Source organism: Amycolatopsis suaedae (assembly GCF_004214935.1).
Classification (GTDB): Bacteria; Actinomycetota; Actinomycetes; order Mycobacteriales; family Pseudonocardiaceae; genus Amycolatopsis; species Amycolatopsis suaedae.
The window spans coordinates 112,693-224,732 of sequence record NZ_SFCC01000016.1 but is presented as its reverse complement, the minus strand read 5'-3'; the positions used below and the strand labels follow the sequence as shown (position 1 = coordinate 224,732).

General features: G+C 71.9%; 114 protein-coding genes and 1 riboswitch (2 of these 115 only partly in view). Of the genes, 49 read left to right on the top strand and 65 right to left on the bottom strand.

The window, feature by feature from the left end; genetic code table 11:
- On the bottom strand, window positions 1-253 hold the 5' end (the start) of the coding sequence (locus EWH70_RS28890; RefSeq protein ID WP_130478713.1) for a LacI family DNA-binding transcriptional regulator. 743 nt of this gene lie to the left of the window's left edge; 253 of the gene's 996 nt are visible here — the first part of the coding sequence; the start codon lies at window positions 251-253; its stop codon lies beyond the left edge, outside the window.
- Between the two features lie 112 nt (window positions 254-365).
- Here EWH70_RS28890 and EWH70_RS28885 point away from each other — a divergent pair, with 112 nt between their 5' ends.
- From EWH70_RS28885 to iolD, 6 genes are read left to right on the top strand one after another with little or no spacing between them, the layout of a single operon-like run.
- Window positions 366-1,244: a TIM barrel protein gene (locus tag EWH70_RS28885; RefSeq protein WP_130478680.1), complete on the top strand. Its 879-nt coding sequence runs from the start codon at window positions 366-368 to the stop codon at window positions 1,242-1,244.
- Between the two features lie 27 nt (window positions 1,245-1,271).
- Window positions 1,272-2,255 (top strand): sugar ABC transporter substrate-binding protein, encoded by a 984-nt coding sequence (locus EWH70_RS28880; protein WP_130478679.1) that lies wholly within the window; start codon window positions 1,272-1,274, stop codon window positions 2,253-2,255.
- Window positions 2,252-3,286, top strand: coding sequence for an ABC transporter permease (locus EWH70_RS28875; protein WP_130478678.1), 1,035 nt, complete (start codon window positions 2,252-2,254; stop codon window positions 3,284-3,286). Before EWH70_RS28880 ends, EWH70_RS28875 begins: the two co-directional genes overlap by 4 nt.
- Complete coding sequence (locus EWH70_RS28870; RefSeq protein ID WP_130478677.1) at window positions 3,283-4,065, top strand: ATP-binding cassette domain-containing protein; 783 nt, start codon at window positions 3,283-3,285, stop codon at window positions 4,063-4,065. Before EWH70_RS28875 ends, EWH70_RS28870 begins: the two co-directional genes overlap by 4 nt.
- Complete coding sequence (gene iolC / locus EWH70_RS28865; RefSeq protein WP_130478676.1) at window positions 4,065-5,000, top strand: 5-dehydro-2-deoxygluconokinase; 936 nt, start codon at window positions 4,065-4,067, stop codon at window positions 4,998-5,000. Before EWH70_RS28870 ends, iolC begins: the two co-directional genes overlap by 1 nt.
- Entirely contained in the window at window positions 4,997-6,838 is a 1,842-nt protein-coding gene (gene iolD, locus EWH70_RS28860) for a 3D-(3,5/4)-trihydroxycyclohexane-1,2-dione acylhydrolase (decyclizing) (protein ID WP_130478675.1), read from the top strand. The genes iolC and iolD overlap by 4 nt, the downstream gene beginning before the upstream one ends.
- Here the strand turns inward: iolD and EWH70_RS28855 are convergent.
- From EWH70_RS28855 to EWH70_RS28815, 9 genes are all read right to left on the bottom strand, one after another.
- Window positions 6,803-7,879: an NAD(P)-binding domain-containing protein gene (locus EWH70_RS28855; RefSeq protein ID WP_130478674.1), complete on the bottom strand. Its 1,077-nt coding sequence runs from the start codon at window positions 7,877-7,879 to the stop codon at window positions 6,803-6,805. The genes iolD and EWH70_RS28855 overlap by 36 nt on opposite strands.
- Window positions 7,880-7,917: 38 nt before the next feature.
- Window positions 7,918-8,763, bottom strand: coding sequence for an alpha/beta hydrolase family protein (locus EWH70_RS28850; protein ID WP_130478673.1), 846 nt, complete (start codon window positions 8,761-8,763; stop codon window positions 7,918-7,920).
- Window positions 8,764-8,814: 51 nt separating this feature from the next.
- The gene (locus EWH70_RS28845) at window positions 8,815-9,438 is read right to left on the bottom strand and encodes an SRPBCC family protein (RefSeq protein WP_130478672.1); all 624 of its coding nucleotides are present in this window, start codon (window positions 9,436-9,438) and stop codon (window positions 8,815-8,817) included.
- Window positions 9,439-9,573: 135 nt separating this feature from the next.
- On the bottom strand, window positions 9,574-10,428 hold the full coding sequence (locus EWH70_RS28840) for an FAD binding domain-containing protein (protein ID WP_130478671.1): 855 nt from the start codon (window positions 10,426-10,428) through the stop codon (window positions 9,574-9,576).
- Window positions 10,425-12,875: a xanthine dehydrogenase family protein molybdopterin-binding subunit gene (locus EWH70_RS28835; protein ID WP_130478670.1), complete on the bottom strand. Its 2,451-nt coding sequence runs from the start codon at window positions 12,873-12,875 to the stop codon at window positions 10,425-10,427. The genes EWH70_RS28840 and EWH70_RS28835 overlap by 4 nt, the downstream gene beginning before the upstream one ends.
- Entirely contained in the window at window positions 12,876-13,430 is a 555-nt protein-coding gene (locus EWH70_RS28830) for a (2Fe-2S)-binding protein (RefSeq protein ID WP_130478669.1), read from the bottom strand. It lies immediately after the preceding gene.
- 128 nt (window positions 13,431-13,558) lie between these two features.
- Window positions 13,559-14,671 (bottom strand): XdhC family protein, encoded by a 1,113-nt coding sequence (locus EWH70_RS28825; protein WP_130478668.1) that lies wholly within the window; start codon window positions 14,669-14,671, stop codon window positions 13,559-13,561.
- A complete protein-coding gene (locus EWH70_RS28820; protein WP_420809104.1) occupies window positions 14,664-15,767 on the bottom strand; it encodes a vWA domain-containing protein in 1,104 nt (367 codons plus the stop codon). The genes EWH70_RS28825 and EWH70_RS28820 overlap by 8 nt, the downstream gene beginning before the upstream one ends.
- On the bottom strand, window positions 15,764-16,654 hold the full coding sequence (locus tag EWH70_RS28815) for an EamA family transporter (RefSeq protein WP_240687288.1): 891 nt from the start codon (window positions 16,652-16,654) through the stop codon (window positions 15,764-15,766). Before EWH70_RS28815 ends, EWH70_RS28820 begins: the two co-directional genes overlap by 4 nt.
- A 197-nt stretch (window positions 16,655-16,851) precedes the next feature.
- Here EWH70_RS28815 and EWH70_RS28805 point away from each other — a divergent pair, with 197 nt between their 5' ends.
- From EWH70_RS28805 to EWH70_RS28790, 4 genes are read left to right on the top strand one after another with little or no spacing between them, the layout of a single operon-like run.
- Window positions 16,852-17,055, top strand: a complete 204-nt coding sequence (locus tag EWH70_RS28805; RefSeq protein WP_130478667.1) for a ribbon-helix-helix protein, CopG family — start codon at window positions 16,852-16,854, stop codon at window positions 17,053-17,055.
- Window positions 17,036-17,398 carry a VOC family protein gene (locus EWH70_RS28800; protein ID WP_130478666.1) on the top strand — a complete coding sequence of 121 codons (363 nt, stop codon included), beginning with the start codon at window positions 17,036-17,038 and terminating at the stop codon, window positions 17,396-17,398. The genes EWH70_RS28805 and EWH70_RS28800 overlap by 20 nt, the downstream gene beginning before the upstream one ends.
- Before the next feature lie 4 nt (window positions 17,399-17,402).
- The gene (locus EWH70_RS28795; protein ID WP_130478665.1) at window positions 17,403-18,254 is read left to right on the top strand and encodes a class I SAM-dependent methyltransferase; all 852 of its coding nucleotides are present in this window, start codon (window positions 17,403-17,405) and stop codon (window positions 18,252-18,254) included.
- 48 nt (window positions 18,255-18,302) lie between these two features.
- Window positions 18,303-19,610 carry an ISL3 family transposase gene (locus tag EWH70_RS28790; protein ID WP_130478664.1) on the top strand — a complete coding sequence of 436 codons (1,308 nt, stop codon included), beginning with the start codon at window positions 18,303-18,305 and terminating at the stop codon, window positions 19,608-19,610.
- On the opposite strand, the gene EWH70_RS35980 is transcribed toward EWH70_RS28790, so the two are convergent.
- Complete coding sequence (locus EWH70_RS35980; protein ID WP_205669296.1) at window positions 19,547-20,149, bottom strand: hypothetical protein; 603 nt, start codon at window positions 20,147-20,149, stop codon at window positions 19,547-19,549. The genes EWH70_RS28790 and EWH70_RS35980 overlap by 64 nt on opposite strands.
- A 17-nt stretch (window positions 20,150-20,166) precedes the next feature.
- Between EWH70_RS35980 and EWH70_RS35635 the strand changes: the two genes are divergently transcribed.
- Window positions 20,167-20,307, top strand: a complete 141-nt coding sequence (locus EWH70_RS35635) for a type 2 periplasmic-binding domain-containing protein (protein WP_165436457.1) — start codon at window positions 20,167-20,169, stop codon at window positions 20,305-20,307.
- Window positions 20,308-20,381: 74 nt separating this feature from the next.
- Here EWH70_RS35635 and EWH70_RS28785 read toward each other — a convergent pair whose 3' ends face one another.
- Entirely contained in the window at window positions 20,382-21,248 is an 867-nt protein-coding gene (locus EWH70_RS28785) for an AAA family ATPase (RefSeq protein ID WP_130478663.1), read from the bottom strand.
- A gap of 75 nt (window positions 21,249-21,323) precedes the next feature.
- On the opposite strand from EWH70_RS28785, the gene EWH70_RS28780 reads away from it, so the two are divergent.
- Both EWH70_RS28780 and EWH70_RS28775 read left to right on the top strand, forming a co-directional pair.
- Window positions 21,324-22,103: an AfsR/SARP family transcriptional regulator gene (locus EWH70_RS28780; protein WP_130478662.1), complete on the top strand. Its 780-nt coding sequence runs from the start codon at window positions 21,324-21,326 to the stop codon at window positions 22,101-22,103.
- A complete protein-coding gene (locus EWH70_RS28775) occupies window positions 22,100-23,797 on the top strand; it encodes a hypothetical protein (protein WP_130478661.1) in 1,698 nt (565 codons plus the stop codon). The genes EWH70_RS28780 and EWH70_RS28775 overlap by 4 nt, the downstream gene beginning before the upstream one ends.
- A gap of 56 nt (window positions 23,798-23,853) precedes the next feature.
- Here the strand turns inward: EWH70_RS28775 and EWH70_RS28770 are convergent, their stop codons facing one another.
- The 7 genes from EWH70_RS28770 to EWH70_RS28740 are packed head-to-tail and all read right to left on the bottom strand — an operon-like array spanning window position 23,854 to window position 29,524.
- Window positions 23,854-25,044, bottom strand: coding sequence for an HNH endonuclease signature motif containing protein (locus EWH70_RS28770; protein ID WP_130478660.1), 1,191 nt, complete (start codon window positions 25,042-25,044; stop codon window positions 23,854-23,856).
- Between the two features lie 53 nt (window positions 25,045-25,097).
- Complete coding sequence (locus EWH70_RS28765; protein ID WP_130478659.1) at window positions 25,098-25,667, bottom strand: nucleotidyltransferase family protein; 570 nt, start codon at window positions 25,665-25,667, stop codon at window positions 25,098-25,100.
- The gene (locus EWH70_RS28760; protein WP_205669295.1) at window positions 25,660-26,454 is read right to left on the bottom strand and encodes an IclR family transcriptional regulator domain-containing protein; all 795 of its coding nucleotides are present in this window, start codon (window positions 26,452-26,454) and stop codon (window positions 25,660-25,662) included. Before EWH70_RS28760 ends, EWH70_RS28765 begins: the two co-directional genes overlap by 8 nt.
- Window positions 26,447-26,812, bottom strand: a complete 366-nt coding sequence (gene pcaC / locus EWH70_RS28755) for a 4-carboxymuconolactone decarboxylase (RefSeq protein ID WP_420809103.1) — start codon at window positions 26,810-26,812, stop codon at window positions 26,447-26,449. The genes EWH70_RS28760 and pcaC overlap by 8 nt, the downstream gene beginning before the upstream one ends.
- The gene (locus EWH70_RS28750) at window positions 26,812-27,984 is read right to left on the bottom strand and encodes a thiolase family protein (protein WP_130478657.1); all 1,173 of its coding nucleotides are present in this window, start codon (window positions 27,982-27,984) and stop codon (window positions 26,812-26,814) included. The genes pcaC and EWH70_RS28750 overlap by 1 nt, the downstream gene beginning before the upstream one ends.
- Complete coding sequence (locus tag EWH70_RS28745; RefSeq protein WP_130478656.1) at window positions 27,981-28,730, bottom strand: CoA-transferase subunit beta; 750 nt, start codon at window positions 28,728-28,730, stop codon at window positions 27,981-27,983. The genes EWH70_RS28750 and EWH70_RS28745 overlap by 4 nt, the downstream gene beginning before the upstream one ends.
- Entirely contained in the window at window positions 28,727-29,524 is a 798-nt protein-coding gene (locus EWH70_RS28740; protein ID WP_130478655.1) for a CoA transferase subunit A, read from the bottom strand. Before EWH70_RS28740 ends, EWH70_RS28745 begins: the two co-directional genes overlap by 4 nt.
- 82 nt (window positions 29,525-29,606) lie before the next feature.
- Here EWH70_RS28740 and EWH70_RS28735 point away from each other — a divergent pair, with 82 nt between their 5' ends.
- From EWH70_RS28735 to EWH70_RS28725, 3 genes are read left to right on the top strand one after another with little or no spacing between them, the layout of a single operon-like run.
- Window positions 29,607-30,569, top strand: a complete 963-nt coding sequence (locus tag EWH70_RS28735) for a 2-hydroxyacid dehydrogenase (RefSeq protein WP_130478654.1) — start codon at window positions 29,607-29,609, stop codon at window positions 30,567-30,569.
- Window positions 30,570-30,571: 2 nt separating this feature from the next.
- On the top strand, window positions 30,572-31,696 hold the full coding sequence (locus EWH70_RS28730; RefSeq protein ID WP_165436459.1) for a glycerate kinase: 1,125 nt from the start codon (window positions 30,572-30,574) through the stop codon (window positions 31,694-31,696).
- A 52-nt stretch (window positions 31,697-31,748) separates the two neighbouring features.
- Window positions 31,749-32,219, top strand: coding sequence for a hypothetical protein (locus tag EWH70_RS28725; RefSeq protein WP_130478653.1), 471 nt, complete (start codon window positions 31,749-31,751; stop codon window positions 32,217-32,219).
- Between the two features lie 60 nt (window positions 32,220-32,279).
- Here EWH70_RS28725 and EWH70_RS28720 read toward each other — a convergent pair whose 3' ends face one another.
- Window positions 32,280-32,600 carry a HesB/IscA family protein gene (locus EWH70_RS28720; RefSeq protein ID WP_130478652.1) on the bottom strand — a complete coding sequence of 107 codons (321 nt, stop codon included), beginning with the start codon at window positions 32,598-32,600 and terminating at the stop codon, window positions 32,280-32,282.
- A 75-nt stretch (window positions 32,601-32,675) separates the two neighbouring features.
- Window positions 32,676-33,038: a hypothetical protein gene (locus EWH70_RS28715; RefSeq protein ID WP_130478651.1), complete on the bottom strand. Its 363-nt coding sequence runs from the start codon at window positions 33,036-33,038 to the stop codon at window positions 32,676-32,678.
- Between the two features lie 88 nt (window positions 33,039-33,126).
- On the opposite strand from EWH70_RS28715, the gene EWH70_RS28710 reads away from it, so the two are divergent.
- The 4 genes from EWH70_RS28710 (at window position 33,127) to shbA (ending at window position 35,094) form a co-directional block, all read left to right on the top strand.
- On the top strand, window positions 33,127-33,531 hold the full coding sequence (locus tag EWH70_RS28710) for a GtrA family protein (RefSeq protein ID WP_130478650.1): 405 nt from the start codon (window positions 33,127-33,129) through the stop codon (window positions 33,529-33,531).
- Window positions 33,532-33,535: 4 nt separating this feature from the next.
- The gene (locus EWH70_RS28705; RefSeq protein ID WP_130478649.1) at window positions 33,536-33,874 is read left to right on the top strand and encodes a YidH family protein; all 339 of its coding nucleotides are present in this window, start codon (window positions 33,536-33,538) and stop codon (window positions 33,872-33,874) included.
- Window positions 33,871-34,167: a DUF202 domain-containing protein gene (locus EWH70_RS28700; protein WP_240687287.1), complete on the top strand. Its 297-nt coding sequence runs from the start codon at window positions 33,871-33,873 to the stop codon at window positions 34,165-34,167. Before EWH70_RS28705 ends, EWH70_RS28700 begins: the two co-directional genes overlap by 4 nt.
- Before the next feature lie 315 nt (window positions 34,168-34,482).
- Window positions 34,483-35,094, top strand: a complete 612-nt coding sequence (shbA, locus tag EWH70_RS28695) for an RNA polymerase sigma factor ShbA (protein WP_240687286.1) — start codon at window positions 34,483-34,485, stop codon at window positions 35,092-35,094.
- Between the two features lie 34 nt (window positions 35,095-35,128).
- Here the strand turns inward: shbA and EWH70_RS28690 are convergent, their stop codons facing one another.
- From EWH70_RS28690 to EWH70_RS28665, 6 genes are all read right to left on the bottom strand, one after another.
- Window positions 35,129-35,794: a response regulator transcription factor gene (locus EWH70_RS28690; RefSeq protein WP_130478647.1), complete on the bottom strand. Its 666-nt coding sequence runs from the start codon at window positions 35,792-35,794 to the stop codon at window positions 35,129-35,131.
- A gap of 40 nt (window positions 35,795-35,834) precedes the next feature.
- Window positions 35,835-36,446 carry a sensor histidine kinase gene (locus EWH70_RS28685; protein WP_130478646.1) on the bottom strand — a complete coding sequence of 204 codons (612 nt, stop codon included), beginning with the start codon at window positions 36,444-36,446 and terminating at the stop codon, window positions 35,835-35,837.
- Between the two features lie 163 nt (window positions 36,447-36,609).
- A complete protein-coding gene (locus tag EWH70_RS28680; RefSeq protein WP_130478645.1) occupies window positions 36,610-37,299 on the bottom strand; it encodes a LuxR C-terminal-related transcriptional regulator in 690 nt (229 codons plus the stop codon).
- A gap of 71 nt (window positions 37,300-37,370) precedes the next feature.
- Entirely contained in the window at window positions 37,371-37,664 is a 294-nt protein-coding gene (locus EWH70_RS28675) for a WhiB family transcriptional regulator (protein WP_130478644.1), read from the bottom strand.
- Between the two features lie 61 nt (window positions 37,665-37,725).
- Window positions 37,726-38,700, bottom strand: a complete 975-nt coding sequence (locus tag EWH70_RS28670) for an aldo/keto reductase (RefSeq protein ID WP_420809102.1) — start codon at window positions 38,698-38,700, stop codon at window positions 37,726-37,728.
- On the bottom strand, window positions 38,697-39,029 hold the full coding sequence (locus tag EWH70_RS28665) for an L-rhamnose mutarotase (RefSeq protein WP_130478643.1): 333 nt from the start codon (window positions 39,027-39,029) through the stop codon (window positions 38,697-38,699). Before EWH70_RS28665 ends, EWH70_RS28670 begins: the two co-directional genes overlap by 4 nt.
- A gap of 63 nt (window positions 39,030-39,092) precedes the next feature.
- On the opposite strand from EWH70_RS28665, the gene EWH70_RS28660 reads away from it, so the two are divergent.
- Window positions 39,093-39,779, top strand: a complete 687-nt coding sequence (locus tag EWH70_RS28660) for a FadR/GntR family transcriptional regulator (RefSeq protein ID WP_130478642.1) — start codon at window positions 39,093-39,095, stop codon at window positions 39,777-39,779.
- A 2-nt stretch (window positions 39,780-39,781) separates the two neighbouring features.
- Here the strand turns inward: EWH70_RS28660 and EWH70_RS28655 are convergent, their stop codons facing one another.
- The 9 genes from EWH70_RS28655 to EWH70_RS28615 all read right to left on the bottom strand — a co-directional run bounded on the left by EWH70_RS28655 (window position 39,782) and on the right by EWH70_RS28615 (window position 48,534).
- Window positions 39,782-40,792, bottom strand: a complete 1,011-nt coding sequence (locus EWH70_RS28655; protein WP_130478641.1) for an ABC transporter permease — start codon at window positions 40,790-40,792, stop codon at window positions 39,782-39,784.
- Window positions 40,785-42,290 carry a sugar ABC transporter ATP-binding protein gene (locus EWH70_RS28650; RefSeq protein WP_130478640.1) on the bottom strand — a complete coding sequence of 502 codons (1,506 nt, stop codon included), beginning with the start codon at window positions 42,288-42,290 and terminating at the stop codon, window positions 40,785-40,787. Before EWH70_RS28650 ends, EWH70_RS28655 begins: the two co-directional genes overlap by 8 nt.
- A complete protein-coding gene (locus tag EWH70_RS28645; protein WP_420809101.1) occupies window positions 42,287-43,324 on the bottom strand; it encodes a sugar ABC transporter substrate-binding protein in 1,038 nt (345 codons plus the stop codon). The genes EWH70_RS28650 and EWH70_RS28645 overlap by 4 nt, the downstream gene beginning before the upstream one ends.
- A gap of 26 nt (window positions 43,325-43,350) precedes the next feature.
- Complete coding sequence (locus EWH70_RS28640) at window positions 43,351-44,091, bottom strand: SDR family NAD(P)-dependent oxidoreductase (protein ID WP_130478639.1); 741 nt, start codon at window positions 44,089-44,091, stop codon at window positions 43,351-43,353.
- Window positions 44,088-45,389: an enolase C-terminal domain-like protein gene (locus EWH70_RS28635; protein WP_130478638.1), complete on the bottom strand. Its 1,302-nt coding sequence runs from the start codon at window positions 45,387-45,389 to the stop codon at window positions 44,088-44,090. The genes EWH70_RS28640 and EWH70_RS28635 overlap by 4 nt, the downstream gene beginning before the upstream one ends.
- Window positions 45,390-45,394: 5 nt before the next feature.
- Window positions 45,395-46,249 carry a fumarylacetoacetate hydrolase family protein gene (locus tag EWH70_RS28630; protein ID WP_130478637.1) on the bottom strand — a complete coding sequence of 285 codons (855 nt, stop codon included), beginning with the start codon at window positions 46,247-46,249 and terminating at the stop codon, window positions 45,395-45,397.
- Between the two features lie 121 nt (window positions 46,250-46,370).
- Window positions 46,371-47,186 (bottom strand): SDR family NAD(P)-dependent oxidoreductase, encoded by an 816-nt coding sequence (locus EWH70_RS28625; protein WP_130478636.1) that lies wholly within the window; start codon window positions 47,184-47,186, stop codon window positions 46,371-46,373.
- A 22-nt stretch (window positions 47,187-47,208) separates the two neighbouring features.
- Window positions 47,209-47,652 (bottom strand): ester cyclase, encoded by a 444-nt coding sequence (locus EWH70_RS28620; RefSeq protein WP_130478635.1) that lies wholly within the window; start codon window positions 47,650-47,652, stop codon window positions 47,209-47,211.
- Between the two features lie 63 nt (window positions 47,653-47,715).
- Window positions 47,716-48,534 (bottom strand): SDR family NAD(P)-dependent oxidoreductase, encoded by an 819-nt coding sequence (locus EWH70_RS28615; protein ID WP_130478634.1) that lies wholly within the window; start codon window positions 48,532-48,534, stop codon window positions 47,716-47,718.
- A 54-nt stretch (window positions 48,535-48,588) separates the two neighbouring features.
- On the opposite strand from EWH70_RS28615, the gene EWH70_RS28610 reads away from it, so the two are divergent.
- Window positions 48,589-49,734, top strand: a complete 1,146-nt coding sequence (locus tag EWH70_RS28610; RefSeq protein ID WP_130478633.1) for a saccharopine dehydrogenase family protein — start codon at window positions 48,589-48,591, stop codon at window positions 49,732-49,734.
- A gap of 42 nt (window positions 49,735-49,776) precedes the next feature.
- Entirely contained in the window at window positions 49,777-51,009 is a 1,233-nt protein-coding gene (locus EWH70_RS28605; protein ID WP_130478632.1) for an MFS transporter, read from the top strand.
- An 829-nt stretch (window positions 51,010-51,838) separates the two neighbouring features.
- Here the strand turns inward: EWH70_RS28605 and EWH70_RS28600 are convergent.
- Entirely contained in the window at window positions 51,839-52,489 is a 651-nt protein-coding gene (locus EWH70_RS28600) for a GntR family transcriptional regulator (protein ID WP_130478631.1), read from the bottom strand.
- A 75-nt stretch (window positions 52,490-52,564) separates the two neighbouring features.
- On the opposite strand from EWH70_RS28600, the gene EWH70_RS28595 reads away from it, so the two are divergent.
- The 3 genes from EWH70_RS28595 (at window position 52,565) to EWH70_RS28585 (ending at window position 57,311) form a co-directional block, all read left to right on the top strand.
- Entirely contained in the window at window positions 52,565-53,485 is a 921-nt protein-coding gene (locus EWH70_RS28595) for a dihydrodipicolinate synthase family protein (protein ID WP_130478630.1), read from the top strand.
- Between the two features lie 5 nt (window positions 53,486-53,490).
- Window positions 53,491-55,206, top strand: coding sequence for an L-arabinonate dehydratase (gene araD / locus EWH70_RS28590; protein WP_130478629.1), 1,716 nt, complete (start codon window positions 53,491-53,493; stop codon window positions 55,204-55,206).
- A gap of 134 nt (window positions 55,207-55,340) precedes the next feature.
- Window positions 55,341-57,311 carry a VanW family protein gene (locus EWH70_RS28585; RefSeq protein WP_240687285.1) on the top strand — a complete coding sequence of 657 codons (1,971 nt, stop codon included), beginning with the start codon at window positions 55,341-55,343 and terminating at the stop codon, window positions 57,309-57,311.
- A 30-nt stretch (window positions 57,312-57,341) separates the two neighbouring features.
- Here EWH70_RS28585 and EWH70_RS28580 read toward each other — a convergent pair whose 3' ends face one another.
- The 6 genes from EWH70_RS28580 to EWH70_RS28555 all read right to left on the bottom strand — a co-directional run bounded on the left by EWH70_RS28580 (window position 57,342) and on the right by EWH70_RS28555 (window position 64,202).
- Entirely contained in the window at window positions 57,342-58,364 is a 1,023-nt protein-coding gene (locus EWH70_RS28580; protein WP_130478627.1) for a glycoside hydrolase family 99 protein, read from the bottom strand.
- Window positions 58,365-58,373: 9 nt separating this feature from the next.
- Entirely contained in the window at window positions 58,374-59,966 is a 1,593-nt protein-coding gene (locus EWH70_RS28575) for a glycoside hydrolase family 13 protein (protein ID WP_130478626.1), read from the bottom strand.
- Between the two features lie 29 nt (window positions 59,967-59,995).
- Window positions 59,996-60,871 carry a carbohydrate ABC transporter permease gene (locus tag EWH70_RS28570; protein WP_130478625.1) on the bottom strand — a complete coding sequence of 292 codons (876 nt, stop codon included), beginning with the start codon at window positions 60,869-60,871 and terminating at the stop codon, window positions 59,996-59,998.
- Window positions 60,868-61,737 (bottom strand): carbohydrate ABC transporter permease, encoded by an 870-nt coding sequence (locus EWH70_RS28565; protein WP_130478624.1) that lies wholly within the window; start codon window positions 61,735-61,737, stop codon window positions 60,868-60,870. Before EWH70_RS28565 ends, EWH70_RS28570 begins: the two co-directional genes overlap by 4 nt.
- Window positions 61,734-63,095, bottom strand: coding sequence for an ABC transporter substrate-binding protein (locus tag EWH70_RS28560; protein ID WP_130478623.1), 1,362 nt, complete (start codon window positions 63,093-63,095; stop codon window positions 61,734-61,736). The genes EWH70_RS28565 and EWH70_RS28560 overlap by 4 nt, the downstream gene beginning before the upstream one ends.
- An 87-nt stretch (window positions 63,096-63,182) precedes the next feature.
- Entirely contained in the window at window positions 63,183-64,202 is a 1,020-nt protein-coding gene (locus EWH70_RS28555) for a LacI family DNA-binding transcriptional regulator (protein ID WP_240687284.1), read from the bottom strand.
- 527 nt (window positions 64,203-64,729) lie between these two features.
- On the opposite strand from EWH70_RS28555, the gene EWH70_RS28550 reads away from it, so the two are divergent.
- Window positions 64,730-65,110, top strand: coding sequence for a hypothetical protein (locus EWH70_RS28550; protein ID WP_130478622.1), 381 nt, complete (start codon window positions 64,730-64,732; stop codon window positions 65,108-65,110).
- A gap of 130 nt (window positions 65,111-65,240) precedes the next feature.
- On the opposite strand, the gene EWH70_RS28545 is transcribed toward EWH70_RS28550, so the two are convergent.
- Window positions 65,241-66,284 carry an AraC family transcriptional regulator gene (locus EWH70_RS28545; RefSeq protein ID WP_130478621.1) on the bottom strand — a complete coding sequence of 348 codons (1,044 nt, stop codon included), beginning with the start codon at window positions 66,282-66,284 and terminating at the stop codon, window positions 65,241-65,243.
- Window positions 66,285-66,378: 94 nt separating this feature from the next.
- Here EWH70_RS28545 and EWH70_RS28540 point away from each other — a divergent pair, with 94 nt between their 5' ends.
- Window positions 66,379-67,833, top strand: coding sequence for a flavin-containing monooxygenase (locus EWH70_RS28540; RefSeq protein ID WP_130478620.1), 1,455 nt, complete (start codon window positions 66,379-66,381; stop codon window positions 67,831-67,833).
- Window positions 67,830-69,509 carry a GMC oxidoreductase gene (locus EWH70_RS28535; protein WP_130478619.1) on the top strand — a complete coding sequence of 560 codons (1,680 nt, stop codon included), beginning with the start codon at window positions 67,830-67,832 and terminating at the stop codon, window positions 69,507-69,509. The genes EWH70_RS28540 and EWH70_RS28535 overlap by 4 nt, the downstream gene beginning before the upstream one ends.
- On the opposite strand, the gene EWH70_RS28530 is transcribed toward EWH70_RS28535, so the two are convergent.
- A complete protein-coding gene (locus EWH70_RS28530; RefSeq protein WP_130478618.1) occupies window positions 69,442-70,083 on the bottom strand; it encodes a TetR/AcrR family transcriptional regulator in 642 nt (213 codons plus the stop codon). The genes EWH70_RS28535 and EWH70_RS28530 overlap by 68 nt on opposite strands.
- An 87-nt stretch (window positions 70,084-70,170) precedes the next feature.
- On the opposite strand from EWH70_RS28530, the gene EWH70_RS28525 reads away from it, so the two are divergent.
- Together EWH70_RS28525 and EWH70_RS28520 are read left to right on the top strand one after the other, a co-directional pair.
- Window positions 70,171-71,004: an SGNH/GDSL hydrolase family protein gene (locus EWH70_RS28525; protein WP_130478617.1), complete on the top strand. Its 834-nt coding sequence runs from the start codon at window positions 70,171-70,173 to the stop codon at window positions 71,002-71,004.
- A gap of 117 nt (window positions 71,005-71,121) precedes the next feature.
- Window positions 71,122-72,507: a glycoside hydrolase family 28 protein gene (locus tag EWH70_RS28520; RefSeq protein ID WP_130478616.1), complete on the top strand. Its 1,386-nt coding sequence runs from the start codon at window positions 71,122-71,124 to the stop codon at window positions 72,505-72,507.
- A gap of 2 nt (window positions 72,508-72,509) precedes the next feature.
- Here EWH70_RS28520 and EWH70_RS28515 read toward each other — a convergent pair whose 3' ends face one another.
- Both EWH70_RS28515 and EWH70_RS28510 read right to left on the bottom strand, forming a co-directional pair.
- Window positions 72,510-73,328: a hypothetical protein gene (locus tag EWH70_RS28515; protein ID WP_205669294.1), complete on the bottom strand. Its 819-nt coding sequence runs from the start codon at window positions 73,326-73,328 to the stop codon at window positions 72,510-72,512.
- 88 nt (window positions 73,329-73,416) lie between these two features.
- Entirely contained in the window at window positions 73,417-73,896 is a 480-nt protein-coding gene (locus EWH70_RS28510) for an SgcJ/EcaC family oxidoreductase (protein ID WP_130478615.1), read from the bottom strand.
- A 151-nt stretch (window positions 73,897-74,047) separates the two neighbouring features.
- Here EWH70_RS28510 and EWH70_RS28505 point away from each other — a divergent pair, with 151 nt between their 5' ends.
- Window positions 74,048-74,236 carry a DUF5302 domain-containing protein gene (locus EWH70_RS28505; protein ID WP_130478614.1) on the top strand — a complete coding sequence of 63 codons (189 nt, stop codon included), beginning with the start codon at window positions 74,048-74,050 and terminating at the stop codon, window positions 74,234-74,236.
- A gap of 69 nt (window positions 74,237-74,305) precedes the next feature.
- Here the strand turns inward: EWH70_RS28505 and EWH70_RS28500 are convergent, their stop codons facing one another.
- From EWH70_RS28500 to EWH70_RS28485, 4 genes are all read right to left on the bottom strand, one after another.
- Window positions 74,306-75,382 carry a Glu/Leu/Phe/Val dehydrogenase dimerization domain-containing protein gene (locus tag EWH70_RS28500; protein WP_240687283.1) on the bottom strand — a complete coding sequence of 359 codons (1,077 nt, stop codon included), beginning with the start codon at window positions 75,380-75,382 and terminating at the stop codon, window positions 74,306-74,308.
- Window positions 75,383-75,515: 133 nt separating this feature from the next.
- The gene (locus EWH70_RS28495) at window positions 75,516-76,652 is read right to left on the bottom strand and encodes an MAB_1171c family putative transporter (protein ID WP_130478613.1); all 1,137 of its coding nucleotides are present in this window, start codon (window positions 76,650-76,652) and stop codon (window positions 75,516-75,518) included.
- A 4-nt stretch (window positions 76,653-76,656) separates the two neighbouring features.
- On the bottom strand, window positions 76,657-77,202 hold the full coding sequence (locus tag EWH70_RS28490) for a UBA domain-containing protein (protein ID WP_130478612.1): 546 nt from the start codon (window positions 77,200-77,202) through the stop codon (window positions 76,657-76,659).
- 86 nt (window positions 77,203-77,288) lie between these two features.
- Complete coding sequence (locus tag EWH70_RS28485; RefSeq protein WP_130478611.1) at window positions 77,289-77,750, bottom strand: helix-turn-helix domain-containing protein; 462 nt, start codon at window positions 77,748-77,750, stop codon at window positions 77,289-77,291.
- Between the two features lie 137 nt (window positions 77,751-77,887).
- On the opposite strand from EWH70_RS28485, the gene EWH70_RS28480 reads away from it, so the two are divergent.
- A complete protein-coding gene (locus EWH70_RS28480) occupies window positions 77,888-78,496 on the top strand; it encodes a GGDEF domain-containing protein (protein WP_165436455.1) in 609 nt (202 codons plus the stop codon).
- Here the strand turns inward: EWH70_RS28480 and EWH70_RS28475 are convergent.
- The 4 genes from EWH70_RS28475 to EWH70_RS28460 all read right to left on the bottom strand — a co-directional run bounded on the left by EWH70_RS28475 (window position 78,493) and on the right by EWH70_RS28460 (window position 81,733).
- The gene (locus tag EWH70_RS28475) at window positions 78,493-78,789 is read right to left on the bottom strand and encodes a hypothetical protein (RefSeq protein ID WP_130478609.1); all 297 of its coding nucleotides are present in this window, start codon (window positions 78,787-78,789) and stop codon (window positions 78,493-78,495) included. The two genes, EWH70_RS28480 and EWH70_RS28475, sit on opposite strands and share 4 nt — an antisense overlap.
- Window positions 78,790-79,009: 220 nt before the next feature.
- A complete protein-coding gene (locus tag EWH70_RS28470; RefSeq protein ID WP_130478608.1) occupies window positions 79,010-80,164 on the bottom strand; it encodes an aminotransferase class V-fold PLP-dependent enzyme in 1,155 nt (384 codons plus the stop codon).
- On the bottom strand, window positions 80,161-80,940 hold the full coding sequence (locus tag EWH70_RS28465; protein ID WP_130478607.1) for a tryptophan 2,3-dioxygenase: 780 nt from the start codon (window positions 80,938-80,940) through the stop codon (window positions 80,161-80,163). The genes EWH70_RS28470 and EWH70_RS28465 overlap by 4 nt, the downstream gene beginning before the upstream one ends.
- A complete protein-coding gene (locus tag EWH70_RS28460; protein ID WP_240687282.1) occupies window positions 80,933-81,733 on the bottom strand; it encodes a PaaX family transcriptional regulator in 801 nt (266 codons plus the stop codon). Before EWH70_RS28460 ends, EWH70_RS28465 begins: the two co-directional genes overlap by 8 nt.
- Window positions 81,734-81,781: 48 nt before the next feature.
- On the opposite strand from EWH70_RS28460, the gene EWH70_RS28455 reads away from it, so the two are divergent.
- Genes EWH70_RS28455 through EWH70_RS28420 form a run of 8 tightly spaced genes read left to right on the top strand, consistent with a single transcriptional unit; the run spans window position 81,782 to window position 89,874 of the window.
- Window positions 81,782-82,582: an LLM class flavin-dependent oxidoreductase gene (locus EWH70_RS28455; RefSeq protein ID WP_130478606.1), complete on the top strand. Its 801-nt coding sequence runs from the start codon at window positions 81,782-81,784 to the stop codon at window positions 82,580-82,582.
- On the top strand, window positions 82,579-84,642 hold the full coding sequence (locus EWH70_RS28450) for an oxidoreductase (RefSeq protein ID WP_130478605.1): 2,064 nt from the start codon (window positions 82,579-82,581) through the stop codon (window positions 84,640-84,642). Before EWH70_RS28455 ends, EWH70_RS28450 begins: the two co-directional genes overlap by 4 nt.
- Window positions 84,642-85,394, top strand: coding sequence for a creatininase family protein (locus EWH70_RS28445; protein WP_130478604.1), 753 nt, complete (start codon window positions 84,642-84,644; stop codon window positions 85,392-85,394). Before EWH70_RS28450 ends, EWH70_RS28445 begins: the two co-directional genes overlap by 1 nt.
- Window positions 85,391-86,893 (top strand): benzoate-CoA ligase family protein, encoded by a 1,503-nt coding sequence (locus tag EWH70_RS28440; protein WP_130478603.1) that lies wholly within the window; start codon window positions 85,391-85,393, stop codon window positions 86,891-86,893. Before EWH70_RS28445 ends, EWH70_RS28440 begins: the two co-directional genes overlap by 4 nt.
- Window positions 86,890-87,582, top strand: coding sequence for an SDR family NAD(P)-dependent oxidoreductase (locus EWH70_RS28435; RefSeq protein ID WP_130478602.1), 693 nt, complete (start codon window positions 86,890-86,892; stop codon window positions 87,580-87,582). The genes EWH70_RS28440 and EWH70_RS28435 overlap by 4 nt, the downstream gene beginning before the upstream one ends.
- On the top strand, window positions 87,579-88,406 hold the full coding sequence (locus EWH70_RS28430; protein ID WP_130478601.1) for an enoyl-CoA hydratase family protein: 828 nt from the start codon (window positions 87,579-87,581) through the stop codon (window positions 88,404-88,406). The genes EWH70_RS28435 and EWH70_RS28430 overlap by 4 nt, the downstream gene beginning before the upstream one ends.
- Complete coding sequence (locus EWH70_RS28425) at window positions 88,391-88,804, top strand: RidA family protein (RefSeq protein WP_130478600.1); 414 nt, start codon at window positions 88,391-88,393, stop codon at window positions 88,802-88,804. The genes EWH70_RS28430 and EWH70_RS28425 overlap by 16 nt, the downstream gene beginning before the upstream one ends.
- Window positions 88,804-89,874 carry an acyl-CoA dehydrogenase family protein gene (locus tag EWH70_RS28420; RefSeq protein WP_130478599.1) on the top strand — a complete coding sequence of 357 codons (1,071 nt, stop codon included), beginning with the start codon at window positions 88,804-88,806 and terminating at the stop codon, window positions 89,872-89,874. Before EWH70_RS28425 ends, EWH70_RS28420 begins: the two co-directional genes overlap by 1 nt.
- 797 nt (window positions 89,875-90,671) lie before the next feature.
- Here the strand turns inward: EWH70_RS28420 and EWH70_RS28415 are convergent.
- Both EWH70_RS28415 and EWH70_RS28410 read right to left on the bottom strand, forming a co-directional pair.
- Window positions 90,672-91,721 carry an LLM class flavin-dependent oxidoreductase gene (locus EWH70_RS28415; RefSeq protein ID WP_130478598.1) on the bottom strand — a complete coding sequence of 350 codons (1,050 nt, stop codon included), beginning with the start codon at window positions 91,719-91,721 and terminating at the stop codon, window positions 90,672-90,674.
- Between the two features lie 145 nt (window positions 91,722-91,866).
- On the bottom strand, window positions 91,867-93,351 hold the full coding sequence (locus EWH70_RS28410) for an APC family permease (RefSeq protein ID WP_165436454.1): 1,485 nt from the start codon (window positions 93,349-93,351) through the stop codon (window positions 91,867-91,869).
- Window positions 93,352-93,480: 129 nt separating this feature from the next.
- Here EWH70_RS28410 and EWH70_RS28405 point away from each other — a divergent pair, with 129 nt between their 5' ends.
- The 6 genes from EWH70_RS28405 to EWH70_RS28380 all read left to right on the top strand — a co-directional run bounded on the left by EWH70_RS28405 (window position 93,481) and on the right by EWH70_RS28380 (window position 99,600).
- A complete protein-coding gene (locus tag EWH70_RS28405; protein ID WP_240687281.1) occupies window positions 93,481-94,230 on the top strand; it encodes a FadR/GntR family transcriptional regulator in 750 nt (249 codons plus the stop codon).
- A 210-nt stretch (window positions 94,231-94,440) separates the two neighbouring features.
- Window positions 94,441-95,160: a cache domain-containing protein gene (locus EWH70_RS28400; RefSeq protein WP_130478596.1), complete on the top strand. Its 720-nt coding sequence runs from the start codon at window positions 94,441-94,443 to the stop codon at window positions 95,158-95,160.
- Between the two features lie 22 nt (window positions 95,161-95,182).
- Complete coding sequence (locus EWH70_RS28395) at window positions 95,183-95,917, top strand: decaprenylphospho-beta-D-erythro-pentofuranosid-2-ulose 2-reductase (RefSeq protein ID WP_130478699.1); 735 nt, start codon at window positions 95,183-95,185, stop codon at window positions 95,915-95,917.
- 32 nt (window positions 95,918-95,949) lie between these two features.
- Window positions 95,950-96,432 carry a SixA phosphatase family protein gene (locus EWH70_RS28390; protein ID WP_240687280.1) on the top strand — a complete coding sequence of 161 codons (483 nt, stop codon included), beginning with the start codon at window positions 95,950-95,952 and terminating at the stop codon, window positions 96,430-96,432.
- Between the two features lie 29 nt (window positions 96,433-96,461).
- A riboswitch (cobalamin riboswitch) is annotated at window positions 96,462-96,587 on the top strand.
- A gap of 89 nt (window positions 96,588-96,676) precedes the next feature.
- Complete coding sequence (locus EWH70_RS35975; RefSeq protein ID WP_205669293.1) at window positions 96,677-98,143, top strand: prenyltransferase/squalene oxidase repeat-containing protein; 1,467 nt, start codon at window positions 96,677-96,679, stop codon at window positions 98,141-98,143.
- A 293-nt stretch (window positions 98,144-98,436) separates the two neighbouring features.
- Window positions 98,437-99,600 carry a thioester domain-containing protein gene (locus tag EWH70_RS28380; protein WP_165436453.1) on the top strand — a complete coding sequence of 388 codons (1,164 nt, stop codon included), beginning with the start codon at window positions 98,437-98,439 and terminating at the stop codon, window positions 99,598-99,600.
- Between the two features lie 64 nt (window positions 99,601-99,664).
- Here EWH70_RS28380 and EWH70_RS28375 read toward each other — a convergent pair whose 3' ends face one another.
- Entirely contained in the window at window positions 99,665-101,854 is a 2,190-nt protein-coding gene (locus tag EWH70_RS28375; RefSeq protein WP_130478594.1) for a family 43 glycosylhydrolase, read from the bottom strand.
- A gap of 101 nt (window positions 101,855-101,955) precedes the next feature.
- On the opposite strand from EWH70_RS28375, the gene EWH70_RS28370 reads away from it, so the two are divergent.
- Window positions 101,956-102,885, top strand: coding sequence for a pseudouridine synthase (locus EWH70_RS28370; RefSeq protein ID WP_130478593.1), 930 nt, complete (start codon window positions 101,956-101,958; stop codon window positions 102,883-102,885).
- Here the strand turns inward: EWH70_RS28370 and EWH70_RS28365 are convergent.
- On the bottom strand, window positions 102,882-104,234 hold the full coding sequence (locus tag EWH70_RS28365) for a polysaccharide lyase 6 family protein (protein ID WP_240687279.1): 1,353 nt from the start codon (window positions 104,232-104,234) through the stop codon (window positions 102,882-102,884). The two genes, EWH70_RS28370 and EWH70_RS28365, sit on opposite strands and share 4 nt — an antisense overlap.
- Window positions 104,235-104,309: 75 nt before the next feature.
- Window positions 104,310-105,305 carry a sigma-70 family RNA polymerase sigma factor gene (locus EWH70_RS28360; protein ID WP_130478592.1) on the bottom strand — a complete coding sequence of 332 codons (996 nt, stop codon included), beginning with the start codon at window positions 105,303-105,305 and terminating at the stop codon, window positions 104,310-104,312.
- A gap of 178 nt (window positions 105,306-105,483) precedes the next feature.
- On the opposite strand from EWH70_RS28360, the gene EWH70_RS28355 reads away from it, so the two are divergent.
- Window positions 105,484-106,278, top strand: a complete 795-nt coding sequence (locus EWH70_RS28355; protein WP_130478591.1) for a S1 family peptidase — start codon at window positions 105,484-105,486, stop codon at window positions 106,276-106,278.
- A gap of 50 nt (window positions 106,279-106,328) precedes the next feature.
- Here the strand turns inward: EWH70_RS28355 and EWH70_RS28350 are convergent, their stop codons facing one another.
- From EWH70_RS28350 to EWH70_RS28330, 5 genes are all read right to left on the bottom strand, one after another.
- On the bottom strand, window positions 106,329-106,760 hold the full coding sequence (locus EWH70_RS28350) for a type II toxin-antitoxin system VapC family toxin (RefSeq protein WP_130478590.1): 432 nt from the start codon (window positions 106,758-106,760) through the stop codon (window positions 106,329-106,331).
- Entirely contained in the window at window positions 106,757-107,011 is a 255-nt protein-coding gene (locus tag EWH70_RS28345; RefSeq protein ID WP_130478589.1) for a type II toxin-antitoxin system Phd/YefM family antitoxin, read from the bottom strand. Before EWH70_RS28345 ends, EWH70_RS28350 begins: the two co-directional genes overlap by 4 nt.
- A gap of 181 nt (window positions 107,012-107,192) precedes the next feature.
- Window positions 107,193-109,679 carry a DNA gyrase/topoisomerase IV subunit A gene (locus EWH70_RS28340; RefSeq protein WP_130478588.1) on the bottom strand — a complete coding sequence of 829 codons (2,487 nt, stop codon included), beginning with the start codon at window positions 109,677-109,679 and terminating at the stop codon, window positions 107,193-107,195.
- Window positions 109,680-109,692: 13 nt separating this feature from the next.
- Window positions 109,693-111,783: a DNA gyrase/topoisomerase IV subunit B gene (locus tag EWH70_RS28335; protein ID WP_130478587.1), complete on the bottom strand. Its 2,091-nt coding sequence runs from the start codon at window positions 111,781-111,783 to the stop codon at window positions 109,693-109,695.
- 114 nt (window positions 111,784-111,897) lie between these two features.
- A protein-coding gene (locus EWH70_RS28330) for an alpha/beta hydrolase (protein WP_130478586.1) crosses the window boundary here: on the bottom strand, window positions 111,898-112,040 show its end. 1,246 nt of this gene lie beyond the right edge of the window; 143 of the gene's 1,389 nt are visible here — the last part of the coding sequence; its start codon lies beyond the right edge, outside the window; its stop codon occupies window positions 111,898-111,900.

Sequence of the window (112,040 nt, the reverse complement as noted above, 5' to 3'; positions counted from 1 at the left end):
CCGCGCGGGCCGCCGCGTCCAGCCCTTCGACGACCTCGGCGAAGAACGCGTTGCGCAGGTCGGACACCATCACGCCGAGCACCGTCGAGGTCCGGCTGGCCAGCGAGCGCGCCATCACGTGTGGCGAGTAACCCAGCTCGGCCGCCGCGGCGAGCACCGCCTGCCTGCGGTGCTCGCTGACCTTCGGCGAGTTGCGCATGACCAGCGACACCAGCGCGCGGGACACCCCGGCCCTGGCCGCCACGTCCTCCATGGTCGGTCGCACGAGCTGTTGCCTTTCCACCCCTTGACACCCTCGTGACGGACGTTACAAGATTAGAGCGCTCTAATCAATAGAGCGCTCCAACGACCCACAGGGAGAGCCGATGACCGACATCCGCGTCGCCGCAGCCCCGATCTCCTGGGGGGTGTGCGAGGTTCCCGGCTGGGGCCGCGTGCTGGACGCGGACACCGTGCTCACCGAGATGGCCGACCTCGGCGTCCGGGCCACCGAACTGGGCCCGCCCGGTTACCTCCCGCGCGACCCCGGCGAACTGCGCGCCCTGCTGGACTCGCGCGGGCTGCGCCTGGTCGGCGGGTTCCTCGCCGTCGCGCTGCACACCGATCCCGCGGCCGCCGTCGCCGCCGCCGAGGACTCCGCCGCGTTGTTCGCCGCGTGCGGGGCCGACGTGCTGGTGCTGGCCGCCGCGACCGGGCTGGACGGCTACGACGAACGCCCCGCGTTGTCCGCCGAGCAGTGGCAGACCCTGGTCGCCACCGCCGGGCGGATCCGCGACGTCGCCGCCGCACACGGGTTGCGGACCGTGCTGCACCCGCACGTGGGCACGCACGTGGAGACCGAGGCGGAAGTGGAACGGTTCCTCGCCGACTCGGACCTGCCGCTGTGCCTGGACACCGGGCACCTGCTGATCGGCGGCACCGACCCGGTCGCGCTGGCCAGGCGCTACCCGGACCGGATCGGCCACGTGCACCTCAAGGACGTCCGCGCGGCGCTGGCGCAGCGGGTGCGGGCGGGCGAGATCGCGTACACCAAAGCCGTCGGCGAGGGGATCTACCCGCCACTCGGGGACGGCGACATCGACATCGAGGCCATGATCAGGTTCGTCCACGAGGCGGGCTACGACGGCTGGTACGTCCTGGAACAGGACACGGCACTGAGCGAGGACAGCTCCACCGACCTGCCGCGGAAGGACACCGCGCGTAGCCTCGCCCACCTCGATCGGATCGTCGGCCGGCTCGGCTGACGGCGAGAACCCCAGCGAGGAGAGACGATGAGGTCCTATCGCTCGAGACTGGCGGCGTGTGCCGCGGTGAGCGCGCTGGCGCTGGCCGCGTGCACCGGCCCCGCCGCGCAGGAAGGCCCGGCGGCAGGCCAGTCGGGCATCCCGGAGGACACCGGCCCGCTGCGGATCGCGGTGATCTCGCACGGCACGGCGGGCGACGCGTTCTGGAACGTGGTGAAGAACGGCGCCGAGGACGCCGGCCGCGACCTCGGCATCGAGGTCGAGTACAACGCCGACGGCGACCCGGGCAACCAGGCACGGCTGATCGACAACGCGGTCGCGCAGCGAGCGGGTGGCCTGGTCGTGTCGATGGCCAACCCGGAGGCGCTCAAGCCGTCGATCGAGAACGCGGTGCGGGCCGGGATCCCGGTCATCACCATCAACTCCGGCGAGGAGAACAGCGCGGCGTTCGGCGCCATCACCCACGTCGGGCAGAACGAGGGCATCGCCGGCGAGAACGCCGGGCGGCGTTTCAAGGAGTCCGGCAAGACCAAGCTGCTGTGCGTCATCCACGAGGCGGGCAACGTCGGGCAGAACCAGCGCTGCGAGGGCGCCAAGCGTGGCTTCGGGCAGACCCAGAACCTGCAGGTCGACATCAGCAACCCGACCGACGTGCAGGCCCGCATCCGCGGCGCGGTGCAGACCGACCCGTCGATCGACGCCGTGCTCACCCTGAACTCGCAGGTCGCCGCGAACGCGGTGGGCGCGATCGAGCAGGCCGGATCGACGGCGCAGGTGGCCACGTTCGACCTCAACACCGACGTGGTGAACGCGATCAAGGCGGGCGACGTGCTGTTCGCCGTCGACCAGCAGCAGTACGAGCAGGGTTACCTGCCGGTGCTGTTCCTCAAGCTGTACCGGGACAACGCCAACGTCGTCGGCGGCGGCAGGCCGGTGCTCACCGGTCCGGACTTCGTCGACAAATCCACTGTGGACAAGATCGGCCAGTACGTGGAGCGAGGTACGCGATGACAACGACCACCCTGGACGAACGGCTGTCCTCCCGCGGACTGCTCGACCGGCTGGTCGTGCGCCCCGAGGTCGGTGCCGCGCTCGGCGCGATCGTGGTGTTCGTCTTCTTCAGTATCGTCGCCGACCAGTTCCTGACCCCGGACGGTGTGGCGACCTGGCTGGACGACGCGTCCACGCTGGGCATCATGGCGGTCGCGGTGGCGCTGCTGATGATCGGCGGCGAGTTCGATCTGTCGGCCGGCGTGATGACGGCGTCGACGGCACTGGTCACCGCCATGCTGGCCACCCAGGCCGGGTGGAACGTCTGGCTGGCGCTCGCGGCATCGCTGGTGTTCGCGCTGGGTGTCGGCGCGTTCAACGGCTGGCTGGTCATGCGCACCGGCCTGCCCAGCTTCATCATCACGCTGGGCACGTTCCTCGCGTTGCAGGGTCTGAACCTGGGCATCACCCGGCTGGTCACCGACACCGTGCAGGTGTCGGGCATGCGGGCGGCCGACGGCTACGCCTCGGCCGGGTTCGTGTTCGCCTCCACCGTCGACATCGGCGGCACCCAGTTCCGGATCTCCATCGTGTGGTGGCTGGGCGCGGCGGCGCTGGCGGCGTGGCTGCTGGTGCGTACCCGGTTCGGCAACTGGATCTTCGCCGTCGGCGGCAACGCGCAGAGTTCCCGGGCGGTCGGCGTTCCACTGGTACGCACGAAGATCCTGCTGTTCATGACCACAGCGCTGGCGGGCTGGCTGGTCGGGTCGATCAACATCCTGCGGTTCGCCACCGTGCAGGCCAACCAGGGCGTCGGGCTGGAGCTGCAGTTCATCATCGCCGCGGTGGTGGGCGGCTGCCTGCTCACCGGCGGTTTCGGGTCGGCGATCGGCGCCGCGATCGGCGCGCTGATCTTCGGCATGGCCCGGCAGGGCATCGTGTTCGCCCGGTGGGACAACGACTGGTTCATGGCGTTCCTCGGCGTGATGCTGCTGGCCGCGGTCCTGGTGAACAACACGTTCCGGCGGCGCGCGGAAAGGGTCCGGCGATGAGCTCACTGATCGAGGTCGACGGCATCGGCAAGACCTACGGCAGCGTGATCGCGCTGCGCGATGTGTCCACAGTGGTCAACGCAGGCGAGGTCACCTGCGTGCTGGGTGACAACGGCGCGGGCAAGTCCACGCTGATCAAGATCCTGGCCGGGGTGCACCAGCACGACCGGGGCGAATTCCGGGTCGAGGGCGAGCCGGTGCGGTTCACCTCGCCGCGCGAGGCACTGGACCGCGGCATCGCCACGGTGTACCAGGACCTGGCGGTGGTGCCGCTGATGAGCGTGTGGCGCAACTTCTTCCTCGGCTCCGAGCCGACCGTCGGGTTCGGCCCGTTCCGGATGCTCGACCGCCGCAAGGGCAAGGAGACGACGAAGAAGGCCCTGGCGGACATGGGAATCGACCTGCGCGACGTCGAGCAGCCGGTGGGCACGCTGTCCGGCGGTGAGCGGCAGTGCGTCGCCATCGCCCGCGCGGTGCACTTCGGCGCGAAGGTGCTGATCCTGGACGAGCCGACGGCGGCGCTGGGCGTCAAGCAGGCCGGGGTGGTGCTGCGGTACGTGGCGCAGGCCCGCGACCGCGGTCTGGGCGTCGTGCTGATCACCCACAACCCGCATCATGCCTACCCGGTGGCCGACCGGTTCCTGCTGCTCAAGCGGGGCGCGCCGCTGGGCCACTACGAGAAGCCGGAGATCGACCTGCCGGAGCTGACCAGGCAGATGGCGGGCGGCGCCGAGCTGGAGGCGCTGGAACACGAGCTGCGATCCGTGGAGAACGGTTGATGGAACGGTTGCAAGTACTCACCGTCGGCCGGGTCGGGGTGGATCTCTACCCCGAGCAGAGCGGTGTGCCGCTGGCCGAGGTGTCGACGTTCGCCAAGTCGCTCGGCGGCACCGCGACCAACGTCGCGGTCGCCGCCGCGCGGCTCGGGCGGAGCACCGCGGTGCTGACGAAGGTGGGCCCGGACGGGTTCGGCGACTACGTGCGCTCGGCGCTGGCCGGGTTCGGCGTGTCGCCCGCCCACGTCGGCACGGCGGCCGGCCTGCAGACGCCGGTGGTGTTCTGCGCGCTGGACCCGCCGGCCGACCCGCCGCTGCTGTTCTACCGCTCCCCCATCGCGCCGGACCTGACGCTCACGCCGGACGACGTGCCGTGGGACGTGGTGGACAGCGTGCCGCTGCTGTGGGTCACCGGCACCGGGGTGTGCCGCGAACCCGCGCGGGCGACGCAGCGGGAGATCCTGCGCCGCCGGGGCCGGCGCGAGCACACCGTGCTGGACCTGGACTACCGGCCGATGTTCTGGCCGGACGTCGAGACCGCGCGGGCGGAGATCGGCTGGATGCTCGACCACGTGACGGTCGCCGTCGGCAACCGCGCCGAGGCGGAGGTGGCGGTCGGGACGTCCGATCCGGACGAGGCCGCCAAGCGGATGCTGGCCCGCGGCGTCCGGCTGGCCGTCATCAAGAAGGGCGCCGACGGCGTGCTGGTCGCCACCGCGGACGGCTCGTGGACGGTGCCGCCGCAACGGGTCGAGGTGGTGTGCGGGCTGGGCGCGGGCGACGGTTTCGGCGGCGCACTGGTGCACGGGCTGCTGTCCGGGTGGGACCCGGTGCGCACGGCCACCTACGCCAACGCGGCGGGCGCGCTGGTCGCGTCCCGGCTGGCCTGTGCCGACGCGATGCCCACGTCATCCGAGATCGAGGAGCTGCTGCCATGAGGCTCACCACCGCGCAGGCGCTGGTCCGCTGGCTGACCGTGCAACGTTCGTCCACTCTGGACGGACGCGAGGTGCCGCTGTTCCCGGCGGTGTGGGGGATCTTCGGCCACGGCAACGTTCTCGGGCTGGGCACGGCGCTGGCGGAGGTCCGCGAGGAACTGCCGGTGTGGCGCGGGCACACCGAGCAGGGCATGGCGCTGGCCGCGGCCGGTTACGCCAAGGCCACCCACCGGCGGCAGGTCGGTGTGGTGACCTCGTCGATCGGGCCGGGTGCGCTGAACATGGTCACCGGCGCCGGGGTGGCGCACGCCAACCGGCTGCCGGTGCTGCTGCTGCCCGGCGACACGTTCACCAGCCGCGCGCCGGATCCGGTGCTGCAGCAGGTGGAGCACTTCGGTGACCCGACCGCCACGGTCAACGACGCGTTCCGCGCGGTCAGCCGTTACTTCGACCGCGTCACCCGGCCCGAGCAGCTGGTGGCGACGCTGCCGCAGGTGGCCAGGGTGCTCACCGACCCGGCCGACTGCGGCCCGGTGACGCTGGCGCTGCCGCAGGACGTGCAGGCCGAGGTGTTCGACTTCCCGGATTCCCTGTTCGCGCCGGTCACCCACCACGTGCCCCGGCCACGGCCGGACACGCGCGAGCTGGACGCCGCGGCGGCGGCGCTGCGTTCGGCGCGGCGGCCGCTGCTGGTGCTCGGCGGCGGGGTGCGGTACTCCGGCGCGGGCGAGCGGGCGCTGGAGTTCGCCCGGCGGCACGGTATCCCGGTCACCGAGACCACTGCCGGGCGCACGCTGGTCCCGCACGACGACCCGCTGCACGCCGGGCCGCTGGGCGTGACCGGATCGTCGTCGGCCAACGTGCTGGCCGGTGCGGCCGACGTGGTACTCGCCGTCGGGACCCGGTTGCAGGACTTCACCACCGCGTCGTGGACGGTGTTCGGCGCGGACGTCCGGCTGGTGACGCTGAACGCGGCCCGGTTCGACGCGGTCAAGCACGGCGCGCTGGCCGTGACCGGTGACGCCCTGGAAGGCCTCGCCGAACTGGATCAGAGGCTGAGTGGCTGGACCACTGATCCAGTCTGGACGTCGAGGGCGGCCGCCGAGCGGGCCCGGTGGGACGCCCACGTGGACACCCTGCGGGCGCCGAGCGAGGTGGCGACGTACGCGCAGGTGGTCGGCGTGGTCAACGACGCGTCGGAGCCCGGCGACTACGTGATGACCGCGTCCGGCGGGCTGCCCGGCGAGCTGATCGGTGGCTGGCGCGGGACCGGGCAGGCGAGCATGGACGTCGAGTACGGCTTCTCCTGCATGGGGTACGAGGTCGCCGGGGCGTGGGGTGCGGCGATGGCGCACACCGGCGGGCTGGTCACCACGCTGCTCGGCGACGGGTCGTACCTGATGCTGAACTCCGAGCTGTACTCGGCGGCGTTCGCCGGGCACCCGTTCGTCGCCGTGGTGTGCGACAACGACGGCTACGCGGTGATTGCCCGGTTGCAGGAGGGGCAGGGCGGCGAGGCGTTCAACAACCTGTACCCGGACTGCCGCACGGTCCACGACAGCCCGCCGCGGGTGGACTTCGCCCGGCACGCCGAGTCGCTGGGCTGTGTGGTGTTCACCGCCGATGACGTCGACGGGCTGCGGGACGCCTACGCGAAGGCACGCGAGGCCGCGGTCGAGCGGCGGCGGCCGGCGGTCGTGGTGATCCGCACACATCCGGCGTCGTGGACCGAGGCCGGGGCGTGGTGGGAGGTCGGTGTGCCGGAGTACCTGTCCGGGCGCGCGGAGTACGACGAGGCCAAGTCAGGCCAGCTGCGGCACACGGCGTCCGTCGAGTAGCCGGACGACCTCGCGGACGGCGCTGCGGCCGGCGCGGTTGGCACCGACCGTGCTGGCCGACGGCCCGTAGCCGACCAGGTGCAGCCGCGGGTCGGCGACCACGCGGGTGCCGTCCATCCGGATGCCGCCGCCCGGCTCGCGCACGTGCAGTGGCGTCAGGTGGTCCAGCGAGGCGCGGAAGCCGGTGGCCCACAGGATGACGTCGGCGGGCTCGCGGGTGCCGTCGGCCCACACCACCGCGTCCGGTTCGATGTGGTCGAACATCGGCCTCCGGTCGAGGATCCCGGCGTCCATCCCGGCGCGGACCTCGGGGGTGAGTGCCAGGTCGGTGACGCTGACCACGCTGGCCGGTGGCCGTCCCGCGCGTACCGCCTCCTCCACCTTGGCCACGGCGGCGCGGCCCCATTCGTGGGTGAACGGCTCCTCGCGCCAGACCGGCGGGCGGCGGGTGACCCAGGTGGTCGCGGCGGCGACCGGCGCGATCTCCAGCAGCAGCTGGACCGCGGAGGTGCCGCCGCCGACCACCACGACCCGCCTGCCGCGGAACGGGCCGGTCCCGGTGTAGTCGGCGGTGTGCAGTTGCCGGCCGGCGAACGTCTCCTGGCCCGGGTAGTACGGCCAGAACGGTTTGTCCCAGGTGCCGGTGGCGTTGATCACGGCGGCGGCCGACCAGGATTCGGCGGCGCTGTCGACCAGCAGCCTGCCGTCGTCGTCGCTCACCGACAGGACGTCGACCGGGCGGTGCAGCGGCAGGTCGTAGGTCCGCTCGAAGCGGCCGAAGTACTCGGCGACCACCTCGGACGCCGGCTGCTCCGGATCGGCGCCCTCGAACGCCATTCCCGGCAGGTCGTAGAGGCCGTGGACCTTGCCCATGCGCAGTGACGGCCAGCGGTACTGCCACGCGCCGCCCGGTCCCTTGGCGTGGTCGAGCACCACGAAGCCGGTCTCGTTGGCGAAACCCGCACGCCGCAGGTGGTAGGCCGCCGACAGGCCCGCCTGCCCGGCCCCGATCACCACCACGTCAGTCCTGTGATCCGCCATGCCTGTGGCAACCGCCTACCGGGCGGGGGTATTCCCGGTCAGGCGGCCAGCCGGGCGGTGATCCAGTCGCGGGCGATCGCCCAGCCCGGGTGGTCCGGGTCGAGCAGGTCGAAGTGCCCGGCGCCCGGCACGATCTCCACCTCGGCGCCGGCGTAGGCGCGGCTGTAGGAGACGTCGAGCAGCACGTCGCTGTCGCCGTGCACGGCCAGCGCCGGCACGCCGGAGGCGGCCAGGTGCGCGGGGGACGTCCAGCCGTAGCGCTCGGGAACGTCGGCGTAGCGGCCGCCCAGCAGCAGGCTGACCATCCCGTCCTCGGCGGGCAGCCCGGCCAGCGTCTCGGGGCGGGCGGGCGCGGGCGCACCGGCGGGCAGCGTCGCGGTGGGGTCGGCCAGCTCGGCACCGAGCCGTGCCGCGTCCGCCGCGACGAGGTCGAGCGTCCCGGCGAGCGAGACCACGCCGACGGGCCGCACCCGAGGGCCAGAGCCCGGTGCCTCGGGCGGCAGGGTGGCGCGGTGGGCGGCCCAGACGGCCAGCTGCCCGCCCGAGGAGTGCCCGGCGAGCACGACGCGGCGCGGATCGAGGGCGGCGTCCATGCCGTCGACCGCGTCCACGGCCGCGGCCACGTCCTCGAACGTGCCCGGCCAGCCGCCGCCCGGCTCGCCGACGCGCCGGTACTCGGCGTTCCACACGGCCACACCGTGGGAGACCAGGTCGCCGGCCAGCTCGGTCAGCTGCCCGCGGTCGAACGCGGCGGCCCAGTGCCCGCCGTGCAGCAGCACGACAACCGGGAACGGCCCGGTGCCCGGCGGCAGGTACAGCTCGCCGGTCTGGGAGGGCGGCTGGCCGTAGTGAACGGTGCGGACAGTCGGCTCGACGATGGACACGAGCCGGACAGTACCGGCGGACGACCGCGCCGGGAAGCCGTTCCTCGACGCTCAGCGGCGCAGGGCGCGCACCACCGCCACGACGGCGAGCACGGCGGCGACCGCCACCAGGACCGGGCCGATCCGCCGGGCCACCGAGCCGCCCGCGACCTCCATCAGGTCGATCGCCGTGTCGGGCTCCGCGTCGCCGCGCTCCGGCGGAGCGGTAACCTCCGGGGCCGGCTCATCCGGCTCGGGGGCGAGCTTGCCGGCCAGGCACTCGGCGAAGCTGTCCAGGATCTTGCCGCCCACCTCCCCGATCAGCCCGCGGCCGAACTGCGCCGGTTTGCCGGTGACGTTGAGATCGGTCGCCACCGACGCGGTGGTGCCCTCGCCGGTGCCGGTCAGCGTGACCGTGACCGTGGCCGCCGCGGTACCCGCTCCCCTCGCGTCCTTGCCGGACGCCTTGATCACCACCTTCCTGGCCTGCTCGTCGGTCTCGACGAACTCACCGGAACCCTTGTACAGCAACGAGACAGGCCCGAGCTTGACCTTCACCGTGCCGCGGAAGGACTGTCCGTCGACCTCGGTCAGGGTGGCCCCTGGCATGCACGGGGCCACCCGTTCCGGGTCGAGCAGCGCCTGCCACACCCGCTCCGGCGGGGCGGGAACGCTGAACTCGTGTTCGAGCCGCATTGTCTTCTGCCCTCTCTTCGTTCGGGCGGGTCGGGCCCTTTCAGCCGGCGTCTTCCCTCCTCGCCGTCGGCCGCGGAGCGGCCTTTGGGCTCGTCAGTCCAGACGCCGGCGGGCCCGACCGGTACGTGGTTCGGGTCACCCCGCCATCGCGGCGAGCACGGCACGGCCGGTCAGCACCTTCGCCAGGTGCCTGCGGTAGTCGGCGTCGGCGTTGCCGTCGGTCGGCGGGCTGGTGCCCTCGGCGGCGTGCTCGGCCGCGGCCCGCACCGCCTCGGCGGTGGCCGGCCGCCCGACCAGCGCCTCCTCCACGGCCCGTGCCCGCACCGGGACCGACGCCATGTTGGTCAGCCCGACCCTGGCCTCGGCGATGTTGCCGCCGTCGGCACGCACCGCCGCCGCCACGGCCACCATCGACCAGGCCTGCGCGACCCGGTTGAACTTCTCGTAGTGCGCCCGCCAGCCGGTGTGCTTGGGCACCCGGACGGCGACCAGGATCTCGCCGGCGTCCATGGCCGTGGTGAACAGGTCGGTGAAGAACTCCGACGCCGGCACCGTGCGCCGCCCGTCCGGGCCGGCGACGACCATCTCCGCGTCCAGCGCCAGTGCCGGGGCGAGCAGGTCGCCCGCCGGGTCGGCGTGGGCCAGCGAACCGCCGAACGTGCCGCGGTGGCGGACCTGCGGGTCGGCCACCGTGTCGGTCGCCCTGGCCAGCAGTGCCGCGTGCTCGGCGACCAGCGGGTCGCGCTGCACCTCGTAGTGCGTGGTCATCGCGCCGATGACCAGCGCGTCGCCGTCCTCGCTCACGCCGCGCAGTTCGGAGATCCTGCCCAGGTCGACCACCGTGGACGGGGCGGCCAGCCGCATCCGCAGCACCGGCAGCAGGCTCTGGCCGCCTGCCAGGAGCTTGGCGTCCTCACCGGCCTCGGCGAGCGCGCGGACCGCTTCGTCCACTGTGGAGGGAGCTACGTAGTCGAACGCCGCGGGGATCACCGGGCACCTCCAGAAGCGTCGATCGAGCCCAGCCCGCCGCCGGGCTCGCCGCCGAGCCCGCCCGCGGCGGACTCACCGGTGTGGATGGCCCGCCACACCCGCATCGGGGTGCACGGCATCTCGATGTCGGACACACCGAGGTGCCGCACGGCGTCGATGATCGCGTTCACCACGGCCGGGGTGGACGCGATGGTGCCCGCCTCGCCGACGCCCTTGGCGCCCAGCGGGTTGGTCGTCGACGGCGTCTCGGTGCGGTCGGTGGTGAACTCGGGCAGGTCGGCCGCCGACGGCACCAGGTAGTCGGCGAGCGTGCCGGTGGTCAGGGTGCCGTACTCGTCGTGCACGGCCTCCTCGAACAGCGCCTGCGCGATGCCCTGCGCCAGCCCGCCGTGTACCTGGCCCTCGACGATCAGCGGGTTGATCACCGTGCCGATGTCGTCGACGCACACGTAGGACCGCAGCCGCACCCGGCCGGTCTCGGTGTCGACCTCGGCCGCGCACAGGTGGGTGCCGTGCGGGAAGGAGAAGTTCTCCGGGTCGAAGGTGGCCTCCGAGTCCAGCGACGGTTCCACCCCGTCGGGCAGGTCGTGTGCGGCGAACACCGCCAGCGCGATGTCCTGGATGGTCGGCGCCGACTCGCTCGGTGCCACCCCGCGTACGCCGAACCGGCCCGCCGTGAACTCCACGTCGGACTCCGCGCACTCCAGCATGTGCGCGGCGATCGGCTTGGCCTTGGCGATCACCTTCTCCGCGGCCTTGACCGCGGCGATCGCGCCGACGGTCAGCGACCGCGACCCGTAGGTGTCCATGCCCTTCGGCGAGGACTGGGTGTCGCCGTGGATGACCTCGACGTCCTCGAACGGCACGCCGAGCTGGTCGGCGATGATCTGGCTCCAGGCCGTCTCGTGTCCCTGGCCGTGTGGCGAGGAACCGGTGACCAGCTCGACCTTGCCCGTGGGCAGCATGCGGATGGCCGCGTGCTCCCATCCGCCCGCGCCGTAGGACAGCGAGCCGAGCACCCGTGACGGCGCCAGGCCGCACATCTCGGTGAACGTCGAGATGCCGATGCCCAGCTGCACCGGGTCGTTGTTCTCCCGCCGCTGCCGCTGTTCCCGGCGCAGGTCGTCGTAGCCGAAGAGGTTCTTGGCCTTCTCGGTCGCCGCCTCGTAGTTGCCGGTGTCGTAGGTCAGGCCCGCGACCGTGGTGTAGGGGAACTCGTCGTGCCTGATCCAGTTCCGCTGGCGTACCTCCATCGGCTCAACGCCGACCTCGGCGGCCAGCTCGTCCATCATCCGCTCGATGGCGAAGGTGGCCTCCGGACGGCCCGCGCCGCGGTAGGCGTCGGTGGGCACCTTGTTGGTGAACACGTTCGTGCACGCGAAGTGGTAGGCCGGGATCTTGTAGATGGCGTTGAACATGAACGCGCCGAGGATCGGCACGCCGGGGCTGACCAGCCGCAGGTAGGCGCCCATGTCGGCGAGCAGCTCGACCTTCAGCGCGGTGATCGTGCCGTCCCGCCGGGCACCCATCGTCAGCCGCTGCACCTGGTCGCGGCCGTGGTGGGCGGACTGCAGCGACTCCGAGCGCGACTCGGTGTACTTCACCGGCCTGCCCAGCCTGCGGGCCACCAGGAAGGTGAACACCTCCTCGGGGGTGACCTGCAGCTTGCCGCCGAAGCCGCCGCCGACGTCGGGTGCGATGACCCGCACCTTGTGCTCCGGCACGCCCAGCGTCATCGCCAGCATGAGCCGCAGGATGTGCGGCACCTGCGTGGCCGACCACATGGTGACCTGCTCCCCGGTCGGGTCGACCATGACCGAGCGGGGTTCCATGAACGCCGGGATCAGCCGCTGCTGGCGGAACGTGCGGCGCACGACCACCTCGGCGTCGGCGAGGGCCTGCTCGACGTCACCGCCGGTGCCCGCCTCGGCGGAGTCGAAGATCCAGATGGCGCTGCGGTTGGTGCCCAGGCCGGGGTGGACGAGGTCGCCGCCGTCCTCGGCGGCGCGCTCCAGGTCGAGCACCACCGGCAGGTCCTCGTAGTCCACGTCGATGAACTCGAGCGCGTCGTGTGCCTCGTAGCTGCTGCGGGCGACCACGACGGCGACGGCCTCACCGGCGAAGTTGACCTGGTCGACGGCCAGCGCCGGCGCGTCGGGGGCCTTCTGGTCCTCGGTGATCGGCCAGGCACACGGCAGGCTGCCCTGTTCCTCGGCGAAGTCCGCTCCGGTGTAGACGGCCACGACGCCCGGCTGCCGCCTGGCCTCGCCGACGTCGATGCGGGTGATCTTCGCGTGGGCCACCGGGCTGCGCAGGACGGCCAGGTACTGCAGGCCGGGCAGGGTGAGGTTGTCGGTCCACCGGGTGCGGCCGGTGATCAGCCTGGCGTCCTCCTTGCGCAGACGGGCCTTGCCGATCTCCGGTGTGGGTTCGGCGGTGGCGGTCATCTATTCGCCACCTCCCCCGACCTGACTGGCGGCGCGGGCGCGAGCGGTTTCGGCGACCTCGTCGTCGACACGCTCGGCCTCCGGCCCCTCACCGGGGCGCATGTGGTGCGCGGCGTCGCGGACCGCGCGGACGATGTTCTGGTAGCCGGTGCAGCGGCAGAGGTTGCCCTCCAGGCCCTCGCGGACGGCCTTCTCGTCCGGGTCGGGGTTGTCGGCCAGCAGGTCGAGCGCCTGCATGATCATCCCGGGCGTGCAGAAGCCGCACTGCAGGGCGTGGTTGTCGTGGAAGGCTCGCTGCACGGGGTGCAGTTCGCCGTCGCGGGCCAGGCCCTCGACCGTGGTGATCTCGCAGCCGTCGGCCTGGACCGCCAGCACCGAGCAGGACTTCACGCTGTGCCCGTCCAGGTGAACGGTGCAGGCACCGCAGTTGCTGGTGTCGCAGCCGACGACCGTGCCCACCTTGCCAAGGCGTTCACGGAGGTGGTGCACCAGCAGCGTGCGCGGTTCGACCTCGTCGGTGTAGCTGGTTCCGTCGACGGTGACAGTGATGCGCATCGAGCCTCCAGTGGTGGGCGGCAGTGATCGGGCTCACAGGCGAGCGTCTCTCTTCCCACCGACAGCTGCAACCCCCAGTCAGGCGACTGGGCCACCGGGCCCGCAGATGCGTGCGAACGGGCAGGTCGTCAACCGTGGATGCGGCCGTCCAGGTCCGCGAGACGACGTCCTTTGCCGCCCCAGCGCAGGGCGATGATCTCCGCGGCGATCGACACCGCGGTCTCCTCCGGGGTGCGCGCGCCGAGGTCCAGCCCGATCGGCGAGGACAGCCGGGACAGCTCGGCCTCGCCGAGTCCGGCCTCGCGCAGCCTGGCCATGCGGTCCAGGTGGGTCCGCCGCGAACCCATGGCGCCGACGTAGCCCACGTCCAGCCGCAGCGCCACCTCGAGCACGGGCACGTCGAACTTCGGGTCGTGGGTGAGCACCGCGACGACGGTGCGCTGGTCGACGCGGCCGGCCTCGGCCTCGGCCGTCAGGTAGCGGTGCGGCCAGTCGACCACGACCTCGTCGGCCTGCGGGAACCGGCTCGCGGTGGCGAACACCGGCCGGGCGTCGCAGACGGTGACCCGGTAGCCGAGGTAGGCGCCCAGCTCGGCCATCGCGGCGGCGAAGTCGATGGCGCCGAACACCAGCATCCGCGGCGGCGGTTCGAAGGAGTTGACGAACACCGCCATGCCCTCGCCGCGCCGCTGGCCGTCCGGGCCGTAGTGCAGGGTGCCGGTGCGCCCGCTGGCCAGCAGCCCGCGTGCGTCGTCGGCGACCGCGTCGTCGGCCCTCGCCGACCCGAGCGTGCCGGCGGTGCGCTCCGGCCAGACCACCAGCCTGCGGCCCAGCCGGTCCGCGTCGGGGTGCTCGACCACGGTCGCCACCGCGACCGGCTGTCCGTTGTGGACGGAGTCGGTGATCTCGCCCAGTTGCGGCAGGCTCTCCCGGTCGACGCGCTCGACGTAGACGTCGATGATGCCGCCGCAGGTGAGCCCGACGGCGAAGGCGTCGTCGTCGCTGACCCCGTAGCGCTGCAGGACCGGCACACCGTCGGCGCGGACCTGCTGGGCCAGTTCGTACACCGCGCCCTCGACGCAGCCGCCGGAGACACTGCCGGTCACCGTGCCGTCGGCGCCGACCAGCATGGCCGCGCCCGGCGCGCGGGGCGCGGAGGAGAACGTGGCCACCACGGTGCCCAGGCCCACGGTCTCGCCGCCGGCCCAGCGGCGGTGCAGCTCGTCGAGTACGTCACGCATCGGCCATCTCCAGCAGGAATCGTCGCAGGGTGGCCAGGCTGTGCCCGGCCAGCATCCGGTCGACGTGCGGCAGGGCCGCCACGATGCCGGACTGCACGGGAGCGTAACCCTCGCGGCCCGCGTGCGGATTGACCCAGAACACGCGGTGCGCGAGCCGGCGGGCTCTGGCGACCTGCTCGCCGAGCAGCGCGGCGTCGCCGCGTTCCCAGCCGTCGGAGAAGATCGCGAGGACGGCCCGCCGTGCCGTACCGCGTTGTCCCCAGCGGTCGAGGAACGCCTTGAGGGTCTCGCCGAGCCGGGTGCCGCCCGCGTAGTCGGGGACGGCGCGGCCCGCGGCGAGCACGGCCAGTTCGGGGTCGCGCTGCCGCAGTTGCCGGGTGACGCGGGTCAGCCGGGTGCCCAGGGTGAAGACCTCGACCGTGCGCGGCGCGGCGCGGGTGACGACGTGGGCGAACCGCAGCAGCGCGTCGGCGTAGGGATTCATCGAGCCGGAGACGTCGATCAGCAGCACCACCCGGCGTGGCCGTCGCGCTCGGGCGCGGTGGGCGGGCGGGGCCGGTTCGCCGCCGGTCGCGAGCAGCGCGCGCAGGGTGCGGGCCGGGTCCAGCGGGCCGCGGCGGGCCGGCCGGTGCCGGGTGGAGCGGCGCAGCGGCGGCGCGGGGCGCAGGGTGGCGAGCAGTTCGCGGAGGTGGTCGCGTTCGGCGGCGGTCAGGGCCGCCAGGTCGCGGTGCCGCAGGACCTCGGCGTCGGAGGCGGCGACGGTGACCGGCTCCGCCTCCCGGGTGGCCGTGCCGCCGCCGTCGGCCAGCGGCGCGATGCGGGTACGCCGCGGCGTTGCCCGGCGCCGCGGCGCCACCGGCGGCGGGGTGTCGCCGAACCAGGCGGCGAACGCCCGGTCGTAGCGGGGCAGGTCGTCCGGGTCGGCGCAGAGGGTGAGCCTGCCCGCCCAGTACAGCCTGCCGCGGTCGCCGGCGCCGAGCTGCTCGCACGCGGCGAGGTAGGCCTGGACGCGACGCTGGTCGCAGGGCAGGCCGGCCTCTCGCAGGGCGGTGGTGAAGCCGAGCAGCCCGGGCAGCGGGTCCATGCCTTCCATCATGCCCGGACCTCGGCGGCGACACCGGCCACGACGACCGCCGCACCGGCGAGGACGAGCGGGTGGAACGGCTCGCCGAGCACGAGAACCCCGATCAGGTAGGCCACGACCGGGACGGCGTAGGCGTAGGTGCTGACCAGCGACACCGGCTGCGTCGCCAGCAACCGGTTGTACAGCAGGAATCCGGCCAGCGAGTCGACGAGTACCAGGTGGGCGGCGGCCAGCCAGGACGCCGTGCTGACCGACGCCGGGTCGACCCGCTCCCCCACCAGCAGGCCGAGGGCGAGCAGCAGCGCGCCGCCGGTGGCCAGCTGCAGGGCGGTGGCCGGCCGGGTGCGGGCCGCCTGGACGGTCCCGGCGGCCCACAGCACCGACGCGGCGATCACCAGCAGTGCCCAGGGTGTCCAGCCACCGCCGCTGTGCGACCCCACCAGCACCACGACGACGCCGGCGAACCCGGTGAGTGTCCGCAGGATCGCCGCGCGGGTGGGCCGGTCGCCGGTGACCGCGCGCAGCAGCGTGATCCACAGCGGCACGGCGGCGACGAGGATCGCCGCCGTGCTGGCGGGAACGTTCCGCTGGGCCACGGCGACCGCGCCCTGCGCGCCGAGAAGGCAGCACCCGGTGCGCGCCGAGGCGAGGACCGTGCGCCGGTCCAGCGCGGGCCTGCGCACCGCGGCCAGCGTCAGCCCGGCGGCCAGCAGCGGGGGCAGGGTCTCGACCATGACCCGCATCGCCGGGAACGACGATCCCCAGCACAACCACAATCCGGCCAGTGCGAACGGGACGTCACGCTGGCCCAGGTACGGGCGTTGCTCGCGGTGGGCGAGCACGGCGGGTTCACCCGGGCCGCCGGCGCGCTCGGCCTGACCCAGTCCGGTTCTTCGCAATCGAAGGTGTAGGTAGCAGCGCTGGTGCGCGTGCCTGGTTGTCAGGAAGGGGCGAGCGCTGAAGGTGTCCTGGAGGCCGTTGAACCGGACGTGGCCGGGGCCGTGTCACCTGAAGCCGCCGGGTGCGCGTGGTAGCGCGCTCGCACGTCGTCGGGTCGCAACTCCTAGCTAGTGATCTAGCGTGCTAGCATCCTTGGGTGAGCGCGGAGCAGGTCAAGCAGTTCAACGTGTACCTGCCGGTGGAGCTGATCAAGCGCGTCAAGCATCACGCGGTTGAGTCGGAGCGGTCGCTGAGTTCGATTGTGGCCGAGTCGCTGGCGGCCTATCTGGACGAAGCAGACGCGTCACGACCGCGATCCAGTGAGAGGAAGAGGAACTGGCATGGTGAGCGAGGGCATTGAGGCTCTGTTCCTGGAGACGCACAACTGGGGCAAGGCAGCCCGGTTCTTCCAGGCGTTGGGGTACGAACTCGAGTTCGAGACGGATCATCAGTCCGGCCAGTTGCGCAGCAAGATCGGGCCGCCGGTGTTCATCGCCGAGATCCCCGAAGATCGTGCTCCGGGTCTGCAGCCGGTGTTGAAGATCCCCGATGCCGCGGCTGCCGAGCAGAAACTGAAGGCCCTCGGCGTCGATGGGCCGTTCGAGCCCACGCACTTCGGAACCGCGATGACCACGCTCCGAGATCCCGACGGCCGGGTCTGGGGCCTCCAGGCGCCACTGAACGACCCCACCTCGGGGGCCTAGGGTCGTGTCCGGGGAACCTGATTCCACCGCAGTTCGCACGGCACTGTGGCGGGCGCTGCACACGCTGGTGGACGACGCGCCGCACGTTCTCGAGGATCGCATCGGGCTGGAGATCGCGGGCGTCGACCAGGGCTGGCAGACACGTCCGGACATGGACCCAATGCGGACGCGGCCCAATCGCGCCTCGATCGTGGCACGCGCCCGCGCTGTCGAGGACACCCTCATTGCCTCTGGTGCGTGTCAGTACGTCGTCCTGGGCGCCGGCCTCGACACCTTCCCTCAGCGACACAAGGGGCCCGTGCGCGTCTTCGAGGTCGACGAGCCCGCCACCCAAGCTTGGAAGCGGGACCGGCTTGTCCAGCTCGGGCTCCTCGACCCAGAGCGCCTGCACTTGGTGCCGGTCGACTTCGAGGCCGGTGAATCGTGGCTTGCCAAAGCTGTAGAGGCCGGGCTCGATACCGCGGAACCAGCTGTCGTCTCGATGCTCGGCGTGACCATGTATCTCACGCAGGAGGCGATCTCGACGAGCCTACGTCAAGCCGCATCACTCGCAGCGGGCTCCATCATGGTGTTCAGCTACTCGCGGCCCATCGAGATGGCTCCGCCCGAGGTCCGCCCCATCCTTGAAGGCGCCGCAAAGGGCGCCGCTGCCTCCGGACACCCCTGGTTGAGTCTGTTGACACCTGACCAGGCCACCAACATGGCCCGTGACACAGGGTTCACGGGCGTCGACGTCATCACCTCGACCGACTTGCACGAACGCTACTTCGCCGAACGCCACGATGGGCTCAGTCCTGTCGGAGGAGAAGATCTCGTGATCGCCACGGTCGGAAGGCATCGAGTCGGCTCCGGGTAGGAGTCGCGGTCTCAGCGGATCTCACGCAGCCACCCAGACGGTCTTCACGTGCGCGAATGCAGCTTCTCTTGCGCTGACCTAACCACGTTCTGCGGACTTGACGAGCTCGGCCTGGAGGCCATCGGGCAGCAGATCGACCCCGATCGCGCCGTGCTCGCCTGTCGGGTCGTGGAGCCGGACCAGTGGTGTCACCACTGCGGAGCCGAGGGAAGACCCCGTGACACCGTGGCGCGCCGATTAGCGCATGAGCCACTTGGCTGGCGGCCGACAACACTGGAGGTCATCGTGCGCCGCTACCGCTGCACTGGCTGTGGACATGTGTGGCGTCAGGACACCAGGCTGGCGGCCGAGCCGCGGGCAAAGTTGTCGCGCCGCGGGCTGCAGTGGGCACTAGAGGGCATCGTGATTCAGGATCTGACCGTGGCCCGGATCGCCGAGGGTCTCGGAGTGGCGTGGAACACCGCCAACGACGCCGTGCTGGCCGCGGGCAAGCGCATGCTCATCGACGACGAGCACCGGTTCGACGGGGTGGCGGTTATCGGCGTAGACGAACATGTGTGGCGACACACCAGGCGTGGTGACAAGTACGTCACCGTGATCATCGACCTCACCCCCGTCCGCGACGGCACCGGACCGGCCCGGCTGCTCGACATGGTCGAAGGCCGCTCCAAACAGGCGTTCAAGACCTGGCTCAACGAGCGTCCGCAGGCGTGGCGCGACGGCATCGAAGTCGTCGCGATGGACGGGTTCACCGGATTCAAGACCGCTGCTGCAGAGGAGGTCCCCGACGCGGTCGCGGTGATGGATCCTTTCCACGTCGTCCGCCTGGCCGGCGATGCACTGGACAAGTGCCGTCGCCGCGTGCAGCTCGCGATCCACGGCCACCGCGGCTTCAAGGACGACCCGCTCTACAAGTGTCGTCGCACGCTGCACACCGGTGCCGGGTTGCTCACCGACCGACAGGCCGACCGGCTCCGCCGCCTGTTCGCTGAAGAACGCCACGTCGAGGTCGAAGCGACCTGGGGCATCTACCAGAGGATGATCACCGCGTACCGGCACGAGGATCGCCGCCGTGGACGCGACCTGATGGTCAAGCTCATTGCCGACCTCAGCAGCGGGGTGCCGAAGGCACTGACCGAGCTGATCACCCTGGGGCGGACCCTGAAGCAGCGTGCGGCCGACGTTCTAGCGTACTTCGACCGGCCCGGCACCTCCAACGGACCGACCGAGGCGCTCAACGGCCGGCTCGAACATCTCCGAGGCAGCGCCCTCGGCTTCCGCAACCTGACCAACTACATCGCCAGATCCCTACTGGAGACTGGCGGCTTCAGACCGCTGTTACACCTTCGTTTGTGAAGAGCCCCCAGTCCGCGGTCAGCCGGGCGGTCGCCACCCTGGAGCGGCGGCTGGGCGGGCGGCCGCTCCAGCGTGGCCAGGACGGTGCCGTGCCGACCGCGCTCGGCCGCGAGGTCGCCGAGCACGCCAGGACCGTGCTGGCCGGGCTGGCCGCGATCGAGGACCTGGCTGGGCCCCGCGAGGCCGCCCGGGTGCGGGTCGGTGCCGTCCCCAGCGCCCTGGGTGTCCTGGTGCCCGCCGCGGTCGAGCGGTTGCGTGCCGACTGGCCCCGACCTGCGGGTGCTGACCGTGCGCGGCGACGACGACGAGCTGGCGGAGTGGTTCGGCGAGGCCACGGTCGACGTCGCGGTGACCACGGTGCCGCTCGCCGAGCGGGCCGCCACGATCACCGACGAGTTCCTCGCCGTGCTGCCCCGGTGGCATCCGCTCGGCCGGGCCGAGCGCGTCGCACTGGCCGACCTGGTCTCCGCCGGGGTCGCCGACCCGGGCGGCACCTGCGGTCCCCTGCTGGCGGCCGCGTTCGCGCGGCACGGCGTCACCTGGCGGCCCGACCACGGTGCGCGACACGGCGACGGTGCTCGCCATGGTGTCGGCAGGGATCACCGCCGGTGTGGTCCCGGCGCTGGCGGTACCGCGGCCGGCGCCGCCCGACGTGGCGCTGCTGCCGCTGGATCCGCCCGTGCACCGGACCGTGTAAGTGCAGCACGACCCCGGCGACCGGTACGCGGCGGCGCTGGCGGAGGCGCTGCTCGGCCGCTGACCGGCGCCGGATCAGGCCAGCAGGGCGTCCAGCTGGGTGCGCACGCGATCGGTGTCCTCGCTGTACTTCAGCACGGCCCCCAGGGTGCGCCCGGCGGTCTCCGCGTCCAGTTCGTCGCGGCCCAGCGCCATCAGCGCCCGCGCCCAGTCCAGCGACTCGGCCACGCCCGGCGGCTTGAGCAGGTCCTGCTGCCGCAGCCGCTGGACGGCCGTGGCCACCTGGCCGGCCAGCCGCTCCCCGACGCCCGGCAGGCGGCGCCGCAGGATCGCCACCTCGCGGGCCAGGCCGGGGTGTTCGAGCCAGTGGTAGAGGCAGCGCCGTTTCAGCGCGTCGTGGACCTCGCGGGTGCGGTTGGAGGTCAGCACCACCAGCGGCGGGTCGGCCGCCCGCACCTCGCCCAGCTCGGGAATGGTCACCGCGTTCTCGTCCAGCACCTGCAGCAGGAACGCCTCGAACTCGTCGTCGGCCCGGTCGACCTCGTCCACCAGCAGCACGCACCGCTCGCGCAGTGCCCGCAGCAGTGGCCGGGCCAGCAGGAACCGTTCGGTGTAGAGCGAACGCTCGGCCTCGGCCGGGTCCAGGCCGCCGTTGGCACCGGCTTCCAGCGCGCGCAGGTGCAGTAGCTGCCGGGGGAAGTCCCACTCGTAGAGCGCCTGCGCGGCGTCGATGCCCTCGTGACACTGCAGGCGTACCAGCGGCAGGTCCAGTGCCCGCGCCAGCGCGGTGGCCAGCGAGGTCTTCCCGGTGCCGGGCTCGCCCTCGCAGAACAGCGGTCTGCCCAGCCGCAACGCGAGGAAGGCCGCTGTGGCCACCCCGTCGTCGGGCAGGTAGCCCGTGCCGTCGAGCAGGGCGGCCAGTTCGTCCGGTGAGCCTGTCACGGGTCGAGCGTAGATCGTGTGTCATCGAATCCTCATGCTCGGCCGCCCACCCTGGGGCCGGACGGAGGTGGGGGAATGCTGTACCGCGTGCTCGGCCCGCTGGAGGTGCGGCCGCCAGGCCGCGAGCAGGTCACCAGGCTCGCCGGCAAGCCCGCCGTACTGCTGACGACCCTGCTCTACCACGAGGGCGAGTGGGTGGACCGCGACCAGCTGGCCGGCACGATCTGGTGGCAGGCCACACCGCCCACGTCCGCGCGATCCAACATCAACAGCTACGTCTGGCGGCTCCGGAGGACGCTGGGCAGCCGGATCGAGGCAGGGCCCGGCGGGTACCGGCTGCGAACGCGGCCCGGCGAGGTCGACGTGGACCGCTTCCGTGGCGCCGCCCACCAGGTGCCCGCCGTCGACAGGCTGCGAGCGGCACTGGAGCTGTGGCGCGGCACGCCCTACGCCGAGTTGCCCCCGTCGGTGACCGCTCCGGTCGTGGCAGGGCTCGATGAGTTACGCCGGCAGGTCCGGGAGTCCCTGGCCGCGGCACTGACGGCAGCGGGGCGGGCGTCCGAGGCTATCCCCCTGCTGCGCGAACTCACGCTCGCCGAGCCGCTACGGGAGAGCACGTGGGCGCGGCTCGTCGACGCCCTTCGCCACGCCGGCCGCCGTGGCGAAGCACTGCTGGCCTATGACGAGGCCCGGAGGTTGCTCCGCAGCGAACTGGGCGTCGACCCGGGCACCGACCTCACCGGCGCCTATCAGCAGACCCTGCGGGCGCCGGCCCCGCGGTGTATCGCGGCTGCATCGGCGGTGCATCCGCCTGGTCCAGGCTTCTCAGCACGCGCGGAAGGAAGGACACCATGAAACCATCGATAGTCCGGCCGATCCTGTTCACCTTGTCCGGCGGTGCGCTGTCGGCGCTGTTCATCCTGGGCGCGGCGCAGCAGGCGCAGGCCGCTCCGATCCCGGTCAACCACGGGCCCGGCGCCGGGAGCGGGCAGTCCAAGGCTCCCTTCCGGCCCCCGGCAACGGTGGCGAAGAAGATCACCTCGACGATGCAGAAGGCCGGCAGCGCCACGGCCAGCAAGCCCAAGCCGTCCGCGCTGGGACGTAGCGGCCTCACGACCACCGGCAGCACCCTCGGCGCGCGGCCGGCGTCGCTGGGCAGGACGGCCGCCAGCCCCTTCACCGCTACCGGTCTGGCCACCGGCATCAAGCGGAGCCTCGGCACCCCCAACCGCAGCACCGCCGCCCGGCCGAACCGGAACGACCAAGCCAAGAGACCCCCGGCGACCAGTCCGGCGCGCCGGTCCACGACCCCGCTCACGACGCCGTCGTCCGGCGTCAAGCGGACAATCAAACCTCCTACGAGCAGCCAGAATCGGTACCGCGCGAGCGCCGGCGAGGCCAAGCGCCCGGGATCGGTCATGTCGGGGCGGGCCGCCTCCGGCCGCGACGACGCACTGCGCGCCACGGCCGGCAAAACCGACTCCCGCCGCACCACCGAACTGCCCAAACCCACCCCACACAGCAGAACAAACAACCCCTCCCACACCATCCCCGGCCTCGCCGCCGCCGGACGCAACGACACACCACGCACCACGGCCGGCAAAACCAACCGCAACACCACCGACACCCCGAAGAGCAAACCCGGCCGCAACACCGCCAGCACCCCGAAGAGCAAACCCAGCCGCGCCACCGCGGGCGTGATCCCGGGCGTCGGCGAGGCGCTGCGGCAGCCGGGCAAGCGGCCTGCGGTCGAGCCCCGCCGTGGTCACACGGCGAAGCCCCCTGCAGCGCCGACGCGGCAGCGGGCCGCCACGACCTCGCGGGTGCGGTCGACGTCGGGCACCGGGCAGTCGAACCGGCGGATCGGCTACGGCCGCTGGTGCAACACCGGCTGCGAGTACGCCCTGGACTACTTGCGGCCGCGTGTCCCCGGCATGCGATCCAAGGGCCCCAACGCGGGCATCGAGGCGACCGGCCCGGACGGCAAGGGCAGCCTCGGAAGCGTCAAGGCGCACGCCTACCTGTGGGACGTCGAGTTCCTCGAACCGAAGATCAACGCGCAGGGTCGTCCCCCGAAGGTGATCGGCAGCAGCACGTTCGGTGCGAACGCCGAGGCCGACGCGTCGGTCAGCCTGCAGAACGGCCTTCAGGTCAGCGGGAACGGCTTCGCCGGGCTGCGTGCGGGCACCCCCGTCGAGTACGCCAACGGCCCGTTCAAGGTCTCGGGCGACGTCGAGACGACCGTCGGCGTCAACGCCGAGGGCGGCATCACGCTCAACCCTTTGAAGGGTGAGTACGGTGCGGAAGCCGAGCTGCGTGCCGGGGCCGCGGTCTCGCTCCCGAAGGGCACCGCGGAGGACGGGCCGATGTCGGCCGGCATCCAGCCCGAGGTGTGGATCGGTCCGGGCGTGTCCTGGAGCGCGGGCGTCGAGAGGGGCGAGGACGGGAAGCGGCGCGTCACGACCAAGAGCGGCTTCTCCGGCCCGGCCGGAGGCTCGCTGAACGTCGAGAAGTCCTTCGAACCGCTGAAGGACATACTCTGGCGCTAGTGTCCTGAGTGCCCGGCTCGCGCGGGCCCGCGTTCGGGCGGGCCCGCGCCTCCGGGTCAGGCGGGGATTCGGTGGTAGGGGTTGGTACTGGGTCTTCGGCGCCTGGTAAGCCAGGCCGGGGGATGGAACTGTGGTTTGCCGTGGACCATGGTGACGGTCCAGTCGGTGTGGTGGATGACCCGGTGATGCCTGCCGCACAGGAGGATCATCTCGTCCACTGTGGTCTGTCCGCCGTGTTGCCACTCGCGGACGTGATGTGCCACGCACCAGCGGGGTTTCCGTGTGCAGCCAAGGAAGGCGCAGCCGCCGTCGCGCAGGGCGAGGGCACGGCGCTGGGCTTTGGTGGCCAGCCGGACATCGCGGCCCAGGTGCAGCACCTCACCCTCGGAACCGAACACGGCCGGGACGAGTTTGGCTTCGCAGCACAATCGGGACAGTGCGGAGGCGCTGAGGTATCCGGCGCCGTCGAGGATCGCGGGTCCGGCGCGACGTTGCAGGTCGTCGAGCGTCGTGGTCACCGTGACCACGGCCCGTTCCCCGCCTTGGGTACTCAAGTCCTCGGTGCGGGCGACCAGTTCGATCATCTCGGCCAGTGCGTCACCCTTCCGCTCGGCCTGATCGCGTAGATCCGGCAGACCTTCCTCGGCCGCGCAGGGTTTGGCCAGCACATCGAACAACCCGTCCAGGGTGGCCCCGGTTTCCGGGTCGAGGGTTCCGGCGAACCGGTACCGGCCATGCCGGTCGGTCTTCGAGCGGAACTCACGCACCGGGTGCGCCAGCGCGTCCTCGTCCGGCGGCGCACTGTCCTGATCGACCCTGGCCCGGATGTTGTCCCCGGCCTTGCGCACCGCCGTCGGTGGGGCCGTGCGAGCCAGGGTCAGCAGAATGTCCTCGAAACCCTCCCGCGCCTCGACCGGCAACGCCGTAATAGCACGGTGGATTTCCACCGCGTGCTCCAACGACACCTCACCCGCCGCCAGCGCCGCACCGGTCGCGGCCAGCGAGCTGAACAGTTCCTGAGCCAGCTGCACCCGTGTCTTGGCCAGCGACCGGGAGACGTTCAGGTTGTCCACCTGAAACGCCACCAGATCCCGGAACCCGAAATCGGCCCCGCGGGCGCTCAGCTCCGCCAGGCCTTCCAGTACCTCGGCAGCGGCCGCGGCCATCTTTTCCTGGCCACGCTGAATGATGGCGGCTACCTCCTCGTCGGAGTGCCGCCACAGGCGGGTGCCAGGTTTCTCGAACACATCACCATCGTATTACGAACATGTGTTCGAAACCATCACACGATCGAGCGATCCTAGGGGTGCAGGTCCCGCGGGCGGTCCACGTCCGTGCCGCTGCCCAGGTCGCCGCACTCGACCAGGCGCAGGTCCGGCCGTCCAGCCAGCCAGTCGCGGGCGCCGCGATCGCCGGACACCGCCTCGGCGATCTCCCCCCACCAGCGCCGCCCGAGCAGCACCGGGTGTCCGGGCACCCCGTCGTAGGCCGCCCGTGCCACGATTTCCGGGCCCGCGAACGCGCCCAGCCGCGCCACCACCCCGGCCGGTACACCGGGCAGGTCCACCAGGTGCACCAGTACGGCCCCAGTGTCCACTTCGGACAGAGCGGTGAGTCCGGCGCGCAGCGACGCCCCCATTCCCCGCGCCCAGTCCGGAGCCGGGACGACCTGCGCGGGGTCCAGCAGGGCCGTCACGTCCGCCGCGGCGGCGCCGACCACGACGCGGACCGGATCGCAACCGCCGTCCCGCAGCACGCGGACTGCCCGGCGCACCAGCGGTTCACCGTGCCATTCGACCAGCGCCTTCGGCTTGCCGAAGCGCCGGCCGGCACCGGCGGCCAGCAGCAGGCCCGCGACGCGCTCAGCCATGCTCGCGTGCCGCCGGTGTCATCGACAGGTCCGCCTCGATCCGGGCGGCGGCCGCCAGCAGCGGGGGCACCAGGTCCCGGCGCGCGGCCTCCAGGGTGGTCCGGCTGGCGTGGCTGGAGACGTTGACCGCCGCCACCACCCTGCCGCGGCGGTCCCGGATCGGTGCGGCCACCGACCGCAGTCCCTCCTCCAGTTCCTGGTCCACCAGCGCCCAGCCCTGTACCCGCACCCTGGCCAGCGCCGCCCGCAGGTCGGTGCCGGTGGTGATGGTGCGCGAGGTCAGCCGGTCCAGGGTGGCCGCGGCGAGGTAGGCGTCCAGCTCCGCCTCGTCCAGACCGGCCAGCAGCACGTGGCCCATCGACGTGGCGTGCGCGGGGAACCTCGTGCCGACGGTGATCGACACGGTCATGATCCGCGACACCGCGACCCGGCTGACGTAGACGACGTCGGTACCGTCCAGAACGGACACCGAACTGGACTCCCCCACCTGCTCGGACAACCGTTCCAGATGCGGCAGCGCCAGCTCGGGCAGTGCCTGCCCGGACAGGTAGGCGTACCCCAGTTCCAGCACCCGCGCGGTCAGCGCGAAGTACTTGCCGTCGGTGCGCACGTAGCCGAGGTCCACCAGGGTGAGCAGGAACCGCCGCGCCGCCGCGCGGGTGAGCCCGGTCGCGCGGGCCACGTCGCTCAGCGTCAGCTCGGGAGTGTCGGCGCCGAACGCGCGGATGACCGCCAGCCCGCGCTCCAGCGACTGCACGTGGTGGGCACCGCGCCCGTCCTCAGTCACCACTCAGCTCCCGCTGCGCGACGGCGAACGCCGCGTTGGCCGCGGGCATCCCGGCGTAGACGGCGGTGTGCAGCAGCACCTCCGAGATCTCCGCCTCGGACAGCCCGTTGCGGACGGCCGCGCGGACGTGCATGGCCAGCTCGTCGCGCGCGCCCAGCGCCGTCAGCACCGCCAGGGTCAGCGCGCTGCGCGTGCGGCGGTCCAGACCCGGCCTGCTCCACACCGAGCCCCACGCCGCCTCGGTCAGGTACTCCTGGAACGGCCGGGTGAACTCGGTGGCCGCCGCCATCGCCCGGTCGACGTGCTCGTCACCGAGCACCTCGCGGCGGACCCGCTCACCCTCGGACATCCCGGACATCACGCCTCCAGCACCACGGCCAGCCCCTGGCCGACGCCGATGCAGATGGCCGCGAGACCCCAGCCGCCACCGCGGCGCCGCAACTCGTGCGCCAGCGTGCCGAGGATCCGCCCGCCGGACGCGCCCAGCGGGTGCCCGATGGCGATCGCGCCACCTCGGATGTTGACAACATCCGGATCCAGTTCCGGCCAGTCGGCCAGGCACGCAAGCGATTGCGCGGCAAACGCCTCGTTCAGCTCGACGGCCGCCAGGTCCTGCCAGCCGATGCCGGCGCGGCGCAACGCGATCTCGGCCGCCCGCACCGGGCCGACGCCGAACACGTCGGGGTCGACGCCCGCCGCACCCCGCCCGGCGATGCGGGCCAGCGGGGTGACACCCAGCCTGCCCGCCGCCGCCTCGCTGCCCAGCAACACCGCGGACGCGCCGTCGGACAGCGGCGAGGAGTTGCCGGCGGTCACCGTGCCGCCCGCGCGGAACGCCGGCTTGAGACCGGCCAGCTTCTCCAGCGTGGAGTCCGGGCGGATGCCCTCGTCGGAGGCCAGCCCGGTGCCGGGCACCTCGACGACGTGGTCGTCGTAGAACCCGTCGGTCCACGCCTTGGCGGCCCGTTCGTGGCTGCGCAGCGCGAACGCGTCCTGCTCCGGCCTGCCGATGCCGTAGGACTCCGCCAGCCCCTCGGTCGACTCCCCCAGCGACACGGTCCACTTCTCCGGCATGGCCGGGTTCACCATCCGCCAGCCCAGCGCCGTCGAGTGCAGCGTCTGCGACGCGCTCGGGAACGCCTTGTCCGGCTTCTGCAGCACGAACGGCGCGCGGCTCATCGACTCGACCCCGCCCGCGACGACGAGGTCGGCGTCGCCGGTCTCGATGGTGCGGCTGGCCTGGCCGATGGCGTCCAGCCCGGACCCGCACAGCCGGTTGACCGTGGCTCCGGGAACCGACGTCGGCCAGCCGGCGAGCAGCGCCGCCATGCGGGCGACGTTGCGGTTGTCCTCACCGGCGCCGTTGGCGTCGCCGAGCACGACCTCGTCGATCTCGCCGGGGTCGAACGCGGTGCGCCCGGCCAGCGTGCGCAGGACGTGCGCGGCCAGGTCGTCGGGCCGCACCTTCGACAACGCACCGCCGTAGCGGCCGAACGGGGTACGGACGGCGTCGAGCACGTAGGCGGTCACGACTTCTCCTTCAACGCGCGCAGCACGGACAGTTCCTCCTCGGTGGGAGCGGGCGTGGTGCCGAGCGTAGGCGCCACCTTCAGGTCCCAGCCGGTGGCCGCCCGCACCTGGTCGGCCGACACACCGGGGTGCAGGTCGGTCAGCGTCAGCTCCCGGGTCTCCGGATCCGGCCGCAGCAGGCCGAGGTCGGTGACCACCAGCGTGGGACCGGCACCACGCAGGCCGAGCCGTTCCCGGTCGCCCGGCCCGGCCCCGTGACCGACCGAGGTGACGAAGTCGACCTTCTCCACGAACGCACGGGTGCTCTGCCGCAGCACGACGAACACCTCGCGGCAGGACGCGGCGATCTCCGGCGCACCGCCCGCGCCGGGCAGCCGGACGACCGGGTCGTGGTAGTCCGGCCCGATCACGGTGGTGTTGATGTTGCCGAAGCGGTCGAGCTGCGCCGCGCCGAGGAAGCCGACGTCGATCCGGCCGGGCTGCAGCCAGTAGTTGAAGATCTCCGCGACGCCGACGACGGCGTCCGCGGTCTCGGCCAGCTCACCGTCCCCGATGGACAGTGGCAGCCGCTCGGGTTTCGCGCCCAGGCAACCGGATTCGTACACCAGCGTCAGGCCGGGCGCGTGCGTGCGGCGGGCGACGTTGGCGGCCGTGCTGGGCAGGCCGATCCCCACGAAGCAGGACGTGCCGTCACGCAGCGCACGGGCGGCGGCGACGGTCATCATCTCGTCGGTCGTGTAGTTCATGCCAGCTCCTCCAGCCAGGCGGTGAACGCCGCACGGTCCCTGCTGACCGCGTCCCATGCCTGGTAGGCGTCGTTGTCCCGGTCGTAGTAGCCGGCCGCGTAGGACGGGGCGGCACCCCGGGGTGCCTCGGCGACGGCCGTCACCGCCCAGGACGGCAGCACCATCGCTCCCGGCCGCGGCTCCAGCTCGTCGACGATCTCCTCCACGGTCACCAGTGACCGTTTCGCGGCGAGCACCGCCTCCTTCTGCATGCCGGTGATGCCCCACAGCTGGACGTTGCCCCTGCGGTCGGCACGCTGGGCGTGGACGACGGTCACGTCGGGGTTGAGCGCGGGCACCGCGGCCAGCCGCTCGCCGGTGAACGGGCACTCGATCGTGCGCACGGTGGCGGTCTGGCCGGGCAAGTCGGTGCCGGCGTAACCGCGCAGCACCGCGAACGGCAGCCCGGACGCACCGGCGACGTAGCGGTTGGCCATCCCGGCGTGACTGTGTTCCTCGACCTCCAGCGGCACCGGCCAGCCGTGCTGTACCGCATCGCGGAACCGGTGCAGGGAACCGACTCCTGGGTTGCCGCCCCAGGAGAAGATCAGCTTGCGTGCGCAGCCCGCGCCGATCAGCTGGTCGTAGATCAGGTCCGGCGTCATCCGCACCAGCGTCAGATCCCGCTTGCGCTGCCGGACGACCTCCTGGCCGGCGGCGAACGGGATGAGGTGGGTGAAGCCCTCCAGCGCGACCGTGTCGCCGTCGCGCACCAGTTCGGCGATCCCCTCGCTCAGCGGGACCAGCTCGGCCATATCGCCTCCTGTTCGCATTGCGAACATTAGTTCTCTATATGAACACTATCAGGAGCCCGTGCCGTTGGCTATGTTTGGCGGCATGCCGAGGATCGTGGTCACCAGACGGATACCCGAGGCCGCACTGGAGGTCCTGCGTGGCGCGGGTGAGGTGTGGGTGTCCGAACAGGACCGTCCGCTGGAACCCGCCGAGCTGCACGACGCGGTACGCGGTGCCACGGCGGTGGTGAGCATGCTGCACGACCGGGTCGACGGCACGCTGGCCGACGCCGCCGGGCCCGGCCTGCGGATCGTGGCCACCGTGGCCGTCGGCTACGACAACGTCGATGTGCCCGCGTTGCGCGAGCGCGGGATCACGGTCACCAACACCCCCGGCGTGCTCACCGACGCCACCGCGGACCTGACCCTCGGCCTGCTGCTGATGCTGACCCGCAGGCTCGGCGAGGGCGAGCGGCTGCTGCGCGCGCGGCGGCCCTGGTCGTTCCACCTCGGGTTCATGCTCGGCAGCGGACTGCGGGACAAGACGCTGGGCATCGTCGGCCTCGGCCAGATCGGCAGGGCGGTCGCCAGGCGGGCCAGGGCCTTCGGCATGGAGATCGTCTACTCCGGACGCCGCAGGGCCGATCCCGCCGTGGAGACCGAACTGGCCGCCCGGCACGTGTCACTGGACGAACTGCTGGCCACCGCCGACGTGGTGTCGCTGCACTGCCCGCTGACGCCGCGGACCCGGCACCTGATCGACGCGGCCACGCTGCGGGCGATGAAGCCGTCCGCGTACCTGGTCAACACCACCCGCGGCCCGGTCGTCGACGAGGCCGCGCTCGCGCGGGCACTGGCCGACGGTGTCATCGCCGGTGCCGCCCTGGACGTGTTCGAACACGAGCCGGACGTGCATCCGGGCCTGCTGGAGCTGGACAACGTCGTGCTCGCGCCGCACCTGGGGTCGGCGACCGTCGAGACCCGGACCGAGATGGCCCTGCTCGCCGCGCGCAACGTCGCCGCGGTGCTCGCCGGGAAGGACCCGCTGACGGAGGTGACCTCGTGACGTTGCGCGTGGTGGTGGCGCCGGACAAGTTCAAGGGCAGCGTGACGGCCGTGCAGGCCGCGCGGGCCATCGGCGAGGGCGTCCGGGACGCCCTGCCCGGCGCCGAGGTGACGCTCTGCCCGGTCGCCGACGGTGGCGAGGGCACGCTCGACGTGCTGTACGCCGCCGGTGCGACCCGGGTGGACCTGCGGGTACGCGGCCCGCTCGACGACGAGGTCGACGCCCACTACGCCGTGCTCGACGGCACCGCCTACGTGGAGTCGGCCAGGGCCTGCGGCATCGAGTACGTGCGGCCGAGCACGGAAACGGCGCTGGCCGCGCACACGTTCGGGGTCGGCACGCTGATCGGGCACGCCGTCGACGGCGGCGCGGACCACGTCGTGCTGACCGTGGGCGGCACCGCGAGCACCGACGGCGGCGCGGGCATGATCGCCGCGCTGGGCGGGCGGATCCGCACCGGGACGGGCGCGCAGGCCGGACTCGGCGGCGGTGCGCTGGGCGCGGTGACCGAGGTGGACCTCGCCGCGGTGCGGGAGCGGTTCGCCCGCGTGCGGGTCAGCGTGGCCACCGACGTCACCAACCCGCTGCTCGGCGAGCGCGGCGCCGCGGCGGTGTTCGGCCCGCAGAAGGGCGCGGGCGAGCACGAGGTGGCGGTGCTCGACAAGGCGCTGTCGGCGTGGGCGGACGCGCTGGTCCGCGCCGGGTGCCCGGACGTCCGGGACGTCCCGGGTGCCGGTGCGGGCGGCGGGGTCGCCGCCGGTGCGCTGGCGTGCCTGGGCGGGCGGGTGGCCTCCGGATTCGACCTGGTGGGCAAGCTCACCGGCGTCCCGGACGCCATCGCCGGGGCGGACCTGGTGATCACCGGCGAGGGGTCGCTGGACAGCCAGAGCCTGGACGGGAAGGCACCGGCGGGCATCGCCGCGCTGGCCCGCGAGCACGGACTGCCGGTGCTGGCCGTAGCCGGCCGGGTGAAACTCACCCCTGACGAGGTGAACCGGCTGGGCCTGGCCGGTCACCGCGCGCTGATCGAGCACGCGCCCTCGCTGGAGCACGCCCGCCGCCACGCGGCGGCCCTGCTGCGGGAGCAGACGGCCGCGCTGGTGCGGGAGTGGCGCGGTTTCTCCTGAGCGACGCGGGGTACCCATCGGGTGGCAGCGTGTCATCGAAGGGAGCCCGGCAGTGGACACCAACGCCTACGTGGTCTTTCTGGTCCTCGGCGTGCTACTGGTCGTCGCCGACGGCCAGATTATCTACCGCAGCGGCCGCCGCTACCTCGAGCACTCCTACGGCGACGCGACCGCGAGCGCGTCGATGACGCGGCTGATCACCGTGTTGTTCCACCTGGCGGTACTCGGCCTGCTGGCGCTGTTGTCGACCGTCGACTTCGGCAACGACAGCCTGATGGAGGCCGTGGTCGCCAAGCTCGGCGTGTTGCTGCTGGTCCTCGCGGCGGCGCACGGCGTGACGTTGCTGGTGCTGTCGCGGATCAGGGACAACCGCATCGCCGAATCCGGGCTGCCGCCCGCCCAGGCCGACCGGCAGCGTGGTTCCGGCGCCGTGGTGACCCCCGCGCCGGGACAGCCCGGCGCCGACCCGCGCGTCAGCCCGTCGCTGGACCGCGGTGGCCCGTACTCGACGCCGGAGACCTGACGAACGCGTGACGGCCACCTTCGGCACGTGCCGAAGGTGGCCGTCACGGTGTCCGCGTCGCTAACTCTCCGGCTGCCCGGGCGAGAAGCCCTCCGGCTGCTGCGAGAGTGCGAAGTTCAGCTGGCCCTGCTCGTCCTGCTGGACGTCGAGGACCTTGTCGTCGAGGAACTCGGCCGCCTGCGGGGCGAGGAACACCGTCGCCCCGTTGTCGGTTCCGAGCACCTGGTCGCCTTCCTCGGGCGCGGGGGCGACAGCCAGCGCCAGCTGGGCCTGCTCCCCCTCGTCCTGCTGCACGGCGAACCGCAGGCCAGCGGCTGACTGGCCGTCCTGCGAGGTCAGCGCGCTGATGGCCTGGGCCGCGGCGTCTGTCATGGCGAGCATGTCAGGCTCCTTGTCGTTGGCGTGCGCTCTGTCCCCACCCACCGTAGGGGCAGGGACAGCCGTTCGCAGAAGCACCTACTCGTCGGCGCTCTGCCCGCGCTCGGCGGCGTCCGACCGCGGCCCGTCGACCCGGTCGGGTGGCACGATCGGCTCGACGTCGCCGGTCACGTCGTCGATGCTCTGGTCCAGCGCCTCGGCGGGGGCCGCGGCGACCGGGGTCTCGGGCACCTCGTCGGGCTCGGTGTCCGGCCGCTCCTCGGCGAGTTTCTGCTCGATGCTCTCGCCCTCCCGCTGCTCGTTCGCGGTCGTGCCGAACCGGTCGGCGGCGCTCCAGTGCTCAGGCGGCTCGACGCCGCCCTCCAGCGGATCGACCCGCAGCCGGTCCTCGTCGAGGTCCTCGGCGGTGGTCGTGTCGGGGTCCGGTGTGGGGTTCGTCATGCACGCTCCTCAGCACGACTTCAGCTTCGACGTGGTCCAATACCGCCAGCGGTACCCGGCCGCAGGCTCGACGAAACGGAAGAGGCCCATGATCGCCGCCGGTTGGTACGTGGTGGCGGGTGTCGCCGCGACCCTGGCCCAGCTGCTGCTGTTCCTGCTGCTGCGCACGCCGCTGGGCTCGCACGGGGCGAACATCGTGGCGATCGTGCTGACCACGCTGGCCAACACCGAGTTCCACCGCAGGGTCACCTTCGCCGGACTGCCCGACCATCCGGTCCGCCGGGCCACCCAGACCGTGCTCACGATCGCGTTCTACGCCGGTTACGGCTCGGTCGTGCTGCTGCTCCTGGACTGGCTGACCGTGCCGACGCCCGAGCTGGAGACGCTCGCGCTGGCGGCGGCCAGCCTGCTCGGCGGCACCATCCGTTTCGTGGCCCTGCGCTGGTGGGTGTTCGCCCGTCCCCGCAGGCAGCCGGCGGACGTGTCACGCTGATCCCATGACGCAGCGCGAGTCCGAACCGGACTACCGGTTCAGCCTGGCCAATGAGCGGACGTTCCTGGCCTGGATCCGCACGGCGCTGGGCCTGCTCGCCGGGGCGGTGGCCGTGCGCCAGCTCCTGCCCGAGTTCACCGTGCCGCACGCGCGGACCGTGCTGGCCGCGTTGTGCGCCTGCCTCGCCGCCGCGCTGGCGGCGTCGGCCTACCCGCGGTGGCGGCGGGTACAGCAGGCGATGCGCCGGGGTGACCCGCTGCCGCACAACCGCGTGCTGCTCGTCCTGTCCGCGGGCACGCTGGTGATCACCGCGTTCGCGCTCGTGCTCGTGGTCGTGTGGTGAGCCGCGACGCCGGGCTGCAGCCCGAGCGCACCCGGCTGGCCTGGCGCCGTACGCAGCTGGCCGGGCTGATCTGCGCGCTGCTGCTGACTCACCTGGCCGTGCGGCGACCCGGCTGGGCGATCCTGCCCGCCGCGTTCGCGGTGGCCGCGACCGCGGTGCTGGTGGTGGCCGGCCTGCGCCGCGACCGGGCGCTGCGCGGGTCCGCACCGGCGGCCGCCCGGCCCGGTCTGCTGGCCGCGGTGTCGGCGGCGGTGGCGGTGGCCGCTCTCGCGACGGTGCCGTTCCTGCTCTGAACGGCCCAGCCGACGGGGCCGCGCGCACGGCGACCGAATCGCCCGCCCTGTACACCCTTTCGCCCTAACCGCAACACGATTGAGAGCCACATTCGTACTAATGGGGAATCTCTGCGTGATGCCTGGAGTGCGGGCCCGTGCCGGTCTAGGATTACGCACGGTGGTGACGGCTCGCTCCGAGGCGGCACCGAGCAGGGAATATGGGGTAACGAACCAAGGTGGCACTTACTTGGCGTACCGACAACGAGGACCGTCCGCCAGCTCAGGAGGGGTCATGATTAATCGAGTTTGTCCGGTCGACAGACTCGGCGCCCCGTGACCGCCGTGCAGGAGCCGGTCAGTACGCACCCCCGGCTCACCAAGGAGGAGCTGGCGCCGATCGTGCGTGCGGCCGCCACCGGCGAGGCGAAGGCCGTCAACGCGCTGGTGACCCTGCTCACCCCGAGCGTCACCAGGTACTGCCGCGCGCGGCTGGGCGGCAGGGACCTCGGCTACGTCAACGCCGACGACGTCGCGCAGGAGGTCTGCCTGGCGGTGCTCAAGGCGCTGCCGCAGTACCACGACCGCGGCGGCTCGTTCCTGTACCTGGTGCACGCTATCGCGTCGAACAAGGTGGCCGACGCGTTCCGGATGGTCTCCCGTGACCGCTCCGACCCGGTGCCCGAGCTCCCGGAGATGTCCGGGCTCTCCGGCGACAACGAGCCGGAACGGCACGCGCTCGGCGCCGACCTCGGCGAGCGGCTCGCCGAGAAGCTGCGGCTGCTCACGCCGGTGCAGCAGGAGATCGTCACGCTGCGGCTGATCATCGGCCTGTCCGCGACGGAGACCGCGGAGGCCATCGGCATCTCGCCGGGCAACGTGCGCACGACGCAGCACCGCGCCCTGGCCAAGCTCCGCCAGCTGATCGAGCAGGAGAAGGAGTTCTAGCTGCCCCGGCGACAGCACAGCGCGGCCAGCGGACTCAGCCGACCAGGGCGCGGGTCTCCAGCTCGTCCAGCAGGGAGTGCCGCACGGCCAGCGACACCGCCTCCAGCCGGGAGTGCACCCCGAGCTTGCTGATCAGCGCCTGGACGTGGGTGCGCACCGTCGTGGTGGCCACGCCCAGCCGGTCGACCATCTCGCTCGTGCTCAGCCCCTCGACCAGCAGCGCGAGACATTCGCGCTCCCGCGCCGTCAGGTGCCCGGCCAGGCGGCGGGCCGCCGCGGCGTCACCGCGCCGGCCCGGTTCGCGCCGCGCCTGCACCGGCACCGCGCTCACCGCGGTCTGCCCGGACGCGACGGTGCGGATCGCGGCCGTCAGCTCCGCCACCCCGCACGTCTTCTGGACGAACCCGGCCGCCCCCGCCCGCAGCGCCTCCTGCTGACCGGCGGCGTCACGGTCGGCCGTCAGCACCAGCACCCGGGTCCCCGGCGACGCCACCCGGATCAGGTCGATCAGGTGCAGGGCGTCGCCCTCGGCGAACCTGCGGTCCAGCAGGCACACCTCCGGCTGCCGCGAGCGCACCAGCGACACCACCCCGTCGAGCCGGGTGGTGCTGCCGCGCACCGTGAAGCCGTGCCGCGCCAGCACGGCCGCCAGCGCGTCGGAGAACAACGTGTGGTCATCGCACAGCACCACACTGATCATCGGTGTTCCACCCCTCGTAGAAACCCATTCGAACACGGACCTATCCCTGGAACGTCAGCCGCGCCGTGGTGCCACGGGCGCCCTCCCGGGCCCGCACCACGAACTCGCACCCGCATTCCTGCGCCAGCCGGCGCACGATCCCGAGTCCCAGCGAACCCCACCCACCGGTGACCGCGCCGAACCCGGGGCCGTCGTCACACACCTCGATCACGGTGCCGCCGGACGCGGGCCGGACGCTGACCTCGACCCGGCCGTTCACCCCCGCGGCCCGGACGGCGTTGTCCACCAGGTTGGTCACCATCCGCCACAGCAGCGGCTCCTCGACCGCCAGGTACGCCGGCGGGCCCGGCGCCAGCACCACGCCGGTGGGGCCGGCCAGCGACGCGAGCGACACGATCTGCCCGAGCAGGTCTCGCACGTCCACCGGCGGCGCGGGCTCGCCGGTGCGCGGCACGACCGCGCCGCGGACCGTGGCCAGCAGGCGCTTGGTCTCGCGGTCGACGGCCCAGACCCGCTCGCGGGTGTCCTCGCTCAGGCTGTCGTCGGCGCGGACGGTTTCGGTCAGCAGCGACAGTGTCGCCAGACCGTGGCCGAGGTCATGGAGCAACCCCCGCAGTTCGACCAGATCCACCTCGTCCACGGCACCAGCCATCGTCGCTCCCCACTCGTCCCAACGACCTCACCTCACTCAGTCGGGTTAACCGTCTTTAATGTTGCATGAAGACAGCACGAGTGCGTACAAAGACCGAATGTTCACCTACGCTGCGTAACTCGTTGTCGCGGCCAGTCATGATACGGCCACTCTGGGCGCTCGTTCAGGTGGCCATGCTTCCGTCGCCGACGCTGTCCCTGGGCCGCATGCCCGCCGACCGGGCCAGGCTGGCGGCCTCCAGCCGGGAGTGAACCTTCAGCTTGCTGAAGATGTTGTGCGTGTGCGTGCGCACGGTGTTGACCGACAGGAACAGGTCGGCCGCGATCTGGCTGCCGCGCTTGCCCTCCACGATCCCGAGCAGCACGTCGCGTTCGCGGGCGGACAGGATCTCCAGCGGACCGCCCGAGTCGCGTCCCCTGGTCAGGTCGTTGCGCAGCTCGCCGAGGACGAATCCGAGCAGGTCCGGCGCGAAGAACGCCTTGCCGGCGACCACCCCGCGCAGCACGCCGACCAGGTGCTCGGCGGAACTGTCCTTGCCGACCCACGCCATCGCGCCCGCCCTGGCCGCGGTCGCGGCGAGCACCGGGTCGCTGCTGCCGGTCAGGACGACCAGGCGGCAGCCGGGCATCGCGGCGGTCACGGTCTCCAGCAGGTCGGCGGCCCCGGGACCGAGCGGGCTGGGATCGACGGCCACGACGTGCGGACGGGTGCGGCTCACGGCGTCGCCGAGCCCGGGATCGGTGGTGGGCGCCCTGCCGACGACCAGCACACCACCGGCCGCGGATAGGCGCACGGCGAGCGCCTCGGCCAGCAGTTCCTGATCGTCGACGAAGAAGACACGCACCGGATTCACTTGAACACGGTGCGACGTCAGCGTCGAAATGTCCTCATGCAGTTGTACGAGAAAGGTGTACTAGTCCATGCTCACGCGACCGACGCCTGGCGCCGCCGCGCGATGGCCTCCTTGCGCTCGCCCTCGTCGAGCCCGCCCCAGACCCCGAACGGCTCCTCGACGCTGAGCGCGTGCCTGCGGCACTCGACGATCACCGGGCAGGTCCGGCACACCTGCTTGGCCCGCGCGATCCGGTCCGCCCTGGCGAACCCCCGCTCGCCGTCGGGGTGGAAGAACATCGCGCTGTCCAGATTGCGGCAGTTGCCGTGGCGTTGCCACTCCCAGGTCTCGGCGACCGGGACGGGAAGCCGCGACGTGTCAGCCATGGAGATCACCTCTCGTACTCGGCCCGCTGGCTGACGACGGCATACCCAGATCGCGCCGAAGCTACACCTCGACCGGAACCGGAGCGTCGGAACGTAACAGACCGGTGGTCTTCAACTCCGTCCACAGCGCGGCCGGCACGACGGCGGCCGCCCTGGCGAGATTGCCCGCGACCTGGGCGGGTGATGCGGAGCCCACCACGACCGACCGGACCGCCGGGTGCGCGGCCGGCAGCGCGATCGCCGCCTCCGGCAGCCGGACGCCGTGCCGCCCGCACGCCCGCGCGATGCGCCGGGCGGTGTCCACCAGCTCGGCGGGCGCCTCGGTGTAGTCGTAGACGGTCCCCGGCGTGTCGGTGGCGAGGATGCCGCCGTTGAACACCCCGGCCGCCACCACCGCGACACCGCGCTCGGCACACAGCGGCAGCAGCTCGTCCAGTGCCGGCTGGTTCAGCAGCGTGTACCGGCCGGCCATCATCAGCACGTCGACGTCGGCGTGGCGGACGAAGTCGGCCAGCATGGCCGTCTGGTTCATGCCGACGCCGACGGCACCGACCACGCCCTGCTCACGCAGTTCGACCAGGGTGGGCAGGGCCTCGCGCAGCGCCGGTTCCCAGTGGTCGTCCGGGTCGTGGACGTAGACGACGTCCACCCGGTCCAGGCCCAGCCGCTCCAGGCTCGACTCCAGCGACCGCAGCACCCCGTCCCGGCTGAAGTCCCAGCGCCTGCGCAGCGTCGCGGGCACGTCGAACCCGGCGTCGTCGCGCCTGCCCGCGCCGTCCGGGTCGGGTTCGAGCAGCCTGCCCACCTTGGTGGACAGCACGAACTCCTCGCGCGGATAGCGGGCCAGCGCCGCGCCCAGCCTGCGTTCGGACAGGCCGAGGCCGTAGTGCGGGGCGGTGTCGAAGTAGCGGATGCCGCCCCGCCAGGCCGTCTCGACGGTGGCGGCGGCGTTCTCGTCGGACATCGCCCGGTACAGGTTGCCCAGCTGGGCACAGCCCAGCCCGAGCCGGCCGAGCCGGGCCACGGTCGCGTTCACGGCAGCTCCCACACCTGACGCAGGCCGGGCTTGCCGGAGTAGTCGTCGGCCACGTCGAGCAGCACGGCCATCCGCTCCTGCCAGGCGACGTTGGCCGGATCGTCGCGCAGGCGTGCCCGCATGGCGGCGTAGTCGTCCACCTCGACGACGTGGAACAGGTCGAGCCCGTCGCGCCAGATCCGCCACGAGTGCACGCCCGCCGCCCGCAGCGCGGTGTCCAGCTCCGGCGGGATAACGGCGTGCACGCGGTCGTACTCGGCCTCGCGGCCCGGTTTCAGCCGGGTGTGCAGTGCCACGGTCTGGGGACGTTCGGGGCGGGTCGTGGACATCACTGCCTCCTGACGTGGCAATCTGAACCGAGCACAGACATCCGAGGTCTAAGGAACGCGCGCATGCCGGTCACCGACGAAGCGATCGACAAGATCAAGGGGATGATCATCTCCGGTGAACTGGCGCCGGGCGACCGGCTGCCGAAGGAGGCCGAGCTGGCCCAGCGGCTCGGGCTGTCCCGCAGCTCGCTGCGCGAGGCGGTCAAGGCGCTGTGCCTGATCCGGGTGCTGGACGTGCGGCAGGGCGACGGCACCTACGTCACCAGCCTCGAACCCAACCTGCTGCTCGACGCGATGACCTTCGTCGTCGACTTCCACCGCGACGACACCGTGCTCGACTTCCTGGCGGTGCGGCAGATCCTGGAACCGGCGGCGACCGCGCAGGCCGCGATCCACATGACCGACGCCGACCTGGCCGAGCTGCGGGCGCTGCTGGACGAGGTGGACGACGCCCCGACGGTGGAAGCGCTGGTGGCCAACGACCTGGCCTTCCACCGCCGCATCGCCGAGGGGTCGGGCAACCCGGTGCTGTGCTCGCTGCTGGACAGCCTGTCCGGCCCGACGACGCGGGCGCGGATCTGGCGCGGCCTGACCCAGGAGGGGGCGGTCGAGCGGACCCGCGAGCAGCACATGGCCATCTACGAGGCCATCGCTGCCCGCCAGCCGGAGCTGGCCCGCTCCTGGGCGACCGTGCACGTGGCAGGCGTCGAACAGTGGCTGCGCAACGCCCTGGGCACAGCCGAGAAGTAGCGTCACGTCTGCGATTTGCCGGTGGTGAACCGGGCGATCATCAGCGCGATCAGGATGATGCCGCCGTAGAGCGCCTGGATCCAGAAGCTCGGGACCTGCGCCAGCGTCAGCATGTTCTCCACCACCGCCAGCAGCAGCACACCGGTCAGGGCGCCGAACATCGTGCCCCGCCCGCCGTCCAGGGAGATTCCGCCGATGACGGCCGCCGCGAACACGGTGAAGATCATCCCGTCGCCCTGGTTGGCGTTGATGGCGCCGACGTAGCCGGTCATCACCAGACCGCCGAGCGAGGCGAGCACCCCGGCGACGACGAACACCAGCCAGGAGATCCGGTCCACCCGGATACCCGCCGCCCTGGCCGCGTCCCGGTTGCCGCCGATGGCGTACAACGCGCGGCCGACCCGGTGATACCGCAGCACGAACCCGGTGATCGCGTAGGCCGCCGCGGCCAGCCACACCGAGGCGGGCAGCCCGAGGAACGTCTCGGTGGCCAGCGCGAAGAAGGCGTCCGGCATGGCGAACAGCGTCTTGCCCTCGGTCAGCCCGACCAGCACGCCGCGCAGCACGATCAGCATCGCCAGCGTCACGATGAACGCGTTGAGCTGCAGCTTGATGATCAGGAACCCGTTGAACGTCCCGATCAGCGCGCCGACGGCCACGATCACCAGCAGGCCGACCACCGTGGGCACCTCGACGCCGAACCCGGCCGACACGGCGGGCAGCACCAGCATGGCCCCCAGCACCGGCGCGATGCCGACGGTGGACTCCAGCGACAGGTCGAACTTGCCGGAGATCAGCACCAGCGACTCGCCCAGCACCACCAGCGCCAGCGCCGCCGACGCGCCGAGGATGGAGACCAGGTTGTCGGTGGTGAGAAACCGGTCGTTGACCAGGCCGCCGACCACCAGCAGCACGATCAGCGCGGGCACCAGCGCCAGCTCCCGCAGCCGCGGCAGCCTGCGCCGGGCCGCCGGGCGCGCGGGCGCGCCGGTCCGCGACAGGGTGTCAGTCATCGAGTTCGACTCCTTCGATGTCGGCCACCAGGTCCCCGTCGGACCAGCCGGCCTGGTGTTCGGCGACCAGCCGCCCCGACCGCAGCACCAGCACCCGGTCGGCGGGCCGCAGGTCGTCCAGCTCGTCGCTGACGATCAGCACCGCCTTGCCCTCGGCACGCACTCGGTCGACGACCGCGAGCAGCGCCTCCTTGGACTTCACGTCCACCCCGGCGGTGGGGTTGATGAGCACCAGCACCCTCGGGTCGCCGGCCAGTGCCCTGGCCAGCACCACCTTCTGCTGGTTGCCGCCGGACAGCGCCGACACCTCCTGCTCCGGCCCGGCCGCGACCACGCCGTAGTCGGCGATGGCCGTGGCCGCCCTGGCCTCGCGGGCCTTCGGCGGGGCCAGCCCGGCCGGGCCGAGCCGGTCCAGCACGGTCATCGTGGCGTTGTCGGCGATCGACAGGCCCAGCACCAGTCCCTGGTGGTGGCGGTCGCGGGGAACGCAGCCGATCCCGGCCCGCAGCGCGGCTCCGACGTCCCCGGCGGGCAGCGCAGCGCCGTCGAGCAGTACGCGACCGCCCGACGGCGCCCGCAGGCCGTAGACGGTCTCGGCCACCTGGTGCTTGCCGCTGGCGTTGCTGCCGGCCAACCCGAGCACCTCGCCGCGGCGCAGGGTGAACGACACCCCGGCGAAGTCGTCACCGGACAGGTCCTCGACGGTCAGCGCCGCATCGGCGCCGGCGGGCAGCGGTGCGCGGTCGGCGGCGTCGGCGACCGCCAGCCCGCCCTCCTCGCCGGTCATCGCGTCGATCAGCTGCGCGCGGGACAGCTCGTCGACCCCGGCGGTGACCACGTGCCGCGCGTCGCGCAGCACCGTGACCGCCTGGCAGACCTCGTGCACCTCCTGCAGGTGGTGCGAGATGAACAGAAACGTCACCCCGCTCGCCTGCAGTTCACGCATGCGGACGAACAGCCGCTCGATGGCCTGGCTGTCCAGCTGTGCGGTCGGCTCGTCGAGCACGATGAACCGCGCGCCGTAGGACAGCGCCCTGGCGATCTCCACCAGCTGCCGGTCCTCCACCGACAGCTCACCGGCTGGCACGTCCGGGTCGACGGCGACCCGCCAGGACTCCAGCAGCTCGGCGGCCTGCCGGCGCAGCCGGGACCAGGAAATGCCGAACCGGCCGGTCGGCTGGCGGTTGAGGAACAGGTTCTCGGCGACGGTCAGGTGCGGGATCACCGTGGAGTGCTGGTAGACGCAGGCCACCCGGCTGCGCCAGCCCTCCCGGTCGCCCAGCGCGGGCGCGGGCCGCCCGCCGAACTCCACCGCACCGGTGTCCGGTTTGGACAGTCCGGTGAGGATGGAGACCAGCGTGGACTTGCCCGCGCCGTTGCGGCCGACGAGCGCGTGCGACTCGCCGGGCCGCACGGTCAGGCTGACGTCGTGCAGCGCGACCGTGGGGCCGTACCGCTTGCCGACGCCGTGTGCCCGCACAACTGGCTCAGCGGTCATAGCTGGTTGCCCCACAGCGCCTTGTCGTCGACGTTGTCCCTGGTCACCAGCGGCGCGGCCAGCTGGTCCTCCAGGATGCCCGGCCGCGTCTCCACGATCGTGCTGCCGTGGTCGGTCGGGCCCGGCTTGAACGTCTCACCGGCCATGGCGCGCTTGATGTAGTGCATGCCGTAGCGGGCGTAGTCGTCGGCGGGCTGGGACACGGTGGCGTCCAGCTCGCCCTTGCGGATGGCCTCCAGTTCCTGCGGGATGCCGTCGTTGCTGACCAGCACCACGTGCTTGGGGTCGCCCACCGGGAAGAACATGTTCTTGCGCTGCAACGCCTGCATGGTCGGGGCCAGGTAGACGCCGCCGGCCTGCATGTAGATGGCCTTCACGTCCGGGTTGGACGTGAGCAGGCCCTCCAGCCCGGCGGCGGCCTTGTCGGCCTTCCACTCCGCGGGCACCTCCAGCACCTGCACCTTCGGGTACTTCTTCATGCACTCGCGGAACGCCTCGGAACGCTCCCGGCCGTTGACCGAGGCCAGATCGCCCATGATCTGCACGACCTTGCCCTCGGGCACCTTGCTCGCGATGTGCTCGCACGCCTTGACGCCGTAGGCCTTGTTGTCCGCGCGCACGACGATGGCGACCTTGCCGCCCTCCGGGGCGACGTCGACCGCCACCACCGGAACCCCCTTACGCTGCGCCTGCTCCAGCCCGGCGACCACGGCCGCCGAGTCCAGCGGGGTCACCACCAGGCCTTTGACCCCCTGGTTGAGCAGGTTGTTCATGTCGGTGATGAGCTTGGTCGGGTCGCTGTTGGCGTTGACCGTCGGCAGCACCTGCACGCCCTCGGCCGACGCCTTCTGCGGCACGTAGTTGTTGTACGCCTGCCAGAACGGTGAGGTCAGCAGCGGAACGGTGGCTCCGACGGTGCCGCCCTGCCCGCCGCCGGGCTGGGGTGCGGCGTTGTCGCGGGTCGAGCCGCAGGCAGTCAGTGCGAGCACGGCTACCGAGGCGGCGGCAGCTGCCTTGACGAACGTCTTCACCACGAATGTCCTCCTTGACAACTTCGGGTTCAGTTCCTGCGCGGGCGCAGGCCGTACATACCCCCGTCGACGGCCAGCGCCGTCCCCGTGGTCGAGCCGGACAGCGGGCTCGCCAGGTAGGCCACAGCGTGCGCGACCTCGTCGGCCGACACCAGCCTGCCGATCGGCTGACGTGCCCGCAGCGCGGCGCGCTCGGCGTCGGGGTCGGCCGCCGAGTCCAGCAGCCTGCCCACCCACGGCGTGTCGACCGTGCCCGGGCAGACGCAGTTGACGCGGATGGCGTCGGCCAGGTGGTCGGTCGCCATGGCCAGCGTCAGGCCCAGCACCGCGCCCTTGCTGGCCGAGTACAGCGCGCGGCCGGGCAGCCCGGCCCAGGCGGCGATCGAGCAGGTGTTGACGATGGCCGCCGCGTCGGACTCGCGCAGGTGCGGCAGCGCGGCCCGGCTGACCCTGGCCATGCCGACCACGTTGACGTCGAGCACCCGGTGCCATTCCTCGTCGGAGTTGGCGGCGACGTCGCCCTGCGCGCCGATCCCGGCGTTGTTGACCAGCACGTCGAGGCGGCCGAACCGCTCGACCACCCCGGCGACGGCGGCGGTGACCTCGGCGTCGTCGCCGACGTCGCAACGGAAACCGCCGTCGGGCGGGTTCAGGTCGAGGACCGCGACCCGTGCGCCGCGGGCGGCCAGCGTGGCCGCGACCGCCGCGCCGATACCCGACGCGCCGCCGGTGACGATCGCGACGCGGCCGTCGAACTCTGCCGTGGTCATCGTGCGTTCTCCGTCCATTCGGGACCGTCGGGGAAGCGGAACCGCCGCAGGGTGGCGTCGTGCATCCGGGCGGAGAAGCCCGGCTCGGCCGGTGCGAGGTAGTGACCGTCGCGGACCACCGCGGGGTCGGTGAAGTGCTCGTGCAGGTGATCAACCCACTCGATCACGCGATTCTCCGTGCTGCCCGACACCGCGACGTAGTCGAAGAACGACAGGTGCCGCACCAGCTCGCACAGGCCCACGCCACCGGCGTGCGGGCAGACCGGGACGCCGAACTTGGCCGCCAGCAACAGGATGGCGATGTTCTCGTTGACGCCGCCGACCCGGCAGGCGTCCAGTTGCAGCACCGAGATCGCGCCCGCCTGCAACAGTTGCTTGAACATCACCCGGTTGGCGACGTGCTCACCGGTGGCCACCAGGATCGGCGCGACACCGTCGGCGATCGCCTTGTGCCCCAGCACGTCGTCGGGCGAGGTGGGCTCCTCGATCCAGTACGGCCGGTACGGCGCGAGTGCCTCCATCCAGCTCACCGCGGCGCCGACGTCCCAGCGCTGGTTGGCGTCGACGGCGATGCGCACGTCCGGCCCGACGGCCTCGCGGGCCAGCTTCATCCGGCGGATGTCGTCGGTGAGGTCACCGCCGACCTTCAGTTTGATCATGTCGAAGCCGTCGGCGACGGCCTGCTCGGCCAGCCGGGTCAGCTTCGCGTCGCCGTAGCCCAGCCAGCCGGGCGAGGTGGTGTAGGCGGGGTAGCCGCGTTCGGCGATGTCCGCGGCACGCCGTGCCCGGCCCGGCTCGGCCGCCCGCAGGATCTCCAGCGCCTCGTCCTCGGTGAGCGCGTCGGTGAGGTAGCGGAAGTCGACCTGCCCGGCGATCTCCTCCGGGGTCATCTCGGCCAGGAACCTCCACAGTGGACGCCCGGCCCGCCGGGCCGCCAGATCCCAGCCCGCGTTGACCACGGCGCCGACCGCCATGTGCGCAACGCCCTTCTCCGGGCCGAGCCAGCGCAGCTGCGAGTCGCCGACCAGGTCGGCGGACAGCGCGGCCAGCTGCGCCGCGGTCTCCGGCACCTCGCGGCCGACGACGTGGTCGGCCAGCGCGGCGATGGCCGCGGCCTGCACGTCGTTGCCGCGGCCGATGGTGAAGGTCAGCCCGTAGCCGTCCGGGCCGCCGTCGGTGTGCAGCACGACGTAGGCGGCCGAGTAGTCGGGATCGGGGTTCATCGCGTCCGAGCCGTCCAGTTCCCGCGAGGTGGGGAACCGGACGTCGAGGACCTCCATGCCGGTGATACGCGCCATCGCCGTCAGCCCTGCTCGACGCGCTGTCGCTGGGTGCCGAGCCGGTCGATCTCCAGCTCCACCACGTCGCCCTCGCGCAGGTAGGGCCGCGGCCGCGGCTGGCCGAGCGCGACGCCCTCCGGGGTGCCGGTGTTGATCAGGTCGCCGGGGCGCAGCACCATGAACTGGCTCAGGTAGTACACGCAGTAGGCGACCGTGAAGATCATGTCCGCGGTGCTCGAATCCTGCTTGCGGGCGCCGTTGACCGACAGCCGCAGGCCGAGTACCTGCGGGTCGCCGACCTCGTCGGCCGGGACCAGCCACGGCCCGAGCGGGTTGAAGTTCTCGCAGGACTTGCCCTTGTCCCACTGGCCGCCGCGGTGCAGCTGGTACTCGCGCTCGGACACGTCGTTGGATACCGCGTATCCGGCGACGTGGTCCAACGCGGCCTCGGGACCGTCCAGGTAGCGGGCGGTGCGGCCGATGACGACGCCCAGCTCGACCTCCCAGTCCGTGTGGGTGGACCCGCGCGGCAGCAGGATCGGGTCGTTCGGGCCGACCACAACGTCGGGCGCCTTCATGAACACCACCGGCTCCTCGGGGATGGCCCCGCCGGTCTCCTCGGCGTGGCGGCGGTAGTTCAGGCCGATGCAGACGACCTTGCCCGGCTGCGCGATCGGCGGTCCGGTGCGCAGGCCGGTGCCGTCCGCGGCCGGCAGCTCGCCCGCCGCGAGCGCGGCGCGCGTCCTGGCGATACCGTCGTCGGCGAGGAAGGTGCCATCGATGTCGGTGGTCAGCGGGCTCAGGTCGTGCAGGCCGCCTCCGTCGGCACGGACGTAGGGACGTTCCGCTCCTGGCTCACCGAGGCGCAACAGCTGCACGGGCCCATCCTCCCAGCGATCCTCTTCTGTAGACATCCGATGTATACAGCAATTGGAACGCTGGATCTAGAGCCCGACCGGGCAATGTTCTCGAATTGATCCGATGAGTGCCGACGGGCGCTTACGGCAGGCGCTTCGTCAGGCCGGCCGTCAGGCGCTGGTAGCCGGCGCCGAAGAGCCTGGGCAGCAGGTCCACCACGCGGGCGTCGCCGCCGACGAGGATCTTCGGCTTGCGCCGCTGGACGCCCCGCAGGATGGTGCTCGCCGCGCGCTCGGCCGTGGTCCCGGCGATCCGGTCGAACGCCCGCGCCGACTCGGCCCGCTCGGCATCCGGGATGCCGCGGGCGTCCCGGACGATGTTGGTCCGCACGCAGCCGGGGTGCACACTGCTCACGCCCACCCGGTGCCCGCCGGCCAGCATCTCCTGCCGCAACGCCTCGGTGAAGCCGCGCACGCCGAACTTGGTGGCGCTGTAGGCCGCCTGGCCCGGAACGCCGATCAGGCCGAACATGCTGGAGACGTTGACCAGGTACGCCTCGTCCGCGGCGATCAGGTGCGGCAGGAACGCCTTGCTGCCGTGCACGACGCCCCAGAAGTTGATGCCGACGATCCAGTCCAGGTCGGCCCACTCCGCCTCGGTGATCTTGCCGCTCAGCGTGACCCCGGCGTTGTTGACCACCAGCTCGACGCGGCCGAAGTCGCCCGCGACCTGATCGGCGTGGGCCAGCACGGCGGCCCGGTCGCTGACGTCGAGTACGTACCCGCGGGCCGTGGCGCCCAGCCCGGCGCACTCGTCGACGACGGTGCCCAGCCGGTCGCCGTCGACGTCGGACAACGCCAGCTCGGCCCCGCGCGCGGCGAGGTCGCGGGCCAGTGCCCTGCCGATGCCGGACCCCGCGCCGGTCACCACCGCGACCCTGCCGGTGAACTCCCTCATCGCCGCTCCCGTCCGGTGAGGCTCACGAATCTAGTGTCAGCTCGGGGGCGAGGCCGATCTGGGTGAGGATGCCGAGCATGTCGTTGTAGACCCGCTCGCACACCAGCGTCGGGCCCTCGAACAGGAACAGCGCGGCCGCGCGGATGCGGAACTCCTTGCCGGTCGGCGGCTCCCCCGCGATGCTGCCCCGGTGCGTGCCGAGCAGCCAGAACTCGGCGATCACCGCGTCGTCGGCGTGGTGCAGCGCGATCAGCTCGTTGCGCTGGTCGGGGAAGATCTCCCGGGTCCTGGCGTAGTAGGCCGACACCTGCTCGGCACCGTCGTAGACCTGGCCGGTGGCCACGATCTCGTAACGCGGGTGGTCGAAGGTGGCCAGCGTGGTGTCGAACTCGTGGGTGTTCTCGGACTCCATGTGCTCGCGCACGAGAGCCTCGCGGGCGGCACGCAGGTCGGCGGTGATCGTCATGGCGGCCACTCCAGCACGCACGGCCCGCCCGCGCCAGCGAATGCCAGTGAATTACCAGGACTGCTACAGCGGCAGCCGCTTCGCCACCCCGGCGACCAGCCGCTGGTACCCGGCGCTGAGCACCCGGGGCAGCGCGTCGATCAGGTACGCGTCCGGGCCGACGAGGATCCTCGCCCGGTCCCGCTGCACGCCGCGCAGGATGGTGCGGGCGGCCCGTTCCGGGCTGGTGCGGGCGACCCGGTCGAACAGCTTCGCGGCGCTGGCCCGCTCGTCGCCGGGCAGCCCACGGGCGTCACGGGCGATGTTCGTGCGCACGCCGCCGGGGTGCACGCAGCTCACGCCGACCCGGTGCCCGGCCACCACCATCTCCTGCCGCAGCGCCTCGGTGAAGCCGCGCACGGCGAACTTGGTGGCGTTGTACGCCGACTGCGTCGGCACGCCGATCAGGCCGAACACGCTGGAGATGTTGACCAGATGGCCCTCCCCCGCCGCGATCAGGTGCGGCAGGAACGCCTTGCTGCCGTGCACCACGCCCCAGAAGTTGACGCCGACGATCCAGTCCAGGTCGGCCCAGTCCATCTCGGCGACCGTGCCCTTGAGCGCGACACCTGCGTTGTTCACCACGAGTTCCACCCGGCCGAACTCCTCGGCGACCCGGTCCGCGTAGGCCAGGACGGCGGCGCGGTCACCGACGTCCAGTGCCTGCCCGCTGACCTTCGCGCCCAGCGATTCGCACTCGGCGACGACGGCGGACAGCCGCTCGCCGTCGACGTCGGACAACGCCAGCTGCGCGCCACGGACGGCCAGGTCACGTGCCAGTGCCCGGCCGATGCCGGACCCCGCGCCGGTGACGACCGCGACCCGGTCGGTGAACTGCCTCATCGCCGCTCCCCTGGGGATACCGTCGGTATGTGTTACTTCGAGTAATATACACACATGTCTGACCACGATCTGGTGTTGTTCGGGGCGACCGGGTTCACCGGCACGCTCGTCGCCGAGTACCTCGCCCGCGCCGCCCCCGCCGGCCTGCGCTGGGCACTGGCCGGCCGCAACACCGCCAAGCTCGCCGCCGTACGCGACCGGCTCGGCCCTGCCCACGCGGACGTCCCGCTGCTGCGGGCCGACGTCGCCGACCCGGACTCGCTGCGGGCGGTCGCCCGGTCCACGCGTGTGGTGGCCACGACCGTCGGCCCCTACCTGCGCCACGGCGAGCCGCTGGTCGCCGCGTGCGCCGACACCGGGACCGACTACCTGGACCTGACCGGCGAGCCGGAGTTCGCCGACCGCGTCTACCTGCGCCACCACGAACGGGCCGTCGGCACCGGGGCCCGGCTGGTACATGCCTGCGGGTTCGACTCCATCCCCTACGACCTGGGCGCGCTGTACACGGTGGACCGCCTGCCCGCCGGGGTGCCCATCCGGCTGGACGCCTACCTGCGGGTGGGCGCGGCGTTCTCCGGCGGCACCTACGCCTCGGCGCTGACGGCGGCCTCCCGCCTGCTGCCGATGCTGCGGACGGCACGGGAACGGGCCCGCGTCGAGGGCCTGCCGATGCGGCCGCTGTCCGGTGTGCCGCACCGCGAACGCGGTACCGGCAACTGGGCGGTGCCGATGCCGACGATCGACCCGCAGATCGTGGCCCGCTCGGCTGCCGCCCGCGGGTACGGCGGCGGCAGCTTCCGGTACCGGCAGTACGCCACGGTGCGGCGGCTGCCCGCGCTGGTGGCCGGTGTCGCCGGGCTGACCGCCGTCGCGGCACTGGCGCAGGTTCCGCCCGCCCGCCGGGCACTGGAGCGCCTGCAGCCGTCCGGGAACGGGCCCAGCGCCGAGCGCAGGGCGAAGTCGTGGTTCGCCGTCCGGTTCACCGGCGAGGGCGGCGGGCGCCGGGTGGTCACCGAGGTGTCCGGCCGCGACCCCGGCTACGACGAGACGGCCGTGATGTTCGGGGAGTCGGCCCTGTGCCTGGCCACCGACGACCTGCCGGAGACCGCGGGCCAGGTGACCACGGCGACCGCCATGGGCCAGGCCCTGATCGACCGCCTGGTCGCGGCAGGCCTCACCTTCCGCACCCTGGACGAGTGAGCATTACCGTCCCGATGTGAACATTGATGTACACTCACTCTCGTGACGGATCACGAGAGCGGCTGGCGCCGTCAGCTGCCGGTCATCGGACTGCTCGGCGCGACCGGGCTGTCCGTCACCGGCAACGGCATCGTCAACCTGGCCATCCCGTGGCTGGTGCTGGAGCGCACCGGCAGCGCCGCGCTGGCCGGGCTGATCGCCGCGGCCACGCTGGGGCCCATGGCGCTGTCCTCGCTGCTCGGCGGTGCGCTGATCGACCGCTGGGGCAGGCGCAGGCTGAGCATCGGCGCCGACATCCTCAGCGGCCTCGCCGTGGCTGCGCTGCCGCTGCTGGACCGCACGCTGGGACTGACCGGCGTGACGATCGCGGTCCTGGTCGCGCTGGGCGCGGTGTTCGACGGGCCGGGCATGGCCGCGCGCGAATCGCTGCGCCCCGACGTCGCCAGGACGTCCCGCACGCCGCTGGAGCGGATCAACGCCTGGGGTGAGGCACTCGACGGCATCGGCAACATCGCCGCGCCCGGCATCGGCGGCGTGCTGATCGCGCTGGTCGGCGCGTCCAACACGCTGTGGGTCACGGTCGCCATGTTCGCCGGCGCGGTGCTGCTGACCACGTTCACCATCCCCGCCGACGTGCGTGGCACCGAGCCGCCGCAGCGTTACGTCCACGCCGTACTGGAAGGCCTGCGGTTCGTCTGGCGCACGCCGGTGCTGCGCGGTACCGGGCTGACGGCCATGGTGCTGGTGATGTTCCTGGCGCCGATCCCGATCGTGCTGACCGTGGTGCTGCAGCGGGCCGGGCAGCCCGAGCAGCTGGGCCTGGTGACGGCGATGTTCGCCGTCGGCGGGGTCGCCGGTGCGGTGGTCTACGGCATCGTGGCGCACCGCCTGCCGCGCCGGCCGGTGCTGTTGTGGGGCCTGACGTTCTGCTCGCTGGGCATCGCGGCGTTCGGCCTGTTCGACTCGGTGCTCGGGATGACCGTGCTGGCCACCCTCGTCGGCGTCGCCGCCGCCCCGGTCAACCCGATCACGGCCGTGGTCATGCAGGAGCAGACCCCGGAACGGCTGCGTGGCCGCGTGATCGGCAGCGTCGGCTCGATGGCGTTGCTGGCCGGCCCGCTCGGCACCACCGCGGCCGGACTGCTCGTGGAGAACCTCGGCGTGGCACAGACCTGGCTCGTGGTCGGTGCCGGCTGCCTGCTCTCGGCAGGCTACGCCGCCCTGGCCCCCGGCATGCGCGACCTGTCCGCGCCCCTGGCTCGCCAGATGCCGTGAAGGCACAGTCGGGTGCCGGGCAGGGCGAGGTGGGTGGGCTCGAGTGCAGAACTCGTGTGCCGGAACGCAGAACTCGCGTGCGTGCGCGCAGAACTCACGATGTGGACCGGGTTCCCGCCTCGTGCCGGTCGGCTGTGTGAGCGGTCCGTTCGCGCGAGTTGTCCGTTCCGGACCCGCGAGTTGCGCATTCCCGCCCGTCTGGTCCCACTGTCCGGCATGCCGGTTCCAGACTGCGAGACCGGCACGGTTTCGCGGGGCCGAACGGGCCGGTCGCGCGCCCTGCTGGTCCGGAGCGCGAGTGTCGCATTCCCGACCAGTCACTGTGCCGTGAAGGCTCCCTTCACTACGTCAGACGTCGAGGTCCCGGCAATGTCGTGGGCAGCGACGGTCTGGGTCCGTGGGCAGGGGCGCTGTGGTTGCGTCTCGCGCAAGTATGGTGCCGTTGCTGGCGGCGGGGTGCGGGGGTGTTGTCTCGTTCGTGGTGGCTGGTGGGGTGGGTGTGCTGGCTGGTGCCGGTGTGGCAGGTGTGCCCGCGTGGCGGGTTCGCGTCAGGTAGGTGAAGGCCACCTTCATCACGTCTGGCGACAGGAGCTCGGCCTTCACGCGATCCCAGGTGTCCCGCTGGCATCACAGGCCACGGCAGCCCCACCAGCCACACCCGTAAAGCAGCGAGGGAGCTTTACTACCCTTCTTCGCCAGTAAAGCTCCCTTGCTCACGCCCGGCGCCCGACTTCGCCGGGACCCTGACATCAGACGCAGTGAGGGCCCCCTTCACGGCACCAGCACCACCCGCAGGACAGCGAGGGAGCTGGGCGGCGGACGGGCACGGCTAGGTCACGGCGAGGATGCGCTCCAGGAAGTCCGCGATGTGGCGGCGCAGCAGCTCCGCGGCGCCGTCCGCGTCGCCCTTGCGGGCCGCCGCCAGTACCGCCTTGTGCTCGTTCCATTCCTTGCGCCAGCTGGGATTGGCGTCCCAGCCGACGATGCTGATCAGCGCGGAGCGGTCACGCAGCTGGTCCAGGATGTCGATCAGCAGCGGGTTGCCGCAGCCGGCGTAGAGGGCGCGGTGGAACGTGCGGTTGAGCAGGCTCAGCTCGGCGTGATCCCGGTCGGGCAGCGCGGCCTGCGCTGCCTTGAGCGCCTCGGCCGCCTCGTCGACGACGGCCGGATCGCCGCGCTGCACGGACCGCCGCACCGCCTCGGGTTCGAGCATCAGCCGCAGGTCGAACACGTCCCTGGCCATGGCGGCGTCGACGACGCACACCGACGCGCCCTTGTATGGGCTGAACGTCACCAGCCCGGAGTTCGACAGCACCTTGAGCGCCTCGCGCACCGGCGTCTTCGACACGCCGAGCCGCTGCGCCAGCTCGGCCTCGACCAGCGGCTGGCCCGGCCGCAGTTCCCGGGTGAGGATGCCCCGGCGGATCTCCTCGAGCACGACCTCGGTCCGCGAGGCTGGCAGGCTGAACGTCCCTGACATCGGTTCTCACTCCGGTTCGGCGGGCGGTGGTGGAATCAAATCTACGCGGTGGTCACGTCATATATCATATGGCACATGCAGGAGCTTCCCACGAGTTTCACCGCATTGCGGGACAGGCTGGCCGGCGTGGTCGCGATTCCGGTCACGCCGTTCGACGCCGGCGGCGGGATCGACGAACCGGCACACCGCAAGATCGTCACCCGGATCGTCGACGGCGGGGTCGGCGTGGTCACCCCGAACGGCAACACCGGCGAGTTCTACGCGCTCAGCGCGCCGGAGGCCCGCACGGCGCTGGAACTGACCGCGGACGCGGTGGGCGGCAGGGCGACGATCGTCGCGGGGGTCGGTCATGCCGTGCCCGACGCCGTCGCCGCCGCGCGGCACGCCCGCGACCACGGCGCGGAGGCGATCATGGTCCACCAGCCGGTGCACCCGTACGTCTCGCTGGACGGCTGGGTCGACTACCACCACCGCATCGCCGAGGCGGTGCCCGAACTCGGCGTGGTGCTGTACGTGCGCAGCACCCGCGTCGACGGCGCCGCACTGGCCCGGCTGGGCGCGCTGGCGCCCAACGTGATCGCGGTGAAGTACGCCGTCCCCGACCCGGTGCGGTTCGCCACGGTCGCCGGCGACGCCGGACGGGACCGGTTCGTCTGGATCGCCGGGCTCGCCGAGCTGTCCGCGCCGGGTTACTTCGCCGTCGGCGCGACCGGCTTCACCTCCGGGCTGGTCAACGTCGCCCCGGCGCTGCCTGCCGAGCTGCTGGCCGCGTTGCGGGCAGGCGACACCGCGGCAGCCACCCGGGTCTGGGACCTGATCCGGCCGTTCGAACAGCTGCGTGCGGACGGCGATTCGGAGAACAATGTGAGCGTGGTCAAGGAAGCCCTCGCCCAGCTGGGCATCTGCCGCCGGGACGTCCGCCCGCCCAGCCGCGTGCTCGGCGAGTCCGGCCGCGCCGGGGTCGGCGCACTGCTGGCCACGTGGGGCCTGCTGTGAGGGCTGTGCGACCCGGGGACCTGCGCAGTCACCGCTGGTACGGCGGCGACGAGCTGCGGGACTTCAGCCACCGCACCCGGACCCGCCAGCTCGGCATCAATCCGGAGGAGCACCTGGGCAAGCCGGTCATCGGGATCCTCAACACGTGGAGCGACATCAACCCCTGCCACATGCACCTGCGGGAGCGGGCCGAGCAGGTCAAGCGCGGCGTGTGGCAGGCGGGTGGGTTCCCGCTGGAGTTCCCGGTCGCCACGCTGTCGGAGACGTTCCAGAAGCCGACGCCCATGCTGTACCGCAACCTGCTGGCGATGGAGACCGAGGAGATCCTGCGCTCCTACCCGATCGACGGCGCGGTGCTCATGGGCGGCTGCGACAAGACGACACCGGCGCTGCTGATGGGCGCGATCAGCGCCGGGCTGCCCGCGATCTTCGTACCGGCCGGGCCGATGCTGCGCGGGCACTGGCGTGACGAGGTGCTGGGCAGCGGCACCGACATGTGGAAGTACTGGGACGACAAACGGGCAGGCCTGATCGGTCAGCGTGAACTGGACGAGCTGGAACGCGGCCTGGCCCGCTCCCCCGGCACCTGCATGACGATGGGCACCGCGTCGACCATGACGGCGGCCGCCGAGGTGCTCGGGCTCACCCTGCCCGGGGCGTCGTCCATCCCGGCCGTCGACTCCGCCCACCACCGGATGGCCGCGGCCAGCGGGGCGCGGATCGTCGGCATGGTGTGGGAGGACCTGCGCATCGGCACCGTGCTCGACGAGCGTGCCTACGCCGACGCGGTCACCGCGGTGCTGGCGCTGGGCGGGTCGACCAACGCGCTGATCCACCTCGTCGCCATGGCCGGGCGCGGGCAGGTCCCGCTGTCGCTGGACGACTTCGACGCCACCGCACGGCGGGTGCCGGTGCTGGCGAACCTGCGCCCGTTCGGCGAGTTCCTGATGGAGGACTTCTACTACGCGGGCGGACTGCGCGGGCTGCTGTCGCGGCTGACCGACCTGCTGCACACCGATCGCACGACCGTCACCGGCAAGACGCTGGCCGACGATCTCGCCGGCGCCGGGGTGTACCGCGACGACGTCATCCGGCGCCGCGACGACCCGGTCGCCGCCGAGGGCGGAGTGGCCGTGCTGCGCGGGAACCTGGCGCCCGGCGGCGCGGTGATCAAGCACATCGCCGCACAGCAGGACCTGTTGCGGCACACCGGTCCCGCCGTGGTGTTCGACGACTACGCCGACCTCAAGCGGCGGATCGACGACCCGGCACTGGAGATCACCGAGGACTCCGTGCTGGTGCTGCGCGGCAGTGGCCCGCAGGGCGGACCGGGAATGCCCGAATACGGCATGCTGCCGATCCCGGAGCGCTTGCTGGCCAAGGGAGTCCGCGACATGGTCCGCATCTCCGACGCCCGCATGAGCGGCACCAGCTACGGCGCGTGTGTCCTGCACGTGGCGCCGGAGTCACACGTCGGCGGGCCGCTGGCACTGGTACGGGACGGCGATCCGGTCATTCTGGACGTACCCGGCCGCAGGCTCGAACTGGATGTTCCGGATGCGGAACTGGCGGCGCGGCGGGCCGCGTGGACGCCGCCGCCACCGAAGTTCGAGCGTGGTTACGGAGCGCTGTACTCCAGTCACATCACTCAGGCCGATGTGGGCTGTGACTTCGACTTTCTCGCTCGTGCGGGCCACAATCCCGAGCCCGATCCACGCTGAGAACCGTTCGTTCGGCTCACCCTTTCGGCCGCTTGCCGCATCCCGCACCAGGGTGAGCTGAAGTCGTGATAATGGCGCCCCGTATCTTGGGGACCGACGCCGACGATCCGCACGGCGACGTGGAGGGTGGACAGTTGCCGCAAGACCGCCAGTGGCCCGAGTCCGACGCCGAGAGAACCGACGTGTTCCCTCCGGCGCGGGGGGAACTTCTCGACTCGTCCGGGCCCCAGTTCGACGCCGGTGCGACCCAGCACATGCCCGCGGTCGGCCAGCGGTTCGACGCCGGTGCCACGCAGCAGTTCGACGCGGCGGCGACCCAGCGGTTCGCGCCGCAGCGTCCCGACGCCGATGCGCCGACCGAGCAGGTCGAGGGCGTCGTCCCGGTGCCCGCGCCGCGAGCCGAGGACGACGACCCGGGCGCCGCCCGGCGCCGCTCGCTGCGCAAGGCCGCGATCATCGGCGGCGCCGCGCTGGGCGTGCTCGTCGTGGTCTACGGCGCCGACCTGCTCATCAGCAGCGGTGACGTGCCGCGCGGCGTGACCGTGGCCGGAGTCGACGTCGGCGGGATGTCGCGCTCCGATGCCGAGGCCGAGCTGCGGCAGAAGCTGGAGCCGCGGCTGACCCAGCCGGTCAAGTACCAGGCGGGCGACGTCGCCGAGAGCTTCAACCCCGCCGAGGCCGGGCTGAAGCTGGACTGGCCGACCACCCTGGACAACGCCGGCGACCAGCCGCTGAACCCGTTCACCCGGCTCGCGTCCTTCTTCACCACCCGCGAGGTCGGCGTCGCCACCCACGCCGAACCGCAGAAGCTGGCCGGTGCCATGGAGGACGTGCGGCAGGCCGTCGACCGGGACCCGATGGAGGGCACGATCCGGTTCGAGGAGGGTCAGCCGATCCCGGTCGACCCCAAGCAGGGCCAGAAGCTCGACGTCGACGGCGCGATGCAGGCGATCCTCACCCAGTGGGCAGGCGAGCAGGCCGTCCAGCTGCCGGTGGCGGTGACCCCGGTGCGGTCCACGCCGGAGGCCGTGCGGGCGGCGCTGGAGCAGTTCGCCAAGCCCGCCGTGTCCGGCCTGGTGCTGGTGCGTGGCGAGGGCAAGGACGCGGTGCTGCAGCCGCCGCAGATCGGCGCGGCGCTGACGTTCGAGGTCGACGAGGCGGGACAGCTGAAGCCGAAGATCGACAACGCGAAGATCGTCGAGGCGGCCGGGCCGCAGCTGGCGTCCACCGAGAAGGAGGGCAAGGACGCCCAGATCGTGTTCGAGGGCGGCAGGCCGACCGTGCAGCCGTCCGAGGACGGCAAGAAGATCAACTGGGACCCCAGCCTCGCACCGCTGCCCGAGGTGCTGCTGCGCACGGAGAACCGTGAGGTCAAGGCGCTCTACGAGAACAAGCCGGCGAAGGTGACCACCGAGGACGCGAACAAGTACGGCGTCAAGGAGGTCATCGGCGAGTTCACCACGAAGGGCTTCGCTTCCGACTCCGGCGTCAACATCCGGGTGGTGGCGCAGAAGGTGAACGGCGCCTTCGTCAAGCCGGGCGAGACGTTCAGCCTCAACGGTTTCACCGGGCCGCGGACCAAGGCGCAGGGCTACGTCGAGGCGGGCGTCATCTCCGACGGCGCGCCCGGCCGCGAGGTCGGTGGCGGCATCTCGCAGTTCGCCACCACGCTGTACAACGCGTACTACTTCGCCGGCATGAAGGACGCCGGGCACAAGGAGCACAGTTACTACATCAGCCGCTACCCGGTGGCGCGTGAGGCGACGGTGTTCCAGAACCACGCCGGTGCCAGCGTGATCGACCTGAAGTTCACCAACGACAGCGACACCGGGGTGGCCATCCAGACCATCTGGTCGCCGTCGTCGATCACGGTGAAGCTGTGGGGCACCAAGCGGTACAACGTGGAGTCGGTGACCGGCGAGCGGCACAACTTCACCGAGCCGCAGGAGAAGGCCGGCCCGACGGAGAACTGCCAGCCGTCCAACGGCGCGCAGGGCTTCACCGCCAGCGACACCCGCATCCTGCGCGACCTCAGCGGCCGCGAGGTGCGCCGCGAGCCGCGCAACGTCCGCTACAACCCCCAGCCCAAGATCACCTGCCCCTGACGGGCCCGGCCCGGAACGTACGACTCGCGGCTAGAACCGCGTGACCCAGTGGGCCGTTCGGTCCAGGTAGGCCGTCTCGGCGGCGGGGCCGGTACGGCCGTAGGCGCCCTCGTAGGTGCGGTAGCCGTGCCCGGCGGGCGGGCTGGAACTGGCCGGCTCCAGGGACGAGCCCTCGTGCCACTCGTTGAACGAGGTGATCGACACCCAGTCCGGCTTGCCGCCGTTGGCCGGGTCCAGCGCGGTGGCCCACTGCCGGTCGTAGGTCGCGCCGCCTGCCCGCTCCAGCGTGGGCGTGGTGTTGCCGGGAACGGCCCGGTCGTCGATGTAGCCGGGGCCGATCGACGGTGCCCACACCAGGCCGTTGGCTCGGCAGAAGTCGGCGATCCCCTTCCAGCCCACCGGGTTCTGTGAGGCGAGCACGTCGTAGGTGTAGATCCCGCCGAAGTGCGTGACCTTGGACAGGTCGGTGGTCTGCGCCAGCACGATGGCCTCCGGGCGCACCGCCGCCAGCGGCGCCCAGTCCGCCACCCGCAGGCTCTCGAACACGTAGAACGCCGGCCGGTTGCCGTGCGCGGCGTCGCGGTAGAACGCCGGGCTGGAACCGTAGCGTCCCACGATGTATCGCACGTCGTCCACAGTGGACTGGGCGGTGCGGCCGGCGTAGGGTTCCAAGTGCCAGGCGACCTTCAGCCCGTACCGCGCCGCCGCGGCCAGGACACCGGCCGCCAGGCCGTCCTCGTAGGAGCCCCGGCCCCACCAGCTGTACACCAGCGTTCCCACCCCGGCCTCGCGGATCCACCGCATGTGCCGGTCGACCGCACCGGCGAAGTCACCGGAGTCGTAGGGGCCCAGCGCCGGGTAGAAGTCCGCGCCGATGGCCGAGGGCGGCTGGTGCCCGCCCTGCTGCCAGTGCCGGTACTGGCCGTAGGTCGCCGGATTGCCGTACCACGGGTAGTAGAACACGTGCGTCTTACCGGACAACGGCGGCTGGGCGGCCGCCGGCGGCACGCACAGTGCCGCCAGCAGAGCCACCGCCAGTACCAGCACCCGCATCACAACCTCCTACAGATTCAGCCAGGCCGCGGTGTCGGCCGGCAGCAGGTCACCGTCCAGCGGGCCGCTGGACAACAGCAGGGAGCGGTGCCGCGGCAGCGGAACCGCCTCCGCGCCGAGGTTGAGCACACAGGCGAAGTCCTCACCGCGGCGGAACGCGAGCACGTCGCCGCCGACGCCGACCAGCCAGCTCAGCTCACCGGAACACTCCCGGCGCAGCCGCAGCCCCTCCCGGTACAGCCGCAGCATCGAGCCGGGGTCGGATTCCTGCCGGGACGCGGTGTACTCCGACCAGACGGCGGGTTGCGGCAGCCACGGCTCCTTCTCCGCGTCGTCCGGGCCGAACCCGAACGGCGGCACGGAACCCGACCACGGCAACGGCACGCGGCAGCCGTCCCGGCCGGGGTCGGCGTGGTCGCTGCGTTCCCACACCGGGTCCTGCCGCAGCTCGCCGGGGATGTCCTCGATCTCCCACAGCCCCAGCTCCTCGCCCTGGTAGACGTACACCACGCCGGGCAGCGCCATGGCCAGCAACGCGGCCGCGCGGGCCCGCCGGGTGCCCAGCTCGCGGTCGACCGGCGTGCCGTGCAGCCGGTCGGCGAACGAGAACCCGGTGTCGCCCGCGCGGCCGTAGCGGGTGACCGGCCGGGTGACGTCGTGGTTGGACAGCACCCACGACGCCGTCGCACCCACCTCCGCGTGCGAGGACAGGGTCCGGTCGATCACCCCGCGGAAGCGCTCGGCGTCCCACGGGCAGACCAGGAAGTCGAAGTTGAACGCCCCGTGCAGCTCGTCGGAGCGCAGGTAGCGGGCCGACCGGCGCAGGTCGGACAGCCACATCTCGCCGACCAGCATGCGCTGCCCCGGGTAGCCGTCGGCGATGCGCCGCCAGTCCCGGTAGATCTCGTGCAGGTCCTCCTGGTCGGAGAACGGCGTCTCGTCACCGGGCTCGACGTCGGGCAGGGCCGGGTCCTTGACCAGCCCGTCGGCGACGTCGATGCGCACCCCGTCCACCCCGCGATCGAACCAGAACCGCAGGATGTCGCGGAACTCCTCGCGCACCTCCGGGTTCTCCCAGTTCAGGTCGGGCTGGCGCGAGCTGTACAGGTGCAGATACCACTGGCCGTCCGGCACGCGGGTCCACGCCGAGCCGCCGAAGCGCGAACGCCAGTTGTTCGGCGGCTGCGAGCCGTCCGGACCGCGGCCGTCGCGGAACCAGAACCGTTCGCGTTCCGGCGATCCCGGGCCCGCGGCCACCGCGGCGGTGAACCACCGGTGGGCGTCCGAACAGTGGTTGGGCACCACGTCGATGATGACCCGGATGCCGCGCTCGTGTGCCTCGGCGATGAGCTGCTCGGCCTCGCCGAGCGTGCCGAACGTCGGCTCGATGTCGCGGAAGTCGGCGACGTCGTAGCCGCCGTCGTCCATCGGCGACGGGTACCACGGCGTGAACCACAGCGCGTCCACACCCAGATCCGACAGATAGCCCAGCCGCGACCGGACACCGGCGAGGTCACCGATGCCGTCGCCGTTGCCGTCGGCGAAGCTACGCAGGTAGACCTGGTAGATCGCGGCGTGCCGCCACCAAGCGGACTGGCTCATGTCGTCATTCCACCTTTCCCCCGGGCGGTTCAGCCCTTGATGCTGCCGGCGGTCAGCCCGGCGAGGACCTGTTTCTGGAACACGAGGAACAGCGCGATCATCGGGACGCTGGCCAGCACCATCCCGGCGATCAGCAGGTTGAGCGGCATGAACTCGGCTACCCGCTGCAGCAGCACGCTCAACGTCTGCGTGCTCGGGTCCTGCAGCACCAGCAGCGGCCAGATGAAGTCCTTCCAGGCGGCCACGACCACCAGGATCGACACCACCGCCAGGATCGGCCGGGAGATCGGCAGCACGATCCGCAGCAGGGTCCGCACGGGCCCCGCACCGTCCATTGTGGCCGCTTCGAGCAGCTCGTCGGGTATCTGGTCGAAGAACCGTTTGAGCAGGTAGACGTTGAACGCGTTGGCCGCGGCCGGCAGCCAGATCGCCGCCGGGTTGTTGAGCAGGTTCACCCCGATCAGCGGCACGTCGGTGATCGTCAGGTAGGTCGGCACCAGCAACGCCGCCGACGGCAGCATCAACGTCACCAGCATCATGCCCAGCACGGCGTTGCCGAACCGGGGCCGCAGCTTGGACAACGCGTACGCGGCGGGCACGTCGACCGCCAGCGACACCGCCCACGCCCCGGCCGCCACGACGACGGTGTTGAGGAAGAACCTGCCGAGATCCATCTGGTCCCACGCCTGCGCGAACGACTGCGGTTCCCACGTCTGCGGGACCAGCGTCGGCGGGATGCGGGCCAGTTCCTCGGCCGGTTTCATCGCGCCGGTGACCGCCCAGTACAGCGGGAACAGGAACGCCAGCGCGAACCCGGCGAACACCAGGGCGAACACCGTCCAGTAGACGATCTTGCCGCGCCGCGTGCGCAGCGACGACGGCGACACCAGCGTGCGGGTGCTCATGCGTTCGCCTTCCTGGTCATTCGCGCGTAGGCGACGGAGAACACCCCGAGCGCCACGAACAGCAGCAGGCTGAGCGCGCTGGCCGTGCCGAAGTCGTTGTAGACGAAGGCGTAGCGGTAGAGCAGCAGCAGCACGGTGACCGTCGAGTCGTCCGGCCCGCCGCCGGTCATCACGAACGGCTCAGTGAACACCTGCATGGTCGCCACCACCTGCAGCAGCAACAGCACCAGCAGCACGAACCGGGTCTGCGGGATGGTGACGTTCCACAGCCGCCGCCACAGCCCGGCACCGTCCAGCTCGGCCGCCTCGTACAGCTCACCCGGGATGGTCTGCAGCGCGGCCAGGTAGATCAGCGTGGTGGTGCCCATGTTCGCCCAGGTGGACACGATCACCAGCGACACCATCGCCGTGCTGCTGGAGTCCAGCCACGCCGAGTCCGGCAGCCCTACCGTGCGCAGTGCCTCGTTGAACAGCCCGGGGCCCGGGTCGTAGAACCACTTCCACAGCAGCGCGGTGACCACCGGCGGCAGCATCACCGGCAGGTACACCAGCAGCCGGAAGTACGCCCTGGCGTGCCGCAGTTCGTTGAGCAGCACGGCCGCGGCGAACGGGACCGCGAAGCCGAGCACCAGCGCGAGCCCGGTGAACAGCAGGGTGTTGCGCCAGGCGATGCCGAACAGCGGATCGTCGAACAGCCGCTGGAAGTTCTCCAGGCCCACCCACGCCGGGTCGTCGACGAAGTTGACCTGCTGGAACCCCAGCAGCACGCCGCGGACGATCGGGTACCAGGAGAACAGCGCGAACACGACCAGCGCGGCGGACAGCAGACCGTACGCGGTCAGCTGCCCGGTCCAGCGCCGCCTCACTTGACCTGGGCGAGGATGCCGTTGACCCGCGTCTCGGCCGCGGACAGCAGCTCGTCGACGTTGGCGTCCGCCTTGGTCAGGACCGCCTGCATGACGGTGTCCAGCGCGGCGTAGACCTGCTGCGCGTTCGGCGGTTCCAGCGAGCCCTTGATGGTGGACGCGGCGTCGAGGTAGGGCTTGTAGTGCTGCGCGGGGATGTTGGCGTACTTGGTCTTCGCCGCTTCCTGCTGCGCGCGGGCCTCGCCCTGCCAGATGTCCTGGTTGGGCACCGCGGGCAGGCCGACCGGCTGCTTGGCGTCGGCGTAGCGCTTGGTGAACGAGTCGAAGCGGGCGGGGTTGAGGTAGCGCCAGCGGATCCACTCCAGGCCCGCCTTGACCTTCTCCGGCGACGCCTTCGGGTTGACCATGTAGCCCTCGCCGCCGATGAGCGTGCCCTTCGCCTCGGGGATCGGGGCCAGGCCGTAGTCCTCGTACTTGCCGTTGAACTGCTTGACCACGGTCGGCACGTTGTCCGGAGCGGCCAGGTACATGCCCAGCTGGCCGGCGCCCATCATGCGCTGCGCGTCGGCGGCTTCCAGCAGCTGCTTGGTGCCCATGGAGTCGTCGGTCCAGCGCATCCGCTTGAGGTGGTTCAGCGCGGTGCGGGTGATCTCGTTGTTGAAGTCGGCCTTCCAGGCGTCGCCGTCCTTGCGGGCGACCTGGCCGCCGAGCGAGTTGATCCACGCGGTGAGGTGCCAGCCGCCCTGGTTGTTGCGGCTGAAGTCGGCGTAGCCGACGGTTCCGCCGCCCAGCGCGGAGATCTTCTTCGCCGCGTCGGCGACCTCGGCCCAGGTGCGCGGCGGCTTGTTCGGGTCGAGCCCGGCGCGGGTGAACAGCGTGCGGTTGTAGAGCAGGCCCATCGAGTAGTTCGCCGTGGGCAGGCCGAACAGCTTGCCCTCGGCGTTGCGGAAGACGTCCAGCAGCTGCGGCTGCAGCTGGGCGACCTCGGGGATGGCGGCGGCCGCCTCGGTGATGTCGGCGGCCTGGCGGCGGGCGATGATCTGCGCCGGGTCGGTGAAGTAGACGTAGAAGACGTCCTCCAGCTGGCCGCCGGCGAGCTTCGCGGAGAACTGCTCGACCTCCATGAAGCCCTCGTGCGGCACCAGGTCGATGTCCGGGTGCGTGGCCTCGAACTCGGCGACGTCCTGGTCGAAGATCATCCGCTCGAAGGCCTGGGTCTGCGGGGGCTGGCCGTTGATCGACACCGCGATCCTGCCGTCTGCCGACCGTTCCCCGCTGCCGCCGTCGGAGCACGCCACCAGCGTGACCGCCAGCCCGGCGGCGACCGCCGCCGCGACGATCCGTTTGCGAATGTTCATGGACGCCTTCTTCCCGGAGCCTCGTGTGACGGCAGCCACTCTAAAGTGTGAGGCTCGTTTATGGAAGAACCCGACAGAAGATTGTAATTACTCGACTGCCGCTCGTCCGGTGGAGGCGCGCACGACCAGCTCGGGAGCGAAGAGCAGTTCCTCCGCGGGCACGTGACCACCGTTGATGCGCTTCACCAGCAGCTCGACCACGGCCCGGCCCATGGCCTCGATGGGCTGCCGGATGGTGGTCAGCGGCGGGTCGACGCACTGCATCATGGCCGAGTCGTCGTACCCGACCACCGAGACGTCACCGGGCACCGACAGCCCCGCGCGCCGGGCCGCGCGGATGGCACCCAGTGCCAGCGGGTCGCTCGCGCACAGGATCGCGGTGACGCCGTGCTTGAGCAGGCGGGCGGCACCGGCGTGGCCGCCCTCCAGGGAGAACATGCCGTGCGCGACGTCGTCCGGGCGCACCGGCAGCCCGGCGGCGACCAGGCACTTCTCGAACGCCTCCTGCTTGCGCCGGGACGGCACGTGGTCGGCGGGCCCCAGCAGCAGCCCGATCCGCTCGTGGCCCAGCGAGCGCACGTGCCCCATGGCCTGCTCGACGGCCATCGCGTCGTCACAGGACACCTGCGGCATCCCCAGTTCGCCGACCGCCGCGTTGAGCAGCACGGTCGGCAGGCCACGCTCGACGAGCCGGTGGTAGTGCTCGTGGGTGGCCTCGGCCTGCGCGTAGTGGCCGCCGGCGAACGCGACGCCGGACACCTGCTGGCTGAGCAGCAGGTCGACGTAGTCGGCCTCGGACACCCCGCCCGCGGTGCGGGTGCACAGCACCGGGGTGAAGCCCTGCTGCGCCAGCGCGTTGCCCATGACCTCGGCCAGCGCGGGGAAGATCGGGTTCTGCAGCTCGGGCAGGACCAGCCCGACCAGCCTGGCGCGCTCGCCGCGCAGCTGCGTCGGCCGCTCGTAGCCGAGGACGTCCAGCGCGGTGAGCACCGCGGTTCTGGTGGCCTCGGCCACGCCGGGCCTGCCGTTGAGCACCCTGCTGACGGTGGCCTCGCTGACGCCCACCTGCTTGGCGACCTCGGCGATCCGACGTGTCTGTTGCTTCATGCCCGCAATTATGGAACAGCGGCTTGCAAAACCATGCATCAGCCGCCGCCGCGTCCGTCGAGCCGCAGAGCACGTGAAGGCCACCTTCACCACGTGAGACGTAATGAAGGTGGCCTTCACGAGCTTGTGCCCAGGCCCGGTGTTCGCGATCTGGACCCGGTGTGCCGGACAGTGGACCAGGTGGCCGGGAACGGACAACTCGCGGGTCCGGAACGGACGACTCGCGCGTGAGAACGTACAACTCGCGCGAACGGGCCGTTGGCGCGAGTGACCGGCGCTACGTGAGAACCGGCGTCCACATCGTGAGTTCTACGCTCACGCACGCGAGTTCTGCGTTCCGGTACGCGAGTTCCACGCTCGGGACCACCCACCGCCCTGCCGCACCCCGGACTCTGCCGGGACCCTGACGGCGCAGTGCACGTGCCAGGGCACCGGGGCGGCCGTCCTCATCGAATCGACAGGTTGGCATCAGCGCACACACAGGAACCGCCGCGACCCTGGACGCAGGCACAACCCAGGAGTGCGAGATGAGCGACGAGAAGACACCCGAGCAGGAACCCGAGAAGCAACAGGAGACCACGACCGAGACCCCGCAGGCCGCGCCGCCGATCCCACCGCCGCCACCGCCACCGCCCGCGCCGAAGCCGCCGGGCCGGTTCCGCAGGATGCTGGCCCACCGGGCGACGGCCCTGGTCGGCGTCGGGCTGGCTGGCATGCTCGTCGGCGGCGGTGTCGTCGGGGCGATCGTCGCGGCATCCGACGGTCCCGGCAGGCCGGGGCACGTGCGGGAGTACGGCCAGCCACGCCCGCACTGGCAGGGCGGACCGGACTGGCGGGACAGCGGAGACTGGCCGGGCCAACGTGGTGGCCCCTGGCAGGGCGAGCGCTACGAGGACTACCCGCGCTGACCCCAGAAGCGGGGCCCTCACGGAACGTGCCTACCCCGAGGAAACACGTTCCGGCCGGCTGAGGGCCTCGCTGATCACCGAACACCTCACACTAAGAGCAGGCCACTCGGGCGTCAACCTGGAAGACCACTCAGCGTCGCAGGCCACGGACGAACGCCGCGGGCGTCATGCCCTTCCATCGCTTGAACGCGTAGATGAAGCTGGACGCCTCGGCGTAACCGAGGCGCACGGCCACGTCCTGCACGGTCAGCGCGCCGGTGGCCAGCAGTTCCTCGGCGACGGCCTGCCGCACCTCGTCGGCCAGCTGCCGGAAGCTGGTGCCCGCCTCGGCCAGGCGCCGCCGCAGCGTGCGCTCGCTCAGGTTGAGCGCGGCCGCGACCTCGGCCATCCCCAGTGACAGCCCGTCGACGCGCACCAGCCGCTCGCGCACTTCGTGCGTGATACCGGTACGCGCCCGCCGCCGCGCCAGCAGTTCCCGGCAGTGCGCCTCGCAGATGGCGACCGTGTGCTCGTTGGCCTGCGGCAGCGGGCGGTCCAGGTAGGCGGCGTCGACCGCGCCGACATGTGCGGGCGCGCCGAAGACCGGGTCGGTGCCGAACACCTCGCGGTACTGCCCCGTCGCCTCGCCCTCGAAGGCGAACTCCAGGCGGGTCAGCCGGATGTCGGGCAGCAGGTCCCGCAGGACGGTGACGATGGCCGCGAGATCACGCAGCACCAGCGGCCTGCGGACGTCGGCTGGCACCAGCTCGTCGTGCATCCGCATCCGCAGCTCGCCACCAGCCACCTCGACGCGCGGGATGGCGAACGTGAAGCTCAGATCCAGGTACCGCAGGGCGAACGCGATGGTGTCACGCAGGGTCGGGCTGCTGACGCAGGCGAACCCGAAGATCCCGAACGTCGACACCCGGTAGCGGCTGCCCAGCTCCAGCGCGACGGCGTCACCGCCGCCGAGCGCGCCGGTCAGCGCCCGCACGACCCGGAGTTCCTGGCCCGCGTCGATCTGGGTGTCCGGATCGCGGACCCGCTCGGCGGTCAGGCCGCTGCCACGCAGCAGCTCGCGGGCGTCCACCCCGCGTTCGGCGGCGAACCGGGTCATCAGCAGCACGCTGGCCGCGCTGCGCGGGAAGTCCCAGTCGCGCACGGCCGGTGTGGGCAGACGGACGCCGGTGTCCATGACGGGTCATTGTCACCGGGCTGGCCGGAATTCTCAATTCGCTGGCCGCCTTCACCCTTCCCAACCCGGCGCGGCCGTCCTAGCGTCGGTGGTCATGGGTACACCGTCCGTTCTCATCGTCGGCTCCGGTTTCGGCGGCCTGGCCATGGCCATCGAGCTGCGCCGGGCCGGGTTCACCGACGTGACGGTCCTGGAGAAGGCCGACACCCTGGGCGGCGTGTGGCGCGACAACACCTACCCCGGCTCGGGCTGCGACATCCCGTCGCCGCTGTACTCGTTCTCCTTCGCGCCCAATCCGGACTGGCCCCGCCGCTACTCCCGCCAGCCCGACATCCTCGCCTACCTGCGGGCGGTGGCCGACCGCTACGGAGTCACCGGCCTGGTCCGGTTCGGCACCGAGGTGACCAGCGCGTCGTTCGACGCCGACCGCGGCCGCTGGGTGGTGGACACCAGCAGCGGCGAGACCTTCGAGGCCACCGTGCTGGTTCCCGCCGTCGGCCAGCTGTCCCGGCCGGCGCTGCCCGCCATTCCCGGCAGGGACACCTTCGCCGGGCGCGGCTTCCACTCCGCCGAGTGGGACCACGACTGCGAGCTGACCGGTAAGCGGGTCGGGGTGATCGGCACCGGGGCCAGCGCCATCCAGTTCGTGCCGGAAGTCCAGCGGCAGGCCGGCACGCTGACGGTGTTCCAGCGCTCGGCGCCCTACATCATGGCCAAGCGGGACAACCCGTACCGGCCATGGCAACGATGGCTCTTCCGGCACCTGCCGCTCACCCGGCTGATCGGCAGGCTGCGGATCTGGCTGCTCGCCGAGTACGCCACCTACGCGATGACCCGCCACCGGTGGCTGGCGACGCCGTTCGAATGGCGGACCCGCCAGCTGCGCCGAAGGCACATCGCCGACGCCGGGCTGCGGCGCAAGCTGGTGCCGGACTACCCGATGGGCTGCAAGCGGATCCTGTTCACCAACGACTACCTACCCGCGCTGGCTCAGCCGAACGTGCACGTCGAGACCGCGCCGATCACCGAGATCACGCCGGGCGGCGTCCGCACCGCCGACGGCACCGAGCACGAGCTGGACGTCCTGATCTACGGCACCGGGTTCGCCACCCACGACTTCCTCGGCCCGCTCAAGATCCGCGGCCTGGGCGGCAGGGAACTGTCCGAGGCATGGGCCGGCGGCGCGCGGGCCTACCTGGGCATGACGATTCCCGGCTTTCCCAACCTGTTCTGCATGTACGGCCCGAACACCAACCTCGGCGCCGGGTCCATCGTGTACATGCTGGAACGGCAGGCCCGCTACATCCGGCGGATGGCCGAGCATCTCGGCCGCCCCGGCGTGTCCTATGTGGACGTCCGGCCGGAGGTGGAGCGACGCTACGACAGCGAGGTGCAGCGCAGGCTGGCCGCCAGCGTGTGGGCGAGCTGCGCGAGCTGGTACCGCGAGGAGAGCGGCCGGGTGTCGGCCAACTGGCCGGGGCTGGTCAGCGAGTACCACCGGCGTACCAGGGAACCGGACCTGGCCGACTACCGGACGGTGAGCGCATGAGGACCGACTACGACGTGCTGGTGATCGGCTCCGGCTTCGGCGGCAGCGTCACGGCGCTGCGGCTGACCGAGAAGGGCTACCGCGTCGGTGTGCTGGAGGCGGGCAGGCGGTTCGCCGACGACGAGTTCGCGAAGACCTCGTGGCGGCTGCGCCGTTACCTGTGGGCACCGCGGCTGGGCTGCTTCGGGATCCAGCGGCTGACGTTGCTGCGCAACACGTTCGTCATGAGCGGCACCGGCGTCGGCGGCGGTTCGCTGGTCTACGCCAACACGCTGTACGAGCCGCCGGAGAAGTTCTACCGCGACCCGCAGTGGGCCTCGATCACCGACTGGCGTGCCGAGCTGGCACCGCACTACGACCAGGCCAAGCGGATGCTCGGCGTGGTGGAGAACCCGCTGACCACGCGGTCGGACCGGGTGCTCAAGCAGGTCGGCGACGAGATGGGCATCGGGCACACCTACCGGCGCACCCAGGTCGGGGTCTACTTCGGCAGCGGCCCGGGGCGGGAGGATCCCGACCCGTTCTTCGGCGGCGCCGGCCCCGCGCGGCGGGGCTGCCGGCACTGCGGCGAGTGCATGACCGGCTGCCGGCACGGCGCGAAGAACACGCTGGTGAAGAACTACCTGTACCTCGCCGAGCAGGCGGGGGCCACCGTGCACCCGCTAACCACGGTCGTCGACGTGTGCCCGGACGGTGACGGCTACCGGGTGCGGACCGTCCACACCGGACGGTGGGTGCGCCGGGCGGGGCCGGAGTTCACCGCGCGCCAGGTGGTGTTCGCCGCGGCGTCGCTGGGCACGCAGCGGCTGCTGCACCGGCTGCGTGACGGCGGCTCGCTGCCCGGGATCTCACCGCGGCTGGGGTACCTGGCCAGGACCAACTCCGAGGCGGTGCTGGGCGCGCGGTCGCTGCGCAGGGGCACCGACCTCACCCGCGGCCTGGCGATCACCTCCTCGATTCATCCCGACGAGGACACGCATGTCGAGACGGTGCGCTACGGCAAGGGCAGCAACGTGTTGTCGATGCTGGCCACGGTCCTGGTCGACGCCGAGCCGGGCCGCAGGCGGTGGGTGCTCGGCCTGCGGGAGCTGTGGCGGCAGCGCCGGAACCTGGTACGCATGCACAATCCGCGGCGCTGGTCGGAGGGCCTGATCGGCCTGCTGGTGATGCAGACGCTGGACAACTCGGTGACCACCTACACGCGGCGTGGCCTGTTCGGGCGGCGGATGACGACCCGGCAGGGCGAGGGGGCGCCGAACCCGGAGTGGATCCCGGCTGGTCACGAGGTGGCGCGGCGGGTGGCCGGCAAGATCGACGGCGTGCCGCTGGGGTCGTGGACGGAGATGGCGAACATCCCGATCACCGGGCACTTCATCGGCGGCTGCGTCATCGGCGACTCGCCGGAGACCGGTGTGGTCGACCCGTACCAGCGGCTCTACGGACACCCTGGCCTGCACGTGGCGGACGGGTCGGCGATCTCGGCGAACCTGGGCGTCAACCCGTCGCTGACCATCACCGCGCAGGCGGAGCGGGCGATGTCGCTGTGGCCCAACAAGGGTGAACCGGACCCGCGCCCGCCGCTGGGCTCGCCGTACGTGCGGCTGTCCCCTATCGCTCCGGCGAATCCCGCCGTGCCCGAGGGCGCGCCGGGCGCTCTGCGCGCCGGGCGGCGGTGAGCAGGCCGCCCGCGGCGTGCAGGAACAACTCCCGTAGCTCGGATTCGGACAGGTCGCGCTCGTCGAGCCACTGGGTGAGCACGCCTTCGATGAACGCGATCCAGCCGCGCACGGCGTACCGCAGTGCCGGTGTCTCCCCGGCAGGCGGCAGGCCCAGTTCCGCGCCGGTGCGGCGCATGCCGGCCAGCATCATGTCGACCTGCCGGGTCCGGGCGGCCTGCAGGATCGCCTGCAGCTCGGGGTCGGGGCCGGCGTGCTGGGACAGCAGCAGCCTGCTGTTCTCGCCGTACTCCTTGGCCCATTCGATCACCGCGTCCAGCACGGCGGCGGTGCGCCGCGCAGCGGGCAGCGCCGGGTCGGGAACGGTGCGCTCGGCCAGCGCGTCGGCCGCGGCCCGGACGACGGCGAGGTACAGGGCGCGCTTGCCGGCGAAGTAGTAGTACAGCAGGCCCTTGGCCAGTCCGGCCTCGGCGGCGATGTCGTCGATGGACACCGCGTCGTAGCCGTGCCGGGAGAACAGCCTGGTGCCGGCTGCCACCAAAGCGGCCTCGGGATCCCTGTGCCGCCTGGTCATCCGCTGAGCCTAATGGGGAACGACCGTTGACCCAGATTCAAACTCGCGAGTAACTTCCGTGTGGCCCATCTCACCACTGGAGTTGACATGGTCTCTTTCCGGCGCCGTCTCGCCCTCTGTCTCGCCACGGCCGCCGCGGCCGCCGTGGTGGCCGCTCCGGCCGCGGCCGCGGATTCCATCGACCGCTACGTGGCGCTCGGCGACTCGTTCACCTCGGGTTCGCTCATCCCCAACCAGATCGACCTGCCCTGCACCCGGTCCGACCGCAACTACCCCTCGCTGGTGGCCGCCGAGCTGAAGCCGGCGAAGTTCGTCGACGTCAGCTGCGGCGGTGCGACGACCCGCGACCTCACCGGCCGCCAGTTCGGCTTCGTGCCACCGCAGTACGACGCGCTCACCGCAGGCACCGACCTGGTGACGATGGGCATGGGCGGCAACGACGTCGGCTTCGCCGAGATCGTGGTGACCTGCGGCCTGCTGGCGGTGACCAACCCGGGCGGCTCGCCGTGTGCCGATCACTACGGCGACACACTCGAGCAGCGGCTCACCGCGTTCGCGCCGAAGCTGGGCGAGGCCGTCGACGGCATCCGCACCAGGGCGCCGCGGGCCCGGATCGTCCTGGTCGGCTACCCGGCCATCCTGCCCGAGCGCACCGGCTGCTTCCCGATCGTGCCGATCGCGCGGGGCGACGTGCCGTTCCTGGACGGCGTCGAGCGCAGGCTGAACGAGATCGTCGCCGAGCAGGCCTCGCGCAACGGTGCCGAGTACGTCGACACGTTCACCCGCGGCCACGACGTCTGCACCCCGCCGGGCACGAAGTGGGTGGAGGGCATCTTCCCGACCGCCCCCGCGGCCCCGGTGCACCCCAACGCCCTCGGCATGCGTGCCAGCGCCCAGAAGGTGCTCGCACACCTCCGATGACACCCGCCTCTCCGTAGTACCCCAATGCCACATTGGGGGAGTTGATGTCCCCCAATGTGGCATTGGGGGACATCAACTGAGGCTGGACGTCTGATGTATCTGATATATGATGGGGCGATGACGCATTCGCGGCGCACGTTCCTCGCCGGGGCCGGCGCGCTGGCGTCGGCCGCGGTACTCACCCCCGCGACAGCCACGGCGGCGGGCGAAGCCGATCCGTGGCGGCAGGTCCCGCGGATCATGGCCCGCGTCCGGCCGCCGCGGATTCCCCGGCGCGACTTCGTCGTCACCGGCTTCGGCGCGGACCCGGCAGCCGGCGCCGCGAGCAACACCGCGGCGTTCGCCCGCGCCGTCGCCGCCTGCTCGGCGGCGGGCGGCGGCCGGGTGGTCGTGCCGCCCGGCACGTTCCGCACCGGGCCGATCCACCTGCGCAGCAACGTCGAACTGCACGTCGGCGCCGGTGCCACGGTCAAGTTCAGCACCGACCCGGCCGACTACCTCCCGCTCGTGCTGACCCGCTGGGAAGGCACCCTCTGCTACAACTACTCCCCCTTCATCTACGCCTTCGAGCAACGCAACCTGGCCATCACCGGCAGCGGCACGCTCGACGGCGACGCCGTCAACGGGGAATGGCGTGGCTGGGGCGCGGGCGCGACGCAGGAGCTGCGGCGCATGGGCGAGGAGGGCGTCCCCGTCGAACGGCGGATCTTCGGCCCGGGCAAACGCCTGCGGCCCAACATGATCCAGTTCTTCCGCTGCCGGAACATCGCGGTCAGCGACGTGTTCATCACCAACCCCGCGATGTGGTCGCTGCACTTCGTGTTCAGCCGGAACATCACCGTGCGCGACATCCACATCCTCACCACCAACTCGCAGGGTGACGGCGTCGACCTGGACTCGTCCAGCTTCGCCTACGTGGCGGACTCCCGCTTCAACACCAACGACGACTGTGTGGTACTCAAGTCCGGTCGGGATGCCGATGGCCGCCAGGTCGGCATCCCGACCTCCCACGTCGTGGTGGAACGGTGCAAGTTCTCCGGCCGCTGGGGCGGGATCACCGTCGGCAGCGAGATGTCCGGCGGCGTGCACACGGCGTTCGCCCGCGACTGCGAGATCAACGCACCGGACTTCCCCGGCCGCTACCCGGTCAAGCACGCGCTCTACATCAAGACCAACTCCGACCGGGGCGGCTACGTCGACGGCATCCACCTGCGTGACTTCACCGGCCGCGACGTCGAACGGGAGATCCTCGACGTCAGCATGTTCTACAACGGCGGCGGCACGAAGGGGCACTACCCGCGCATCCGGAACATCACCGTGGACCGCATGCGCATCGACGGCGGCCGCGTCGCGGCCAACTTCGAGGGCCTGCCGCAGAGCCACATCCGCGACGTGCTGATCAGCGACAGCACGTTCACCCGCATCGCCCAGCCGAATCACCTGATCGACACCGACAACCTGCGCTTTCGTAACACGACGATCAACGGCAGGCCGGCAGGCTGAACTCAGCCACGCGGCCCGAACAACGCACCGAGGGTGAGTAGCGACGCCGTCACGACGATCCAGCCGATCGCCTTGCGGGTCGGGCCGGGCCCGGCGCGCAGCAGATACACCCCGACGGGAACCAACGCCACGGTCAGGCCCCCGGTGGCGAGAATCGACACCGGAACCTGCGTGCCCTTCAGCGTGCCGAAGGCATGGACGGACATCAGCGCCAGGGACACCGCACCCAGCGGGCGGAGCACGCCCGAACGCCAAGCCCCCACGGCGAGGACGATCCAGCCGGCGAGAGTCGCCCCGCCGAGGATGCGGAAGGGGTGCCAGGTCATCGCACCCCAGGCCCCGTAGTAGTCGGCCACCAGCTGCCCGGCGGACTCGACGCCCCGCGTGCCGGACAGGACGAACACGATCTGGTCGGTCCCCGCGTGGTAGGCGCGCGTGAACAGGCCCAGGACGACGAGCGTGCCACCCCAGTACGCCCAGACCGGCCGGGTTCTGACGATCCCCCGGCACAGGGTGACGACCGCGGGGAACAGCAGCACGTTTCCCAGCGCGAAGCAGGCGTACGCCGCTGCCATCACCGCCGGGTGCTGCTGTTGTGCCGCCAGTTGCTGCGGGAAGAAGAAGTGGAACGGCGACCGCAGGGGGGTGCCGACCAGCATGAGAACCGGCGCCACGATCAGGCAGGCGCCGCCGATCCACCTGCCGGGAAACCAGGGCAGGCCCGGGGTGTGCAGGTCACGAGCGACCGGCCCGGTCACCGCCAGCCACGCCGGGAATTCCCGCTTCTTTTCGTCCGAAGTGGACGAGTGATGAGCACGCATGTGCGGATTGTCGGCTCCGGCGGGACGTCGCGCGTCGGACTCCGGTCGCACAGCTGGGGTCAGACCACGGTCTGACCCCGGGGTCGTGTCAGGGCAGCGGCACCTTGCGGGTGTTCTGGAAGATCGCCTGCCGCCAGCCGCCCCGTTCCTTGGTCAGCAGGTTGGTGTTGACCGACAGCGACCCGTCGCGGCAGCCCGTGGCCGGAGCGGTGACCAGACAGGTCGTGCGGGTGATGGTGACCAGATCCGGCCGCAGGTACTGGACGTGCTCGCCGAGCACCTGGAACGTGGTGTCCTCGATGTAGTGGTCGAAGTACCGCTGCATCTCAGCCGCGATCACCGGCCGGGTCACGAGATGGTCGCCGTTGAACGTGACCACGCTGCCGTCCCGGGTGAACGTCGAGGCGAACAAGGCGCCCGACTCGATCTCCCAGGCCCGCTGCTGGGTCCGCACCAGCTCGGCGAACGCCTCGCGGTCCCCTCCACCGCCCGCCGACGCCACGCCGGTCAGCGTGACGGCCGCCACCCCGGCGGCCGCGACGGCCGCGGCCAGAAGCCTTCTGCCCATGGTTCCTCCCAGATCCGAATACGTAGCTTATCTACATGTAACGAGCCTACGCATCGGTCGAATGAACGGCAACCGGTGAAATCCACTCGCCATCGCGGGGCACGCCTGGAAGGCTGGACCGGAAAGCACACGACCTTGGCCGGAGGTTTCCATGTCCGACTCCACACCGTCCGCAGAAGCTGGTGCGGAAGACGAGGTCAAGCGCAAGTTCCGGGAGGCGCTGGAGCGCAAGCAGGCCAAGGCGAAGTCCGGCACGTCCCACGAGGACCGCGGCTCCAAGGTCAACTACGCGCACGGCCCCGCCGCGCACAAGCGCGAGTTCCGCCGCAAGAGCGGCTGACCCACAGCACGGGAAGGCCACCTTCACTACGTCTCACGTAATGAAGGTGGCCTTCACGTGCCCGGATACTCAGCCGACCATGATCGAGCGCAGGCCGGAGATCTCCGACATGCGCCGCTCGGCGAGCCGGTCCGCGGCCGTCGCCGGCGGTACGCCCTCGGCGTCGGCCAGCGCGAACACCGCCTTGGTGGTGTCGAAGATGCCCGCGGCCTTGCGCTGAGCCCTGGCGAAGTCGAAACCGTGCAGCTCGTCGCTGACCTGGATCACGCCACCGGCGTTGACCAGGTAGTCCGGCGCGAACAACACGCCGCGGTCGGCCAGCTGCTTGTCGATGCCGGGGTGCGCGAGCTGGTTGTTGGCCGCGCCGCAGACCACCTTGGCCCGCAGCACCGGCACCGTGTCGTCGTTCAGCGCGCCACCCAGCGCGCACGGGGCGAACACGTCCAGCTCGGAGCGCAGCAGCTCGTCGGCGTCGGCGGCCACGCCGACGGCCGGGTACTGGGCCCGGGTGCGCTCGACGGCCGCCGCCGAGACGTCGGTGATCACCACCTGCGCACCCGCCTCGATCAGGTGCCCGACCAGGATGTGGCCCACCTTGCCGACACCGGCGACGCCGACCCGCCTGCCACGCAGCTCGGGCGTGCCCCACAGGTGGTCGGCACTGGCGCGCATGCCCTGGAACACGCCGAACGCGGTGAGCACCGACGAGTCGCCCGCGCCGCCGTCCTCCGGCGAGCGGCCGGTGACGAAGCGGCTCTCCCTGGCCACGACGTCCATGTCGGCCACGAACGTGCCCACGTCGCAGGCGGTGATGTAGCGGCCGCCGAGTGAGGCGACGAACCGGCCGTAGGCCCGCAGCAGCGCCTCGGACTTGTCGGTGGCCGGGTCACCGATGATGACGGCCTTGCCGCCGCCGAGGTCCAGGCCGGCGAGCGCGTTCTTGTAGGCCATGCCCTTGGACAGGGCCAGCACGTCGTCGAGCGCGTCCTGTTCGGAGGCGTAGGGGTAGAACCGGGTTCCGCCGAGCGCGGGGCCCAGCGCGGTGGAGTAGATGCCGATGATGGCCTTGAGGCCGCTGGCCTTGTCGTGGCAGTACACGACCTGTTCGTGGCCGGTGTCGCGATCGAACACACCCTGGGAGGACACGGTGGTGACTCCTTTGTCTGCACCGGCGTGCTTGTGACACGCCCTGGGGATCGGTGCCCGCGCGGCGAGATCGTCACCGCGGAGGTACCTCGGGCACGAACCTAGAGCCCCGGGCGTGATCCGCCAAGCGTTCTCACGCGGTGCGCAACGCGGCCGACAGCGCGGCCAGCTCGCGGACGTCCTCGTCCAGCGTGTCGCCGGTGGCCGGCACCGCCACCGGGACCGCCTGCGCGGGCACCGGCGCGTCGTCGGCGTGTGCCTTCAGCGCGGCACGCAGCCGCTGGGCCAGCACGGCGGGGTCGGTCGTCGAGTCCGGGCCGCCGACCGTGGCCAGGTACGGGCTGAGCCGGACCAGGCCGTCCCGGCACTCGATCACCCTGCGGTAGTAGCGGCGGTGCACACCACGCACGGTGAGCAGGTCCCGCCACCGGCTGGTGGGCACCCGGCCCAGCTGGCCCTCGGGGAAGTGCCGGTGCAGCTCCTGCCACAGCGGGCCGAGCCGGTGGTACATCCTGCGGTGGTAGGCCCACACCCGCAGCGCCGCCCAGCGCCGGGCGGCGGCCGGGTAACTCACGCCGACGACGAACAGCACCGTGCCCGGCAGCATGAAGAACACCGCGCCGAACCAGCCGATGGTCGTCTGGGCGTTGCCGTCGGCGCTGGCCGAGGCCGCCGCGCCGGTCCAGCGCATGATGACCGACGGGATGAACAGGCTGTGTGCCAGTACCACGCCCGCCATGCCGAGCGCGGCGATCCGCAGGCCGCGCGCCAGCCTGCGTTCGGCGCCCCTGGCGTAGCGCCAGGCCAGCACGAACGCGACGGCGAAGCCGAAGCCGAGGTACAGGTCGGCGGTCACGAAGAACACCGCGACGCTGGTGACCCGGTGGTCGTTGGTGCCGGTGCCCGGCGGGGTGCGCACCGCGGCGACGGTGAGGACCACCAGCGTGACCAGCAGCGGCACGGCGTAGGCCAGCGTCTGCCGCAGCGCGCGGCGGAACTCCAGCGCGGAGAACAGGAAGAACGCGATCAGGCAGTTGGCCGCCACCAGCAGGGCGCCGTGCTGCACCAGCCTGCACAGCATCGGGGACAGCCCGAGCAGCGACACCTGGTCGCCCGCGGCCTCGCCGAACGGGAACGCGACGGCGAACCCGGCGACGACACCGGTGACCGCCCACAGCGGGGCGCTGCGCGGGGTCCGGACGAGCCTGGTCAGCATCCAGACCAGCGCGATGATGGAGACGATGCCGTAGGCGAGGATCCCGGAGTTCATGGAGTCACAACCATCCCAGCCGGTCGGCGAGAGCGGTCTCCATGGGGTCGCCCGAAGTCCTCGGGGCCACCCGGTCCAGTACCGAGGCCCACTCCAGGATGATCGTCGCCACGGTCTCGGCCTCCCGTTCCTGGTCGTTGTCGTAGGAGCTGCGGCGCAGGGCACGCCGGACGGCCTCGGGGTCCAGATCGGGGAAGCGCTCGCTCAGCTCCGCCGGCTCCGGCTCGGCCGGCGCGAGCAGCTCGGCCATCAGCAGCTCGTCGTCGGCACCGGGCCGGTGCCCGGCGATCATGTGCCCCAGCTCGTGCAGGATGATGTGGCCCTGGTGGGACTTGGTCGTCTTCTCCTGGTAGATGACGTAGTCGGCGTCCTCGTCGGCGATCCACACGCCGAACGGCCCCGGCACCGGGATGGGGTGCGCGATCAGCCGGATGGGCCTGCCCCGCTGCTCGCCGACCTTGCGGCACAACTCGGTGACGTCGAGCGGGGGCCGGATGTCGAGGTCGGTCAACAACTGCCGGCACCGGCGGCGTAGGGCACGCTCGCGCACAGGTCACCTTCCGTCCCGCGACTGGTCGTCCGCTTGGACGACCGTAACGGTTCAGCCGCAGTTCAGAGACCCGTGCCCGGTTTGTCTCACTCTTCCGGCCTATCGCCGCGTTCGGCCCGCTGCTCGCGGTACACGACGTTGAGCAGTTCCATCACCAGCCGCCGCCGCTGCGGGGACAGTTCACCGGCCCGCATCGCCATCAGCTGGGCGTCGCTGGAGCTGGCGATCTCGTTGAGCCTGCGCTGCTCGGACTTCAGCTCGGCCAGCTGCGCGTCGACCCGGTCGGTGACCTCGTCGTCGAAGAAGTAGCTGGCCGGGACGCCGAAGAAGGCAGCGAGTGCCTGCAGGTGCTTGAAGGTCGGGTTGTCCTTCTTGCCCTTGCGCAGCTGCCAGATGTAGCTCTGCGAGATGGTGACCTCGCCCTTGCCCGAGATGGCCGCGGCCACGTGCTCGTTGCTGTACTCCTGGCCGCTGCGCGGGGTCTGGGTGGCGAAGAGGTGGTTCAGCTTCGCCGCCAGACTGCGGTCGCGGTCCGCTCGCTGGGACATCCGACCTCCCACGGCTTACACCCACGACGAACCTTCGTCGAGGGTACATCTTCTCGCAAGTTGAAACGCCGGAGGCGCGGGTCTAGGCTGCCTCCATGACTGGTTCCACTGACGCGAAACAGTCTACCGGTCGAGGTGTGTACACAGGTACAAACCGCCCCCCGGCCTGGGGGTCCGGGGGACACTCGACCGGCACAACGGATTGTGCCTGGTGCCCGATCACCTTCCACGCGAGGGCGGTCGACGGCGTCACCGGCCTGCCCGAACGGTCGAGCTGGGAGCGGCGGGCGGGGCACGCGCTGACGCACACCGGGACCGAGCCGAGCGTCCTGCTGCTGCTCGACCTCGACCGGTTCCGGGCGGTGAACGACGCACACGGGCGCGCCGCGGGCGACGTCGTGCTCGCGGCACTGGCCGGGCGGCTGCGCGAGGCGGTCGGCGCGACCGGGATCGTCGGGCGCTGCACCGCCGGTACGTGTGACGAGTTCCTGGTGCTGCTGCCGGCCACGTCGCTGGAGGCGGGCCTGGCGACGGCACGCACGATCCGGGCCCGGCTGGGCACCACCGAGGTGACCGTCCGCTCGGCGAGCGGTCACCCGGTGGTGGTGGAGGGCGTCACGGCGTCGATCGGCGTGGGCGTCTGCCTCGACGGCGACCTGCACGAGCCGTTGCGGCAGGCCGACGTGGCGCTGCTGCGCGCCAAACACGCCGGGCGGGACCGCATCGCGCTCCCGTCCTGGGTCTAGCGCGCGATGAGCCGGGCCAGCAGGCCGGTGACGACCAGCCAGAACACGGCCGCCAGGCCGTAGTTGATCAGCACGCCGATCTCGTGGCTGTCCAGCGTGAACAAGCCGGGGAAGAACAGCGCCAGCGGTTCGGCGACCGACTTCACCAGCTGGAAGAAGCCGTTGGCGGCGTTGGCCCCGAGCAGGATCATCAGGATGTAGAGCGCCTCGATCACGGCGAACACCGCTCCGACGCCGGTGATCACCCTGGCTGCCGCGACTCGGTTTCCGGTGGAGGTACGCAGTCTGGACATGTCCACCCGGGTTCCCCCGCCCGGGTGACCGGAAACGCGCGCCGCCCAGGTTGGGCCGCTCACCCGCCCAGGTTGCGCCATCCGCGCGAGTCCACCACTCCGGCGCCGCGAGTCCACCACTCGGCACCCCCGAGTTGACCATTCCCGCCGGGCGCGAATGTGTAACTCGCGGGGCGGGAACGGTGGACTCGCGGGGTGCGAGAGGTGGACTCGCGCCGGGTCAGACGACCGAGGCCAGCGCGGCCATGGCGTCGGCGAGCTGGGTGTCGGACAGGTACGGGGCCGGGCCGAAGCGGAGGTAGCGGCCCCGGCTGTCGGTCCGCACGCCGCGCCCGGCCAGCGCCGCGCACAGGCCTGCCGCGTCGGCGCACTCCAGCGCCAGGAACCCGCCGAACGCCTCCCTCGGCGCCGACCGGTCCCTGGTGACCACCTCCGGCGGCAGGTCCAGCTCGTCGAAGTGCCGCGCCAGCAACGTCGTCTGCCGCAACGAGATCTCCCGCAGCCGCGACGCCGTCAGGCCCTGCTCGGCGAAGAACCGGGCCACCCGGGCGGCCCGGTAGTGACTGGTCGGGTCGTAGGTCGCCCCGGCGAACCGGTCGCCGCCACGGGCGTAGCCGACCCGGCCGGACGCCTCCCCGTCCAGCGAACCGAACTCGGCGAACCACCCGGTGATCACCGGCCGCAGCGCCTGCGCGTGCGCGGGCAGCCGCAGGAAGCAGTTGCCCTCCCCGTACTGCAGGTACTTGTACCCGCCGCCGAGCACCCACGCCTGCCCCAGCCCCTCGCCGGGAACGGAGAACGGCGCCACGCCGAGCGCGTGATAGGCGTCGACGACCAGCTCCGCACCGTGCCGCGTGCAGGCCGCGGCCAGCTCGGCCAGCCCGCCGACGATCCGCGACGTCGCGAACAGCACCTTCGACACCAGCACCGCGCAGGTCCGGTCGTCGGTCTGCTCGGCGAGCCGGGCAGCGAGCGTGTCCGCGGGCGCCGAGGGCACCCAGACCACCTCGACGCCCTCCTCGGCGAGCCTGGTCAGCTGCCTGCGCAGGGTGTGGAACTCCCCGTCGGTGGTGACCAGCCGCGGCCGGTGCCGCAGGTCCAGTGCGGACAGCAGCCGCAGCACCAGGTCGTGGGTGCTGCCGCCCAGCGCGATGTCGGCGTCCGGGTCGTCGAGCCAGCCCCGTACGGCGGCCCGCACCTCGTCGGCCTTCGCCGCGGCTCGTGCCCACTTTCCGTCCACATCGGACGCCGCGTCGTCGAACGCCGCCAGCTGGCCCTCGACGGCGACGTCCGGCCACGCCTGGTGCGAGTGCCCGGTCAGCAGCAGCCGCTCGGCGACCCGGAACCGGGTGTAGTGCGCGGCGAGCGGGTTCACAGCTTACTCCTCACGGCCCACAGGTCCGGGAACATCGGCGTGAACAACGTCCCGCGCAGGTAGTGCGCGCCCGACGACCCGCCGGTGCCGGTCTTGTCGCCGATGGTCCGCTCGACCATCTTCACGTGCCGGTAGCGCCATTCCTGCAGCCCCTCGTCCAGATCCACCAGCAGTTCGGCCACCGACGCCGCGCCGCCGTCGTCGGCGTACACCCGCAGCAGCACCTCCTGCCTGCTCGCCGACGGCTCCAGCGGGGCACTCACGTCCGCCCGCGCCAGATCGCCGTAGCCGAGCTTGCCCAGGAATGCCAGGAACGAGTCGAAGATCGACGGCCGGGCCAGCGCCGCGGCGATCCGGTCCCGGTCGCCGCCTTCCGGGTAGTGGTCCAGCACCCGGGTATCCCGCCTGCCCAGCGCCGCCTCCAGCTCGCGGAACTGCGCGGACTGGAAGCCGCTGGACGCGTCCAGCCGCGACCGGAACCCGGTGAACTGGCTGGGCGTCATGGTCTCCAGGACGTCGATCTGCGCCACCACAACCTTCAGCACGGTCAGGATGCGGCGCAACGTGCGGATGGCGTGCGGGATCTCGCCCGCCTCCAGCCGCCGCTGCAGCTCGACGACCTCGTGCAGGATCTGCTTGAACCACAGCTCGTAGACCTGGTGGATGACGATGAACAGCAGCTCGTCGTGCTCGTCGGAACGGGGCCGTTGCGCGCCGAGGACCTCGTCCAGCGCCAGATACGAGCTGTAGGTCAGTGCGGCGGAATGGTCAGGCATGGGTCACCTCGTCGAAGTGGCGTTGCGCGGCCGGGGCCAGCGCGGGGTACAGGTCGTGGAACAGCCGCACCGCCTCGGCCCGCCGCGGCGGTGCGGGTACCAGCTCCTCGGGCAGTTCCGGGTCCTGGGTGAGGAACTGCCGGTAGCCGTGCACCAGCCGGGTCCGCAGCGCGAACGCCGCTGCCGGATTCTCCGGCACGGGCCGGGTGAACGTGTCGGCGAACGCGGCGTACCGCTCGGCCAGCCGGTCCAGGTCCCAGGCGCGGGCGGCGAACGCCCGCACGTCCAGTGACGCCGCCGGCCTGCCCAGCAGCACGCCGGCGTGGTCGGTGACGTCGAGTTCCCGCAGCAGTTCGGCGACCTGGGCTTCCCGGTCGTGCGCGGCCAGCCAGGTGGCGTCCTGCACCGAGCCGAAGCCCAGGAACCGCAGCCTGCGCACCAGCCGTTCCCGCTCCAGCCTGCGGTCGTGCGGGATGGCGTGCCACAGCACCGTCCACTCCCCCGCCGTCCGGCCGCGGCCGAGGCCGGCCAGCCGCTCGTCGCCCTCGGCGAGCACGTCCACCGTGCGCTTGGTGAGCGCGTAGTGCACCTGCCGCCCGCGGCGGACCCGCTCCAGCAGGCCGCGCCGGGCCAGCCGGGCCAGCGCGATGCGGGCGGCGCCCTCGGAGAAACCCAGCTCGGCGAGCAGCGCGACCAGCCCGCCCGACCACACCATCTGACCGCGACGGTCATGCAGGTAGCTGCCGAGCAGGGTCAGCACCAGCTCCTGCGGCGCTGCCTCGAACGGTTCCACACCCTCGACTCTATACACCTCACCCCGCTCGGGTGTAGCTTCAGTTTCATGCGGGTAGGCATCGGACTGCCGAACACCATCCCGGGCACCCCGGGAACGCTTCTGACGACGTGGGCACGGCGGGCCGACGCGGGCCCGTTCTCCACCGCGGCCGTACTGGACCGATTGGTCTACGACAGCGTCGACCCGTTCGCCACGCTGTCCGCCGCCGCTGCCGTCACCGGGCGGATCGGCCTGGCGACGATGATCGCCATCGGGCCGCTGCGCCCGGCGGGCGTGCTGGCCAAGCAGGCCGACGCCGTGCACCGGCTGTCCGGCGGCCGGTTCACCCTGGGGCTCGGCATCGGTGCCCGCGGCGACGACTACACCGCGGCCGGGGCCGACCGCCGCACCCGCGGCGCGACGCTGTCCGACCAGCTCGCCCTGCTGCGCACCGAGGACACCCCGTACCCGGTGCTGTGCGGCGGAAGCAGCGGTGCCGCCTTCGCCAGGACGGCCCGCTACGCCGACGGCTACGCCCACGGCGGCGGCCCGCCCCGCGCGTTCGCCTCGGCGGTGACGCGGGTACGCGCGGCGTTCGCCGACCACGGCAGGCGCACCGCGCCACTGCTGTGGGGTCAGGGTTACTTCGCACTGTCCGAACCGGACTCCGGCAGCGACTACCTGCGCGACTACTACTCGTTCACCGGCCCGTTCGCGGACACCGTCGCGGCGGCCAACCTGACCAGCGCACGCGCGATCAAGGACTTCGTGCGCGGCTACGAGGACGAGGGCTGCGACGAGCTGATCCTGTTCCCCACCGTCGCCGACCCCGACGAGGTGGACCGCCTGGCCGAGGTGCTGGCGTGAAGGTCACCGTCCTCGGCGCCGGACCGGCCGGCCTGTACCTGGGAATCCTGCTGAAGAAGGCGGACCCGGCACACGAGGTGACCATCGTCGAGCGCAACGCGCCGGGCGCGACGTTCGGCTGGGGCGTGGTGTTCTCCGAGGAGACGCTCGGCTCGCTGCGCGACGCCGACAATCCGACCTACCTGGAGATCACCGACACCTTCGCCCGCTGGGATGCCGTCGACATCCGGTTTCGCGGGATCCTGCAACGCTGCCGTGGCCACGGGTTCTCCGCCATCGCCCGCCGCGAGCTGCTGGCCGTCCTGCAGCGCCGTTGCGGGCAGCTGGGCGTCACGCTCCGCTTCGAGACCGAAGTCGCCGACCCCGCCGAGCTGGCCGCCGACTGCGACCTGCTGGTCGGCGCCGACGGGGTGAACAGCGTGCTGCGGTCCGCCGCGGCGGAGGAGTTCGGCACCAGCGTGGAAACGGTGGGCTGCAAGTACATCTGGTACGGCACCGACCTGGTGCTGGACGCGTTCCGGTTCATCTTCACCGGCACCGAGCACGGCCTGGTGCAGGTGCACAGCTACCCGTTCGACGAGAACACCAGCACGTTCATCGTCGAATGTCCCGAACCGACCTGGCGTGCGCTGGGCCTGGACACCATGTCGGATGATGAGAGCATCTCGTTCTGCGAGGAGCTGTTCGCCGAGGACCTGGCCGGGCACCGGCTGATGTCGAACCGCTCGGCCTGGCTGGACTTCCCGCACATCCGCAACCGCAACTGGCACAGCGGGAACCGGGTCCTGCTCGGCGACGCCGCGCACACCGCGCACTTCTCCATCGGCTCGGGCACCAAGCTCGCCATGGAGGACGCCATCGCGCTGGCCGGTGCGCTGTCGCGGGGCGACGACCTCACCGCCGCACTGGTGCGCTACCAGGCCGAGCGGGCACCGGTCGTGGAACGCTTCCAGCAGGCCGCCGCCGACAGCGCCGCCTACTTCGCCCGCGTCCGGCACCACACCCACCTCGACCCCAGCGTGTTCGCCGTCAACCTGCTCACCCGCAGCGGGCGGATCAGCCACGGCAACCTGACCCTGCGCGACCCGCACTTCATGTCCGCCAGCGACGGCTCCTTCTCCGGCACCGGTCACCGGGTCCCCCCACCGCCCGCACTGGTGCCACTGAAGCTGGGACGGCTCACGGTGCCCAACCGGATCGCCGAATACGCCGAACCCGGCGTCCCCCTGTGGGTGCCCGCGAAATTCGGCGGCGGCCTGGTGTTCACCTCCCCGGTCGCCGTGACCGACCGGGGCCGGATCAACCCGGACACGCCGATGCTCGACCACCCGTGGAAGGCGGAGGTCGAGGCGGCACACAAGGCCGGCGCCGTGACCGGCATCCTGCTGACCCACGCCGGTGCCCGCGGCGCCACCAGGACACCCGAGCGCGGCATCGACATCCCGCTGCCCGCCGGGCAGAGCTGGCCGCTGGTGGCGGCCTCGGCCGTGCGCTACGCCCCGCGCGGGCAGGTGCCCGCCGAGCTGGACGCCGACGGGCTGGCCGAGATCCGCACGGCGTTCGCCACGGCCGCCGCGAAGGCCGCCAAGGCCGGATTCGACGTGCTGCAGCTGGACTGCGCGCAGGGCAGGCTGCTGGCCGGGTTCCTGTCCCCGCTGACCAACCGGCGCACCGACCGCTACGGCGGCAGCCCGGACAACCGGCTGCGGTTCCCGCTGGAGGTACTGGCCGCCTGCCGCGAGGCGTGGCCGAAGGACCGGCCGATCTCGGTGCGCCTCACCGTCGACGACTGGGCACCCGGCGGGATGACCGTCGACGACGGGGTCACGATCGCCAGGGCACTGTCGTTCGGCGGAGTGTCGCTGATCACCGTCACGGCGGGGCAGACGATCGCCGAGAGCAGGCCGGTCTACCGGCGCGGCTTCCTCACCGTGCTGTCCGACCGGATCCGCAGTGAGGCCAGGGTACCCACGATGGTCGGCGGGCACCTGACGACGGCGGACGACGTCAACACGGTCCTGGCCGCCGGGCGGGCCGACCTCTGCCAGCTGGATCCCTGATGACCGCCTTCGCCGAGCTGACCTCCCCGCAGGTCGCCGCCCTGCGCGACGGGCCGAGGACACCCGTGCTGCTGCTGCCGGTCGGCGCCGTCGAACCACACGGGCCGCACGCCCCGCTGGGCACCGATCCGCTGATCTCCGCGGGCATGTGCGAGCGCGCCGCCGCCCGGCTGGCCGACGACCCGGACGTTCACGTACTCGTGCTCCCGGCGGTGCCCTACGGCGTGACCCGCTGCGCGGCAGGCTTCCCCGGCGGGATCTCGGTCTCCGAGGACACCCTGCACGCGCTGCTCACCGACATCTGCCTGGCACTGACCGACCAGGGGCTGGAACGGATCGTGCTGGTGAACAACCACTTCGAGCCCGAACACGTCGCCACGCTGCGCCGGGTGGTGGGCACCGTCGCCGACGCGCGTGGTGTCACGCTGGGGCACCTGGACCTGGTCCGGCGCCGCAACGCCCAGCGGCTCACCGACGAGTTCCGCTCCGGCGCCTGCCACGCCGGCCGTTACGAGACGTCGCTGGTGCTGGCCGACCGGCCGGACCTGGTCGACACCGCGCTGCTGCCCACGTTGCCGCCGGTCCCGGTGAGCCTGCCCGCCGCGATGGCGGGCGGCGCCAGGGACTTCCGCGATCTGGGCATGCCCGACGCCTACTGCGGCGCGCCCGCCGAGGCGAGCGCCGCCGAGGGGGCGGCCACGTTCGACACGCTGACCACGATGCTCGTCGAGACGATCCGGGAGATGCGGTGAACCTGACGTCGTTCTTTCTCGACCGCAACCTCGAACTGGGCCGGGGCGAGCGGACCGCGCTGATCACCGGCGGGCGCGAGTGGACCTACCGCGAGCTGTCCGTGCTCGCCGACCGCATCGGCGCGGTGCTGCTCGAGCACGGCGTGCGGCGTGGTGACCGGGTGCTGCTGGCGCTGTCCGACGGCGTCGAGTTCGTCGCCTCCTGGTACGCCGCGCAGAAGATCGGCGCGGTCACCGCCGAGGTGTACACGTTTCTGACACCGAAGGACTACCGCTACTTCCTCGACTACACGCGGGCCCGGGCGGTCCTGGTGGACGCGACGACGCTCGGGCCGTTCCGCGAGGCGGGCGCGACCGGTCTGCTGGTCACCGGAACCGGCGACCTGCGGCCCGGCGAGCATCCACTGTGGACGCTGATCGAGCGTGCGCCGGACGGGCTGGCCGCGGCCGACGTCGCCGACGACGACGTGGCCGTCTGGAAGTTCACCACCGGCAGCACCGGAGCTCCCAAGGCGTGTGTGCACCCGGCCCGCAGCCCGCTGCGCAGCTTCGAGGCCTACGCCCGCGGTGTGCTGGACCTGCGGGCCGACGACGTCGTGCTGGGCGTGCCGAAGCTGTTCTTCGGCTACGCCCGTGACCTGGTGGCGATGTTCCCGTACGGCGTCGGCGCGGCCGGGATCGCGTTCGCCGAACGCACCACGCCCGAGTTGCTGTTCGAGCTGATCGCCGAGCACCGGCCGACGATCCTGGTCAACGTGCCGACGATGATGAGCGCCATGCTGGCCCACCCGTCGGCACGCGAGCAGGACCTGAGCTGCCTGCGGCTGTGCACGTCGGCCGGTGAGGCGCTGCCCGCGGAGCTGCACCGCAAGTGGGACGAGACGTTCGGCGTCGAGGTGGTCGACGGCATCGGCTCGTCGGAGGCCTACCACATCTACCTGTCCAACCGGCCCGGCGACGTGCGCCGCGGCAGCCTGGGCACGCCGGTGCCGGGCTACACCGCGCGGGTCGTCGACGAGTCCGGCGCCGAACTGCCCGCCGGTGGGATCGGCACGCTGGAGGTCAGCGGCCCGACGATCGCGCGGGAGTACCACGGCGACCCGGAGAAGTCGGCGGCCACGTTCGCCGGGAACACGCTGCGCTCGGCCGACCTGTTCAGCCGCGACGCCGACGGCCGGTTCTCCCACCGTGGCCGCGCCGACGACCTGCTGAAGGTGGGCGGGATCTGGGTCGCGCCCAGCGAGATCGAGCACGTGCTGATCGGGCATCCCGACGTCGTCGAGTGCGCGGTACTCGGCGTAGAGACCGGTGGTCTGATAGTGCCGCACGCGTACGTGGTGCTGCGGACGGGGTCCACAGTGGACGCCGGGGACGTGCTGGCGTACGCCATGGAGCGGCTGGCCGGGCACAAGCGGCCGCGGGAGGTCCACCTGCTCGGCGAACTACCGAAGACGGCCAACGGCAAGCTGGACCGGCGGGCGCTGCGGAGCCGGTCGTGAGCAGGCTGGTGGTGGTGACCGGCGGTACCCGGGGCATCGGGGCCGCGATCGCGGCGCGGTTCCTGGCGGCGGGCGACCGGGTGCTGGCTGTCGGCAGGGCCGACTGCGACGTCACCGACGAGGCCGCCGTCGCCGGGTTCTTCGCCGCCGCGGGCCCGGTGGACGTCCTGGTGAACAACGCCGGGATCTCCACCAGCGCACCGCTGGCGCGCACCACGCTGGCCGACTGGCATTCCCAGCACGACGTCAACGCCACCGGTGCGTTCCTGTGCACCCGGGCGGTGCTGGCCGGTATGCGGGAACGCGGCAGCGGGCGGATCGTCACGGTCGCGTCGACGGCCGGGCGGGTCGGCTACCGCTACACCGGCGGCTACACCGCCGCCAAGCACGCGGCCGTCGGCCTGATGCGGGCGGTGGCCGCCGAGGTGGCGGGCACCGGGGTCACCGCCAACGCCGTGTGCCCGGCGTTCGTGCGGACCGACATGACCGCGGAGTCGGTGGCCCGCATCGCCGAGACCACCGGCCGCGACCCGGCGGCGGCCGAGGCCGCGCTGGCGTCGGCGTCCCCGCTGGGGCGGCTGCTGGAACCCGACGAGGTGGCGTACGCGGTCGCCTTCCTCGCGGCGCCGGAGGCCGCGGCGATCAACGGTCAGACACTCGTCCTCGACGGAGGTGGCATCCAGACATGAGCCCGTTCCGCGCCTCACCGGGCCTGACCCAGCAGTGGGAGCACTTCGACTTCGCCGTCGGCGACGGCGTGGCCACGGTGACGTTCACCCGCCCGGACAAGCTCAACGCGCTCACCTTCGACGTCTACGCCGACCTGCGGGATCTGCTGGCCGAGCTGCCGCACCGCGGCGACGCGCGGGTGCTGGTGCTCACCGGGCGGGGCCGCGGGTTCTGCTCGGGCGGCGACGTCGAGGAGATCATCGGCGAGCTGCGGAAGATGGACGTCACCCAGCTGCTGGAGTTCACCAGGATGACCGGCGCGGTGGTGAAGGCCATGCGGGAGTGCCCGCTGCCGATCGTCGCCGGGATCAACGGCGTGGCCGCCGGGGCCGGTTCGGTGCTGGCGCTGGCCGCCGACTTCCGGCTGCTGGCCGCGTCGGCGAAGTTCGCGTTCCTGTTCACGAAGGTGGGCCTGGCCGGTGCCGACATGGGGTCGGCGTACCTGCTGCCGCGGCTGGTCGGCCTGGGCAGGGCAACCGAACTGCTGATGCTGGGCGACAAGCTGGACGCGCAGCGGGCCGAGCGGATCGGGCTGGCGTCCTCGGTGGTGCCCGACGAGGAGCTGCCTGCGGCCGTCGGCGCGCTGGCGCGGCGGCTGGCCGACGGCCCGGCGCAGGCGTACTCGGCGACCAAGGTGCTGCTGACCAGGGAGCTGGACATGGACCTCGGCTCGGCCGTCGAGCTGGAGGCCATCACCCAGGCGCTGCTGATGAACACCGAGGACCACAAGGAGTTCTACCGGGCCTGGACGGCGGGAAGGAGTCCACAGTGGACGGGCAGGTGACCCCGCACCGGGTGGTGACGGCGCCCGGGCTGGCCGAGCCAGTCGGGTTCGCGCACGCCGTCGTCCCGGCTGCCGGGACCACGGTGTACCTGGGCGGGCAGACCGCGCAGGGCGCCGACGGGGCGATCGTCGGCACCACGCTGGCCGAGCAGTTCGACGTCGCCGCCGGCAACGTCGTCACCGCGCTGGCCGCGTGCGGCGGTTCGCCGGAGCACCTGGTGTCGCTGGTGATCTACACCAGCGCGATGGCCGAGTACCGCGCGTCGCTCAGGGAGCTGGCGCCGCTGTACCGCAAGCATTTCGGCCGTCACTACCCGGCGATCGCGTTGCTCGGTGTCGCCGAGCTGTTCGACCCCGAGGCCAAGGTGGAACTGCTCGGCACGGCGGTGGTGCCGTGATGGAATTGGCCGAGGTCGAGGCGGTGGCGGTCGAGCTGACCGCGCTGGCGAGCGAGTCGCCCGGGGTGAACCGGCCGCTGCTGCGGGCGCTGGCCGGCCGTGGCCTGCTGCCCGCGTTGTTCGACGGATCGGTGTCGGCGCGGCGGTTGTGTGTACTGCGGGAAGGCCTGGCCCGGCACTGCACGGAGGCCGAGACGGCGCTGGCGCTGCAGGGTCTGGGGGCGCATCCGCTGCTGTCCGGCGGCCCGGATGTCGTCAACACCTGGATACCGGCGGTCGCCGGGGGCGAGGCGGTGGCGGCGTTCGCGCTCACCGAGCCCGGTGCCGGGTCCGACGTCGCGTCGCTGGCCCTGTCCGCCGAACGTGCCGAGGGCGGTTTCCTGCTGTCCGGCGAGAAGTCCTACATCTCCAACGCGCCCGAGGCCGATGTGTACTCGGTGTTCGCCCGCACCACCCCGGACGCGGGCGCCAAGGGCATCACCGGGTTCTGCGTGCCAGGGGACGCGCCCGGCCTGTCCGGCGAGCACATCGACATGCTGGCGCCGCACCCGATCGGCAGGCTGCGGTTCGACCGGGTGTTCGTGCCGGCCGAGGCGGTGCTGGGCGAGGTGGACGGCGGCATGCGGGTGGCGATGGGGACGCTGAACCTGTTCCGCCCCAGCGTCGGCGCGTTCGCCGTCGGGATGGGGCACGCGGCACTGACCGCGGCGGTCGAGCACGTCCGCTCGCGGGAGGCGTTCGGCAGGCGGCTGGCCGACTTCCAGGCCGTGTCGCACCAGCTGGCGGAGGTGGCCACCCGGCTGCGGGCGGCCCGGCTGCTGGTGCACGAGGCCGCCACGGCCTACGACGCCGGCAGCGACGAGGTGGCCTCGCTGGCCGCCATGGCGAAGCTGTTCGCCACCGAGACCGCGCAGCTGGCCGTGGACACGGCCGTCCAGGTGCACGGTGCCCGGGCGCTGGAACGCGGTCACCTGCTCGAACACCTGTACCGCGAGGTGCGTGCCCCGCGGATCTACGAGGGGGCGTCGGAGGTGCAGCGGGAGATCGTCGCCCGGCACCTGTTGCGCTGAACGGGTTAACATGTCTGATATATGAAGTAAAAGATCTGATCTTCTGTTGACCCTCAACCGTCTACGCGGGTAATCCTGTCTGTGCAAGCGCTTTCAGAGCGCGACGCCGACGGCGGCGACACCCCCGCCGTCCCCGGGACGGCCGGGATGTCGACGGGCGGCGGATCGGCATCCCGGCCTTCGGGCCCAGCTACGGACATCCACGCGCTTCTCATTGCCGCACGAGGTCCGGATGGTGAGTGTCGTGCTCGGGAATGCGAAACTCGCGCACGCGACGACAGAGCTGGTCTCGCGGTCTGGACCCGGCGTGCCACGCAGTGGGACCCGCAGGCGGGAACCGACAACTCGCGGGTCCGGAACGGTCGACTCGCGGGTCGCCACCTGGCCCTGCCGCAGGTCCCCCTGGCGTGAGGTGGGTTCACGGACTGGGTCGCCGGGTCCGGATGGTGAGTGTCGTGTTCAGGAACGTGAATGACGTGTTCAGGAACGCGAAACTCGCATTCCTGAACGACAGGGCCGCGCGAGCGGCCCGTTCGGCCAGACGAGGACAGGACTGGTCTCACGATCCAGAACCGGGGTGCCGGATCGTGGGACCAGGCAAGCGGGAACGTACAACTCGCGCGTCAGAACGTACGACTCGCGCGAACGAGCCGTTCACGCGGGCGACCGGCACCACGTGAGAACCCGCTCCACATCGTGAGTTCTGCACTCACGCACGCGAGTTCTGCATTCCAGCCCGCGAGTTCCACGCTCGAGACCGCCCCACCTGGCCCTGCCGCGCCGTCCGCCCGGCCGCGTCAGCGCAGGGCGGGCATGATCTCGTCGTGGATCAGCCGCAGCTGCTCCGCCATGGTGGCCACGCCGTCGAGTTCCACCCCGGAGAACGCCTTGACCAGCGCGGCGTCGGTGATGGCGAAGATCAGGTGGTTCACCCCGGCCGGGACGATCTGCGTGCGCAGCTTCGCCAGGCACTCCTCGGGCGTGCCAGCGACCGACAGGCGGTCGGCCAGCTCCGGCGGGGTCAGCTCGTAGGCCCGGTCCACCCTGCCCTCGCCCACCGCGGCGATGATGCCGGTCAGCTCCGCCGGGTCGACGTCGTTGCGTTCCAGCTGTTCGGCGGGCATCGACGAGGCGTAGAGCCCGACCATCGCGCGGGCCGCGTTCTTGGCCGCGGCCGAGTCGCGGCCGACGGCGAACACGATCCACGCGCCGAGGTCGAGCGTGGCGGCGTCGCGGCCGGCACGCCGGGCGCCGATGCCGACGTTGTCCACCATGTACTCGTAGGCCCGCCGGGTGTAGCTCAGCGCGTGGTGCACACCGTCGGAGATCTCACCGGCCACCTGGAACGAGCGCGGCCCGCGCATGGCACCGAGCTTCACCGGCACCCGCGGCTGCACCGGCCGGGCGAACGTGAACAGGCCCTGGTAGCGGTGGAACTCGCCGTCGTGGGTGATCGCGCCCTCGTCCAGCATGGTGCGCACGACGTGGTGCGCCTCGACAACGCGGCTCAGCGGCTTGGTGCGGGCCCAGTCGATCCCGTACTGGGCCAGCAGCCCGAAGTTGCCCGAGCCGAGCACGCACTCGGCACGCCCGCCGGTCAGCTCGTCGAGGGTCGCGGTGGCCTGCGCGATCATGGTCGGCTCGCGCAGCGTCACGGCGGACAGGCTGGGGCCGAACCGGATCCGGCTGGTGCGCGCGGCGGCCGCGGCGAAGAGCAACCAGAGGTCCTTGTGCCAGGTCTCGTCGGCGGCGTAGCAGGCGTGAAAGCCCAGCTGGTCGGCGAGTTCGATCGACGCGAGCGTCTCATCGACCGGGTAGTTGGGCAGCATGACGAAGCTGAACCTCATGATCCTCCCTCAGATCAGTCCACAAAGGACTCTGGGCCGCACTCCCGGAACGATCGTCCCCGAGCGCGATCGGCGAATCCAGGGTTGACCCGCGGGCGGGGTACGAATGTCCCAGTGCGCTGGGCCGGACGCCGGAACCGGCGGATCAGCCGGCCGGCGGCCGTACCGCGTCGCCGGCAATGGCCCCGCTGCGCCGGTGCGGGCGCAGCAGGGCCAGTACCGCCAGCCCCACACTGACGACGAGTGCTCCGGCCACCAGCGGCAGGGAACTGCCCGCCAGCGGCGGCCACAGCAGGCACACCAGCGCGACGACACCGTAGGCGAGGGCACCGACGTTGACCGGGAACGCCCAGCGCCCCAGCGAGAAACCCCCGGCGGGACGCCAGCCCCGCACCCTGGCGCGCAACGCGGCCAGCACGACCGTCTGCACCCCGAGGTAGATCCCGAGGACTGCGAACGCGCCGATGGCGGCCATCGTGCCTGGGAAGATCCGGCTGATGTAGACCAGCAGCACGGGCACGGCACCGGCCACGACCAGCGCGGGTGCCGGCACTGCGCGGGCCACCGAGACGGTGGCCAGCAGACGGCTGCCGGGCAGCATGCCGTCGCGGGCGGCGGAGAACAGCAGCCTGCCCGCCGCGGCCTGCAACCCGATGATGCCGGACAGGAAGCACAGCAAGACGATCCCGAGCGCGGCCCGGCCGCCCGCCGGGCCGAGCGCGCCGTACAGCACCTGCGTGAGCGGGCCGGTTCCGGAGCCGTGCGCGCCGGGGCCGGGCGCGGTCATCATCAGCACCACGCACACGTAGGTCGACAGCACGCCGCCGACGACGACCGCCAGCCACAGCGCCCTGGGCACCCGGCGCGCCGGATCGGCGACCTCCTCGGCCACGCTGCCCGCGGCCTCGAACCCGGAGAACTGGAACACGCCGAACAGCCCGGCGCCGACGACCAGCGCCACCGCGGCGCTCTTCGGATCGAACAGCACCGACAGGTCCCGGTGCCGCTGGGACAGCAGAACCCAGGTGCCCACCACGAGGATGCCGGCGACCTCCACGACCAGCCCGGCCGTCACGGCGACGCCCAATGCCCGCGTCCCGGCGAGGTTGACCGCGGTGGCGACGGCGACCAGCACCACCGCGCACCCCACGCCACTGTCGACCGACGGCTCGAACCCGACGACGGTGGCGAGGTAGGGGCCCGCGCCGTAGCCCAGCCCGGCGATCATGCCGAGCATGGCGAACCCGTAGACCCACGCGGCCAGCCACGCCGAGCGCCTGCCCCACAGCCTGCGCACCCAGGCGTACAGCCCGCCGGTCAGCGGAAACTGCGCCACCACCTCGCCGAGCACGAGCGCGACGAGCAGCTGGCCGACCGCCGCCACCACCAGGCCCCAGCCCAGCGGCAGGCCCAGCACGACACCAGGCGGGCTGGTGAACAACGCGTAGGCGGTGATGACCGGGGACATGCAGCTGTACGCGAGCGCGAACGTGGCGACCGGGCCGAGCCTGCGCCGGAGTTCGGGGCGGTACCCCAGGCGGAGCAACCAGGCCGCGTCGCCGGTGGCCGGACCAGCCACCGGCCGGCGGGTGAAGGCCGTCCCCATCATGTCCCCGCGCTCCGTCGACATCCGAGAACGATCCCGAACCGGGACCGCGGACTCTCTGGATAAAACATATGACTTCATAGTTCAATCGGCAAGAGCGTGCCGGAGCGCGGGACTACGCTGTCTCCCACGCAAAGCGGAAGGGAGCCCGTGGTGAGTGCAGACACGGTGTCGGGGGCGGCCCGGCACGTCGTGTTCGCCCCGCTCACCGAGGGCGGCCGGGTGGACGAGGTGGTCCGCCGGATCAGCGAGGCCGTCGCGCTCGGCCTGCTCGCCGACGGCGAGCAACTGCCCAGCGAGACCGAGCTGGCCAACACCCTGCACGTGTCGACGGTGTCGCTGCGGGAGGCGCTGGTGGCACTGCGCCAGCGCGGGCTGGTGGAGACGCGGCGCGGGCGCAGCGGCGGCAGCTTCGTCAGGGCCCCGGTCGACGCCACGGTGCCGCGGCTGCGCAAGCTGCTGGCCGAGTTCAGCGTCCACGAGCTGCGCGAGATCGGCGACCAGCACGTCGCCGTCGCCGGCACGGCGGCACGGCTGGCCGCCGAACGCGCGTCCCGCGATCACTTGGAACGGCTGGCTTCCCTGGTCGACCAGCTCGCGGAGGCGAAGACGGCAGGCGACCGCCGCCGGGCCGACGGGCGCTTCCACATCGAGACCGCGGCCGCCGCCCAGTCGACGCGGCTGACCCGGCAGGAGATCGATCTGCAGGGCGAGATCGGGGAACTGCTGTGGATCCCGTTCGGGGAGGCCGTCGGGCTGGAGGAGACGGTGCGTCAGCACCGGGAGATCCTCGACGCCATCGCCGACGCGGACGGCACGCGCGCGCGGGCGCTGACCGAGGCGCACGTGGAGAAGGGCATCGCCAGATTGCTGGAGTTCCGCTTACACCTTTCCGCCCGGTAACGCACCAGTGTCCTGCACCGGAAGTCCGGTGCACAAGTCGGCGAGTCCAGGTTTCCGCTGGCAAGGCGCCGGTTCGCCCTCGTACTGGACCGTACTCGGGCGGACCGGCAACGCCGCCAGCGGGAAGCTGGGCCGGCGAATTGTTCAGCGGATTTCCGGTGCGGGACACTAGGCTGTCCGCAGGACCAGCGAACGACGGCGGGGGTGAACGTGGTCGGCGTATCGGACCTCGGTGTGAGCGCGGCGGCCGCCAAGGTGGACGCGGTCCTCACCGACATCTTCGCCGGCGCCGCGACCGTCGCCGGGCAGGTCGAGGACCTGCTGGCCGCCCACGGCAGCGAGCTGACCACCGGGGAGCTGGCCTCGATCCGGCCCACCCTGCTGGAACACCTCGCGCACGGCAGGCCCGCGCTCGCCGGAACCGGCGTCATCGCCGCGCCCGGTGTCCTGGCCGACCAGCCGCGCTGGCTGGAGTGGTGGCGCACCCTGCCCGGGTCGAACCAGCCCACCCAGCTCAGCGTCGACCTCGATCCGCACAACGTCACCGGCTACGAGTACACCGCCGCCGAGTGGTTCGACACGCCGCGGCGCACCGGGCAGCGGGTGGTCGTCGGGCCGTACGTCGACTACGCCGGCACCGACGAGTACCTGCTCACCTTCGCCGTGCCGATCCGGTCGGGCGAGACGTTCGCCGGGGTCGCGGCGGCCGACGTGCGGGCCGCCGAGTTCGCCGAGACCATGCTGCCGTTGCTGGAGAACGTCGGCAGGAACGTGGCGCTGGTCAACGTGTTCGGCCGCGTCATCGCGTCGACCTCGCCGGGCGCGCTGCTGGGTTCGCTGGCTCCCGCCGGCCGTCCGGCCGAGGTGGTACCAGACCGGCAGTGCTGGAACGGGTACGCCGGGCTGCCGTGGTCGCTGGTCCGGCTGTAGGGCAGAGTGCGCGTTCGTGACGGTGCTGGTTCTGGGTGGACGTAGTGAGATCGGGATCGAGGTCGCGCGGCGGCTGGTGGCCGAGGGCGCGCGCCGGGTGGTGCTGGCCGCGCGGCGCAGCGGCGAGCTCGCCGACGAGACGGCCGCCCTGCGCGAGGCCGGCGCGACCGAGGTGCACGCGGTCGAGTTCGACGCCGACGACCTGAGCACGCACCGGGAACTGCTGCGCGAGGTGGCCCGTGAGCACGGTCCGCTGGAGGTCGTCGTGCTCGCCTTCGGCGTGCTGGGCGACCAGCGGCGTGCCGAGACCGACGCCGAGCACGCCGTCGCGATCGTGCACACCGACTACGTCGCGCAGATCAGCGTGCTCACCCACCTCACCACGCTGCTGCGGGAGCAGGGCAGCGGCACGATGGTGGTGTTCTCGTCGGTGGCCGGGGCGCGGGTCCGTCGTGCCAACTACGTCTACGGGTCGGCCAAGGCGGGGCTGGACGGCTTCGCCAGCGGCCTCGCCGACGCGCTGGCCGGCGAACGCGACATCCGGCTGCTGCTGGTCCGGCCCGGTTTCGTCATCGGCAGGATGACCGAGGGCATGAGCCCGGCGCCGTTCTCCAGCACCCCGGCGCAGGTCGCCGCCGCGACGGTGGCCGCGCTGCGCAAGGGACGCGGCGAGGTCTGGGTTCCGGGCATCCTGCGGCCGGTCTTCGCACTGCTGCGGCACGCGCCGCGAGCGCTGTGGCGCCGCATGCCGCGCTGACACGCTTCCGGACCGCGTGCCACAGTGGGCGGGTGACGGCACAGACGCTGATCGTGATGCGGCACGCCAAGTCGGCGTGGCCGGACGGGGTGGCCGACCTGGAACGGCCACTGAACGACCGGGGACGGCGGGACGCCCCCGCGGCCGGGCGGTGGCTGCGTGAGTCGGGGCTGGTCCCCGACCACGTGCTGTGCTCCCCCGCGCTGCGGACCCGGCAGACCCTGGCGCTGACCGGCGCCGAATGGGAGACCATGCCACCGGTCATCGAGGACGACCGGCTCTACGGCGAGTCGCTGCCGGGGATGCTCGCCGCCGTCCGCACGGCCCCGCCCACGGCCCGTACCGTCCTGCTGGTCGGGCACAACCCCGACGTCACGACGCTGGTGGTCGCACTGGCCGGCGAGCCGGTGAGCTTCCGGACCGCGACGCTGGCGGTGCTGGACTCGACGGCGGGCTGGGCCGCGGCCGACTCCGGCTGGGGCGCCCTGCGGACCGCGCACACCGCCCGAGGGTGACGACGTTCGGCCGATTCGCCGGGGCCGTCCGGCTGTTAGCTTTTCCTGGCACGTTCCCGTGCTGGGGGAAGCCGGTCGAAATCCGGCGCTGACCCGCAACCGTAGGCCCCCGCACGGGGGCGAGCCGGAATGCCCACCGGGGACGGGCTCCGCACAACGCGCCGTGGACTGCGCCTGGGGCCTGGGCGCGTCCGAGCTGGCTGCTGCCCGGGGACCATGCCGTCCCCAGCAGAAAGGTCATCCCGTGTCCCCCTTCCCTCGCGTCCGGAAGAGATCCGGACTCCTCGCACTCGCCGCCGCGATCGGGCTGAGCGGTGTGCTCACCCCGGCAGCCGCCGCGGAAGCCGCCACGCCGGCCGGTTACGGCGCCGGCTACCTGGCCGGGCGTCTCACCGCGGGCGGCGGGCAGCTCGGCACGCCCGAGCAGCCCGACGTCACCAACACCGCCTACGCCGTGCTGGCCCTGCATTCGGCAGGCGTCGGCAGGGCGGCCTCGGCCGACGCCGTGCGGTTCCTGGCCGCGCAGGCAGGCGGCCTGGACGACAACCCGGGCAGGATCGGCTACGTGATCCTCGCGGCCGTGGCCGCGGGCAAGGACCCGCGCCGGTTCGGCGGGACCGACCTGGTCGCCAGGCTGACCGCGACGCAGCAGCCCAGCGGTCTGTTCGGTGCCGCGGCGCCGACCTTCGACGGGGCGTTCCGGCAAGGCATCGCGCTGACCGCGCTCAAAGCCGCCCGCGTGCCCCGTTCCGATGCCGCCGTCTCCCGCGGCCTGGCCTGGCTGACCGCCCAGCAGTGCGCGAACGGCCTGTGGCAGGCCTACCGCGCCGACACCGCCGTCGCCTGCCCGGAGGCCGACCCGGCCACGTTCCGCGGCCCGGACACCAACAGCACCGGCATGGCGACGCAGGCACTGGCCGCCTACGGCGAGCGCCCGGGCAGGCAGCGGACGCTCGCGTCGCTGGAGGCGGTCCGCGCCGCCGACGGCGGATTCGGGTTCCTCGCCGCCCCCGGCCAGAGCTCCGACCCGAACTCGACCGCGCTGACCATCCAGGCACTGCTCGCCTACGGCGGCACGCCGGGACGCGCCGTCGCCGCACTGACCGGTTTCCAGCTCGGCTGCACCGACCCGGCCGAGCACCGTGGCGCGTTCTTCTACCCGGGCAGCCGCGCCCCGAACGTCATCGCCACCGTGCAGGCCGTGCCCGCGCTGGCCGGGCGGACGCTGCCGCTGGCGCCGTCGGTCCCGGCCACCCGGGTGCCAGTGCCCGACTGTTCGGCCCCGCAGACCGTCGCCGCGCGGGCGGGCACGCCCGGGCCGTGTGCCGGGACCAGCGGGGTCACGGTGACCGTGGACTTCGCCGCGTTCGGCGGCACGCAGGAGACCCGGTGCGCCGCGGGCAGCCAGGCCAACGGCGTGACGGCGCTGCGCAACGCCGGATTCACCCCGGAGGGCACCGCCCGCTGGGGGCTGGCGTTCGTCTGCCGGATCGACAGCAAGCCGGGCCCGGCGCAGGACCCGTGCGTGGACACGCCGCCCGCCAACGCCTACTGGGCGTACTACCACGCCAACCAGGGCGCGACGACGTGGACGTACAGCAGCCAGGGCGCCTCGACCTACGTGCCGCCGCTGGGCAGCATCGAGGCCTGGGCGTTCGGCAACAGCGCGACGCCGACGAAGACCCCGGCCCAGGTGCGCGCGGGCGGCTGACGGCTCAGAGCACGTGAAGGCCACCTTCATTACGTGAGACGTGGTGAAGGTGGCCTTCACGTGCTTTGGGGACACTCCCGGTGGAATCGGACAGTGGGTACCCCGGATTCGACTCCCCCAGACGTGTGAGTAAAGTCCGCGTTCGCTGAGCGCGCGTAACCCACGGTGGGGGATTGATGACCCGTTTCGCTCGACCGGTTGCCGTTTTTCACGCGTGTGACGCTGCTGGACCCGATGGGGGCGTGAACGCTGTCCACCCTTCGGCTGAGATGCCACACCGAAGAAGGAGAACCATGGCACGAGCTCGATTGGTCCGGGCGGCCACCGCGGCCGCAGGTACCGCGCTGGCGCTGGCACTGACGACCGCCGTCCCGGCCGTCGCCGACGACGCCGTCACCGGCAATGTCCACCCGACGGGCGGCCCGGAAGGCGTCAAGGTCAAGATCGATGGCAAGGGCGAGCTGTTCACCCGGCTCATCCCGCTGACCCTCGACGACAAGGGCAAGACCAAGCTGCACACCTACTGCGTCGAGATCGACACCCGGGTCAGCGAGACCCACACTGCCATGCGCGAGGTCGGCTGGGACAAGTACCCGGTGGCGGAATCCCCGTTCCACAAGAACCGCGGCAAGATCAACTGGGTCCTGCAGAACAGCTACCCGACGGTGAAGCTCGACGCACTGGCCAAGAAGGCCGGTCTCGCCGACGGCGCACTCGCCGAGAACGAGGCCATCGGCGCCACCCAGGCCGCGGTCTGGTCGTTCAGCGACAACGGCAAGATCAACGAGGCCGATCCCACTCCGAAGAACAAGGACTCGAAGGACGACGTCCTCGCCGTCTACAAGTACCTGACGACCAACGCCAAGGAGCTGTCCGAGCCCACCCCGGCGCTCGAGCTCAAGCCGAAGTCGCTGACCGGCACCGCGGGCAAGAAGATCGGCCCGTTCAAGCTCGCCACCACCGCGGAGAAGCTGGAGCTGACCGCGAAGCTGCCCGAGGGCGTCAAGCTGGTCGACGCCAAGGGCAAGGAGCTCAAGGGTGAGGGCCTGAAGAACGAGGCCGAGATCTACGTCGACGTCCCGGCCGGCACGGCGGCGGGCGACATCACCATCGAGCTGAAGGGCCAGGGCAGCCTGCACCTGGGCCGCCTGTTCATCGGCAAGAAGTACCACGAGAACCCGACCCAGTCGCTGATCGTCGCCAAGTCGGAGACCAGCGAGCTGTCGGCGAAGGCCACCGCCAAGTGGGCCGCCGCGGGTGGTCCGAGCACCACGCCGAGCGTCCCGGTGAAGATCCCCGCCGGTGACGGCGAGCAGATCGCGGCAGCCGCTAACCAGGGCCCGGGCGCTCTGCCGTTCGCCCTCGGTGGCGGCGCGGTGCTGCTGCTGGGCGCCGGCGCGGTCGTGCTGGTCCGCCGCCGCAACCTGGCCCCGGTGAAGGACGACAGCCAGAGCTGATCCTCCCCCGCACCAAAGCACGTGAAGGCCACCTTCATTACGTCTGACGTGGTGAAGGTGGCCTTCACGTGTCCTGACGTAAACGGGACACCAGGAAGTAGTCGAAGGCGGCCGTGACCGGCGGGTGGGCGCCGCCGTGGGCGACCAGCCCGATGCGCGGGGCCGGGCCGGGGTCGAACGTCCAGGTGCCGCCCCACGTCCACGTCCGGCCGTCGCGGCTGCTGCCCCCGCGCACCAGGTGCCGCCCGGTGCCCGGCTCCAGCCGGTACGCCAGCCGCAGCCACACGACGTCGGCGGCGGTGCCCGCCGGCATCCCGCCGAACGCCTGCCGCCCGGCGAACGGCAGTTCCCGCACGTACTCCACCTGCCGCGTGCCGCCGATGGCGACGTGGGTGAGCCGGGCGAAGTCGTCGTCACCGCGGTAGGCGATCAGCCCGGCCTGCTGGTGATCACGCTCCCCTGCCGCGCCGAGATCCAGCCGCAGCCGGGTCTCGACGACGTAGCCGCCCCGGGGCGCGTCCCGCAGCAGCACGCTCGCGCCGCCACCCGGCCCGGCCAGGTCACCGTCGGCGACCGGCCAGAACAGCCGCCCGTGCACCGGCACCGCCTGCGGCTCACGCACCCACGACCAGCCGGGCTTCGGGCCGTCGAAGTCGTCGGAGTGCTCCCGCAGCGAACGCCCCGGCACGGGAACGGGGTCTGCGCGGTGCCGCCGGGTGGCGGCGGGCGCGGCCGACAGGTTGTCCAGCTCCACGGTGCCGGTCGCGTGCACGCCCGCCGTGCCCGGTCCCCAGGCGACGGCCTCGACCTCGGCCACCGGATCACCCAGCCGGGCCGCGGTCAGCCACGCCGTGACCCGGCCGGCGTGCTGCCGCACGGACAGCGTGTGCCAGGTGTCCGGCCGCCACCCCGGCGGCAGGCGGACCTCCCGGTGCCCGGCCCGCAGCGTCCCCGCCGCCTCGACGGTCACCACCGCCCCGCCGGGCAGCACGATGCCCGCGCTGCCCTCCGGGCCGGGAAACCGCAGGTCCACCTCGGCATAGGCCCCGTGCGGCAGCGGGTAGGGCACCAGGCCGGGGCCCGGGCCGTCGTGCCGCAGCAGGCCACCGGAGTCGGGGTCGGCTCCGGGCAGCACCCGCCAGCCGCCGGGCAGCCGGGCCTGCCGGTCGAACCGCTCGCTCACCTCCGGAGCCGCGGGCGGGCGCCGCCACCCCTGCGACGCACCGCCCCGCACGACTGGCCAGCCGTCCACCCAGTCCAGCCGGTCGAGCAGCATGGGCCGCTCGTTCACGCCGTAGGGCTCGTCCAGGTACGGGTCGTCGCGGGAGATCGCGTGGTAGACCAGCCAGTCCTGGCCCGCCGCGTCGACGGCGATCGAGTTGTGGCCGGTGCCCAGCCAGAAGTTGCCATTCGGCTGCACCACCGGGGTGCCGCCCGGCCGCGGGCCCAGCAGTGGAGTGCCGTCGGCGTCGGTGAACGGGCCGGCCGGCTCGCGGGAGCGGCCGACCAGGACGCTGTACCCGGTCGCCGGGCCTGCGCAGCAGTTGCCGGAGGAGGCGAACAGGTAGAACCAGCCGTCGCGCGCCACGACGTAGGCACCCTCGAACCGCCGCCCGCTCGCCACCGGTACCGCGGGGCCTGCCGTCCGCAGGGCGTCGGCCGACAGCGGCACCACCCACAGCCCGCCGTGGTAGGAGCCGTAGTACAGCCAGCGGCGACCGGACCGGTCGTTCACCATGGCCGGGTCGAAGGTCCAGTGGTAGCTGCCCGCGCCGTCCGGTCGCGGCGCCACGACCGGGCCGCCGCTGTCGGTCCACGGGCCGACCGGGGTCGGCGCGGTCGCCACGCCGATCGCCGAGTCCAGGCCGGGGTGGGCGAGCGTGTCGGTGACGGTGAAGTAGAGCAGGTAACGGCCGTCGGCGTAGCGGATGTCCGGCGCCCACAGCCCGGCGCTGGGCGCCGCCCAGTCCGGCACGGCGGCGAAGGCGTCGCCGATGTGCTGCCATCGCACCAGATCCGCCGAGCGCAGGACCGGCAGCAGGTGCCTGCGGAACTCGCCCTCGCGCAGCGGGTCGGTGGTGCCGAAGGCGTACCAGAAACCGTCCTTGCCCTGGATCACCGCCGGGTCGGCGAACGTGTCCACCCCGGCGGAGGCACTGACCGGGTTGGCGTAGCCGTGCGAGTCCTGCGCGTGCCCGGCCGGAACCGGCAGCAGCAGCACGGCCGACAGCAGCAGCACGAGCGCACGTGTCATCGCCAGTCCCTTCGAACCCGCGGCACCTGACCGTGCGCGTCGTCCAGCATGCCCGGGCACGCCGGCGGGGCGCGACGGCCAACCGGTTAGGCTCGCGGATCGTGAGACGCAGGACCGTTCCCCCGCTGCCGCAGCGGCACGGGCTCGACCCGGCGCGGCTGCGGATGCCGGCCGAGGGCCCGTGGGCGACCCTGCGCGACCACCTGGTCGACCGGCTGCCGAAGGTGGCGCCGGAGCGGATCGACCGGATGCTGGCCGACGGCGAGATCGTCGACCTGAACGGCCCGGTGCCCGCCGACGCGCCGTTCGTGCCGGAGTCGGTGATCTGGTTCCACCGCGACCTGCCCGACGAGGTGCCGGTGCCGTTCGACATCGGCATCGTGCACCGCGACGACGACATCCTCGTCGTCGACAAACCACACTTCCTGGCCACCATCCCGCGGGGCAGCCACGTGCTGGAGACCGCGCTGGTGCGGCTGCGGCACCGGCTGGGCCTGCCGCGGCTGAGCCCGGCGCACCGGCTGGACCGGGTCACCGCGGGCCTGGTGCTGTTCGTGATCCGGCCCGAGTTGCGCGGGGCGTACCAGACGATGTTCCGGGATCGCCTGGTGCACAAGGAATACGAGGCGATCGCCCGGTACGACCCCGGGCTGGAACTGCCCCGCACGGTACGCAGCCGGATCGTCAAGGACCGTGGTGTGCTGGCCGCCTACGAGACCGATGGCCCGCCCAACGCCGAAACCACCGTCGAACTGGCCGAGCACCGCGCCGGGCTCGGCCGGTACCGGCTGCTGCCGGCCACCGGCCGGACCCATCAGCTCCGCGTGCACATGGCCGGGCTGGGCGTGCCCATCCTCGGCGACACGTTCTACCCCCGGCTCACCGAGACGGCCCTGGACGACTTCCGCAGGCCGCTGCAGCTGCTGGCCAGGGTGCTGGAGTTCACCGACCCGGTCAGCGGGCGGCGCAGGCGGTTCACCAGCGCCGCGACGCTCACGTCCTGGACCGACTACGAGGCCTGGGCCGGTTAGCTCAGCGGGCCGACGTCGGCCTTGGTCAGCGGCTTGCGGGCCACCGTGCCGCCGAACTCGTCCGCGCCGGTGTCCGGCCTGCCGGTACGGGCGTGCGGGTCGAAGTCGACGGTGACGTACGGGTAGCTGCCCGCCGAGGCGTCGATGGCGGGGCTGCCGGCGGACAGCCGCTGCAGGCCGGCCGCGTCGCGGACCAGCTTCGGGTCGACCGAGCGGTAGCCGCCCGGCGGGATGCTGCCCGCGCTGCCGCCCCAGACGATGTTGCCCTCGTAGCGGACGGTGGAGCCGCCGACCATGTCGACCAGCTTGCTGGAGCTGCCCTGGATGATGTTGTTGGCGAGCACGCAGTCCTTCGGCTTGAACTCGCCGCCGTCGCTGTCGACCACCGCGCCGGTGCCCAGCAGCGTGTTGAACGCGACCGTGACGCGGTCGGGCCGGTCGTGCAGCTTGCTGTCCGGTCCGCTGTCGGCCTCCTTGCCGGAGCCGAACACGATGGCCCGGTCACCGGAGTTCGCCACGTAGTTGTTGACGACGCGGTGGTCGTTGCCGTGGAACCGGATGCCCGAGCCGAGCAGGATGTTGCCGTCGACCAGGGTGCGGTGGCCGTGCCGCAGCACCAGGTAGCCGCGGCTGTCGCGGATGGTGTTGTGCCGCACCACGTTGTCCGACGACTTCACCGAGATGGCCTCGGAGTCGCCGTTCGCCTTCTCGAACAGGTTGTGCTCGATGACCGCGTTCGCCGACTTCGACTGTTTGTGGCTGTAGCCGAGCCGGATCGACTCACCGCCGTTGGTGCCGGAGAAGGTGTGGTTGAAGAAGTAGTTGTGGTGCACCCGGGTGCGTTTGGCGATGTCGCTGCCGGGCCCGGACACCTGCAGGAACACACCCTCGCTGCTGCGGTCGGCGAACGTGTTGCGGTCGATCTCGGCGTCGTCGCCGTTGACGGTGAGCCAGTTGCCGGAACCGGCGAGCCGGAAGGTGTTGCGGGTGATCCGCACACGCGTCGCCTCGGCCGGAATGGACATGGTCGCGCTGTGCCGCAGCACGAAGCCCTCGACGACGACCCCGCTCACCGAACCGCTGAAGGTGAAGCCGGCCGAGCCGCGGATCTCGGCGCGGCCGACGTTGTCGGCGGCCACGGTGACACCGGAGCGGCGGATGGTGATGGCCTTGCTCGCCGTGTAGGTGCCATCGGCGAGCTCGATCCGGTCGCCCGGATTGGCGCGGTCGAGTGCGGTCTGCAGGGCCGCGAGGCTGGTCACCCTGACGACGGCTTCGGGTTCGGCGACGGCGGGCGGGGCGAGGAGGAGGCCGGCGGCCAGCACCGCGAGAACGGGCGTTGTGTTCACTGCCAACTCTTTTCACGTAGGGAAAACGGGTTGGCGGCGGATGCCGACGACCGTAGGACGCGGCGGCCGTGGAGGTCAAGCGTCCGGCGGACTACAGCCGAACAAGGCGGGCAGCCTGTGGTCGAGGAAGGTGTGCATGCTGATCACCGCGCCGTCGCGGATCCCGATGACCTCGACGCCGGCCGGTGCCCACGTGCCGCCCGGCCCGTTGGCGCGGAACACCGCGAAGGCGGGCAGGCCGTTGGCCATGGTCGGGAGCAGCCGCTGCGTGCTGCAGCCGGTGGTGTCGCCCGCCGCGCAGCGCGGGCACAGGCAGCCGCCCTTCTCCAGGAAACGCAGGATGTCGTCGCGTCCCTCCAGCCACAGCGGCAGCGGCGGCATGGAGAACTTGGCGTCGTCGTGCAGCAGGCTGACCAGCTGGGACATGTCGTACCGCTCGAACGCGGCGACGTAGCGGTCCAGCAGCTCGCGTTGCTCGGCGTCGCCGGGGTGCAGCGGCTCGCCGTCGGTGGTGTCCCGCTTCGCCAGGGTGGCCCTGGCTCGCTGCAGGGTGCTGTTCACCGACGTGACGGTGGTGTCCAGCAGCTCGGCGACCTCGGCCGCCCGCCAGGCCAGCACGTCGCGCAGGATCAGCACCGCCCGCTGCTGCGGCGGCAGGTGCTGGAGGGCCGCGACGAACGCGAGCCGGATGCTCTCCCTGGCCACCACGGTCGCCGCCGGGTCGCCCGCGGGCAGGACCAGGTGGTCGGGAACCGGTTCGAGCCACTGGCCCGGCTGCGCGTCCGGCAGCACCGCGTCGCCACTCGCCGCGGGGCCGGTGTCCATCGGCATGGCCCTGCGCTGCCCGGACTTGAGCATGTCCAGGCAGATGTTGGTGGCGATGCGGTACAGCCAGGCACGCAGCGACGAGCGGCCCTCGAAGCCGTCGAAACCGCGCCAGGCACGCACCAGCGTCTCCTGGGTGGCGTCCTCGGCCTCGAAGCCGGAGCCCAGCATCCGGTAGCAGTAGCCGGTCAGCTCGACCCGGTACTGCTCCAAGCGGCTGTCCAGGCCCTGGGCCACCTGTGTCATGCGTCCCAGGCTAGCCGGTGGGGCCGACACTTTCAGCTACGCGCGTCTGGGCCGAAAGCGGGAACCTGCGGTTTGGCCGAAGAAAGTCGGTTCCGGCGAGCGGGGACGGTCTGGTGTAGTCGGTGGGCTCCGCCGCATTTCCACTGTGGACTTCACGGACTTCGGGAAGGGACCCGTCATGAGATTTCGTGAACGTTGCAGCCTGCTCGGAATAATCGCGGCCGCCGCCGCGGTCGGACTCGGCACGGCCGCGCCCGCACAGGCCGCGCCCGCCGGCGACGTCCAGCCCTACATCGTCGGCGGCACCAGGGCGGCGCAGGGCGAGTTCCCGTGGATGGTGCGGCTGTCGATGGGCTGTGGTGGCGCGATGTACACGCCGCAGATCGTGCTGACCGCCGCCCACTGTGTGAGCCGCACCGGCCCGAACACCGGCATCACCGCGACGGTGGGGACGGTCGACCTGAACTCGGGCGGGACGCGGGTGCGGTCGACCTACGTGCACCGGTCGCCGACGTACAACACCAGCACCGGCGGCGACTGGGCGCTGGTCAAGCTGGCCAGTCCGGTGTCCGGTGTGCCGACGCTGCCGATCGCCACCACGACGGCGTACAACAGCGGCACGTTCGACATCGCGGGCTGGGGTGCGGCCCGTGAGGGTGGGGCGCAGCAGCGTTACCTGCTCAAGGCGAAGGTCCCGTTCGTCGACGACGCCACCTGCGCCTCGCCCGGTGGCATCTACAACGACCTGATCCCGAGGGCCGAGCTGTGTGCCGGGAACATGGCCAGCGGCGGGGTCGACACCTGCCAGGGCGACTCCGGCGGCCCGATGTTCCGCCGCGACGGCAGCGGCAACTGGATCCAGGTGGGCATCACGAGCTGGGGCCGCGGTTGCGCCCGGCCCAACGCGCCCGGCGTCTACACCGAGGTGAGCACGTTCGCCTCGGCCATCGCCGACGCCGCCCGCCGCATCTGACCCCCCGCCGCGCCTGCCCGGTGACACCGCCCGGGCCGGCGCGGCGGGCTTCACTCGCCGGACGCGGTGTCGGCGGTCGCCAGCCCGGCCTTCCGGCACGCGCGGAGCAGAGACCGGTCGCCACTGGCGACAACCAGGTCGTCGGCGGCCACCTGCAGTGCCGACGCGCAGTGCACTGCGTCATACCCACGCAGACCACAGTCGACGGCGAGCCCGGCCGCACGGCGGGCCAGTTCGTCGTCAACGGCCACGACGGCGAACTCGTCCCAGAGAGACTCCAGGAGCCCGGCCGCCTCCCGGCGCTGGACGTCGTCGAGCCGACCCATGCGCTGTGCCTGCGCCAGCGCCGCCGTCGTCTCCACGTAGGTCAGGATCGAGGTGACGACGTCGTCGGAGTCGTCCCACAACTGGGCACACAGGGAGCTACCCGGTTCGTCGACCAGCAACGGCACGACGGCGGACGTGTCGAAGTAGACGATCACCTGCGCTGGTCGCCCACGAGGTCGCTGACCATGCCGCCCCCGGTCACGGGTGTGGGCGCCGAACGCCGTCCGGTCCGGGCCGGACGCACTCGCCCGGCCGCGATGAGTCGCTCCAGCGCCGTCGGCTCCCCCGCCGGGACGATGCGTGCGATCACCGTCCCGTGATCGGTCACCGTGACCGTGTGACCACGGCGCACCTGGGCCAGATGCTTGCTCAGCCCGTCCTTGAGCGCACGGATGCCGACTTCCATGACACCTCCCGATGTGGCCACAATCAGTCTACCATTTGTGGCCTCACGCTTGCGATACAGCACCCGTTGCTCGCAAGCATCACACGGCGGGCGTCACTCCGGACGGTCAAAGCACGTGAAGGCCACCATCACCACGTCGCACGTAATGAAGGTGGCCTTCACGTGCTTGAACCGCGAGGGGTCAGCCTCGTTCGATGAGGTGGCCGACCACGTCGGGACCGGGGTGGGCGGCTCCGGAGCCGTCGCGGCGCGGGTCGGGCTCGGGCAGTTCCACGGCGTTGCCGCTGTCCGACGAACCCGCCGGGCGCGGGCCGACCCAGCCGACGGTGAGCCGGGTCTCGCCCTTGAGGAACCGCTGCGCCCGCACACCGCCCGTGCCCCGGCCCTTGGCCGGGTACTCGGCCAGCGGCGTCACCTTCACGCTCTGCCCGGTCGCCGTGACCACCATCGGCTCGCCGTGCTCGGCGTCGTCGGTGCGCACCGCGCCGAAGAACACCACGTCGGTGCCGGAGGGCAGGTTGATCCCCGCCATGCCGCCGCCCTTGAGCCCCTGCGGCCGCACCAGCGACGCCGGGTACCGCAGCAGCGACGCCGCCGACGACAGGAACGTCAGCGTCTCCTCGCCGTCGGTCAGCCAGGTCGCGCCGACCACCTCGTCGCCGTCCTTGAGGCTGATCACGTCGAACTCGTCGGAGCGCACCGGCCACTCCGGGGCACACACCTTGACCACGCCGGCCCGGGTGCCCAGCGCGAGCCCCGGCGAACCGGCCGCCTGCTCGCCCAGCGGGGCCAGGCCGACGACCCGCTCCCCCTTGTCGAGGTCGATCAGTTCCCTGGCCGCCATCCCGCCCCGCAGCGACACCGTGCCGACCTGCTCGGGCAGCACCGGCAGCGGCAGCACGTCGGTCTTGACCGCGCGGCCCCGGTTGGTGACCAGCAGCACCTGCCCGCGTGCGGTGGAGTGCACCATCGCGGCGACCGCGTCGTGTTTGACCCGGCCGCTGCGGCGCCTGCCCTCGGGCACCTCCTCGGACTCCGCGCCCGTGCGGGCCACCAGCCCGGTGGCCGACAGGATGACCTGGCACGGGTCGTCGGCGACCTCCAGCGGGCCCGCCGGCTTCGACGCCGCCAGCACCTCCTTGAGGTCACCGTCGATCAGCGTCGTGCGCCGCTCGACCGGGAAGTCCTTGGCCACCTTGGCCAGCTCGGTGGAGACGACCTTGCGCAGCACCGACTCGTCGTCGAGGATCTTCGACAGCTCGGCGATCTCGGCGCGCAGCTTCTCCTGCTCGTCCTCCAGCTCCAGCCGGTCGTACTTGGTCAGCCGCCGCAGCGGAGTGTCCAAAATGTACGTCGCCTGGATGTCGGACAGCTTGAACTGCGTCATCAGGCCGTCCTTGGCGGCCTGCGCGTTCTCGCTGCCGCGGATCAGCTTGATCACCTTGTCGATGTTGAGCAGCGCCTTGAGCAGGCCCTCGACCAGGTGCAGCCGTTCCTCCCGCTTGCGCCGCCGGTAGCGGGTCCGCCTGGTCACCACCTCGTAGCGGTGGGCCAGGAACACCTCCAGCAGTTCCTTCAGCCCGAGCGTGCGCGGCTGCCCGTCGACCAGCACCAGGTTGTTGATGCCGAACGACTGCTCCAGCGGCGTGAGCCGGTACAGGTCGGCCAGCAGCGCCTGCGGGTTGACGCCGACCTTGCACTCGATGACCAGCCGGGTGCCGTTCTCCCGGTCGGTGAGGTCCTTGACGTCGGCGATGCCGGTGAGCCGCTTGGACCGGGTGACCTCGTCGGTGATCTTCTCGATGATCTTCTCCGGCCCGACGCCGTAGGGCAGCTCGGTGACGGTGATCGCCTGCCGCCCGCGGCTGCCCTCCAGCGGCCCGGTCTCCACCTTGGCCCGCATCCGCACGACGCCACGGCCGGTCTCGTAGGCGCGGCGCACCTCGTCCAGGCCGAGCAGCGCGCCGCCGGTGGGCAGGTCCGGCCCCGGCACGAACTCCATCAGCTTGTCCAGCGTGGCGTTCGGGTGATTGATCAGCCAGCGCGCGGCGGCGATCACCTCGCCCAGGTTGTGCGGGATCATGTTGGTGGCCATGCCGACCGCGATCCCCGACGTGCCGTTGACCAGCAGGTTCGGAAACGCCGCAGGCAGCACCGCCGGTTCGGTCAGCGAACCGTCGTAGTTGGCCCGGAAGTCGACGGTGTCCTCGCCGAGTTCACCGACCAGCAGCATGGCCTCCCGCGACAGCCGGGCCTCGGTGTACCGGCTGGCGGCCGGGCCGTCGTCGGGCGAGCCGAAGTTGCCGTGCCCGTCCACGAGCGGGACGTTCATCGAGAAGTCCTGCGCGAGCCGGACCATCGCGTCGTAGATGGCGACGTCGCCGTGCGGGTGGTACTTGCCCATCACGTCGCCGACCACGCGGGACGACTTCACGTAGGCGTGGGTGGGCCGGTACCCGTTCTCGTTCATCGAGTACATGATCCGGCGGTGCACCGGCTTCAGCCCGTCCCGCGCGTCGGGCAGCGCCCGGGAGTGGATGACCGAGTACGCGTACTCCAGGTAGGAGTCCTCGATCTCGGCCTTCACCGGGTTGTCGAAGACGTGCGCGCCGGCCTGGTCGAAAGCCGACGGGTCGACCTTGGTCGTGGTGCCCTTGCGGCGAGCCATGTGTCGCTGTCTCCTAGATGTCGATCGCGTCCTGGTCCACGCGCGCGGCCGATTCGACCAGCCAGTTGCGGCGCGGCTCCACCTTCTCCCCCATCAGCAGCTCGAGCGCGGCCTCGGCCGCCTCGGCGTCGTCGAGGGTGATCCGGCGGACCGAGCGGGTCGCCGGGTTCATCGTGGTCTCCCACAGCTCGTCGGCGTCCATCTCGCCGAGGCCCTTGAACCGCGGCACCGGCGTGACGACCTGCTTGCCCGCCTTCTCCAGCGCGGCGACGGTGGTCTCCATCTCCCGCTGGGTGAACGTGAACCGGGTCTCCGAGTTACGGCCCTTGGTGATGATCTTGTGCAACGGCGGCATGGCGGCGAACAGCCTGCCGTCCTCGATCACCGGCCGCATGTAACGGGCGAACAGGGTGATCAGCAGGGTGCGGATGTGCGAGCCGTCGACGTCGGCGTCGGCCATCAGGATGACCCGGCCGTACCGCATGGTGGACAGGTCGAACGTGCGGCCGCTGCCCGCGCCGAGCACCTGCACGATGGAGGCGATCTCGGCGTTCTTCAGCGTGTCGCCGAGGCTGGCCTTCTGCACGTTGAGAATCTTGCCCCGCAACGGAAGCAGCGCCTGGTACTCCGACACCCGCGCCATCCGCGCCGACCCCAGCGCGCTGTCGCCCTCCACCAGGAACAACTCGCTGCGCGAGACGCCGGTGGTGCGGCAGTCGACCAGCTTGGGCGGCATGGCCGCGCCCTCCAGCGCGGTCTTGCGCCGGGCCGCGTCCTTCTGCTGCTTCTGGGCCAGCCGCACGCGTGCCGCGTCGACGACCTTCCGCAGCACGGTCTTGGCCTCGGTCTTGGTCTTGCGGTGCTCGGTCCACTCCTTGACCTGCCGCTCGACGATGCCCTGGATGACCTTGGTGATGCCGGCGGTGGACAGCTCGTCCTTGGTCTGCGACGTGAACTGCGGCTCGGGAATGCGCACGTGGACCACGGCGGTCATGCCCTCGAGCACGTCCTCCAGGGTCGGCGGGTCCTCCTTGGGCTTGAGCAGGCCGCGGGTGCGCCCGATCGCCTCCTGCACGGCCTTGAGCACGGCGCGGTCGAACCCGCGGCGGTGCGTGCCACCGTGCACGTTGCGGATGGTGTTGGTGAAGCACTCGATCGTGCGCTCGTAGCCGGTTCCCCAGCGCAGCGCGACCTCCACCTCGGCGCGACGCTCCACTTTGGACCGCATGACGCCGTTCTCGTCGGCGGCGTTCTCGCGGTAGACGCCCTCGCCGGTGATGAGCAGCGTGCCCGACACCGGCTTCTCCCCGGACGGCGCCAGGAACTCGACCATGTCCGACAACCCGTTGGGGTAGTGGAAGGTCTCCTCCTCGATGTTGCCGCGGGTGGCGTCGCGCAGCACGTAGGTGACGCCGGGCACGAGGAACGCGGTGTTGCGCAGCTTCGCCCGCACCGTCTCGGTGTCCAGTGCCGCGCCCGCCTCGAAGTAGCGGGCGTCGTGCCAGTACCGGATCGAGGTGCCGGTGGACTCGCCGCGCTTCATCTTGCCGGTCACCCGCAGGCCGGGTTCCGGCGTGAACCGCGCCTTGGCACCGGGTCCGTCGAACACGCCGGGAACGCCGTGGGCGAACGACATCTGGTGGACCTTGCGGTCCAGCTTGACGGTGACGTCGAACCGGTGCGACAGCGCGTTCACCGCCGAGGCGCCGACACCGTGCAGGCCACCCGACGCCTTGTAGCCCGAGCCGCCGAACTTGCCGCCGGCGTGCAGCCGGGTCAGTACCAGCTCGACACCGGACAGGCCCGACTTGGCGTGGACGCCGGTCGGGATGCCGCGGCCGTCGTCGTCGACCTGGACGCTGCCGTCGGCGTGCAGGGTGACCACGACCCGGGTGGCGTGACCCGCGACACCCTCGTCGGTCGAGTTGTCGACGATCTCGCTGAAGAGGTGGTTGATCCCCCTGCTGTCGGTGGACCCGATGTACATGCCCGGCCGCTTGCGGACGGCCTCGAGCCCTTCCAGGTGGGTCAGGTCGTCGGCCCCGTACAGCGACGAGGCGGGCTCGGCCGAGGCAGTCACAGCAGCTTCTCCCAGGTCACGCATGCAACGGAGGCATCAGAGGCCGGATCTACCGGCATCGCACAACTGGAGAGGGTAGCGCGCCCGGCCGACAGCCCTCGCACGGATGTTCGGGTGTGTCGCGTCGCACGTGTGCCGTCAGCGGCAGAGAACGTCGGTGGCGGGGCGGGTGCCGGTCAGCAGGTAGCGGGTGACCGCGGCGTCGCCGCAGGCGTTGCCCGAGGAGCGGTAGCTGCCGTGCCCGCCCGCGTCGACCGAGACCAGCACGGCGCGCCGCCCGA

Coding starts and splice junctions, on each gene's coding strand:
- EWH70_RS28885 (WP_130478680.1), top strand. CDS start 366: ATGACCGACATCCGCGTCGCCGCAGCCCCGATCTCCTGGGGGGTGTGC.
- EWH70_RS28880 (WP_130478679.1), top strand. CDS start 1,272: ATGAGGTCCTATCGCTCGAGACTGGCGGCGTGTGCCGCGGTGAGCGCG.
- EWH70_RS28875 (WP_130478678.1), top strand. CDS start 2,252: ATGACAACGACCACCCTGGACGAACGGCTGTCCTCCCGCGGACTGCTC.
- EWH70_RS28870 (WP_130478677.1), top strand. CDS start 3,283: ATGAGCTCACTGATCGAGGTCGACGGCATCGGCAAGACCTACGGCAGC.
- iolC (WP_130478676.1), top strand. CDS start 4,065: ATGGAACGGTTGCAAGTACTCACCGTCGGCCGGGTCGGGGTGGATCTC.
- iolD (WP_130478675.1), top strand. CDS start 4,997: ATGAGGCTCACCACCGCGCAGGCGCTGGTCCGCTGGCTGACCGTGCAA.
- EWH70_RS28855 (WP_130478674.1), bottom strand. CDS start 7,879: ATGGCGGATCACAGGACTGACGTGGTGGTGATCGGGGCCGGGCAGGCG.
- EWH70_RS28845 (WP_130478672.1), bottom strand. CDS start 9,438: ATGCGGCTCGAACACGAGTTCAGCGTTCCCGCCCCGCCGGAGCGGGTG.
- EWH70_RS28835 (WP_130478670.1), bottom strand. CDS start 12,875: ATGACCGCCACCGCCGAACCCACACCGGAGATCGGCAAGGCCCGTCTG.
- EWH70_RS28830 (WP_130478669.1), bottom strand. CDS start 13,430: ATGCGCATCACTGTCACCGTCGACGGAACCAGCTACACCGACGAGGTC.
- EWH70_RS28825 (WP_130478668.1), bottom strand. CDS start 14,671: ATGCGTGACGTACTCGACGAGCTGCACCGCCGCTGGGCCGGCGGCGAG.
- EWH70_RS28820 (WP_420809104.1), bottom strand. CDS start 15,767: ATGATGGAAGGCATGGACCCGCTGCCCGGGCTGCTCGGCTTCACCACC.
- EWH70_RS28800 (WP_130478666.1), top strand. CDS start 17,036: ATGGTGAGCGAGGGCATTGAGGCTCTGTTCCTGGAGACGCACAACTGG.
- EWH70_RS28780 (WP_130478662.1), top strand. CDS start 21,324: ATGCTGTACCGCGTGCTCGGCCCGCTGGAGGTGCGGCCGCCAGGCCGC.
- EWH70_RS28775 (WP_130478661.1), top strand. CDS start 22,100: ATGAAACCATCGATAGTCCGGCCGATCCTGTTCACCTTGTCCGGCGGT.
- EWH70_RS28765 (WP_130478659.1), bottom strand. CDS start 25,667: ATGGCTGAGCGCGTCGCGGGCCTGCTGCTGGCCGCCGGTGCCGGCCGG.
- pcaC (WP_420809103.1), bottom strand. CDS start 26,812: ATGTCCGGGATGTCCGAGGGTGAGCGGGTCCGCCGCGAGGTGCTCGGT.
- EWH70_RS28745 (WP_130478656.1), bottom strand. CDS start 28,730: ATGAACTACACGACCGACGAGATGATGACCGTCGCCGCCGCCCGTGCG.
- EWH70_RS28740 (WP_130478655.1), bottom strand. CDS start 29,524: ATGGCCGAGCTGGTCCCGCTGAGCGAGGGGATCGCCGAACTGGTGCGC.
- EWH70_RS28735 (WP_130478654.1), top strand. CDS start 29,607: ATGCCGAGGATCGTGGTCACCAGACGGATACCCGAGGCCGCACTGGAG.
- EWH70_RS28720 (WP_130478652.1), bottom strand. CDS start 32,600: ATGCTCGCCATGACAGACGCCGCGGCCCAGGCCATCAGCGCGCTGACC.
- EWH70_RS28715 (WP_130478651.1), bottom strand. CDS start 33,038: ATGACGAACCCCACACCGGACCCCGACACGACCACCGCCGAGGACCTC.
- EWH70_RS28710 (WP_130478650.1), top strand. CDS start 33,127: ATGATCGCCGCCGGTTGGTACGTGGTGGCGGGTGTCGCCGCGACCCTG.
- EWH70_RS28705 (WP_130478649.1), top strand. CDS start 33,536: ATGACGCAGCGCGAGTCCGAACCGGACTACCGGTTCAGCCTGGCCAAT.
- EWH70_RS28690 (WP_130478647.1), bottom strand. CDS start 35,794: ATGATCAGTGTGGTGCTGTGCGATGACCACACGTTGTTCTCCGACGCG.
- EWH70_RS28685 (WP_130478646.1), bottom strand. CDS start 36,446: ATGGCTGGTGCCGTGGACGAGGTGGATCTGGTCGAACTGCGGGGGTTG.
- EWH70_RS28675 (WP_130478644.1), bottom strand. CDS start 37,664: ATGGCTGACACGTCGCGGCTTCCCGTCCCGGTCGCCGAGACCTGGGAG.
- EWH70_RS28665 (WP_130478643.1), bottom strand. CDS start 39,029: ATGTCCACGACCCGCCCCGAACGTCCCCAGACCGTGGCACTGCACACC.
- EWH70_RS28660 (WP_130478642.1), top strand. CDS start 39,093: ATGCCGGTCACCGACGAAGCGATCGACAAGATCAAGGGGATGATCATC.
- EWH70_RS28655 (WP_130478641.1), bottom strand. CDS start 40,792: ATGACTGACACCCTGTCGCGGACCGGCGCGCCCGCGCGCCCGGCGGCC.
- EWH70_RS28650 (WP_130478640.1), bottom strand. CDS start 42,290: ATGACCGCTGAGCCAGTTGTGCGGGCACACGGCGTCGGCAAGCGGTAC.
- EWH70_RS28640 (WP_130478639.1), bottom strand. CDS start 44,091: ATGACCACGGCAGAGTTCGACGGCCGCGTCGCGATCGTCACCGGCGGC.
- EWH70_RS28635 (WP_130478638.1), bottom strand. CDS start 45,389: ATGGCGCGTATCACCGGCATGGAGGTCCTCGACGTCCGGTTCCCCACC.
- EWH70_RS28625 (WP_130478636.1), bottom strand. CDS start 47,186: ATGAGGGAGTTCACCGGCAGGGTCGCGGTGGTGACCGGCGCGGGGTCC.
- EWH70_RS28620 (WP_130478635.1), bottom strand. CDS start 47,652: ATGACGATCACCGCCGACCTGCGTGCCGCCCGCGAGGCTCTCGTGCGC.
- EWH70_RS28615 (WP_130478634.1), bottom strand. CDS start 48,534: ATGAGGCAGTTCACCGACCGGGTCGCGGTCGTCACCGGCGCGGGGTCC.
- EWH70_RS28610 (WP_130478633.1), top strand. CDS start 48,589: ATGTCTGACCACGATCTGGTGTTGTTCGGGGCGACCGGGTTCACCGGC.
- EWH70_RS28600 (WP_130478631.1), bottom strand. CDS start 52,489: ATGTCAGGGACGTTCAGCCTGCCAGCCTCGCGGACCGAGGTCGTGCTC.
- EWH70_RS28595 (WP_130478630.1), top strand. CDS start 52,565: ATGCAGGAGCTTCCCACGAGTTTCACCGCATTGCGGGACAGGCTGGCC.
- EWH70_RS28580 (WP_130478627.1), bottom strand. CDS start 58,364: ATGCGGGTGCTGGTACTGGCGGTGGCTCTGCTGGCGGCACTGTGCGTG.
- EWH70_RS28575 (WP_130478626.1), bottom strand. CDS start 59,966: ATGAGCCAGTCCGCTTGGTGGCGGCACGCCGCGATCTACCAGGTCTAC.
- EWH70_RS28570 (WP_130478625.1), bottom strand. CDS start 60,871: ATGAGCACCCGCACGCTGGTGTCGCCGTCGTCGCTGCGCACGCGGCGC.
- EWH70_RS28560 (WP_130478623.1), bottom strand. CDS start 63,095: ATGAACATTCGCAAACGGATCGTCGCGGCGGCGGTCGCCGCCGGGCTG.
- EWH70_RS28555 (WP_240687284.1), bottom strand. CDS start 64,202: ATGAAGCAACAGACACGTCGGATCGCCGAGGTCGCCAAGCAGGTGGGC.
- EWH70_RS28550 (WP_130478622.1), top strand. CDS start 64,730: ATGAGCGACGAGAAGACACCCGAGCAGGAACCCGAGAAGCAACAGGAG.
- EWH70_RS28545 (WP_130478621.1), bottom strand. CDS start 66,284: ATGGACACCGGCGTCCGTCTGCCCACACCGGCCGTGCGCGACTGGGAC.
- EWH70_RS28540 (WP_130478620.1), top strand. CDS start 66,379: ATGGGTACACCGTCCGTTCTCATCGTCGGCTCCGGTTTCGGCGGCCTG.
- EWH70_RS28535 (WP_130478619.1), top strand. CDS start 67,830: ATGAGGACCGACTACGACGTGCTGGTGATCGGCTCCGGCTTCGGCGGC.
- EWH70_RS28530 (WP_130478618.1), bottom strand. CDS start 70,083: ATGACCAGGCGGCACAGGGATCCCGAGGCCGCTTTGGTGGCAGCCGGC.
- EWH70_RS28525 (WP_130478617.1), top strand. CDS start 70,171: ATGGTCTCTTTCCGGCGCCGTCTCGCCCTCTGTCTCGCCACGGCCGCC.
- EWH70_RS28520 (WP_130478616.1), top strand. CDS start 71,122: ATGACGCATTCGCGGCGCACGTTCCTCGCCGGGGCCGGCGCGCTGGCG.
- EWH70_RS28515 (WP_205669294.1), bottom strand. CDS start 73,328: ATGCGTGCTCATCACTCGTCCACTTCGGACGAAAAGAAGCGGGAATTC.
- EWH70_RS28510 (WP_130478615.1), bottom strand. CDS start 73,896: ATGGGCAGAAGGCTTCTGGCCGCGGCCGTCGCGGCCGCCGGGGTGGCG.
- EWH70_RS28505 (WP_130478614.1), top strand. CDS start 74,048: ATGTCCGACTCCACACCGTCCGCAGAAGCTGGTGCGGAAGACGAGGTC.
- EWH70_RS28495 (WP_130478613.1), bottom strand. CDS start 76,652: ATGAACTCCGGGATCCTCGCCTACGGCATCGTCTCCATCATCGCGCTG.
- EWH70_RS28485 (WP_130478611.1), bottom strand. CDS start 77,750: ATGTCCCAGCGAGCGGACCGCGACCGCAGTCTGGCGGCGAAGCTGAAC.
- EWH70_RS28475 (WP_130478609.1), bottom strand. CDS start 78,789: ATGTCCAGACTGCGTACCTCCACCGGAAACCGAGTCGCGGCAGCCAGG.
- EWH70_RS28465 (WP_130478607.1), bottom strand. CDS start 80,940: ATGCCTGACCATTCCGCCGCACTGACCTACAGCTCGTATCTGGCGCTG.
- EWH70_RS28455 (WP_130478606.1), top strand. CDS start 81,782: ATGCGGGTAGGCATCGGACTGCCGAACACCATCCCGGGCACCCCGGGA.
- EWH70_RS28445 (WP_130478604.1), top strand. CDS start 84,642: ATGACCGCCTTCGCCGAGCTGACCTCCCCGCAGGTCGCCGCCCTGCGC.
- EWH70_RS28430 (WP_130478601.1), top strand. CDS start 87,579: ATGAGCCCGTTCCGCGCCTCACCGGGCCTGACCCAGCAGTGGGAGCAC.
- EWH70_RS28420 (WP_130478599.1), top strand. CDS start 88,804: ATGGAATTGGCCGAGGTCGAGGCGGTGGCGGTCGAGCTGACCGCGCTG.
- EWH70_RS28415 (WP_130478598.1), bottom strand. CDS start 91,721: ATGAGGTTCAGCTTCGTCATGCTGCCCAACTACCCGGTCGATGAGACG.
- EWH70_RS28410 (WP_165436454.1), bottom strand. CDS start 93,351: ATGTCGACGGAGCGCGGGGACATGATGGGGACGGCCTTCACCCGCCGG.
- EWH70_RS28380 (WP_165436453.1), top strand. CDS start 98,437: ATGGCACGAGCTCGATTGGTCCGGGCGGCCACCGCGGCCGCAGGTACC.
- EWH70_RS28375 (WP_130478594.1), bottom strand. CDS start 101,854: ATGACACGTGCGCTCGTGCTGCTGCTGTCGGCCGTGCTGCTGCTGCCG.
- EWH70_RS28360 (WP_130478592.1), bottom strand. CDS start 105,305: ATGACACAGGTGGCCCAGGGCCTGGACAGCCGCTTGGAGCAGTACCGG.
- EWH70_RS28355 (WP_130478591.1), top strand. CDS start 105,484: ATGAGATTTCGTGAACGTTGCAGCCTGCTCGGAATAATCGCGGCCGCC.
- EWH70_RS28345 (WP_130478589.1), bottom strand. CDS start 107,011: ATGGAAGTCGGCATCCGTGCGCTCAAGGACGGGCTGAGCAAGCATCTG.
- EWH70_RS28340 (WP_130478588.1), bottom strand. CDS start 109,679: ATGGCTCGCCGCAAGGGCACCACGACCAAGGTCGACCCGTCGGCTTTC.
- EWH70_RS28335 (WP_130478587.1), bottom strand. CDS start 111,783: ATGCGTGACCTGGGAGAAGCTGCTGTGACTGCCTCGGCCGAGCCCGCC.